Genomic DNA, 111534 nt, shown 5'->3' with positions numbered 1-111534 from the left:
GACTTCGGCTCGCCGGGCTGTCTCCCGGCCTCCTGGGACGCGCCACCGAGGTGGTGTACGACGTGATGGTGGCCGCCAGCCGAGAACTGATCCAGCGCTTCGGCGTGCGCACCGCCAAGATCGACAGCAGCGACCTGTACGCCGCAGCCGTCAGCAACAGCGCCATGCTCGTGCGGCTCAAGTCCACCACCCGCATCCACGCCTTCGCCGCACGCCTGCGCGACCAGGTCGTGGCGCTGCACAACAGAATCCGCCTGCCGCACGTCGGTGTCAGCAGGTCCGTCCGGTACGACCAGCTCTACGTCAAACCCACGCTGACCTCCCCTGACGTCACGCTCGGCGTGCCAGGGGAACGTGTCGTGGTGCTCGGCGACCCCGGCGCGGGCAAGTCGACGCTGGCGGCGAAGTTCGCGCACGACACCGCAGCCAATGGTTCGGGCCGTGTGCCGTTCCTCCTGGTGCTGCGGGAGTTCACCACTTCGTTCGACGAGGGCGGACGCGATCTCCTGCACTACCTGGAAAAGCTGTGCCAGGCTCCGTACAACGTGAAGCCTCCGCGCGACGGCGTCGAGTACCTGCTGCGCGCCGGGCGAGCCGTGGTCATCCTCGACGGCTTGGACGAGCTGGTGCAGACCGAGTTGCGCAGGCGGGTCGTGTCGTTGGTCGAGGGGTTCGCTCACCTGTACCCGCTGGTGCCGATCCTCGTGACCGCCCGGAAGATCGGCTACGAGGACGCGCCGCTGACCACCGACCTCTTCACCACGAGCCACATCCCGGAGTTCGACGACCAGCAGGTTTCCGACTACGTGACTCGATGGTTCAAGCTGGACGAAGCCACCTCGCCGGACGAACGCGAACGGCTGGCGAGCTCGTTCATGGAGGACAGCGAGCAGATTCCCGAGCTGCGCAGCAACCCGTTGCTGCTCACGCTGTTGTGCGCCATGTACTCGAGCGACCGGTACCTGCCGCGCAACCTCGCCCAGGTGTACGAGCGGTGTGCGTTGATGCTGTTCGAGCAATGGGACTCCAGGCGCGGTATCCCTCTACCGCTGAGGTTCCACGGCCGGTTGCGGGGCGCCGTGCAGCACCTCGCGTGGAAGATGCTCAACGCCAAGGAGTCCGGGAAGGCTCTGACGCGCACCAGGATCATCAACATCCTCACGGACTACCTGGACGCGAAGCTCGACGACCACGACGAGTCGCTGGCGATGGCACAGGAGTTCCTCGCGTTCTGCACCGGGCGCGCGTGGATCCTGACCGATGTCGGCGCGACGGCATCCGAGCCGCAGTTCGGCTTCACCCACCGCACCTTCATGGAGTACTTCGCCGCCGAGCACCTCGTCCGCACCCACCGCACCGCCGCAGACCTGTGGGTGGTGCTAGGGCTGAACACTCGCCAGTGGGACGTCGTCGCTCAGATCGCCCTCCAGCTTTACGACCGCAACGTCGAGGGCGGGGTGGACGAACTGCTGGCTGAGGCGGTCGACAACGACGGGCCGGCATTCGCCGCACGAGCGCTGCAGCATGTGTACCCGTCCATGCGCACGATCCGGACTATCGTCAACGCCGCGGTGGACAGGTCGGTCCTGTGCCCCCTGGAGGACCGGTTCGAAGGCTACGACTACATCCACGACGTCGACCTCCCGTTGCACGAGTGCATGAGAAACCCACCAGGGATGCACCGGGCCGTCATCGACCAGATCATCATCGATCGTCTCGGCGAGCATCTGGAACGGGACGACCTGCGTGCCGCCCTTCTGCTCCACGTCGTCCAGAGTTCGGTGCCGGGCATCCACGAGCTGATCATCCGGCACCACGAACGGCTCACAGCACTGTGGAAGGGTTCGCCGTGGGCGGCACCAGACCTCATCGTCCTGCGTGAACGCGGCGTTCTCCCGGAGCTTGTCCTCGGCTCCGGACCACGCGCTCTCTTCTTGAAGTACCGCTACGGCAACTCGTCGATCGACGGGGCCGGAACCATGTTGCTGGCAGGCCCCACCGTGGTTGTTCAGCCGGACCGGGTCGCGGTCGCGATGACCACGGCACCGCTGCCGTGGGTCGCTCGCAGCGACATCATCGAGCGCCTCCCCGACTGGCTCTACGACGGGGGGATGCCCGCCGACGCAGCCCAGATGCTGGTGGCACTACCCATCCTGGAGAACACGGGTTTGAGCCGGAACCTGCCGGCAGCGTGGCTCGGACAGAGGAACGTCCCGGTTCAAGTACGCGAGTTCCTGCTCCGGTGGATAGAGGGCGAGATCAGCGTCCTAGCGACAGACCCACCGCCGCGGCAAGGACACCTACCGCCACACTGACGACGACGTTCAGCAGTGCCAGGCGGTACTTCTCGCTCTCCAGCAGCTTCACCGTCTCGTAGCTGAACGTCGAGTAGGTCGTGAGCCCACCGCAGAACCCGACCCCGAGCAGCGGCATCCACGACGTCCCAACGAGAAACCCGATGAGGAAGCACCCGACGACGTTCACCGTCAGAGTGCCCCAAGGGAAATCGGACGAGTGCCGCGCCTGCACGAACCGGTCCAACAGGTACCGGCAAGGCGCCCCGAGAGCGGCACCGAGGAACACAGCCAGCACGGTCATCGCGTCACCCGCAAGCCGAGGAACGCCGCCACCACCGCACAAATCGGCGTGACCAGCAGCGCCCACGACCACGACGCCGCGTACGACGAGAACGTCGTGAACCCGCCCAGCAGCCCAACGCCGAAGAACGCCCGCACCAACGGCCGCGGCACCAGCCCCATCAACACGCCGATGAGGAACGACCCCAGCACGTTGATGACGAACAACCCCCACGGGCCCGGCACGAACAAGGACAGCCCGTAGCGCGCGATGCCGCCGAGCCCGCCGCCCAGCGACACCAGTGCCACGAACGGCAGGTGCAGCTCGGTGCGCTGGGTGGGGGCGCGGACTTGGTCAGGTGGGTTCGGCAAGGTGCTCAACCAGGTGATCCAGGGCCTTCAGGGCGCGCACCACGTCCTCGCGCTCCGAGGGCTCGAGCTTCGACAGGGCCGATCCGATTCTCTTCTCGTGTTCGCGCTGCCACACGAGCAGCTGTTCGTGTCCACGTGGTGAGACGGATAGTCGCGCTACCCGTCGGTCCTTGGGGTCTCCGCCGCGGACGACGAGGCCCGAGTCGATCAACTGGGACACCAGGCCGGAGACGGTGTTGGGGGCCAGGCGCAGGGCCGCGGCGAGGTCGCCGACCTTCATCGGCGGGCGTTCCGCGAGGGTCTGCAGCAGCTCTACCTGCGCCATCGGCAGGGATTCCCACGGCCAGTCCGCCCGGATGCTCGTCCGCAACGCCCGGCGCAGGCGAGTGACGACGTCGGTGAGCGTGCGGGCTTCGTCTGACATGCAGAAATCCTACTGAACTTCCGGCAATAGCTCGGTATCAGATATAATCTGGGTACGATGAACTGGTTCGTCACGGAGTCACCTCGGCCGACGTGGATCGCGCGTCGGTCGTACGCGCCGTGGTTGGTCATCGCGACGGTGTGCTTCGGGGCGTTCATGGGGCAGTTGGACGCCTCGATCGTCACGCTGGCGTTCCCCGCGATGAGCGACCACTTCCACGCGAATCCCGAGTGGATCTCGCTCAGCTACCTGATCACGCTCGTGGCCCTGCTCGTCCCAATGGGCAGGATCGCGGACCGGCTGGGCCGCAAGATCGTCTACATCTACGGGTTCGCGGTCTTCACCGGCGCGTCGATCGCATGTGTGTACGCGCCCGGTTTCGACGCGCTGATCGCGGCCCGCGTCGCCCAGGCGGTGGGCGCGGCGATGTTGCAGGCCAACAGCGTCGCACTGGTCATCACCGCGGTCGCGCCCGAGCAACGGCGCAAGGCGCTGGGCATCCAGGCGGCGGCGCAGGCCGCGGGGCTCGCGGCCGGGCCACTCCTCGGCGGGTACCTCACCGAGCACCACGGCTGGCAGGCCGTGTTCGCGATCAACGTTCCCATCGGGCTGATCGCCATGATCGCGGGCCACTACCTGCTGCCCCGCACGAAGACCAAGCCGGAGAAGGCGAAGCCGACCTGGAAGGTCCTGCCGGGACTCACCGGTGTACTGCTCGCCTACGCCGCGTTGTTCGCGCCGATGACGTTGCTTCCGTTCACCATGAAGCAACCGTTGGCACATATAGGGTTCACGACGGCCGCCCTGCCACTGGGGTTCGCCGTCGCCGCGACGTTGCTCTCCAAGCCGGGCATCAGGACCGGCGTGCTGATCACCGCGATCGCGGTGATCATGCCTGTGCCGCAGGTGGTTCAGCTCGTCACGGCGGGCATCGGGCTCGGTGTCGTCGCGCCCGCCTGCACGAAACGCGTGATGAGCGCGTTGCCGGAGGCGTCGGCGGGTGTCGGCAGCGGACTGGTCAACGTCGCACGAGGCCTGGGTACGGCGCTGGGCGTCGCGGTCGCCACCGCGCTGATTCACGCTTTCCAATGACCGCAGCGGGTTCGGGTAGGCCAAAAAGGGCTCCACCCCTGCCACACACGTGTGGCACCTCAGTAGCCTGTGGACATGTCTGAACGGGTGAGCTGGGTTCCTGAAGGCCTTGACACGGGCAAGCCGAGCGCCGCTCGCCTTTACGACTACCTGCTCGGCGGCGGGCACAACTTCGCGGCGGACAGGGCGCTCGCGGAGAAGTTCCTGCAGGCTCAGCCGAACGCGCGCACGATCGCGCGGTTGAACAGGGCGTTCCTGCGCCGGGCCGTGCTGTTCATGATGGACCAGGGCATTCGCCAGTTCCTCGACCTCGGCTCCGGCATCCCGACGGTCGGCAACGTGCACGAGATCGCACAGAAGGCCGACCCTGAGGCTCACGTCGTGTACGTGGACTTCGAGGAGGTCGCGGTCGCGCACAGCCAGCTCATCCTGGAGGAGGATCCGCGCGCGACGATCATCCAGGAGGACATGACCAAGCCGCAGGCCGTCCTGAAGGCGGCCGAGGAGAGCGGTCTCATCGACTTCGCACAACCGGTCGGCGTGCTGACCGTCGGCGTCTTCCACTTCGTGCCGCCGGAGGCCGACCCGCACGCGGTCCTGGCGGCCTACCGCGACGCCGTGCCCGACGGCAGCTACCTGGCGTTCTCGCAGTTCACCCAGGACCTGCAGCCGGAGGAGATGGCCGGGATCGTCGAGGTGATGAAGAAGAGCCAGAACCCGATGTTCCCACGCACGAAATCCGAGATCGCGGGTCTCTTCGACGGGTTCGACGTGGTCGAGCCGGGCATCGTGCCGTTGCCCCTGTGGCGGCCGGAGGGCCAGAACGTCGACGATCCGGACAAGGCGGGCATCTACGCTGCTGTCGGGCGCAAGGTCTAGCGTCTCTCGATGTTGGCCGGGGGCCGGTGAGTCCGTACGCTCTGTGCACAGAATGGAACTTCGGGAACTCGCCGCCCGCTGGATGCACGCGCTGACGTCGACCGCGTACATCCCGCTGTCACATGCCGAAATCGAGCAGGCTCTGCTCGATTCGCTGGTGGAGTTGCCCGAGTCACCTGAATCCGTGGCCGATCGGCTGGTGTCACTGCACGCAACCGGCCCGGACTCGTTGCGTGTCACGGTCGAGGTTCTCTCGCCTGCCTTCGAACTACCGCTGCTCGCCAGGTTGAGCTCTGCGTACGCGCACTACATGCGGATGGACGCGTTCGACCAGCAGGAGCAGATCAAGGTCGCGATCGTGCGGGCCAAACAGCGGGTCGAGCGCACGCTGAAGGTCAGCCAGGCGCGGTTCAAGGAGGTGTTCGAGTCCAGCGCGCTGGGCATCGCGATCACCGACTTCGACGGCAGGTGCGTCGAGGCCAACGACACGCTCGCCGAGATCGTCGGGCTGGAGTCGGGTGCCGAGCTCATCGGCCGGCAGCTGATCGACTACTTTCACCCGGAGGACAAGGCCGCGCTCGCCGCCTCATACCGGCAGGTGCGCGAGGGGCGCGTGGAGCGGTTCCGCGACCAGCGCAAGCTGATCCGCGAGGACGAAGAACCGGTGTGGGTGTACCTCGCGGCCTCGTTGCTGCCCGACGCGGACGACGAGCCGACGCACCACGTGACGATGGTCGAGGACATCAGCGAGCTGCACCTGTTGCAGCGCAACCTGGACCACCAGCTGCTGCACGACTCGATGACCGGCCTCTCGAACCGCCAGCACTTCGTCACGCAGGTGGAACGACGGCTCGGCAACGACCCGATCACGTTGTACCACTTGGGTTTGGACGCGTTCTCGGTCGTCAACATCGGGCTTGGCCACGAGACCGGCGACAAGCTGCTCAAGATCGTCGCATCCCGGCTCCGCAAGCTGGCCGAGGAGAAGAAGGCCGTGGTCGCGCGACTCGGCGGCGACGAGTTCGCGCTGATGACGATCTCCGACCACGTCACCACGACCGTCGAGGAGATCCAGGCGACCCTCGCCGAAGCGACCTTTGTGGACGATCACGGCATCGCACTGTCGGCGAGCATCGGCGTGGTGGACCGGCCTCCCGCGTTCGCCACGGCGGCCGAGCTCATGCGCTGCGCGAACGCCGCGCTGCGCCAGGCGAAAGCGCGCGGCAAGCGGCAGTGGGCGTTGCACGACCCGCACGACGACGCCCGGCGCCGCGGCAAGTACGCGCTGGCCGCGTCGATGCCGGGCGCGTGGGAGCACGGCGAGCTGGAGATCGTCTACGCGCCGGTGCACGACCTGGAGACCCGCGAGGTGCTCGGTGCCGTCGCCCGCCTGCACTGGGACGACCTGAGCCACAACGACACGATGGCGCTCGCCGACTCGACTGGTCTGTCGCTGCCGATCGGCAAGTGGCTGCTGCGCGAGGCGTGCGCTCAGGCAGCGAGATGGGTGGACGAGTTCGGCGACCGGGCGCCCACGCTGCACATCGCGTTGGGCGCCCTGCAGTCTCGCGACGAGGACCTGGTCGCCGACGTCAAACGCGCGCTCGACGAGACGGGGCTGCCGGTGGAACGGCTGCGGATCGCGCTCGACATCTCGTCGGTGCTGGCAGGCGACGACAACGCGGTGGTGCTGCACGACAGCGGCATCGTGACGGCGCTGGACGGCTTCCACGGCGGGCACGACGAACTGGCCGTGCTGACCGACGTGCCGGTCCGCACGGTGATCACCCGAGCACCCGCGCCCACCCCGGACTCCCCGCTGCGCCAGGCGATGCGCGACCTCATCACCACCGTGCACAGCCTCGGCGTGCGGTTCGGTGTCGACGAGGTGCACACGCCCGCCGACGCCGACCAGTGGCGTTCCGTCGGCGCGGACGCCGTGATCGGGCTACTGCCCGCGCTCTCCGCGGCCGAGGTGACGGAGCTCCTGACTACAGCTGCTTCACCGCCGCCAGCAGTTTCGTGAGCGAGTCCTTGGCATCGCCGAACAGCAACGTCGTCTTCGGGTTGTACAGCAGCTCGTTGTCCACGCCCGCGAAGCCCGGCCGCATCGACCGCTTCATGAACACCACGGACTTCGCGCGGTCGACATCGAAGATCGGCATGCCGTAGATCGGGCTGGACGGCTCGTCGCGCGCGCCGGGGTTCACCACGTCGTTCGCTCCCACGACGACGGCGACGTCGACGGAGGTGATGCCGGGATTGATGTCGTCGAGCTCCTTGAGCTGCTCGTACGGCACGTCCGCCTCGGCGAGCAGCACGTTCATGTGCCCCGGCATGCGGCCGGCGACGGGGTGGATCCCGTAGGAGACCGAAACACCGCGCTTCTCCAGCTGCGCCACGAGCTCGCGCACCGCGTGCTGGGCCTGCGCGACCGCCAGCCCGTAGCCGGGCACGACGAGCACGTTGTTGGCGTACCCCAACAGGATCGCGACGTCCTCGACCGTGCCCGACTTGACCGTCCGCTGCTCCTCCCCAAGCGCTGCAACGGTGGTGGCCCGGAAGGCACCGAACAGGATGTTCGCGAGCGAGCGGCCCATCGCCTGCGCCATCAACCGGGTCAGGATGGTGCCGGACGCGCCGACGAGCGTGCCCGCGACGATCAGCAGCGTGTTCGCCAGCACGTAACCGGACGCCGCGACGGCGAGACCGGTGAACGCGTTCAGCAACGAGATCGCGATCGGCACGTCCGCACCGCCGACGGGCAGCACGAACAGCACGCCGAGCGCGAGCCCGGCGATCGCCAGCAACCACAGCAGCAGACCGTTCTCGGTCGTCATCGTCAGGACGCCCAGCGCGACCGACGAGACACCGGCCGCGATCGCGAGCTGCTGCCCCGCCGGCAGCAACACCGGCCGGGTCGTCATCAGCTCCTGCAGCTTCAGGAACGTGACCACCGAACCCGAGAAGCTGACCGAGCCGATCAGCACCGTGAGCACCGTCGCGAGCAGGAACAGGAAACCCGGATCGCGCACCGCGAAGAACTCGGCCAACGCCACCAGTGCCGCCGCCGCGCCACCGACACCGTTGAACAGCGCCACCATCTGCGGGATGGCGGTCATCTTCACCGAACGCGCGGCCGGAATGCCCACCGCCACACCGAATGCGACGGCGATCAGGATCCACAGTCCGTTGTGGACGACGCCGTGCACGTACGCGGTGACGACGGCGACGAGCATGCCGAACGCGCCGATGAAGTTGCCGTAGCGCGCGTATTTGGGCGAGCTCAAGCCTTTCAACGCCAGGATGAAGCACAGCGCCGCGACGAGGTACATCAGCTGGACGATCATTTCTTGAACATCTCCAGCATCCGGTCGGTCACCACGAACCCGCCGACGACGTTGACCGTGGCCAGGAAGACCGCGAGCAGCCCCAGCACGAGCTCGAGGGTGCTCTCGGCGGAACCGGTGATCAGAATCGCGCCGACGAGGATCACGCCGTGGATGGCGTTCGCACCGGACATCAGCGGTGTGTGCAGGATCGTGGACACCTTCGAGACCACCTCGAAGCCCACGAACACGGCCAGCACGAAGATCGTCAGCAGGTCGATCACGGCAACTCCTTGCGGATCTGACCGTCGTGGGTGAGGCAGCAGCCGTCGAGCACCTCGTCGTCGAGGTTCGGCAGCACCCTGCCGTCCACGATCATCAGCTTGAGCAGGTTGAGCACGTTGCGCGCGTACAGGCGGCTCGCGTGCACGGGCATCGACGACGGCAGGTTCAACGCGCCGTGCACGAGCACCTCGCCGACCCAGGTCTCTTTCCCCGCAACGGAAGCAGCGCAGTTGCCGCCGGACTCCGCTGCCAGGTCGACCAGCACGCTTCCCGGTGCCATCGCCTTGAGCATGTCGGTCGTGACGAGCACCGGGGCCTTGCGGCCGGGGATCGCAGCCGTTGTGATCACCACGTCGGACGCGGCGACGTGCTCGCCGATGAGTTCTCGTTGGCGCTCCAGGAACTCCTCGGACTGCACGGAGGCGTAGACGCCGGACTGCGTCTCCAGGTCGAGCTCCAGGAACTTGGCGCCGAGGCTGCGAACCTCCTCGCCCGCGGCCTTGCGGACGTCGTAGGCCTCGACGACGGCGCCGAGCCTGCGCGCGGTCGCGATCGCCTGCAGGCCCGCGACGCCCGCGCCGAGCACGAGCACCTTGGCCGGCGGCACGGTGCCCGCGGCCGTGGTGAACATGGGCAGGAAGCGCGGCAGTCGTTCGGCGGCGACCAGAACGGCCCGGTAGCCCGCCACCAGAGCCTGTGAGGACAGGGCATCCGCGCTCTGGGCACGGGTGACGCGCGGCAGCAGGTCGAAGCTGAACGACGTGACGCGGCGGTCGCGGTAGACCTCGAGCAGGTCCCGCTCGTTCGCGGGCTGCAGGAAGCTGATCGTGATCGCGCCGGGTTTGAGTCCCGTGGCCTGGTCGAGGGTCAACGGCTGCACGGACACGACGACGTCGGATTCCGGCGCCGGGTCCTCCGGGGTCACGATCGCCCCCGCCGCGCGGTACGCGGCGTCGACGGCGTGAGCGTGCCGGCCCGCGCCTTCCTGGACGTGCACGGTCAACCCGGCGTCGACCAGCGACGACACCGTGTCCGGTACGCAGGCGACGCGACGCTCGGCGGGCCGCGACTCTGCGGGTGTTCCCACTCTCACCGTACGCACGTTACGCGATCAAAGGTGACCTGGGCCACATCACAATTGCCAGAGCACCGCACCGGCGAGCGTCAGGCACCCCACCAGCCCAAGCGCGGGCACCACGCGCTTACCGAGCGTCCACGCGCTGGCGTTGGCGATCGCGTAGTAGAGCAGCACGCAGAACGAGCTGAACACGATCGCCCTGGTCACGTCGACGGCGAGCACGAGCGCGACGGCGGCCAGCCCGGTGGCGATCTCGGCGGCGCGCAGATCGGCCAGGAACCCCGGCAGCCTGCGGTCGCGGGCCATGGCGAGCGTGGTCCGGCTGACGCCCAGCTGCAGCGAGAGCAACGAACCGAGCGCCGCGAGGCAGGCGCCGACCCGGATGGCGGGAGCCCAAGTCGGCGACACGTCGGCGAGGGTCTTCGTCGCGAGGTCGCTGCCCAGGGCGTTCAGCGCGGTCAGGGCCACGACCGTGTAGACGACCAACGTGATCGCCAACGCGATGACCACGGCACGCGGGATCGTCTTCTGCGGCTCCTTGACCTCCTCTCCGAGGGTGGCGATGCGCGCGTAGCCCGCGAACGCGAAGAACAGGAGCGCGGCGGCGGGGAGGATGCCGGACGGGAGGAAGTCAGCCGGCGCCGCCGCGTCCCGTGCCGTGACGGTCGTCAGGGCCAGCACGAGCAGAACAGCGATCACGATGATCCTGGTCGCCAGTGCGGACTTCTGGACACCGGTCAGGTTGAGCACGGTCAATGCCACGATCGCCGCCACGGCAACGGGTTTGGGCGCACCGACGTAGGTGCCGACCGTCAACGCCATGGCCGCGCACGACGCCGTCTTGCCCAGCACGAACGCCCAGCCGGCCAGGTCGCCCCAGATCCGGCCGAGCCGTTCGCGGCCGTAGACGTAGGTGCCGCCGGACTGCGGGTACTTCGCGGCCAGCCAGGCGCTCGACAACGCGTTGCAGCAGGCGATCACGCCCGCGATGACGAGGCTGACGAGCAACGCGGACCCGGCCGCCGCCGCGGCCGGGGCGAACACCGCGAACACTCCAGCGCCGATCATCGAGCCGAGCCCGACGAAGACGGCATCGGTCAGGGTCAAGCTCCGGGTCAGTTGCACCCGGTCAGTGTGGAACAGGGCAACCCTTCATCGGGGATGCGGCCGGGAAGAAGTTCGGCAGGAGTTCACCCGAGTCGTAGTAGCGGTGGTAGACCGGGGTGAGCCCGCCCGACACGGGTGGCACGATCCACGACCAGTCAGCGGGACACGGACGTCCGGCCGCCTCCTCCTTCTCCAGGTGTGTCAGGAACCTCCTCGACTCGGTGTGGTGATCGGTGATCGTGACCCCGGCCTCGCCGAACGAGTGCAGGACGGCGCGATTGAGCTCGACCAACGCTCGGTCGCGCCACAACGTCGCCTCCGACGACATGTCCAGGCCCATTCGTTTGGCGATGTACGGCAGCAGGTCGTACCGATCGTGGTCGGCGAGGTTGCGGGCGCCGATCTCCGTGCCCATGTACCAGCCGTTGAAGGGCGCCGACGGGTAGTCGATGCCTCCGACGCGCAGGCGCATGTTGCTGATCGCGGGAACGGCGTGCCACTTCACGCCGAGTTCGGCGAGCCACGGCAGTTCCGGGTGGGACAGCGGAACCTCGAGCACCGCGTCCGAGGGAATCTCGACGAGCGCCGGGTCGTGGCCCTCGCAGGTGACCATCAACGGCAGCACGTCGAACGGGCCGCGCGACGCCGGTGGTTGCCAGCCGCGCTTCAACGCGAGCTCGGTCAGCGCCAGGTTCCTGGCGTCGCCGAGCACACCTCCGTCGGAGCCGCGGTAGGCGGCGTAGCGGACGATCTGTTCGTTCAGGATCGACGGCGCGGGCATGCCGGGCTCGTGCGGGGCGAAGATCGTGATGACGGGGCGGATCTTGCCCTTGTTCGTCGCGACGCGGAGGTGCTCGACGCATTCCGCGGCCACCTCTGCGGGAGTGGACACCTCCCGCAGGTCGCGCACTTTCAAGCTCCGCCAGTAAAGGCGGCCGATGCAGCGGGAGCTGTTGCGCCAGGCCACGCGGGCGCCGAAGGTCAGTTCGGCAGTCGTGTGACGATAGGTGCCGGTCGCGGCTATCTCCGCGTGCACCTCAGCCAGCCTGGCCTCGACCGGACCCAGGTCAGGGTGCTCGGCGTGGTGCTGGCGGACGAAGTCCTCTGCCTCGGCGATGTCGATCTCGCGGGTGTTCTCGACCTGCGCCGGGGGAAGCGCCGTGAGGGAACGGGGCATCACATCAGTCGGGACGGGGGTCATGGCGAGGCACCGTAGTTGCGCTTTCGTGTACCGGAAACCGCCTGTCGCGCTACGCCATCTGGATCACTGGACCGCGTCCGACACGGTGAGCGAGTACTTGATACCGCAACTGGGTGACAAACCTCGCGACAAGGGGTGGTTTTCGACTGTTACCCCGCCGAAATCAAACATTGACCGGTGATCTAGTTCACTGGTGGATTCGACCCGTTCGAGTGAACTTCCCCTGGCACCTCCCACGAGGAGAAACGCGTCATCCCGCGCACCGCCACCGAAGGCGGCAACGCCCGGAGCGCGAAGTCCCGCAACGCCAGGGCGATCGGCGACCGCACCTCGATCCCGAACTTCCCCGCCGCCTTCGAGCTCCGCCACACCGACTGCGTCCGCGGCCGCCGAAGCGCGTCGTACCGGGCGAGATCACCGTCGCACACGGCCAGCGTCACCGCGTCCTCCAGCGCCATGCACGCCCCTTGCCCCAGGTACGGCACCATCGCGTGCGCCGCGTCGCCGAGCAGCGCCACCCGCCCCCGCACGAACGTCGGCAGCGGCGGCAGCTCATAGATGTCATGCCGAAGGATCTCGGGTGTCGTCGCCATCAGCGTCGGGATCGGCTCGTGCCAACCGGCGAACAGCTCCACCGGATCCAGATCGGCCTGAGCGGGCGCCACCGTCGAGACGTACCAGCAGACCCTGCCGTCCGCGAGCGGCAGGACGCCCGCCTCGCCGCCGGGACCGAATGTCTGCGAGATCGGGAGATCGAACGGACCCGGCGCCACCCCTCGCCACGCCGTGGCCCCCGCGTACACCGGTCCCGGCGCGTCGGGCAGCAGCTCCGCGCGGAGGCGGCTGTTGATGCCGTCCGCCGCCACCACGAGGTCTGCGTCCAGCTCCCCAACGCCGGTCACCTCGACGTTGTTGAAAAGGATCTCCGGCGGCAACGCGCGCAGCAACACACCGTGGAGATCGGCCCGGTGCATCGCGATGATCTTCTCCTGGCCGACCCCGGGCAGATGCGTCAGCCACCGCCCGTCGGACGCTTTGATGCCACCCGACACGCGCGAGCTGCCGAGCCGCCGCGCCTCGTCCGCGAGGCCCATCCACTCCAGCGCCCGCACCGCGTTCGGCATCACGCCGATCCCGGCACCGACCTCGCCGAACTCGGCAGCCCGCTCGAGCACCCGCACGTCCCAGCCCACGCGCCGTAACGACACCGCTGCCGCCAGCCCGCCGATGCCACCGCCCACCACGATCGCCTTCATCCCCGCCTCCTCTACACCTGTAGAAGAATCTACACCTGTAGACTACGGCTGTAGAGAGACAAGGGACACAGTGCGAAAAGACCTGATCACCGACGCCGCGATCGCGCTCGTGGCGGAACTCGGCATGCGCGGCCTGACCCACAGGGCCGTCGACAGGAAGGCCGGCCTGCCGGAAGGCTCGACGAGCGCCTACTTCCGCACCCGCAAGGCGTTGATCGAGGGGCTCGTGGAACGGCTGGCGGTCCAGGAGCAGCAGGAGATCGACCTCGACACCGACGACGTCGCGGGCAGCATCGCGCGGACGATCGACAGTTGGCTCGTCGAGCGGAACCGCACGCTCGCCAGGTACGCGGCGATGCTCGAAGCCACACACCATCCAGAGCTCAGGACGATCCTCGTGCACTCGCCGCGGGAGCAGGCCACGGCACTCGCACAGGCGTTGGGCCACAAGAATCCCGAGCGGGCCGGCGCGCACATCACCGCGTTCATCGAGGGCCTGCTCTTCTACCGGCTCGTCGGCGGCGGCAGCACCACCGGGCCGACGCCGGGCACCGAGGAAAGCGTCCAGGACCTCAAGAAGGCCGTCGAAAAGGCGTTGCGGCCGTAGGTACCGTGGGTTTCATGGGATTCGGGTACGGGGTCTTCTACCTCTGATTCAGGACGTGTGTCACCACGCAACACGTCCTGTTTTCGCGTACCCAAAAGAGGATCCGCATGCGCTCGCATGTTCATTTGACGACCCACGATCTCACCAAGGGCTATGAAACCGGGCCCGTCGTCGACGGCATCTCACTGAAAGTCTCCGCCGGCCAACGCCTCGGCATCATCGGTGAGAACGGCCGCGGCAAGACCACACTGCTCCGCCTACTGGCCGGGGACTTGTTGCCGGATCAGGGAACCATCACCCGGCACGGCTCGTTGAGCCTGGTACGACAGGAAATGCCGTTCCAGGACGGCGAAACGGTGGGGGACCTGTTGTCGGAAGCGCTGCGCGAAAGCCGTCACACACTGTCCGAACTGGACAGTGCGGCGGAGCCGTTCGACGAGCAGCGCTACGAGAAAGCGCTGGCCCACGCCGAGGACATCGAGGCGTGGGACGCCGAACGCCGCGCCGACATCGCGCTCAAGGCACTCGACGCCGACCACGACCGCGAGAGGAAACTCGCCGAGCTGAGCGTCGGCCAGCGTTACCGCGTCCGGCTCGCGTGTCTGCTCGCCGAACGCGCGGACGTCCTGCTGCTCGACGAACCGACGAACCACCTCGACGCGAGCGCGTTGGGGTTCCTGACCGAACGCCTGCAACAACATCACGGTGTCGTGGTGATCGTGAGCCACGACCGCACGTTGCTGGACGACGTCTGCACCCTGCTGCTCGACCTCGACCCGACCCCGGACGGCGAGGTGCACCTGCACGGCGGCGGCTACCGGGCGTTCAAGGAGGCGAAGCGCGCCGAACGTCAACGCTGGGAACAGCGGTTCGCCCAGGAGGAAGCCGAACACGACGAGCTGACCGAGAAGGTCGAACGCGCCCAGTCACGTCTCAAGGACGCCTGGCGGCCGCCCAAGGGAGCGTTCAAGCACAAGCGCAGCACGCGCGCGGCGAACAAGATGCGCAACGTCGCCCGCAGGCTCGAGGAGCTGGACGACCACCGCGTCGGCGCTCCCCCGCCGCCGTTGCGCTTCCAGCCGCCGGCCCTGGAGGCCGACGGCGACCTGCTGCACGCGACCCCGCTGGAAGTACCCGAAAGGCTGAATCTCACCGAGCCGATCTCGCTCGGCGCGGGCGAGAAGCTGCTGATCACCGGTCCCAACGGAGCGGGCAAGTCGACGTTGCTGAACGTCCTCGCGGGCCGCATCACGCCTGCTCAGGGCACGGTTCACCACGTCGGCAGGGTCGCTCTGCTCGCCCAGGAGTCGTCGTTCGAGAACGAGGACGCCATCGCGGGCAGGCTCTGCCCGCGGGCGCACGACCTGGGTCTGCTGAGCGTGAACGACCTCGCCCGCCCCGTCCGGTCGCTGTCCACTGGGCAACGAAGGCGACTGGAGCTCGCGATCCTGCTGAGCCGCGGCCCGCACGTGCTCCTGCTCGACGAACCGACCAACCACCTGTCGATCGCGCTGGTCGACGAACTGACCGAGGCACTGCACCAGACGAGGGCCGCCGTGGCCGTCGCGACCCACGACCGGCAGATGCGGACAGATTTCCGTTCGTGGCGCACCGTAACCCTCGATTCACCTTCACGGAGTCATGAAAGTTCTGTAGCTTCAGAAGTAGGTCCTCTGCTGAGCACTGGGAGGTGTGCGAGATGACCGAGCTGATCTCCGAAGAGCTGCCCAAGACGCGCCAGAACCCGTTCGACCCGCCCGCCGGGGTCACCGAGATCCGCAACAAGGCCCGCATCAGCAGGCTGAAGTTCGCCGACGGCCACCTCGGCTGGCTCGTCACCGGGCACCACCAGGTGCGGGAGATCCTGGGAAGCCCCAAGTTCACCAACAACCCCGAGAAGCACCACGTGTTCGACAAGCGGTTCCAGAGCGACGTGCCGGAGGACAGGCGCAAGGCCGAGCCGGGCATGTTCCTCAGCCAGGACCCGCCGGACCACACCCGGCTGCGCAAGATGCTGCAGGGCCAGTTCACCGTCCGGCGGATGAACCAGCTGTCCGAGTGGATCGGCACGATCGTCGACGACCAGCTGAAGCACATGCGGACGTTCGACGGCCGCGCGGACCTCGTGAAGGAGTTCGCGCTGCCGGTGCCGTCGCTGGTGATCTGCGCGCTGCTCGGCGTCGAATACGACGAGCGGCACAGGTTCCAGGAGGACACGGCGAAGATGCTGAGCCTGGACTCGTCGTTCAAGGAGGCCATGGCGGCCATGCAGCGCATTCAGGACTTCATGCGCGAGCTGATCGCCCGCAAGAAGGCCAACCCCGGCGGCGACGACATGATCAGCGACCTGCTGGCCACCGGCGAGCCGACCGACGAGGAAGCGTCGAACATGGCGATGCTGCTCCTGCTCGCCGGCCACGAGACCACGGCGAACATGCTGGGCATCGGCACGTTCACGCTGCTGCAGCACCCGGACCAGCTGAAGATCCTCAAGGACGAGCCGGAGATCATCGACAACGCCGTCGAGGAGCTCATGCGGTACCTGTCGATCATCCACTTCGGACCGATGCGCACCGCCACCGAGGATGTGGAGATCGACGGGCACCTGATCAAGGCGGGCGACACCGTGCTGATGCACGTGCCGACCGCGAACCGGGACCCGGAGAAGTACCCCGGCAACCCCGACGAGCTCGACCTGCGCAGGCCCGCGTCCGGGCACGTGGCGTTCGGTCACGGCATCCACCAGTGCCTGGGCCAGCAGCTCGCCCGCATCGAGATGCGGATCGGGTTCTCCAAGCTGTTCCAGGAGTTCCCCGACCTCCGGCTGGACGTGGCGCCGGAGGACGTGCCGCTGCGCACGGACATGGGGATCTACGGAGTCCACTCGTTGCCAGTAGCGTGGTCGTCATGAAGATCTCCGTCGATCAGTCGAAGTGCTGCGGCTCCGGGATGTGCGTCCTGACGGACCCGGATCTCTTCGACCAGAACGAAGAAGACGGCACGGTCGTACTCCTGGTGGAGCAGCCCGACGCCGCGCACGAGGCCACCGCGAAGGAAGCGGCGAGCCTGTGCCCGGCGAGCGCGATCACGATCAGTTGAGCCGCACGAGGTAACCGTTGGAGAGCAGCCAGGCGACATTCAGTGCCCCGTCGCCTGGCACCAGCGCCCTGTCCAGCTTCTGCTGCAGCCCACCACCGGGCTGCTCGAACCACGGCGCGATGGGCCCTTCCCACACGGCAAACGCCTTGGTGACCCGGTAGGCGTGGTAGTTGCACCGGTACGCGGGATCGAACGTGTAGAGACTCTGCGGCGGAATCGCGCGCGTCGAGTAGTGCGTCCCCTTGTACGCCAGGAACCCGCCGTACTCGCTGCCGAACCGGTCCAGCCTCGTGTCCACCCCGAGGGTCCGCTGGTACTTGATCGGCTCGCCGTCGGGCCGCAGCCAGAACCCGTCCCGCGGCGGGTAGTTCCACCCGGTCCCGTTCCAGTACTTGGCGAGGAACGCGTCCTTGCCGACGTGCCCGAACCGCTTGTACCCGGCCACGATCGGCCCGACGGGCCGCTGCCACGCCTCGGGCAACGTCTCGGGCCCGAGCCGGCTGTCCCCTTGATAGGCGCCGGAGCACGCCTCGACGGCCGCTTGCGCCGCACCGATTCCGGCATTGACGCCGAACAGGACAAGAGTCGCGGCAAACAACGCCGCCAAAATCCGTTTGCCTGCGAACATGCTTCGTATCCTGGCGCGTGACACGGACTTCCGCACTACCCTCTTCCGCGTGAACTTCGCTCCCGGCTGGTACCCCGACAACGCCGACCAACGCTACGTTCGTTGGTGGGACGGCACCCAGTGGACGCCCCACGTCCAGCCGCGCCAGCAGCAAACCGACGCCCACCACATGGAGATGCAGATGGGCGGCACGGGCCAGGACCGCGTGGCCCAACAGGTCCAGCGAGCGGGCATCCAGCAACCGGTCGCGGGCGGCGGCGGCACCCTGTTCACCGAACCTGTCCTGGTGGTGAACCAGAAGGCGAAGCTCATCGAGATGTCGAACTCCTACGTCATCTACGACCAGCACGCCCGCCACATCGGCACCGTCGAACAGGTGGGCCAGTCCGGCGCCGCCAAAGCCTTGCGCGCCTTCACCAAACTCGACTCGATGCTCGACGTCCGCCTGGAAATCCGCGACGTGCACGGCCACCCGCTCCTCCGCCTCGTGCGCCCGGCAACGATGTGGAAGTCCAAGGTCATCGTCGAACGCGGCGACGGCATGCCCATCGGCGAGATCATCCAGGAGAACGTCTTCGGCAAGGTCCGCTTCGCCTACGTGTGCAACGGCATGAAGGTCGGCGGCATCTACGCCGAGAACTTCCGCGCCTGGAACTTCTCGCTCCGCGACCACACCGACACCGAGGTGGCCCGCATCACCAAGACCTGGCAGGGCATGGCCAAGGCGATGTTCTCCACCGCCGACAACTACGTCGTCCAGTTCCACCGCCAGGTGCCGGACCCGCTGCTGAGCATGATCGTGGCCTCCGGCGTCACCGTGGACACGGTACTGAGCCAGACCCAGGGCTGAGCCAGGACAGCCGCGCACGGGAACGAGACGGGTCTTTTCATCGCCGCTTCGCGACGATTGCGATTGGCGCTTGACTTCGGGGCCCTTGCGAGGCGCTGGTCGGCCTTTAAAAGCCGGGCATGTAAAGCGCCCGGCCGATCCGAACACGGTAGCACCTCGCACCCAAAGTCAAGCACCAATCGCGGTGCGTACGTGGTTGCGTTTGTGCGGTCGGGTTCCGGAAATTACCGCTTGAACGGCGCGGTATCAGCCCTTTCCGGCTCGCTTCGCTTCGCCACGCCGGTGCGGGTTCGGCGATTCACTCGATGGTGTTCATTTTCGGCCCTGATATTCACGTGATCTTGCGGTAAATTAGAACACGTGAGCGACTCCAGCCTTCCCCTCCTCTCCACCGGCGAGCTGCTGCGCGGCATCGTCGACGAGGTGACGGAATCCCGGGCCCGCGATTATGCGATCATGCAGAAAATCGCCGAGTTGAACCGCCGCGGCGCCGCCACCGAACTCGGCTACAAAAACCTTGCGCTCGTGCTGCGGGACGCGGTCCGCTGGGACAAGAACACCGCCACACGGTGGGTCGAGCAGGCCGCGAAGCTGAGCGGTGAGATCACCCCGACCGGCAGCGAGATCACCGCCCGGCTCCCGATCACCGCCACGGCCGCCGCCGAGGGCGCCCTGTCGATCGAGCACGTCGCGGTGGTCGCCGAGGCGATGCAGACCCTGCCCGCCGACCGTGAGACGCAGCTGGTCGACTACGCCCGCCAGTTCGAGCCCACCCTGGTCCGCGCCCTGGGCAAGAAGCTGATCTACGGGTTGTTCCAGAACGACCCCGAACCGAAAGACCCCCAGCCCGAACCCGCCTGCTCCCGTAACCGGCTGGCGTTGCGCCAGACCAGGGACGGGGTGGTGAAGTACGCCGGGACGATGGACCCGGTGACCGGTGCGACGTTGATCGCGGCGCTGGGCCCGCTGGCCAAACCCCGCCCCACCACCGCCGAAGGCCCCGACCCGCGCACGCTGGACGAGCGGCAGGGCGACGCCCTGGCCGAACTCCTCGATCTGACGCTGCGGGCGGACGTGCTGCCCGAGCACGGCGGCGAGGCGGTCGCGCTGACGGTGACCGTGGACTACGACGACCTGGTCGAGCAGGCCGGGGCGGCGACGCTGGACAACGGCGTGCACCTCCCCGCCGACCAGGTCCGCCAGCTCGCCTGCAGCGCCGGGATCCTCCCGATCGTGCTGGGCAGCCGGTCCCAGCCGCTCAACGTGGGCCGTCGGTCCCGGCTGTTCACCTCCGGCATCCGCCGCGCCCTGGTCGCCCGCGACCGAGGTTGCGCGTTCCCGGGTTGTGGGCGTCCGCCGAAGCACTGCGATGCCCACCACATCCAGCACTGGGCCGACGGCGGCGACACCTCCCTCGACAACGGGGTGCTGCTGTGCCGCCACCACCACACCCTGATCCACCGCAGCGGCTGGGAAGTCACGATCGAACACGGCATGCCGGTCTTCTACCCGCCCGCCTGGCTCGACCCCGAACGCAGACCCAGACGCAACCAGCTCCACACCGCCGCCTAACCCCGACCGAGGGACGCGAGCGGACCCCACCACCGCCTCGACCGCCACGGCCGTGCAGCACCACCACGGCCGTGGCACAACCATGCCCACAATCGAGCCAGGCACACCGGCAACCCCGCGCGACAGCGACAAAGCGACCAGCGAGGCGCTAGCACCGGCACTAGCGACGGCATCGACGCAGGCGACGCGGCATCGGCACGGGACGGGACGGCAACGCAGTGGCATCGGCAAAGTGGTAGCAGTGGCGCCGCCGAAGCAGCGGTATCAGCAATGCAGCTGACAAGAACCGATCCCGCTTTGGCAATGCGAAGCGAGGCGCAAAGACCCGCCACCTCGCATGACCAATGAGAAAAGTCGAGGCACCCCTGAAATAGCGATGGCGCAGCGGAGCCGAACAGCCCTAATCCTGCGCACGGCCGAAGGCAAAGCCGAGGCTCACCCCGAAACCGCGATGCGAAGCGAGCCGTACAGACCTGATACCGCGCTGTCCAAGCGGTAATTTCCGGAACCCGACCGCACAAACGCGACCACGCACGCAGGCGATTGGTGCTTGACTTTGGGTGCGAGGTGCTACCGTGTTCGGATCGGCCGGGCTCTTAATGCCCGGCTTTTAAAGGCCGACCTGCGCCTCGCAAGGGCCCCGAAGTCAAGCACCAATCGCAATCGTCGCGAAGCGGCGATGAAAAAACCAGCGCTCGTCAATGCCTGCGCAACCATCTACGCAAGGTGACCGAACCGCATTGGCGACCCCTCCGCTGGAACCGGAACCGGCCAACCAAGCCGACCCGCACTACCAACCGCGACGGGACGCAGGAACCGCCCCCTAGGACGTGGCCAGCCGAAGCTCGTCAACCTCCGCCTGAAACCCGGCCGCGGTCAACGTCTCCCCAGCCAGCCGCCAGTGCTCTCGAGCCTCCTCCGACCGCCCAGCCCGCTCCAATGCATCCCCGAGCACCCGCAACGACCGCCCGAACTCGGGCGGAGAATCCATCTCCCGAGCCTGATCCATGGCAAGCGACGCCAACCGCAACGCTTCCTCAGGCGTGGCAGCCAGCCCAGACCGCAACCTCCACACCCAAATCCGCCCCTGGCGGTCGTCGTGCGCCTCGAAGAACTCCCAGGCCTGCCGCAACTGCTCCTCAGCCAGCCCGACCTGCCCAGACCGGATCAACGTGTCGGCCAGGAACAACCTGATGTTCGCCGCGAAATCCGGATCCCCGAGTTTCTGCGCCGCAGCGAGCGAAGACCGCAGAAACGCCGCCGACATCTGCAACTCGCCGGTGAACTGGTGCAGCCGCCCCAACTCCAGGGTCGCCATCAGCTCGCTCTGCTCGTCCCCCAACTGCCCGGCAACGCGCCGAGCCCGCTCCAGGTACTCCTGCGCCGCGGCCAGCCCACCGGCACGCCGTTCGATGGCCCCCAACGAGCACAGCACTTCGATCTCACCGTGCGGGTTGCCCGACGCGACGAACCGTGCCATGGCTTCACGATGCGCCGAACGGGCCTCCGACGACCGGCCGCCCCACTCGTGCATCCACCCCATGCCGTACCTGGCGTAGGCCTCGCCCCACACGTCGCCGGTCGCGGCGAAACCTTCTTGTGCGGCAGCGAAGTTGGCTGAGGCCTCGGCGTACCGGTTCAGTCGCGCGCACAGGATTCCGCGCTGCTGGAACAGAATCGGTCGGCGGTCGGCCGGCGCGACCGACAGACCGAGGTCGTTGATCTGCTCCCAGTCGTCGAACCTGGCGCGCAGGTCGCAGAACGCCGTCGACCGGATCGCCAGCTCGGACGCCAGCGAACCCAGACCCAGAGCCGCGGCCTGGGTGATCACGGCGTGGATGTTCTGCCATTCCGCGTCGAACCAGTCGGCCGCGTCGCCGAGGTCGAACCGTTCCAGCGCAAGGGGTTCCAGGCGGATCGCCTGGTGCGGGAGCTCGACGTCGGCGCGGGTCGCCAGGTCCAGCCACCGTTCGAACAACGCCTTCAGGGCTGCGGCGGGATCCTCGGACGCCGCCTCGCGGCCGAAGGCGCGCAGCAGGTCGTGCAGCCGGTACCGGACCTGGCCCAGCGCGTCACGGCCCGCGTAGTCGACCAGGCGGGCGTCGACCAGGGCTTCGACGTGGTCCTCCGCGTCGTCGAGGTCGAGTCCCAGCAACGGTGACGCCACCCAGGCCGGGAAGTCCGGCGTGTCGACGAGCGACAGCAGCCGGAACGCCCTGCGGTGCGACTCGTCGAGGCCGTCGTAGGACAGGGCCAGCGAAGCGCGGACGTCCAGGTCCCCCAACGACAGTTCGTCGAACCGGCGCCGTTCGTCGGACAACCTGCCGGCGAGCTTCGCGAGCTGCCAGTGCGGCCGCGCCACCAGGCGGGCCGCCGCCACCCGCAGCGCCAGCGGCAACTGGCCGCAGTAGGTCACGATCTCCTGTGCCGCAACGGGTTCCGCGGCGCAACGGGCCTCACCCACCGCCGCCCGCAGCAACGCCAGCGCGTCGGGTGAGGGCAGCACGTCCAGCGGCACGACGTGGGCGGCTTCCAGACCTGCCAGCGCCGCCCGTGACGTCACCAGCGCCGCGCCCGCGGTGGTTCCCGGCAGCAGCGGCCGGACCTGGGTCTCGTTGATCGCGTTGTCCAGCACGACCAGGATCCGGCGGTCCGACAGCAGGTCGCGGTAGAGATCCACCCGGTCGTCCACAGTGGACGGTATCGCGCCACCGGAGACGCCGAGGCCGCGCAGCAACCTGTCCAGGGCCGCGGCGGGCTCGACGGGCTTCTGCTCGCCGCCGCGCAGGTTCAGGTACAGCTGGCCGTCCGGGAACGCGTCCCGCACGAGATGCGCGCAGTGCACGGCCAGGGACGTCTTGCCCACGCCACCGGGACCGGTGATCGTCCACGTCCCACCGGCCCGCAGACCGGCCGTGAGCCGCATGACCTCGTCGGCCCTGCCGGAGAAGTCGCCCACCGCGGGCGGCAGCCACGAGGGACCGGCCTGCACGGTCACCGGCGCGGAGGACCCGGCCAGCACCTCCATGTGCAGAGCGCGGAGTTCGGCGTTCGGGTCGATGCCCAGCTCGTCGGCGAGCACCTCGCTCGCCCGCCGGAACACGTCGAGCGCCTGCGCCTGCTGGCCGGTGCGGTGCAGGGCCAGCATCAGCTGGTACCAGAACCGCTCACGCAACGGATGCTCGGCGACCAGGGAGCGCAGCTCGTCGACGATCTGGTCGTGCCGCCCCAGTTGCAGCTCGGCGTCGTTGCGGCGCTCCAGCACCTCCCAGCGCTGCTCGTTGAGGCGCTGCACGTCGGTGTGTTCCATCCGCAGCGACGACACCTGGTCGAGCGCGGGCCCGCGCCACAACGCCGCGGCCTCGCCGAGCAGCCGTGCCTCGGTCGCCAGGTCGGGCGCGCGCTTGGCCTCGGCCCGCAGGCGCTGGAACGTGAGCAGGTCGAGCTGGTCGTCGTCGACGTGGATCGAGTAGCCCGTAGGCCACGTGCGGACCAGCTTGCGGTCCGCGAGGTCGTCCAGCGACTGTCTCAGCCGCATGACGTACGTCTGCAGAGTCGCGCGCGCCGAACCGGACGGCTCCTCACCCCAGAGGTGCTCCATCAGCTCGTACGACGAAACCGGCGCGTTGGCCTTCATCAGCAACGCGGCAAGCAGGACACGCTGTTTGGCCGAGCGGAGCTCCGCGACCCGGCCGGAGTCGATGACCTGCAACGATCCCAGAACCTTGAACCCCCACCGCCGTTGCATGAGCCGATCCTAACCAGCCGGTAACCCCAGGTGTCAGCGAAATGTCAGCGCGTCACGTGATGCTTCTCGCCCATGAAGCGCACAACCTTCATCGCCGCCGCGGCGTTGCTCCTGGGAGTGGCCACGTCCGGTCAGGCGCAGGCGGAGAGCGCTCCCGGCTGCGGTCCGGTGACGCAGATCGGCAAGACCGCCTACATCGGAGCCCACAGGCAGAAGTGGGCGTCCGTCAAGCAGTTCAAGGGCTGCGGCAAGAACTGGGCCTACATCTACACCTGGTCGGAGGTCCACAACGCCGGGGCCACCTACACGCCCGTGTTCGTGATCATCGCGAAGTGGGGCAACGAGTGGTCGCGTGAGCCGTACGGCCACGAGGGCCGCAAGGACGGCCACTACCGCCAGCAGGAGCTGTGGTCGCACGGCACCAACACCCTCGACACCTGCACGAACGCCTACGCCGAGTGGGACTCCGGCGCGATGACCTACCGGGCGGAAACCGACATCCGCTGCTGACCCCACCGACCCCGGACGGCGCCAAGGCCCCCCAGCTGGGCGCCGTCCGGCCTCATGGTGCCGCCGGGACTCGAAGCCCAAACCTCTCCTCGGGTCCCGGTGGCGCCTTCCAGATCAGGCTGCTCCCTGTGACGACGTCATGAACGCTCCCAGGCGCGACGACAGCTCGTCCGCGGCCTCGTTGCCGCGCAACCGCTCCGCCTCCTGCTTCAGCGGCCGCATCCGGTCCCGCGTGCGGGCCGAGCGGATCGGGCCGGACACCGCGATCGCCTGTTCCCCGACCTCCCGCGCATGCTCGGGCTCGTTCTGCACCAGGTAGTTCACGGCGAGCGCCGCGAGCCGGAACGACTGGCTGCGGGACGCGTCCTCTCCCCCGGACGAGATCGCCCTGGTCAGCAGCGGGATCGCGGACCGCGCGTACTTGACGTCGCAGGTGCGTGCGAGTTCGGTGTGGACCATCCCGCCGATCGACACCAGATCCGCCAGGTCGAAGAAGCGCGCCCACGGCGGTGCTTCCTCGCTCGCCGCACGGTCGAACTCCTCCTCCGCACGCGCGAACTGGCGCAACGCCTGCCTCTCCGCGCCCATCTTCGCGAACGCCCACGCCTCGTTGGCGTGCAGGATCGACACGGCCAGCGTCGAACCGCTGGACTGCGCGATGGGCAAACCGCGCTGGAACGACGCCAACGCGTCCTCAGCCAGTTCGTAGTGCAGATGCACGCGACCCATCCGGTAGTAGATGTTGGCCTCCAACGCGCTGTTGCCCGACGCACGCGCGAGGCCCATCGCACGGCCGAAGTGCAGATGCGCCGACTCCAAAAGGCCCATGTCGAACGACGCCCAACCGGCCAGGTTGTGCAGGTCCGCGATGGCCACCTGCAGCCGGTGCAGCACCCGTCCGGACGAGCCGGCGTCGAGCAGCGGGTTCGCCCAGTTCAACAACGCGACGCAGGCGTCCCGGCAGGCGCCTCCACCGTATTCGTAATCGAGTGCCCGAAGTGCGCTCGTCAGCGTTTCCACATGCCGCACGTCCGTTTTGTCCACGCGAGCTGGAAACGCATCGCCGTTGAACATAGCTGGCCCTCCTGACGTGCGCCGGACACCCGCTGTAACAGGTACCCGTTACACACCGTCGGTACTCACCGCGCCGCCGTCACCATCCCGCTGTTCGGCCAGGTCGGGAAGGGTCTTTCGGCTCTCCCCGGGCACGCGGGCGCGCCCACCACAACGCCGTGGTGGTCGCGCCCACGATTCTGGACGGACAGCGTGATCGGAAAGGGGCCAACGAGGTGTCACCGAAAATGAACTGAATCAATTTCCGGTGATGACACCTCACCGGAACGGCCGATCAAGTCACTCTTCCAGGCTCACCACCCCGGCGGGACACCGGTCCACCGCGTCACGGACGCCCGGCAGCAGGTCCGCGGGTGGTTCGGGCACCAGCACGACGCCGAGCCCGTCGTCATCCGACTGATCGAACACGTCCGGTGCGGCGAGCACGCACTGCCCCGATCCGATGCACCTCGTCTGGTCTATCCGGACCGTCGCACTCTTCGGCATCGCTCACCACACCACCGGGATCGCCGCGGCGCCATAGGTGATCGAGTCCTCGCGGAACTCCATCTCCGTGACGGGGATCGCCGGGCGCACGTTCGGGAACCGGGTGAACAGCGAGCGCAGCAGGATCTGCAGCTCCGTGCGGGCGAGATTGGCACCGAGGCACTGGTGCGGGCCGAAGCCGAACCCGAGATGCGCCACCGCCTTGCGCTCCAGGTCGAGCTCGCCGGCGTTGGGGCACAACGCCTCCTCCAGGTTGGCCCGGAGCGTCACGGTCACCCACTCGCCGGCCTTGATCGTCACGCCGTCGACCTCGACGTCCTCGACGGCCCTGCGCGAGAGCCCGGCGCCACCGAGGCGGCCGATCGTGTAGCGCAGCAGCTCCTCGACCATCACGTCGGCGCGGCTCGGGTCGCGCTGCAGGATCTCCAGCTGGTCGGGCCGTTCGAACAGGGTGAGCGCGAACAGGCCGAAGAAGTTCGACGTCGTCTCGTGGCCGGCCGCGAGCAGACCAATGGCGAGCCTCATCAGCTCTTCGGAGTCGAAGTCGGTCTCGTTGACCATGAGGCCGATCATGTCGTCGGTCGTACCCGACGCCCTCTTCTCGTCCGCGACCTTGGCGAGCACCTCGCCCAGCTCCGCGGCCTTCGCGTCGTACACCTCCTTGGAGCCGTTCTTGCCGAACATCTCCCGAGCGGTGGACTGGAACAGCTCCTGGTGCTCCGGCGAGACGCCCAGCAGCTCGGCGATCACCAGCGACGGCACCGGCAGGCACAGCGCCGAGACGAGGTCGGCGGGCGCGCCCTGGCGTTCCATGGCATCGAGGTGGTCGTCGACGATCTGCTGGATGCGCGGCCGCATCTCGTTCATCTTCTTGACCATGAACGCCCGCGACAGCGGACGACGCAGCCGCAGGTGCTCCTCGCCGTCCATCGAGTTCATGTTGCCGGGCTGCTTGAGGCCGAGGATGGGCTCGCCCTCGGTGCGCATCTCCGGCCCGCCCTCCCTCATCGAGCTGAAACGCTTGTCCGACAGCACCTGGCGGACGCCGGCGTAGCTGCTGATGACCCAGGCCTGCACCCCGTTGGGCCAGATCATCTTCACCGGGCCGTTGCTGACGGCTTCCTCGAAGCCTGCGGGCGCACCCAGCGGATGCACGCGGTTCTCGTGTGGGACTGGGCAAACGGCTGCTTCAGTCACGGGAGTTCCCCTCAATAGAACAGAACTGTTCTTTTGAAACCATGACCGAACGTAGCGCAGCCACTACGGCTTGACGAGTCGTTTGGTTCAGCTCAGCCGATCAGCGGTCTCACCAGGCCGTCGACGATGCTGTCCGTGACACCCTGCTCGTCGGAACGCAGCACGAAGGTCGAGACCAGAGCGGTGATGAGGATGCCGGCGTCGAGGTCGGGCGGCAGCTCTCCGCGCGCCTTCGCCCGATCGACGGCGACCTGGAGGGGTGCCGTGTAGGCGCGGTCGACGTGCTCTTCGCGCAGGTACGCGAGATCGGCGTCCTGACGGCTGCCCTCGAGCAACCCGAGGAAGATCCCGGCGGTGTCGAACGGCGACGGTTCGCTCCACGACCGCATGATCTGCCGGACGTCCTCGGCGAACGTGCCCTCGTCCGGTTGCGCCAGTTCGGGCAGGTTCGCCTTCAACGCCTCCGTGATCAACCGCGCCTTCGACGGCCAACGCTGGTACAGGCTCGCCTTGCTCGCGCGTGCCCGGCCGGCGACCAGATCCATGTTGAACCGCGCGTAGCCGACCTCGGCCAGCACGTCGAGCACGGCGGCGAAGACCTCCCGCAGACGCTCCGGCGCGTCCAAAGGCATGCGACCCACCCGTGCTCCTTGCCGATCGGGGGTTAGGTGACGTGCACCGTACCGCCGGGAGCATCCGTGAGAAGACCCGTCCTCCGCACCGACATCCACCGCAACTGCGTGCCGTGCAACGCGGTGATCAGCGACTGGATCACGACCGCGTACGTCAGCTGCCGGTACACGAACTGCTGCAGCGGATAGGCCCACAACGGCTTGAGCGACTCGCCGTCGAGCCTCGGCGCGTAGCCCGCGCTCGCCGTCCGCATCAGCAGGAACACCTGTCCAGATTGGACCCGGCGCAATACTCGAGGTGCTGCCGGCGCAGCTCCTCGGCGAGGTCACCGGTGCCGTCGGTCGAGCCGTCGTCGACCACGGGCGAAGGTCACCGAACTGACCACCGCACCGCCTCCACCACCGCCAACGACGGCATCCCGTGCATCGCCTAGTTGCGCCTCTCCGTCACCCACGTCGCGATCTGAGCGCGTGAGGTGAAACCGAGCTTCTGCAGGATCCGTTCCACGTGGCCCTCTGCCGTCCTGCGGGCGATCACCAGGCTGGCCGCGATCTCCTTGTTCGACTTGCCACCGGCGATCAGGTCCGCCACCTGCTGCTCGCGCTTGGTCAACGGGGTGGGCGCGGCGATCACCGGGGTCTCCTCGACCAGCTCGTCGCCGATCGCGAACGAGATGGCGTCCTCGAGCTCGAGGTCCATGCCCTTGCGGAACAGCGCGCGGAACTCCTGCTCGCCCAACGCGGAGATGGTCGCGGCCTCGCACTCGCCGTGCGGTGCGCCGAAGTGCCGGGAACCGAACATGGGATAACCGACCGACTGCCAGATCTCGCCGGCGGCGCCCAGCAACGTCGCCGCGCGCACCGCGTTGCCCCGCGAGGCCGCGATCCAGGCCAGCACCTCGATCGCGAGCACGATGCCGAGCAGGTCGTGGAACGTCCGCTTGATCCGCAGGCACTCGCGGCCGAGCCGGTCGGCGCGCGCGAAGTCGCCGCTGACCCACGCGCACAACGCCAGCACGTAGATCGCGTATGCCTGCGCCCACAGCTCGCCGTGCTGCTCGCCGACGGACTTCGCCTCCACGCAGAGTCGTTCGGCGGCGGCGAAGTCGTGCCGGAACGTCGCGGAGATCGCCAGCTCGATGCCCGCCAGCATGGTGTGACTGTTGACGGTGCCCTGGTCGCGGTACAGGTCGATGGCCTCCTCGAACAGCCGCTCTGCCAGGTCGAGGTCGTCGCCGACGAGGTGGGCGCACGCCAGCCGGTGCGTCGAGTAGGCCAGCGCGCTCGGGTCGTGCACGGACAGGGCGTACTGCCGGCACTCCTCCAGCATCCACGCGGACGCGGTGAGGTCGCCCTGCAGCGTGGCCACGTACCCGTTCACCCACAACGCTTTCGCCCGCTCCGGACCCGGTTTGGCATCGCCGAGCGCCCGGTCGAGCCAGTGCCGGCCCTCGCCGAGCATGCCGCACCCCGCCCAGTAGAACCACAACGTCGCCGCCAGATGCACCGCGCGGTCGCCGTCCTGCTCGAAGCAGAAGTCCAGGGCCGAACGGAGATTCGCGTGCTCCAGCCGGGTGAGCGCGAAGATCTGCGGCTGGGCGGGGCCGAACCACTCCTTCTCGCGCCGCTCGGCCCACTCGATGAAGTGGTCGCGGTGCCGTTTCCGCAGGACCGGCTCGCGGCCGGCGCCGCGCAGTTTCTCCAAGCCGTACTGGCGCAACGGCTCCAGCAGCCGGAAGCGGGTGCCGCACGGGTGCTGTTCCGCGATCACGACCGACTTGTCGACGAGGCCGAAGAGCGAGCGCATGACGTCCCCGGACGCGACGCCGTCGCCCGAACAGACCCGTTCCGCGGCCTCCAGGTCGAACGTGCCGGAGAAGACCGACGCGCGTGCCCACAGGATCTGCTCCGACCGGGTGCACAGGTGAAAGCTCCAGTCCACGGCCGCCTGCAGCGTCTGGTGACGCGGGTCGCCGCCGCGTTTGCCCTCGCCCAGCACCTTGAACGTGTCGTCCAATCTGGACAGCAGGTGGTCCAGCGTGAGCACGCGCAGGCGCACGGCGGCCAGTTCGATGGCGAGCGGGATACCGCCCAGCAACGCGCAGATCCGGGTGACCTCGTCGTGGTTGCGCGCGTCGACCGCGAATCCGGGCTCGACGGCCGTGGCCCGTTCGGCGAACAGGGTCAGCGCGGGGTCCTGCGGAAGTGGTGCGACCTGCCAGAGGTGTTCGCCGTCGACGCCGAGCCGTTCGCGGCTCGTGACCAGGACACGCAGCCCGGGAACGCCGCGCAGCAACGCGTCCACGAGAGTGGCGGTGGCCTCGATGACGTGCTCGCAGTTGTCGAGCACCATCAGCGACTGGCGGTCGCGCAGGTGTTCCACGAGGACGGTGCGGTGCTGGCGAACGGTGTCGTCGTGCACGCCCAGTTGCTCCAGAACCGTGTGCACCACCAGTTCCTGGTCGGTGACGCCGGCCAGTTCGACGAACCACACACCGTCGAGGAAAGCTCTCTGCGTCTCGGCGGCCGCCCGCAGCGCCAGCCGGGTCTTACCGACACCACCGACACCGGTGAGGGTGACGAGGCGGGACTCCGACAGGAGCCTCCTCACCTCGGTGACGTCGTGCCTGCGGCCGACGAAACTGGTTGTGTCGGCAGGCAAATTGCCTTTGCGACCTGGGGAAAGCGAACCGCCCACAGCCGCACCCTAGGTCGGCGCGATCTCCAACTGCAACGCGGTCCCCCGGAGGTACCAACGGCGAAACACGGGTAGTTACCCCCTAGGGCGCACATGGTCGCGTTGCCACGCTTGACGGTCGGGGACGCGCCTGCGGGAGGAACGATCATGGCCGGTGACAGCCTCGAGGTCGACGTCCGCGAGCAGAACGGCGTGCTCGTCGTCCGGTTCAGCGGCGGACTCGGCTGGTCAACGTACATGCGGGTGCAGGACGTGCTGCTCGACTGCGCCACCAGGGAGCTCACCGGCGTGGTGGTGGAGCTCGACGACCTCGTCGCCGAGTCACCCGCGCTGCTCGTGGTGTTCGACGTCGTGTGGCTGTCCGCGGCGCGCTGGCCGGGCATCTCGCTGAGCCTCGTCGTCGGTGATCACCGGCTGAGGTCTGCGCTGGAGTCGCGCGGACTCCCCCGGCACATCCCGATGTACTCCACGACCGCGGCCGCGCTGGCCGCCGTGGTGCGGTTGCGTTACGAGGACAGAGTGGACGCGGCGCTGCCGGCGTGCCGTTGCGGGCCGCACGTGGCAGAACGGATCACCGAGCGCGCGTGCGAACGGTGGGGCGTCCAGTCGTTGCTCGACGTCGCGCCACAGGTGGCAGTTGAGCTGGTTTCGCACGTCGAGGACGACAGTGCGTTGGCGCTGCTGCTGCGCATGCGAAACGACAAGATGTCCGTCGCCGTGCGCACGACCACACGCCTCGACCTCAGGCAATGGCACACCATGCGGCGCAACGTTGCTTCCATCGCCGTCTGCAACTTCACCATGGGTGAGACGCCTGCCGGGGGAGGGCGGCACATCATCTGGGCGTTGCTCGACGTACCGGAGGACAGCCAACGACCCCCGAGCTATCTCGACGATGCCGCCGCCTTCACCCACCAGGCTTAAGACTTCCGGGTCGTTCTACTGGGCGTGGGCCGCCGCGATGCTGGTACGGCACGCCCTGACGACCTGGCGATTCGCCGCCGTGTCCGGGGTGCCCGTGCCGCACCTGGGACAGCAGAGGCGCGCGGTCGTCTCGTCGACGAACACGTCCAGGGGGCTGCCGCACGGGCGGCACCAGCGGTGGCCGGTGAGGGGGATGACATGGTCCGGCGAGGCCACGCACTGGTGCAACCAGCACCGATGGAGTCCGCAGGTCACTCGGGTGTGCGGGTCGAGGCCGAGCTCCTCGGCCAGATCTTCCGCGCCGAGAACAGCCGTCAAGGTCGCGTTCTCGGCCTCGGAGGAGGTCACCAGCCGCAGGTGCGCGCGTCGCCACATGGCTAGAACCATGCTCCGACGGCAGCGTCAGGTATACCCGCATTAATACCTGTCTAATCACACGTTATGCCGAATTCCATTCGACACGGAACCCTCTTCTCACACCGTCGTGTGCGCCCTACTCTCGGGTTCAGACGACGCGGCGCAGAGGTATTCCTGATGGCTGATCCTGCGTACTTCCCTCCCCCGCACTCCGCCCGCATCGGGATGAGCGATGTGGAACAGCTGGAGTCGCAGACGCATTCGCTGAGGTCGGTCGACTACCAGTACGGCGGCGGGGCGTGCCGGGACGCCGTCGTCGTACGGATTTACTGGGCGCAGCAGCTGCTGGCGGCATCGGCTTCCGATGTCGTGCGTTCGCGGCTGTTGTCCGCCGTCGCCGATTTGCACAACCTGGCCGGGTGGACGTCGTTCGACAGCGGCCAGGTCGGGGCGGCGTATCACCACTTCGACCGCGCTCTCGAATTCGCGCGGCACGACGAGGACCTGACCACCAACATCGTTTACCGGCGTGGGCGCGTGCACCTGCATCACGGCGCACCGGGCGATGCGCTGGCGTACTTCCAGAGGGGTGCCTTCGCACCGTTGGCGTCGAGCATCATGCATTCGAACGAGGCATGGGCTTACGCGCGTCAGGCCCGTTCAGCGGAAGCGTTGCGTGCGCTGGGCAAGGCGCAGGACGCGTTCTCGCGCGCAGATCTGTCGCACGTGCCGGACTGGGCCAGGTTCCACGACGAGACCGACCTGAAGGCGATGATCGGCATCGTCTACGCCGAGCTCGGCGACACCCGCCAGGCCATTCCCGCGTTGGCTGAGGCCATCGAGGGGTTCGGCCCGGCGATGGCGCGGAGCTGGACGTTCTGCCTGATCGCACTGGCCTCGTGCCACTTCCTGGACGGCGACGACGACCAGGGCCAGACCGTGGCGATGCAGGCGATCAGCGCCGCGGAAGGGCTGCGGTCCGAACGGGTGTGGGACCGGATGCGGCCGATGATGCAGGCCGCGGCCGCGCGCGGGGTCTCGTTGCGCTGAGTCTTTGCAGAACCCGAACATTCGGCGGACTCGGCCCTGATGGTGCTCGGTCATCGTTCTGTGCCATGAACATTTTGCGAATCGGTGGGCTCGTGGCCGGGATGCTGCTGCTGGGCGCGGGAACCGCGTCCGCGCAGGAACCGATCACGATCAGCCCCGAGAAGGTGCAGAAGATCTGCTCGCAGCGGGTGCCGCGGGTCGAGGCGCGGGTGAAGGCGCTGACCGACCGGATCAACGGCAGCCCCGAGACGCTGGGCTCGAAGAAGTGGATCGAGCAGAAGGCGGCCGACGCCCGTTCGGCCGGCAACACGGCCCGTGCCGACGTGCTGGACGCCCGGCTGAAGCTGCGGGACGCGCAGCTCGCGAAGCTGTCGAAGGCGGCAGAGCGGGTGGCCAAGTTCAAGTCCGAGCACTGCGGGTCGAAGTGAGGTGGATTGCTTTGGCGCTGTTGGTGGTGTCGCTGACGGCGTGCCGGGGCGAGGCGCCGGTGTCGGACCTCGATGATGTGGAATCAACGCTGAACAGCATCGAGTCGGACATCAACCAGCCGGGGTGAACGCGTGGAACGTGGCCTGGTGCTCGTCGTGGAGGACGAACCGGCGATCGCCGAACTCGTCGCGCTGTACCTGCGGCGCGACGGCTTCGGCGTGCGCGTCGAGTCCTCGGGGGACGCGGCACTGGCCGCGGTCCGTTCGTTGTCGCCCGTCGCCGTGGTCCTGGACGTGGGCCTGCCGGGCATGAACGGCATCGAGGTCTGCCGCGCGCTGCGTGCCGCGGGCGACTGGACCCCGGTGCTGTTCGTGACGGCCCGCGACGACGAGGTGGACCGCCTGCTCGGCCTGGAACTGGGCGCCGACGACTACATCACCAAACCCTTCAGCCCGCGCGAACTGGCTCTGCGCGTCCGCACGGTCCTGCGTCGCTCCTCCGGCGTCGTCTCGGAAGTCCTGCAGGTGGGTTCGGTGCGGATCGACGTGGGCGAACGGCGCGCGTTCGCCGGTTCTTCCGAGGTGTCCTTGACCTCAACGGAGTTCGGCCTGCTCGCCTATCTGATGAAGCACCCCCGCCAGGTGTTCTCGCGCGAACAGCTCCTCAGCGCCGTGTGGGGCTACGCCTCCGTGGCGGGCACCCGCACGGTCGACGTCCACATCGCCCAGCTGCGAGCCAAGTTCGGTGCTTCCAGTCCAATCAGGACGGTGCGCGGCGTCGGCTACTCGGCGGACGCGTCATGAACCTCGCCGTACGGATCGCCTTGCTGTGCCTGGGAGTCGCGTTCGTCGCCGTCCTCGTCGCCGGTGTCGTGTCGAGCCGCCTGGTGCTCTCGACCTCGCAACAGGTGAGCCGCGAGATCCTGCGCAACCAGGCCGACGTGGCGTCGGGCCAGATCTCCAACAACCGCGTCGAACAGATCTTCCAGGGCCAGGGCATCGCGATCGTCCGCATCTCTTCCGCCGGCGAGGTTTCCGGCTCCGACCGCGCCGCGGTGCGCGCGGCCCGCGAGGTCCACGCCGAACGAGTGCTGAACGGCGGGCCCGTCTCCGGCGTGAGCGGCCGCCTGAACGTGGAAGCCCGCCCGTCAGGAGCCGGCGGCTTCGCCCTGGTGCAGGAAACCGAGACCAGCAACACCTACCGCAAACTGGTCCGCAACATCATCTTCGCCCTGGCCGTCGGCCTCGTGGTCGCCTGCCTGGCGGGCCTGGCCCTGGGCACGTTCCTGGCCAGGCCTCTGCGCCGAGTGGCCTCCGTGGCCCACTCGATGAGCGCGGGCCGCCGAGACCTCCGCGTCCCGGTGTCAGGCCCCCACGAACTGGCCGAGGTCGCCACGTCCGTGAACGAACTGGCCGATGCCCTGCAGCGCAGCGAATCCCGCCAACGCGACTTCCTGCTCTCCGTCTCCCATGAGCTCCGCACCCCGCTGACCGCCGTGACGGGCTTCGCGGAATCCCTGGCGGACGGCGTGGTCTCCGGCCCCCAGGTGGCCCCGGTCGGCACCGTGATCCTCGACGAGGCCCGCCGCCTGGACCGCCTGGTGACCGACCTCCTGGACCTCGCCCGCCTGGGCGCCGACGACTTCCGCCTGGACATGGCCCCGGTGGCCCTGGAACCGGTCGTGCGCTCAGCCGCGGACGTCTGGCGCGCCCGCTGCCACGCCCGCGGCGTCGCCTTCTCCCTGGAGGTATCGGCCACGCCCGTCGTGCACGCCGACGCCCGCCGCCTGCGCCAGGTCATCGACGGCCTGCTGGAAAACGCCCTGCGCGTGACCCCCGCCGGCCGCCCCGTCGTGCTCGCCCTCTCGTCGGTGCTGGAGGTGCGCGACGGCGGGCCTGGGCTGGCGCCGGAGGACTATGCGGTGGCGTTCGACCGGGGTGTGCTGCACGCCCGGTACCAGGACTCGCGGCCGGTCGGCACCGGGGTCGGGCTCGCGCTGGTACACGGGCTGGTGACGCGGATGGGTGGCACGATCTCGGCGGGGCCGGCGCCGGAGGGCGGGGCCGCCTTCACCGTCACTTTGCCTGGGGCAGCTTGACCTTCTTCTTCGCCCCCGGCGACGACGGCGGCGGCACCACGGGCCCGATGTCGCCGTCCGGCGCCTCGTCGAGGTCGACGATCACCGGCGCGTGATCACTGGGCCCGGTCCCCTTCCGCGCGTGCCGGTCGATCCACGCCGCCTTGACCCGCGACGCGACGGAAGTGGTCGCCAGGATCAGGTCGATCCGCATCCCCAGGTCCCGGTGGAACATCCCGGCCCGGTAGTCCCAGTAGCTGAAGATCCGCTCGTCGGGCCACCGGTCCCGCACCACGTCGTGGAACCCGAGCGCCTGAATCGCCTGCAGCGCGGCACGTTCGGGCTCCGTGACGTGCGTCTGCCCGATGTAGGCCTCGGGATCGAAGACGTCCGCGCCGGTGGGCGCGATGTTGATGTCACCGCACACCACGGCGTCCTCGGGCCCGGTCTTCAGGACATCGCGCAGAGCGGCGAGCCACTCCAGCTTGTACTTGTAGTGGTCGGACTCGGGCTCACGACCATTCGGCACGTACAGCGAATGCACGCGCACCCCACCACACGTGGCGGCCACGGCGCGTGCCTCGACGTGCGGGAAGCCCGGCGCCCCGGCCACCCCGACCGCGACGTCGTCCAAGCCGACGCGCGACAACAACGCCACGCCGTTCCACTGCGTTTCGCCGAACAGCGCCACCTCGTAACCGCGCTCGCGCAGGGCCTCGCCGAGCAGGGCGGTGAAGGCCTCGTCGGCGAGCTTGGTCTCCTGCAGGCACACGACATCCGGTTTGCGCTGGTCCAGCCAGGGCAGGAGCCTCGGCACGCGCTGCTTGACCGAGTTCACGTTCCACGTCGCCACTCGCACGTGTTCAACCGTAGTCACCGAGGCTCAAGCTCGCATCGACGCGCTAGAGGACCGAGAACACCTCCTCAGCACGGTCCCGCTTGACGAACATCCGCCACGCCGTCTCCGCGACCTCGTCGGGGTCGAGCGTGTGCCCGGCCAGGTCCCCGAACTGCTCGGGCCTGCTCGCCACCAGCTTGTGGATGTCACCGCGCTCGACGACGCCACCGATGGTGAGCGTGCCCGCGTACACCCCCTTGTCGGCCAGCGCCGCGTTGAGAGTCAACGCGTAGTTGCGCAACGCGGCCGCGGTGAGGGCGAGCGCACCGAGCACCGGCATCGGCTGCACCGCACTGAGCCCACCGGCGAACAGCAGACCACCGCCGCGTTCGATCACGCCGGGCAACACGTGCCCGACGATGTCGATGGCCGGGTAGAGCCACCGCATGGCCACCCGTGCCTCGTCCGAGGTGGTCGACGTGATCTCCACGGGCACCTCGCTCAGATCGGTGGCACCAGGCCCGTAGTACACGACGTCGACCGGCCCGATCTGGTCCAAAGTGGACAACAGCTTCTCCCGGTCCCGCACGTCGACCGCGAACGCCCGCGCCTTCACCCCCGCCTCGGCGAGCGCGGCGACGTAGCCGGGATGCCGCTCGCTGCCGCGTGAGACCAGCACGACGTCGTGCCCCTCACGACCGAACCGGTGCGCCATCGACATGCCGAGCCCAGGACCAACACCAACCACAACCGCGGTGGGAGACATGAGGTTTCACCCTTCCGACGCTAATTCGAGGACACCCTCGACTTACCGTCGCCGACGCTACCACAAAATTCGAGGGCACCCTCGACTTAGCCGCTGAGTAGGATCCGCACATGGTCACCGCGTCGAGGCCCCTGCGTGCGGACGCGGCACGCAACCGCGAGAAGCTGCTGACGGCGGCCGCGCACCTGTTCGCCGAACGCGGCCTCGACGTCCCGCTGGAACACATCGCCCGCCGCGCCGAGGTCAGCATCGGCACCCTCTACAAGCACTTCCCGACCCGCGAGGACTTCGTGGCGGCGATCTTCCCCGAACGCCTCGCCGCCCTGGACGACATCGGCGCGAAGGCCCTGGCCGACCCGGACCCGTGGCACGCGTTCGCCGGCTACCTCGACGACCTCTACGCCCTGCAGGCCCAGGACCGCGGCCTCAACGACGTCCTGGCCCGCGACCTGCCCGACGCCCCGGAGATCGTCTCGGCCTGCCACCGGGGAGCGGGCCACGCCGAAATCCTGATCACGCGCGCGGTCGAGGCCGGGGTGCTCCGCCCCGACTACTCGATCGCGGACATGGCCACGCTGACCAGGGCGATGGCCCAGGTCATCAGGGACTCGCCGGAGGAGTGGCAGCGCTTCCTGTCCATCTACGTGGAAGGCTTGAAGGTCAACGCGACGGGCTGAGCGCTCCAGACACGCGGACTCGCGCTGACCGGAGTCGCGGCCGGCGGCCGCCGGAACAGCAGGTGCCGAAACGAGGTGCAGCCATCCCCGAAGATCTCAGGGGAGGCGACGACAGCAGACTCCGCCCTGCACTGCGCAGGCCCTCATTTTGAATTCAGGATGGTTTCCTTCAGTTCCGCCAGGGTCCGGATCCGGTAGCGGGCTCCGGAGAAATCATGCCCTTTCGTGAATTCATTGTGGACGACGGCGCAGTCGATACCGGCGGCAACCGCCGAGCGAAGCCCCCGTGCCGAATCCTCGACGACCAGAGTTTCCTCCCTGCTCGCCCCCAGCCGATCCAGGCCGGTCAGGTACGGCTCCGGGTGCGGCTTGGCGAGCGTGTAGTCCTCGCGCGCAAGGACGAAGTCCATGAACTGACTGATCCTGCGCTTCTCGTGGATGATGTCGAAATCCGCGCGCTTCGCGGTAGTCACGACAGCCATGCGGACGAACTTCGACAGTTCGGCCAGGGTCTCGACGACGCCTTCGATCTCGATCGACTCGGTTCTCAGGTACTCCTGGTAGTAGGCGTCCCGGACCGCGCGCTGCCTGCCGATGGTGTGCTCGTCGACACCTGCCGCCTTGGCCTGGGCCCAGGTTCCCAGTCCCTGGCCCATGTCGCTGAGGTACTGATCCTTGTCCAGGATCACACCGATCTCGGCGAGAGCGCGTGCTCCCGCCTGGAAGTACCAGAATTCGGTGTCCACCAGAACGCCGTCGTGATCGAACAATATGTAGCGCTTCACTGCCCTCGTCCTCCTCGATCACCCACAGGTGAGCGGCCCGTCGATCTTCGCGTTGCGAGGGTCGCAGGACTCGGGCGCCATCCAACAGTGTCACGAGACCAGGGCGAAGTCCGACGTTTCAATCCGCCGAAGGCGCTCGGTCACGACGATCGGCAGCGAGCTGCACCCAAGAGCAGGTCGAGCAGGAGCAACGGCATCGCCGGGTCGACCGGATTCATCGGCAGCACAGAAGTTGCCACGTTGAAGGCACGAAACGACCTATCGCGCCTGCTGGGCTGCTGCCAGACCCTTCACCGTGGGGGGAGGCGAGCCAGCTCCGCAGCACGGCCTGTCCGTGCTGGTCAGTCTGGTGGGGCAGGTCGGATTCGAACCGACAACCTGACAGATTATGAGTCTGCTGCTCTGACCGGTTGAGCTACTGCCCCCTCGCAGCGGCGGGGAGAGCCGCTAACGCTGCGTGGTGGAGGATACCGATCACGCCGAACGGGCCTTGCGCGCCCCCGTGGCGAGCGACACATAGGCTGCACGCGTGCGTTTGACCCTCCGCGACTTCACCCCGGCGGACGAGCCCGAGGTGCTGCGGCTGTTCGCCTACTGCGACGACTGGTTCCAGGCTGCCATGGGTCATCCGTCCGGGCCCGGTGACGTGCAGAGTCTCTTCTACGCGTTGCCGGAGGGCACGCGGTTCGAGCAGAAGCAGCTGCTGGTCGCCGAGGCGCAGGGCATGATCGGGTTCGTCGACCTGGTGCTGGACCACCCGTCGCCGGGCCACGCCAGCATCGGCTTCTTCCTCGTTCCGAAGGATCTGCGCAGGTGGGGCATCGGCAGGGAGATGGCCAGGGCGCTCACCGAGCGCTACCCCGAGATCACGCACGTGCACGTGAGCCTCACGGACTTCAAGCCCGGCAACGAGTTCCTCAAGGCCATGGGGTTCACGCTCAACGGTCAGGGCGCGGTGCTGGAGATCGCCCCGAGGTCCGACGGCCGGTAGCCGGCGGGATAGCCGGGGTACGTGCGGTTGGGCGTGCTGGTGAGCTTCAGGGCCCTCCGCACGGGCATCCGGCGCACCACCAGTGCCCGCACGCGCAACGCGAGCCGCCCGAGCACCCCTACCCAGGCGGGCGGTGCGTCGAAGCCGAACGCGCGGACCATCAACGGATCCAGCATCGCGACCACGGCCCTGGAGACCACCGGCTTCAGCACCGGCGGGTACCACGAGCAGAACAGGTCGAGCGTGTACTGGCCGATGCGGCGGTTCGACGGCGCGAACACGAAGTGCTGCTGTTCGTAGGCCGATTTGAAGGCGCGGAACACGTCGAAGTCCGCCGGAATGTCCCGGATTCCCATGCGGGAGCCGACCGCGCGGTAGAAGTGGAACGCGGCCAGCTCCTCGTTGCGCGTCAACGGCCTCCAGCCGTACTGCCCGAGCCAGTCGATCGGGTCGTAGATGAACGTCGACAGCACGTACAGCATGTCGTCGTTGGAGATGTCGTAACGGCCGTGCTGGCGGTTGACGACCCGCAGCGCCTCACGGCCGCGCGGTGAGTCATAGCCGTGCTCGACGAGCTCCGCCATGAGCACCGCGGTGTCGTCGTAGCGCTTCTGCGGGCGGCGTTCGAACTCGCCGGTGCGCTCCAGCAGGCCCGAGATCGTCGGAACGCAGTACGTGCGGAACAGAGCCAGCTCCAGCGACTTCTGGTAGTCCCACGGGAACTCGAGGCCGGAGGAGATCCTCATGATCTCCTCGTGGTCGGCCAGCGGGTCCAACGACGAGATGCGGCGGAGGTTCGTGAACCGGGGCATGCACCCAAAGTCACGCACAGCCCCCGAAACCAAAAGACCCCAGTTGGATGACTAGGGTCTGGGAAGCTCCCCCAACTGGACTCGAACCAGTAACCCTGCGATTAACAGTCGCATGCTCTGCCAATTGAGCTATGGGGGAATGTTCTGTTGTGTTCTTGCCTGTCAGGCTTGGTTCCTCCTGACAGTGGGTAACTCTACATGAGCCTCAAAACGGGTTCTGCAACCACCCCCCACTTTGCGGCAAGATGGGTCCTGACCAGGCACGATGTGAGAGGAGACCCGCATGAAGGGCATCTTGGTCGGCGCGGCGATCGGTTACGTGCTCGGCGCGAAGGCCGGACGGGAGCGCTACGACCAGATCGTGCGCCTGTGGCACCGCTTCATCGAGAACCCCACGGTGCGCCGGACGGCGAGCCAAGCCAAGGACAAGGCGTTCGAGGCCGCCCACCAGGCGAAAGACCTCGCCGCGGACGCTGCGGAGAAGGCCGCCGAGAAGGCTCCGTGGCGGCACCAGGAGGAGGCCAACGGACGGCCCGTCACTCCCTCCGGGACACCTCGGGCGTGACGATCTTCACACCTGCGCCACCACGAAGATCCGCCTGAACGGGAACCACGTCGTGCCGTCGGCTCGCGCCGGGTACGCCTCGCGCAGCCGCGGCGCCAGTTCCGCCACGTAGGCCTCCCAGTCCGATGAGGACAGTGCCGCGCGCACCGGCCGCAAAGCCGTGCCACTAACCCATTCGAGCACGGGATCGGGTCCGGAGAGCCGCTGCACGTACGTGGTTTCCCAGGCGTCCACAGAGGAGCAGTCCGCCAGCCGTTCGGCGTACTCCACGGGTTCCAGAACGGGCTTCTCCGACCGGAAGACGTGCGCCAGCGACGGTCCGGCGACCTCGCGGATGAGCCGGTGCGACGCGTCGGCGTGGTTGCCGGGCACCTGGAAGGCGAGCCACGCGCCGACCGGGAGCGCCCCGGTCCACTTCGACACGATCGAGGGATGTGACGGAACCCACTGCAGGACCGCGTTGGACACCACGACATCGGTGTCCGGCAACGGTTCCCAGGTCGTCACGTCGTCGACGCGAGCATCCACGCCCGCGGCGCGGGCGGCCTCGACCATCTCGGACGACGAGTCGAACGCCTCCACGACAGCGGACGGCCACCGCGAGGACAACGACGCGGTCAGATTTCCGGGCCCGCAGCCCACGTCCACCACGCGGCGAGGCTCCGCGGCCCCCACGCGTGCCACGAGTTCATAGAACGGCCGCGCCCGGTGATCGGCGAAGGCCAGGTACTGCGCCGGGTCCCACATACGGCTAACAGTACACGCGTACTGCTAGCCCGCCAGCCTTTTAGTGCGACAGCCTCGCTGCGAACGCCGCCACGGCGACCCGCACGTCAGCCAGATCCACCCCGGCATCCCCGCGCGCCTGCCACACGACGCCGTCACGGCCGGGAATCTTGCGCTGCAGGATCCACACGCCGGGCGACTCGACGCGCTCCCTGTGCCGGATCGAGCCCTCGACGCGCTGGCTGATCGCCCGCAGCACCCGGCCGGGCTCCTGCACCGCGAACCGTTGCACCGGAAGGTCTTCGAGGAGCACTACCGAGCCTTCCAGCCCGGCCTCCTGCGCCTCGACGACCCGCAGCGCGCCCTCCCACTTCACCTTGCTGATGAGGTGCCAGCCGATCCGCCGCGGCCCCGGCACCCACAGCCCGAGCGACGTGACGACGAGATGACCGTCCTGCACGGGCGCGTGAGCGATCACGGTCTCGTCGGGCTCCAACGACCCGATGAACCCGTCCGGCGCACCCGAGCCGAACAACCGGCGGAACAGCCCCACTACAGCACTCCTGCGCTCTGCTGCAGGAGCGCCTTGCGGTACTCCTCCAGCGCCACCAGGTCGCCCCACAGCGCCCGGTACTCGTCGGCGTCCTTGATCGGGGACAGTCGCCGCAGCCGTGACTTCACGTCCTCGACCTGCCTGCCGACCTGCACCTCCTGCAGCCGCGCGATCACCATCGACGCGTAGCGGAACTCGTCGTTCTGCTTGACGGCCAAGGGTTCCACCGCGAGCTCGGTCAGCACCGACCGCACCGACGCGTGCGAGCACGCCTGCGAGATCGCGTCCAGGTAGGCCGTGCCCGCGAGCCCGGAGGAGGCACCACCGGCGTCGCGGATCGCCCGGTGCAGCGCCACGTAGGCGGGCTCGGTGAACGCCTCGTCCGGCAGCGAGTCGTAGAGCGGACCGGCGTACTCGGGCAGCCGCAGCGCGACCTTGAGCACCTCGCGCTCTGGCACGAGCCGCGGGTCGCGCGGGTTGGGCCGCGGCGGTCCGTCGACCTCGACTCCCAACGCCATCTGGTTCGGGTCGACTCGTTGAGCGGCGACGACCGGCGCCTTGCCACCGGCGACCTGACGCACGCGCCGCACGACCATGGCCTCGTCGTCCCAGCCCACCCACCAGGCGAGCCGCGTCGCGTAGCCGTCCCGCTTGGCGCGGTCCTTGATCTGCGCGACGAACGGCACCATCTTCTTCAACGCCTCGACGCGGCCGTCCACCGAGTCGAGGTCGTACGCCTTGAGCTGCGCCTTGATCGCGAACTCGATCAACGGCGTGCGCCGCGCCACCAGGTCGCGCACCGCGACGTCGCCCTTGGCCTGCCGCAGTTCGCACGGGTCCATGCCGTCCGGCGCCACCGCGATGTAGGTCTGGGCGGAGAACTGCTGCTCCCCCTCGAACGCCTTCAGCGCGGCCTTCTGGCCCGCCTCGTCGCCGTCGAAGGTGAAGATGACCTCGCCGTTCACGTCGTCGTCGATCAGCAGCCTGCGCAGCACGTTCATGTGGTCGGTGCCGAACGCCGTGCCGCACGACGCGACCGCGGTCGGCACGCCGGCCAGGTGCATCGCCATCACGTCGGTGTAGCCCTCGACGATGACGGCCTGCTTGCGCTTCGCGATCTCCCGCTTGGCCTGGTCGAGCCCGAACAGCACCTGCGACTTCTTGTAGATCAGCGACTCGCTGGTGTTGAGGTACTTCGCCTGGATCGGGTCGTCGTCGAAGATCCGCCGCGCGCCGAACCCGACGACCTCGCCGCCGATGTCCTTGATCGGCCACAGCAACCGCCGGTGGAACCGGTCGATCGGGCCCTGGCGGCCTTCCTTGGTGAGCTGCGCCTTGATCAGCTCGGTGAGCTCGAAACCGCGACCCAGCAGGTGCTTCGTGAGCTTGTCCCAGCCGCCGGGCGCGAAACCGCAGCCGAACTGCCGTGCCGCGGCCTCGTCGAACCCGCGCTCCGCCAGGAACTCGCGCGCCGCCTGCGCCTCCGGTGAGGCGAGCTGCTCGGCGTAGTACTCGGCGGCCTGCTTGTGCGCCTCGATGAGCCTGCTGCGCGTGCCCCGATCACGCTGGATCGTGACGCCGCCGCCCTCGTAGGTGAGCTGGATGCCCGCACGGTCCGCGAGCCGCTCGACGGCTTCCACGAACGACAGGTGCTCGACCTTCATCACGAAGGCGATCACGTCGCCGCCCTCGCCACAGCCGAAGCAGTGGAACGTGCCGTGCGACGGGCGCACGTTGAACGAGGGCGTCTTCTCGTCGTGGAAGGGGCACAACCCCTTGAGTGCGCCTCCGCCGGCTCTCTTCAGTGAAACCTGGTCGCCGACGACCTCATCGATGCGGCTGCGCTCACGCACCAATGCGATGTCGCTCTCCCTGATGCGTCCTGCCACATCCCCGAGTCTAATCCCCTGGCAAACTGCCAACCGTGACCGCAGCCGACGACTTCGCACTCCACCGAGCCCATCTCGTCGGCGTGGCGTACCGGCTGACCGGCAGCGTCGCCGACGCCGAGGACGCCGTGCAGGAGGCCTGGCTGCGGTTCTCGGCGGCCGAGGGCATCAGGGACGTCCGCGGCTGGCTCACGACCGTGGTGAGCCGCATCTGCCTGGACCGGCTGCGCTCCGCGGCCGTGCGCCGGGAGACCTACGTGGGCTCGTGGCTGCCGGAACCGCTGCTGACCACCGGCGAGGCCGACGACCCGCTCGCGTCGGTGGTGCGGTCCGACGGCGTGCGCATGGCGGCGCTGGTCCTGCTGGACCGGCTCACTCCCGAGCAGCGCGTCGCGTTCGTGCTGCACGACGCGTTCTCGTTGCCGTTCAACGAGATCGCGGACACACTCGGCGTCTCGGAGGCCTCCGCGCGCCAGCACGCCTCCCGCGCCCGCAAGGCCGTCGCGGGCGCGGAGCCACCACCCCGCGCGGCGCTCGCCGAACAGCAGGAGGTGCTGGAGAAGTTCCTCAGCGCCATGGCTGGCGGCGACATCGACGCGGTGCTGGGCCTGCTGCACCCGGACGCGGTGATGATCGGCGACGGTGGCGGCAAGGTCCGCACGGCGGTCAACACGATCGCGGGCGCGGAGAAGATCGCCCGCTTCTTCTTCGGGCTCATCCGCAAGTACGGCTTCGAGGACGACTTCCCGCAGATTCGGCCCGTGCAGGTCAACGGCGACCTCGGCGTCGTCATCGCGGCGCAGGGCGAGATGACGCCGCGCGTCACGACGTTCACCGTGCACGACGGCAAGATCCTCGCGGTCTACGACATCGCGAACCCGGACAAGCTCGGCCACGTGGACTTCTTGGTCTAGACCATTACTGGTTCCCGGTACCGTTTCGACGCTAACGTTTCCCAGGTTCGACTTCGTCATCGAGTCCTGATCACCACCGCAACCGCAAGAGCTTCCCGACGTCCCTGAGCTTCGGGATCGCGCTGACGACCTTCATCTGGATCCTGCCGGACCTGGGCAACGCGGCCAGGTGCGGCAGGTCCACGCTTCGCCAGGCGTCCACAGTGGTCAGTCCGGGACGCAGCGCCTCGACCTCGCGCGGGTCGTCGACGCCCCAGTGCAGCGTCGCACCTGCGTTGCGCACGGCCGGAACGAGCTTCTGCAGCTTGATCCCCCACGAGCCGTAGACGTCGAACAGCAGCTCACCACTGGAAAACCGGCTGGTGATCCTTCTGATCAACGCGTGGCCCTCCGCACGCGTGAGGTACATCGAGAGGCCCTCGAACACCGCCACGGCCGGACGATCCGCGGGCACCTCGGCCAGCCACGCCTCCTCCGTGACCGACGACGCCACGAGCCGGTAGTCGCCGGACGGCTCCGGCAACAGCTTGCGCCGCAACGCAACGACGTCCGGCATGTCGACGTCGACCCAACGCACGGTGTCCGGCCGTTCGATGCGATGCGCGCGCGTGTCCAGGCCACACGCGAGATGCAGCACCGTGCACGTCGGGTTGCGCCGGATGAACTCGCGAGTCCAGTCGTCGAGCACCTTGGCGCGGATGGCCACGCCGACCGCTGTCGTCGTGGTCATCCCGGTCTTCGCGAAGTCGTAGTCGATGCGGTCGACGGCACGCTTCGCCTCGTCGTCGCGCAGCACGGAGGTCGCCCGCCCGCTGTCCAGCGCCCTGCCGTACAGCGTGGCGAGCATGGTCTCCTGGGCACCCGTCAGGGTGATCTTCTCCACTCTTCTAGTGTGCCGGGACGCGGCAGGCGTCGCCGCTGGTGAATCCCTGGTCCTTGATGCCGAACGCGCTGTTGAACCGCGCGCGCTGGTTCTCCAGCGCGATCTGGTAGGTCAGCGCGACGAGTTCCTTGCGTCCCAGCAACTTCTCCAGCTCCGCGACCTGCTCGTCGGTGACGCTGATCGGCGTGTCGGTCATGGCGTCGGCGTACGCCAGCGCCTTGCGTTCGATGTCGGTGTACAGCGGTGAGGTGGCGTACGAGTCGATGTGCTTCAGCCGTTCGATGTCCAGGCCTCCGTGCTTCATCAGCATCGCGCCGAAGTCGACGCACCACGAGCAGCCGAGCTTCACGGCCGTCCGGTAGACGCAGAGCTCGAACAACGGCCCGTGGACCGCCTTCTTGACCGCCAGTTCGTGGCGGGCGCTCGCGATCATCAGCTTCGGGTGGTGTGCCATGACCGTGACCGGCTCGGGCACGGCCCCGAACTCGCGCCGCGCGAACCAGTACACGGCCTTGGTGAGCAGGCCGGCGTCCTTCTTGGTGACTCCCTTGATCCTCGTCATGACCTGTGGACGGGGCAGGGCCGCGGAACGTGACAGAGAACGTGACACCTTTGGGTGACTGGGTTGCGAGCCTGCCACCTCATAGGGTCCTCGCATGAGCAACGACTTCGTGCTGGACATCGATCACGAGTCGGCCGGCCTGCTGGCGGGAACGCTGTTGGCAGGCGACTCGTGTGCGGTGCCGGTGCGTCACCAGAACGTCCGCCTGCTGCTGTGCGCGTTGCCCGGCGAGGACGGAATGCGACTCTTCCTGCGTCGCAACACCCCGAACTAGCGGTCGTACACGGCCACGTAGTCCATCAGCAGGTCACGCGACCGCTCGTTGTCGAGCGCGATGGCGTGCATGCGCCGGAAGATCAGCACGGCCCGTTCGACGGTGGCCGCGTCACTGGCGAGCACCCAGTTCGCGAGGTAGACGAGCGGCGGCTCGTGGTCGTACTCGATCAGCGCGTAGTCCAGTCCGACCGCTCCGGCCGCACCGGTGCTGGCGGGCACGATCCTGATCGACGGCGCGTGGAACAGCAGGTGCAGGACCTGGTCCTCCATCAGCCGGTCGTTCCCCACCACGGTGCGCAACGCGTACTCGTGGATGAAGAACACGCACCGGGGCAGCACCCCGTCGGGGAGCAGCTCCGGTGCGGGGGTGAAGCCCAGCGCGCCGGCCAGCGCCTTCGCGTAGCACTCGGTTCTCAGCAGGACGGGAACGGTGACGCCGCTGAAGCACGTGATCTGCGTGGCGCCGGCCGCCGCGAGCACGACGAGCTGCTCGCCTGCACCGTGCTGGGTCATGGCTGGAACGGTAAAGGCATGATCATGATCTCGCCGCGCGAAACGGTCGCCCATCAGGGCGAACGGTCGCGCGAATCGCTCACGGACGGGCGATTTGAGCGAGGAAGTAGACGGCCTTCGAGCGCGCGTGCCGGACCGCGAGCAGGAACGGCCTGTCGACGTTCACCACGATCGGCTCGGTCGGGATCTCGAGCGACACGGTCCGGAACGTGACGGCGGTGGCCGCCGCGCCCTCCAGGCCCTCCTCGTCCAGCCGCAGCACAGCCTCGTGGAGCACGTCGTCGACGAACAGCCGCTCGTCCGGCGAGAGGCCGCTGAAGTCGGCGTCGCGCGCGAACATGCGCTGCACCCCCAGCTGTTCCAGCACGCCTTTCAGCTGGAACTTCTCCCGGATGTCCACTTTGGGCAGTGAGAGCTCGAGGTTGGTCCGGTCGCTCGCCTCGAGAACCGACACCTCGAGCGGCTGCTCCAGCGACGTGTCCGGCAGCAGGATCACGGCCTCGACGCCGGACGCCGCGGGCATCACGACCGTCTGCCAGCCGTCGTGGCGGGCGTAGCGGAACTTCTCGGTCACCTTCATCGTCGGCACGTCCACGTCACCGCCGGGGGCGTGGAACGGTTTCCGGGCCGTCTCCCAGGAGGAGAACGGGTTCAGCCAGCCCACCTTGAGGTACAGGGCGTTGACGATGATCGCGGCGGCGTCCGGGGGCGGGGGGCTCGTCAGCAGTTCGGGGATCAGGCCGCGGGTCGTCTCTGCGACATCGGTGTTGACGAGCTTGCGGACCGTCGTGGAGTCGGAGAACGCCGTGCGGCGCACCGACTTCGTGAGCGAGAAGTCCGGGTTCAGCGTCAGGTCGTCGTCGGCCCACAACGTGTTCGCGACAGCCAGTTCCGGCACGTCGAGCGCGTCGGAGGGGTCGAAGCCCGCCAGCAGCCGGTCGAGCTCGGCACGGGTCTCGCCGCGGGCGGCCTCCTGCGCGAGAGCGAGCGCACTCGCCACCGAGAACGGGGACCAGCAGGCGTTGGACGACGGATCCGGCACGGCGACGCGGTGCACGGTCAGGGCGAACTGGGCCTGGTCGGTCACGCCTTCGAACCTACGCCGATGCGCGGTGCCTGGCCACGGCCTGCGCGTCGGTGAGCAGCGCGACCTGGTCGACGACGACGCGAAGCCGTGCGGCGTAAGAGGAAGCGGCCGCGAACAACGGGCGGAACGCCGGGTCTAGCAGCGTCGGCCGCTCCATCAGCCGGGCGACGAGGTCGGCGATGAGCTCGCGTTGCTCGGCCTGCATGGCGAGACGGGCCGGATCGCTCATCACGTACCGGACGGCCATCGCCTTGAGCAGCGCCACCTCCGCCACGACCTGCCGTGGGACCACCAACGAGGCGTTGTACCTCGTGAGGGCCCCTTCGCCGTGGACCTCGCGGGTCGCGGTGACCGCTGCCGAGGCGAACCGGCCGACCAGTTCGCTGGTGAGGTTCTTCAACGCGACCTGGGCGCCGAGAGAGCCGTCGTACTCGTGCTCGGTCCAGTAGGCGATCACGGGCAGTTTCAGCAGCTCCTCGGCGGCGGCTTCGAGTGTGGCGACGGATTCCTCTGAGAACGTCTTGGCCGCGAGCGAGGCGATGGCGGCACGTTCGTCGGGACGGGCCAGCGCGCCGAGGCTGATGCGGTGGGCCAGGACGCCGTCCTCGACGTCGTGCACCGAGTACGCCACGTCGTCGGACCAGTCCATCACCTGCGCCTCGATGCACCGCTCACAGTCCGGTGCATCCGCACGCATCCACTCGAACACTTCCAGGTCGTCGTCGTACACGCCGAACTTCACCGTGCCCGGCGTGCGCGGCCACGGGTACTTCGTCGACGCGTCGAGCACCGCGCGAGTGAGGTTGAGGCCGTGAGCGGACTTGGGTTCCAGGCGGGCGAGGATGCGGAACGTCTGCGCGTTGCCCTCGAAGCCACCGCACGGGCCGGCGAGCTCGTCGAGCGCTCTCTCGCCGTTGTGCCCGAACGGCGGATGGCCGATGTCGTGCGCGAGTCCGGCGGTGTCGACGATGTCCGGGTCGCAGCCCAGTTCCTCGCCGATGCCGCGGCCGATCTGCGCGACCTCCAGCGAGTGGGTGAGCCGGGTGCGCGGGACACCGGTGACCTCGGAGCCCTCGCCGGGGCCGACGACCTGGGTCTTGCCCGCGAGCCGGCGCAACGCCGCGGAGTGCAGCACACGGGCGCGGTCACGGGAGAACGGTGTGCGCATGTCGGTGCGGGCGCCCGGCAGCACGGCGATCTTCGGTTCCTCGATGAGCAAACGCTCCGCGTCGTGGCCGGTGTACCCCATCACCCGATTTTAGGGAGCTTGAGCTCGTCGAACACTCCGGCGTGGGCCTTCATCAAGCGGTAGTACAGCAACGCTCCGGTCTCGCGCTTGATGTAGAACCACTGCGTCTCACGCGTCTGCACGTTCGGACCGACACGTGTGGGTGACGTCCACGCCTCCAGCCCGGCGTCCTCGGCCATCGTGCGGGCGCGCAGGGAGTGCCACGGGTCACTGACGATCACGGCGGTCTTAAGGCCACGTTCCCCGGCCACGGAGGCGACGGCGCGCAGCGAGCCCAGCGTGTCCGCGCCCTCGCCGACCTGCAGCACGCGGTCCTCCGGAACCCCGCGCTTGACCAGCCACATCTTGCCGACCTGACCCTCGGTGAAGTTGTCACCCGGCTGGCGGCCCCCGGTCGTCGCGATGTAGCCGACGACGCCCTCCTTGAAGAGGCCGAGCGCGTGCTCCAGCCGGGCTTCGAGCACGTCGGACGGAACACCGTTGTACTGCGCGGCGCCGAGAACGATCGCCATGTCGGCCTTGGTCCAGTCGTCGACCCGCGCGACCTGCCACACGCGGAACGCCGTTCCGCCCACCACCAGCGCACCGACGATCAACGCGCCGAAGAGCAGGCGCAACACGATGCGACGAATCCTGGCCAGAGGTTTGAGGGGTGGGGTCCGCACCCTTTGCATGGTTCCAGACCGGGCGGGCGTCGCGTTGACGCCCCTGCGAGGATCATCGTCATGCCTGCTGAGCAGCCCACGATCCTCGCCACCTCCGGAGGTTTGCGCCAGGGGCGCAGGACCTTCCTCGAATTCGGCAAGCTGATCCACTTCGCTCTGGACCTCTCCGGCGTGGAAGGCCGCAAGCCGCGGCTCTGCTACGTCGGCACCGCCGGCGGCGACCAGCGGCACATGAACGCCAACATGACGGAAGCGGGCAGCGTCGCGGGCGTCGAGGTCTCGGTGCTGAACCTCTTCACCATGCCGCCGACCGACGACCTCGAGAGCTACGTGCTCTCGCACGACGTCGTGTGGGTGGGCGGCGGCTCGGTCGCGAACCTGCTCGCGGTGTGGGAGGTGCACGGTCTCGGCCCGGTCTTCTGCAAGGCGTGGGAGGCGGGCGTGGTGCTCAGCGGCGTGTCGGCGGGCTCGATCTGCTGGCACGTGGGCGGCGCGACCGACTCGTTCGGCCCGGACCTCCGGATCGTCACGAACGGCCTCGGCTTCCTGCCCTACGGCAACGGCGTCCACTACGACTCCGAGGCGCAGCGCCGCCCGAAGATCCACGAGGCCGTCGGCGCCGGACAGCTGCCGACGACCTACTGCACCGACGACGGCGTCGGCCTGCTGTACCGCGGCACCGAGCTCGTCGAGGCGGTCTCGGAACGGCAGGGCGCCGGCGCGTACGTGGTGGTCAGGGAAGAGTCTTCAGCAACCGCTCAGGAGGAAAAGGTCGACACCAGGCTCCTGTGACACGGAACTTGGAGATGTGCGCTGGGCTCTGATCATCCTCATCACGGCGACCGTTTTCGTGGTCCCCGACGCCTCGCCGTGCAACGCGCACGCGAAGTCGTCAGCTGATATATCGCGCGGTCCCGATGTATTGGATACGACATCCGATACGTCGGATACCGCGCCCGATATATCGCATGCGAGCCCTGATATATCGGATACGGGCTCGCCCTCTCCTGGCATCAGTGCGGTATCCAATATATCTGCTACTGATATATCGGATATCGCTGCCGCGGGTGGCCGGTCCGACGTCGGCGTCGCCGTCCTGGACCTCGACTCCGGCCAGATGATCTCGCAGCATGGCGACCAGCCGTTCTACTCGGCGTCCCTGTCGAAGCTGATCCTCGCCGTCGACGCGTTGCAACAGCCGTTGTCCGCCGACGACCAGGACCTGATCCACCGCGCGTTGAGCGTCAGCGACGACGAGGCCATGGACGTGCTGTGGACGAGGTTCGACGGCATGGACGCCATCGGCCGCGTCGCCGCCGAGGCAGGCCTCACCGGCACCCACGCCCCGGACGACCCGTCGCAGTGGGGCGAGGTCGTCATCACCGCGAACGACATGGTCCGGCTCTACCGCTACATCCTCGGCTCACCGGTGCGCGACACGATCGTCGCCGCACTCTCGTCGGCCCCTGACACGGCCGCCGACGGCTTCGACCAGCAGTTCGGCCTGCTCGGGGTCAGCGGCGCCTACGCCAAGCAGGGCTGGATGTTCTACCTGCCGAGCGACGTCTACCTGCACAGCGCGGGCGTCCTCGACAACCGCTACGCCGTCGCCGTCCTCACCACGAGCCCGACCGGCAGCTGGACCACCGCGCGCACGGCGATCAACGCGGTCTCCAAGGCTCTCCTGGTGAAGCTCGGCGTCAACGGCTAACGCGCCACCGCCAGCACCAGCCCGCCCCTCAGCAGACCCCGCAACACCCGTCGCGCGGTGAAGAACGCGATCCGCCCAGCACCACGATCACCGCGAGCAACGTGAGATACGCGGCCGACGGCGACGGCGCCATCACCTCGGCGAAACCGGCGAGCAGCGCGCAGAAGATCGTGCCGCCCCACACACCCCGAGCAGGCTGCGAACCAGGCGAGCCCCGTTGACGTCGACGTACCCGTCACGCGCACAGGAACGCGCCGCGGCGAGGCTCAGCCCGGAAAGCACTCCCCCGGAACGCACCGATCCCGGCCGTCATCACCGCCGCGCCGATCACGAGCAACCCCGTGACGGCCAGCCGCGCTCTGATCCACTCGACCCGCGCCGGGTGCACCGCAATCCACTGCGGTGGCCCGCCCCGGCCGATGATCATCACCGGCCAGAGCGTGCCATCAATCCGCGAGAGCCGCTTCTCAGCAGCCGATCAGGCGAGCGGCCAGGTACGACTCGAGCTGGTCCATCGCGACCCGCTCCTGCGACATCGTGTCGCGCTCCCGCACCGTCACGGCGTGGTCGGTGAGCGTGTCGAAGTCGACCGTCACGCAGAACGGCGTGCCGATCTCGTCCTGACGGCGGTAGCGGCGGCCGATGGCACCGGCGTCGTCGAAGTCGACGTTCCAGTGGCGGCGCAGCGCCGTCGCCAGGTCGCGGGCCTTGGGCGACAGCTCCGCGTTGCGCGACAGCGGCAGCACGGCGACCTTCACCGGCGCCAGCCGCCTGTCGAGCTTCAGCACCACCCGCTTGTCCACGCCGCCCTTGGCGTTCGGCGCCTCGTCCTCGACGTAGGCCTCCAGCAGGAACGCCATCATCGGGCGGCCGACACCGGCTGCCGGCTCGATCACGAACGGCTTGTAGCGCGAGTTCGTGGCCTGGTCGAAGTACGACAGGTCGACGCCGGAGGCGTTCGAGTGCGTCGTGAGGTCGAAGTCGGTGCGGTTCGCGATGCCCTCGAGCTCACCCCACTCCTGGCCGCCGAACTGGAAGCGGTACTCGATGTCGACGGTGCGCTTCGAGTAGTGCGAGAGCTTCTCCTGCGGGTGCTCGTAGTGCCGCAGGTTCTCCTTCGCGATGCCCAGATCCGTGTACCAGCGGGTGCGCTCGTCGATCCAGTACTGGTGCCACTCTTCGTCCGTCCCTGGCTCGACGAAGAACTCCATCTCCATCTGCTCGAACTCGCGGGTGCGGAAGATGAAGTTGCCCGGCGTGATCTCGTTGCGGAACGACTTGCCGATCTGGCCGATGCCGAAGGGCGGCTTCTTGCGCGACGTCGTCTGCACGTTCAGGAAGTTCGTGAAGATGCCCTGCGCGGTCTCGGGGCGCAGGTAGTGCAGGCCCTCCTCGGTCTCGACCGGACCGAGGTGCGTCTTCAGCAGACCGTTGAACATCTTCGGCGCGGTGTACTTGCCGCGCACGCCGCAGTTGGGGCACGGCACGTCCGACACGTCGCCCTCGGCGACCTCCTTGCCGGTGCGCTCCGCGTACTCCTCCGACAGCGTGTCCGCGCGGAACCGCTTGTGGCACGACTCGCACTCGATCAGCGGGTCGACGAACGCCTCGACGTGACCGGAGGCGACCCACACGTCACGCGGCAGGATGACCGACGAGTCGAGGCCCACGACGTCCTCGCGGCCGCGGACCATGAAGTTCCACCACTGGCGCTTGATGTTGTCCTTGAGCTCGACGCCCAGAGGCCCGTAGTCCCACGCCGAGCGGGTACCGCCGTAGATCTCCCCACACGGGTAGACGAACCCCCTGCGCTTGCAGAGGCTGACAACGGTCTCGATGCGATCGGCGGCCAACGGGAACTCCATCGGGGGAATCAGATTCGGGGGGCCACAGCCTAGCCCGTCACGTTGCGCCCCGAACGGGCGACCGGAGCCTTACGCTGCACGAATGGAAGACCGGCTGCGAGAGCTGTGGGACTTCGCCGACCTCGACGGCACCGAGGCGAGGTTCCGCGCGTTCCTGGGCAACGTGCAGAGCGACGACGAACGCGCGGAGGTGCTGACGCAGCTCGCCCGCGTCGAGGGCCTGCGCGACAACTTCGCCGCAGGTCACACCCTGGTCGACGAGGCGGAGACCCTCGTCGCGCCCGACTCGACGGGCCGGGTGCGCGTGCTGCTCGAACGCGGCAGGCTGCACCGCTCCGGCGGCGATCCGGAGGCCGCGCAACCGCTGTTCGTGGCGGCGTTCATCCTGGCCAAGACGCGCGGCGACCTGTCGCTGGCGGTCGACGCCGCGCACATGGCGTCACTGGTCGACGACCCCGAGAAGTGGACGAAGCAGGGCCTCGAACTGGTCGAGGCGAACCCGGAACTGTCGCGGTGGCTCGGCCCGCTGTACAACAACCTCGGTTGGTACTACTACGAGAACGAGCGCTTCGACGAGGCGCTGGAAGCCTTCGAGAAGACCCCGGAGGCGTACGCGGAGAGCGGCAAGGCCAAGACCCTGCACGCGTTGGGGCGCAAGGAAGAAGCCGCCGAAGCCGCACGCAGGGCGTTGGCACTCCTGCCCCACGACTCGCACGAGGAATGGGTCGAGGAGATGGAAGCCATCGCCGCCCAGAACTAACTGCGGGGAGTCGCAGGCCCTGCCGCCTCGCCGAGCCGCACGGTGAACGCGTCCTCGGCGAGCAGGCTCGTGTGCGTCTCGACCTGGCCGTCGACGCTGGTCAACGCCGGCTCGTACATCGCGGGCTCGTCGGTCAGCGCCTCGGACAGCAGCGGGATCACGTGTTCGCGCACGGGGAACGGCGACATCGCACGCCGATAAGCCACCACGGACTCGAACTCGACCGTCAGCACCCATCGGTCGTCCTCGTCCGTGGACCGAGCCAGCGTGCCCTTCCCGCACCCCGGCTGAGCGGTCAGGAGCTTCAGCGCGTGCTCCACCCGCGAGGTAAACGCCTCAGGGTCGGATACGCGGAAACGGCACACGAGCAGCACGGTGCAAGGATGACACGGTGACCTCCAAGCGCCCTCTGCTGCCCGGCGACGGCCCGCTGGCACGCGTCCGCCCGGTGGTGGCGTTCCTGCTCGTGCTCGGGCTGTTCCTCACCGGCGTCCTGGTGGGCGGCACGGTGGGCGCGGCGCTCTTAGGCGTGCTGATCATCGGTGCCGGGGTGCTGCTCGCGGCCACCTGGAGGGTCCTTTCCCCAGCTCAACGCACGTTGCGCGTGGTGGTCCTGCTGGTGTTGCTCGTCATCACCGTAGAATTGGTTGTGAAAATCCCTACCAGGTGAGGTGTGCCGCCATGACCGTCCAGCTGCACGGCGAGCACTCCCCCGAACGCGAGGCCCCGGCACCCGCGCCGCCCAGAGCCGCGCACACCCTGGCCGAGGCAGGTGATCTGCTGCGCGCCCTCGCCGCCCCGGTCCGCATCGCCATCGTGCTGCAACTGCGCGAGCACGACCGCTGCGTGCACGAACTGGTCGAGGCGCTGGGTGTCGCCCAGCCGCTGATCAGCCAGCATCTGCGGGTGCTCAAGTCGGCGGGTGTGGTGCACGGCGAACGGCACGGCCGCGAGGTCGTCTACCGGCTCGTGGACGAACACCTGGCGCACATCGTGGTGGACGCAGTGACGCACGTCGAGGAGAAGTTGTGACCGGACTCAGGTCCACCAAGCAGCGCACGGCGGTCTCGAACCTGCTCGACCAGCTCGACGACTTCCGCAGCGCCCAGGAACTGCACGAGGAACTGCGCCGCCGAGGCGAGGGCATCGGCCTGACCACCGTCTACCGCACCCTGCAGTCGCTGGCGGACGCGGGCCAGGTCGACGTCCTGCGCACCGACTCGGGCGAGGCCATCTACCGCCGTTGCTCGGCCCACCACCACCATCACCTGGTGTGCCGCCACTGCGGCCGCACGGTCGAGGTGGAGGGCCCCGCCGTCGAGAAGTGGGCGGACCGCGTGGCTGCCGAGAACGGCTTCTCCGAGGTGAGCCACACCGTCGAGATCTTCGGCACGTGCGCGGAGTGCACGGCCAAGCTCAAGAAGGCCTGACTCCGACTGATATCCGATATATCAGTCGGCAGCGATGCCCTCTGCCTGCGTCCTTGCAACGAGTCTTTTGACTTCGTCCGCAAAAGACTCGTTGCAAGGACAGGCAGGTCAGCTCTCGTAGGGCTCGACCGGCTGCGCCACCGGAGTGGTCGACTCGACCGTGAAGCTCGGCACCCAGGAGTTCTTCTCCGACGCCGACTTCGGCACGACCTTGCCGGTCACCTCGACCCACTGCTCGTTCGGCAGCGCCGGCACGTCCCCGACCAGCTTCACCTTCAACGGCCGGGCGTCCGCGGCGCAGCACGCGATCGCGAGCCGTGCGACGAACGTGTCGCCTTCCGCGCGCGCCAAGAACCCGGTGAGCTTCACGCGGCGGTTGTCCAGGGTGCCGGACTCGTCCCACGCCGTGCGCGTGACGAACTCCGTCATGGACAACGGGATGACCTCTCCGGACGGCAGGTCGCCCAGCAGGTTGCGGGATCGCTGCGTCTGGTTGGTGTCCACCGAGGAGCTCACGACCTCGCCGCCCAGCGCGGGTGGCGAGATCAGGAACACCGCGAGCACCGGCAGCAGCATCAGCCAGGTCGAGCGCGACGAGTGCGAGTGGCCGTCGTCGACCGCCTTGCCGCGGCGGATGTCGCGGATGATCGCGAACAGCGCCAGGCCGATCATGATGGCCCCGGCGGCGATCAGCAGCGGTAACAGGCCCTTTTGCACGTAGCGCAGGTACAGACCCGAGAAGCTGATCTTCAGCAGCGCGCCGCCGAGCAGGACCAGCAGGATGTTCTGGGTTTCCCGCCTCACAGCAGCACCACTCCTGTCGCCACGGCACACAAGATCGCCACTACGAAGGTAGCCGGTGCGAACCGGAAGGCGAAGGACTTGCCGAACGCACCGGCCTGCAGCGCGATCAGCTTCACGTCGACGGCGGGGCCGACGACCAGGAAGACCAGGCGCGGCAGCAGCGGCAGAGCCGAGAAGGCCACGGCCACGAAGGCGTCGGCCTCCGAGCACAGCGCCAGGATCACGGCCAGGAACGCCATCACCAGCACGCCCAGGACGATCTGACCGCTGATCGTCTGCATCCACGCGACCGGGATGAAGGTCTTGAACGTCGCCGCGAACAGCCCGCCCAGCACCAGGAAGCCACCGGCGTCCACGAGGTCGTGGCGCGCGCTCTCGGCGAAGACGGCCCAACGCGACGTGCCGTCGTGGTCGTGCAGACGTGCCAGGGCGCGCTCAGCGATCCACTCCATCTTGCCGAAGCGCACCCACAACCAGCCCATGACCATCGCGGTCAGCAGCGAGCCGACGAACCGCGCGACGACCATCATCGGGGTGTCGTTGAACGCCACCGCCGTCGCCACCAGCACGATCGGGTTCACCGCCGGCGCCGCCAGCAGGAACGTCAGCGCCACGGCGGGCGCGACACCCTGCTGCATCAGCCGCCGCGCGACGGGCACCGAGGCGCACTCGCAGCCCGGCAGGGCCACGCCCGCGACACCCGCCACGGGCACGGCCAGGGCTGTCTTGGACGGCAGCAGCTTGCGCAGCGCCGACGCCGGCACGAACGCCGCGATCGCACCGGAGATCAGCACGCCGAGGACGAGGAACGGCATGGCCTGCACGCAGATCGCCACGAACACGGTCGAGGCGGTGCGCAGCTTCGGCACGTCGAGCAGGTCGACGAGCCTGGACTGGAAGAGCAGTGCGAGAACGAGGATCCCGCACAGCACCTCCAGCGACGTGATCTTCAGCCGAGGCGGGCCTGAGCGCCGCTTGGACGACCGGATCTCGCCGGTGATCGTCATTCCGCGTCCGCGTCCAGGTCGAGCAGACGACGGTAGGTGCGGGCCATGCCCTCGCGGATCTCCTCCGGCGACGGCGGCTCCGCGAACTCGGCCTCTTCTTCCTCGAGGTCCTCGTCGTCGAAGTCGACGGGCGTGCCGTTGACCGTGTCCTCGTCGTCTTCCTCTTCGAGGGCGGCCTCGCGGAGCTCCTCGATCGTGGCGGAGACGTCCTCGGCGCTCAGAGCAGGCAGCATCGGCTTCACGATGGCCAGCACGCCGCCCTCGGCGTCGTCCAGCGCCACGGCCTCGGCCAGCGCGACTGCGTGGTCGCGCTCGTACGGGCCGCAGATGAACGAGTCCCACTCGTCGCCGCCCGACGGTTCGAACGTGACGGTCCACGGGAACTCGTTGACGTCCGAGTCCTCTTCCGGCTCGTAAATGATCACGCCACCCATGGAAGGGTCCTTTCTAGGAAAAGCGGGAGAGGAGCTCGCCGCGCACCTGCGACGCGGTCGACACGACCAGCATGAGCAGTGTGCTCAGCGGTTCCGGCTTGAGGCCGTCCGCCGGGAACGCGTAGCGCAGCATCACGTCCGTGCCACGCTCGGACGCGATGACACCGAGCGTGCCGAACAGGCCCTGACCAGCGCGTTCGGCGACCCACACGGCCGCATCGGCCGGCAGGTCCCACGCGACGACACACGTCAACGAGAGCACGGTCAGGCCCTCGGCCAGTTCCATGCCCTGCACGGCGCACGGCACGTCGCCGTGGCGGAAGCTCAACGCGCCGTCGTCGTCCACCGAGACGTCATGGAAGAGCTCCAACGCCTTGCGCGCGGCCTCGAGTGCCTCACCGCTCGCGTTCACGACACCTCCGAATCGGGCTTGTCGATCGCACCACCGAAGCGGCGGTCGCGCTCGGCGAACTTCTCGACGGCCCGCCACAGGTCGCGGCGGTCGAAGTCGGGCCACAGGATGTCCTGGAACACCAGCTCGGCGTACGCGGACTGCCACAGCAGGAAGTTCGACGTGCGCTGCTCGCCCGACGGCCGGATGAACAGGTCCACGTCCGGCATCTCGGGCTGGTAGAGGTAGCGCGCGATGGTCTTCTCGTCGACCTTGTCCGGGTTGAGCTGCCCGGCGGCGGCGAGGCGGGCGATCTCGCGGGCGGCGTCACCGATCTCGGCGCGGCCGCCGTAGTTGATGCACATCGCGAGGTTGAGCTGGTCGTTGTCGCGGGTGCGCTCCTCCGCGATCTCCAGCTCCTTGATGACGCTGCGCCACAACCGCGGCCGGCGACCGGCCCAGCGCACGCGGACGCCCAGCTCGTCGAGCTCGTCGGTGCGGTGGTGGATGACGTCGCGGGAGAAGCCCATGAGGAAACGGACCTCTTCGGGGCTGCGGCGCCAGTTCTCGGTCGAGAAGGCGTACAGCGACAGCCACTTCACGCCCATCTCGATCGCGCCCTTGGCGACCTCGACGACGACCTGCTCACCGCGCTTGTGACCCTCGACCCGCGACAGTCCCCGCTGGTTGGCCCAGCGGCCGTTGCCGTCCATGACGATCGCGATGTGTTTCGGCACGAACTCGGCGGGGATCGCCGGGGGCGTCGCGCCGGACGGGTGCGGCTCCGGCGGGCGCGGGACGCGCTTCTCGCGTTCGGAGCGGCGGCGACGCAGCATGAGGCTCGGCATCCTTCCTGACGTTCGGGTGGCCGCCAGATTAGCCGTCGTCCGGCCTGGCCTTGCGCTCGACCAGAGGCAATGATCGCAGCTGCCGTTCGAGGTGCCACTGCAGGTGTGCCGCGACCAGGCCACTCGCGTCGCGGCGGGCCACGTGCGGGATCTCGTCGACCACGCCCCACTGGCCGTGCAGCAGCGCCGAGAGCAACGTCAGCGTGTCCGCGGACGGCGACGCCGAGCCGGGCGGGCGGCAGTTCGGGCAGCACGTGCCGCCGGCCTGGACGCTGAACGCCCGGTGCGGGCCGGGAGTGCCGCACTTCGCGCACTCGTTCACCGCGGGCGCCCAACCGGCGAAGGCCATGGCACGCATGAGGAACGCGTCCAGCAGCAGCGAAGGGTCACGTTCCGCCGCAGCCAACGCTCTCAAAGCCCCAGTCACGAGCAGATAGAGCCGCACGACCGGTTCGCCCTCTTCGGCGGTGAGGCGGTCAGCTGTCTCGAGGATCGCGCACGCGGCCGTGTAGCGCTGGTAGTCGTTGACGATCCCGACACCAAATGCGTCCAGCGTCTGCACCTGCGTGATGATGTCGAGCGACCGGCCGGGGTGGAACTGCACGTCGACGTGGCAGAACGGCTCCAGCCGCGCACCGAACTTCGACGACGTCCTGCGCACGCCCTTCGCCACGGCGCGGAGCTTGCCGTGCCGCTGCGTGAGGAAGGTGATGATCCGGTCCGCTTCACCGAGCTTCTGCACCCGAAGCACGATCCCGGTGTCGCGGTACAGATTCGCCATCAGAATCCCAAGCGGCGCAACTGTTTCGGATCGCGCTGCCAGTCCTTGGCGATCTTGATGTGCAGGTCCAGGTACACACGGGTGCCCAGGAGCGCCTCGATCTGCTTGCGCGCGGTCATGCCGACCTGCTTGAGCCGCTCACCCCGGTGGCCCAGGATGATCGCCTTCTGCGACGGCCGTTCCACGAACACGAACGCGTGGATGTCCATCAGGTCGTCACGGCCCTCGCGCGGCAGCATCTCCTCCACCACCACGGCGATGGAGTGTGGCAGCTCGTCGCGCACGCCCTCCAGCGCGGCCTCGCGGATCAGCTCGGCCACCAGGGTCTGCTCGGGCTCGTCGGTCAGGTCGCCGTCCGGGAACAGCTGCGGCCCCTCCGGCAGCTTCTGCAGCAGCAGGTCGCTCAGCTTGTCGACCTGGAAGCCGTCGACAGCGGACACCGGGATGATCTCGGCGAACTCCATGACCTTCTGCAACGCGAGCAGCTGCTCCATCACCTGCTGCGGCGACACCAGGTCGGTCTTAGTGACGATGCCGACCACGGGCGTTCGCTTGGCGACCTTCTCGAGCTCGGCGGCGATGAACTTGTCGCCGGGGCCGACCTTCTGGTCCGCGGGCACGCAGAAGCCGACGACGTCGACCTCCGACCACGTCTCGCGCACCAGGTCGTTGAGCCGCTGGCCGAGCAGCGTGCGCGGCCGGTGCAGGCCGGGCGTGTCCACCAGCACGAGCTGGCCGTCGGGGCGATGCACGATGCCGCGGATCGTGTGGCGGGTGGTCTGCGGCTTGTTCGACGTGATGGCGACCTTGGTGCCCACCAGCGCGTTCGTCAGCGTCGACTTCCCTGCGTTCGGGCGGCCGACGAAGCACGCGAACCCGGAGCGGTAACCATCCATCGGTCCATTGTCCCTGGGACCGGCAACAGGGTTGTCGCCGGTCCCTTCCTCTGCTAGACGATCACGCCCACCACTTGTGGTAGAGCGCGTTGTCAGTGCCGATCACGAACGTGTCGATGCGGTTGGACGACCAGGAAACCGCTGCCGGGCCGGAGATCAGCCCGCCACCGAGGGACTCCCAGCCGGACCAGCCGCCGTCGTACCACTTGTGCCACATCGCGTTGTCCGTGCCGCGGGCGAAGATGTCGAGCCGGCCGGAGGCCCAGGAGGAGGCGCCCGGTCCCGAGGTGAGCGTGCCGCCGAGGGACTCCCAGCCGGACCAGCCGTTCTGGTACCACTTGTGGTACAGCGAGGAGTCGGTGCCGCCGGCGAACACGTCGATGCGGCCCGATCCCCACGAGACGGCCGCGGGGTAGGTCGTCAGCACACCGCCCAGCGACTCCCAGCCGGACCAGCCGCCGTCATACCACTTGTGCCAGAGCGCGTTGTCGCTTCCGCGCCCGAACACGTCGAGTCGTCCGGCGCTCCACGAAGAGACACCCGGCGCCGACGTCAAATAGCCGCCGAGCGATTCCCAACCGGACCAGCCGTTCTGGAACCATTTGTGGTAGAGCGCGTTGTCGGTGCCACGCCCGAACACGTCAATTCGCCCGTTGCTCCACGAAACTGCGGCGGGAGCGGACGTCAAATAGCCGCCGAGCGACTCCCAGCCGGACCAGCCGCCGTCGTACCACTTGTGCCACAGCGCGTGGTCCTGGCCGACGGCGAACACGTCGAGCCTACCGGCCGCCCACGACGAGACCGCGGGTGCCGAGATCAGGTAGCCACCCAGCGACTCCCAGCCGGACCATGCCTGCGTGGTGAGGCCGCGCTCGTGGCCGACGATCATGCCGGTGAGCTTGTCGGTGGCGGCTCCCGCCCGGACTTCCGCCTGAGCCGGAGCCGCCGCCACGGCACCGGCAAGCAACAACGACAGCACGACGAGAACAGATCTGAGCTTTTTCATGACCATCCTCGGGTTTGGTCGCGAATATTCTCCCCGCGACCGAACCTAGGGCGGAATTGCGCACACGGTCAATCGTGCATTCAGATCACTTCCGCGATTTCCTTATTTTGTGCCGCACGGAATTCAGTCCATTTGCAGTCAGGTTCCGGGAGTGCCCTTCATCAGGTCTTCCGGCACTGGTCCGCACGGGTGAACGGGGCGCAGGCTTGCGGCCGTGTCCCCCGCACTCCACTCGTAGCTCGTGCACAAGGAGATGCGACATGTCGAGAGAAGAACTCGAGCGCCTGAACGACGAAGGCATCGGCGCGTGGGACCGCCACGACACCGATGGCTTCGTGAAGCTGCTGGCCGACGACTTCGTGTGGATCGACGACACGACCGCGGAGCCGATGCGCACGCGGGATGCGGCCCGCGCCTACACCGAGTCCTGGTTCACCGCGTTCCCGGACATGCACATCCGTACGACGAACATGGTGTGTACCGACGACCAGATCGCCTGCGAACTGGAGTTCACCGGCACCAACACCGGCACGCTCGCGATGGGCGGCATGGAGATCCCGCCGACCGGCAAGTCGGTGACCAGCCGCGGGACCTACTTCATCAAGGCTGAGAACGGCAAGATCAAGGAATTCCACACGCACCCGGACGCCGCGGGCATGATGATGCAGCTGGGCCTGATGCCTGCCTAGAGCTGCTCGCGGAGCTCACCCGAGGCGTCCGCGAGGAACACCGGACCGGAGGACGTCAGGTCGCGCACGGCCGCGAGCGACTCAGCGTCCACCGCGGACGCCTCGGTGACCACGACCGCGGCCTCGAGGCCCTCGGCACCGCTCGACACGGCGGCGGCGACGGCGGCCTGCAGCGCGGTGAGTTTCAACGACGGCAGCGCCACGGTGGACGCGTTGTACGTGCGACCGTCGAGGTCACGCACAGCCGCGCCTTCCGCGGCGCCGTTGCGCGCGCGTACGGACCGCGCGAGCGTGACGAGCTTGGCGTCCTCAGGTGCGAGGTCAGTCATCTTCTTCTGTCTCCTTCTGCTGCACGGGACGCACGAGCACAGTGGTGACGCGGATGCGGCCGCGTTCGTCCTTGCCGCCCTCCGCCCGCATCCGCAGGCCCGCGATCTCGGCCTCGGTGCCGGGCAGCGGCACGCGTCCGAGCCGTTGCGCGAGCAGCCCGCCGACGGTCTCGACCTCGTGGTCGTCGAGCTCGGTGCCGAACAACGCGTCCAGGTCGTCGACCGGGAGCCGCGCGCTGACCCGCACCGCGCCGTCCTCCAGGTGCTCGACCGGCGGGCGGTCGTCGGTGTCGGACTCGTCGGTGATCTCGCCGACGATCTCCTCGAGGATGTCCTCGATGGTCAGCAGGCCCGCGGTGCCGCCGTACTCGTCGACCACGATGGCCATGTGCCTGCGGGACACCTGCATCTCGCGCAGCAGGTCCGCGATCGGCTTCGAGTCCGGGATGAAGCTCATCGGCCGCATCAGCTCGGCGACGCTCTTCGGATGCTCGTCCTCAGCGAGCGTGGCCCGCATCAGATCCTTGATGTTCACCACGCCGAGCACGTCGTCGACGCTCTCGCCGATCACCGGGACGCGGGTGTAGCCGGACCGCAACGACAGCGCGAGCGCCTGCCGCAGCGACTTCGACTGCTCGATCCACACGATCTCGGTGCGCGGCACCATGACCTCGCGCGCGATCGTGTCGCCCAGCTCGAACACCGAGTGGATCATCTCGCGCTCGCCCTCGTCGACGACGCCGCGCTCCTGCGCCATGTCGACGAGCTCGCGCAGCTCCACCTCGGACGAGAACGGCCCCTCGCGGAAGCCCTTGCCGGGCGTGATCGCGTTACCGATGAGGATCAGCAGCTTGCTCAACGGCCCGAGCACGCGACCGAGCTGACGAACCGTGCCCGCGGCGAGCAGGCTCACGCCGTACGGGTGCTGACGGCCGATGGTGCGCGGTCCGACGCCGACGAGCACATACGACACGACGAGCATGCTCAGGCAGGAGTACAGAACCGCCGTCCAGCCCTGGTTCACGTACTTCAGGAACACCGTCGTGACCAGCACCGCGGCCAGCATCTCGCAGAACAGACGCAGCAACAGCAACAGGTTCACGTGCCGCGGCCGATCGTTGAGGACCTGCAGCAACTGCCCGGTGCCCCAACGGCCCTGCCGTTGCAACGCCTCCACCCGTGCGCGCGACACGGTGCCGAGGGCGGCGTCCACACACGCGAAGACACCGGCGGCGAGCACGAGCAAGACGGCCAGCACTATGACGCCGGCTGGGTTCTCGCTCATGCCCGTCAGTCTTCTTCGGGATGCTGGAGCGGCTTCTGCTCGTCCAGACCGACCGCGCCGAGCACCTTGTCGTCCGCGCTGCGCTGATGCGCCGCACGCTCGGCCTCGTCACGCGCCGTGCGGAAGTCCGCGAGGATGCGGTTCTGCAGCGTGAACATCTCACGTTCCTCGGCGGGCTCGGCGTGGTCGTAGCCGAGCAGGTGCAGCACGCCGTGCACGGTCAGCAGGTGCAGCTCGTCCAGCAGGCCGTGGCCCGCCTTCTTGGCCTGGTCCTTGGCGAACGCCGGGCACAGCACGATGTCCCCGAGCAGCGCAGGGCCGAGCCCGGCGGCGTCGGGCCGGCGAGCCGAGTCCAGCTCGTCCATGGGGAAGGCCATGACGTCCGTGGGACCGGGCAGGTCCATCCAGCGCTCGTGCAGGTCGGCCATCACGTCCAGCTCGACGAGCAGGACGGACAGCTCGGCCAGCGGGCTCACGCCCATGCGGTCCAGCGCGAAGCGGGCGGCGGAGACGATGGAACCCTCGTCCACCGCGACGCCCGACTCGTTGGCGATCTCGATGCTCACGGCGCCTATCGTCCCCGGCGCTGGTTCCCCCGGCGTGCACCGGGTCCGTGGTGTCGCCCGTCCTGGTCGATCGCGTCCTGCTCGACCTGCCACTTCTCGTACGCGTCGACGATGTCGCCGACCAGCCGGTGACGCACCACGTCCTGGCTGGTAAGGACCGAGAAGTGCACGTCGTCGACGTCTTCGAGGATGTCCTTCACGACCTTCAGACCGCTGCGCTGGCCGCCGGGGAGGTCGACCTGGGTGATGTCACCCGTCACGACGACCTTCGAGCCGAACCCGAGCCGGGTGAGGAACATCTTCATCTGCTCGGGCGTCGTGTTCTGCGCCTCGTCGAGGATGATGAACGCGTCATTAAGGGTGCGACCACGCATGTACGCCAGCGGTGCGACCTCGATCGTGCCCGCCTGCGTGAGGCGCGGGATCGACTCCGGGTCGACCATGTCGTGCAGCGCGTCGTAGAGCGGGCGCAGGTACGGGTCGATCTTCTCGTAGAGCGTGCCGGGCAGGTAACCGAGGCGCTCGCCGGCCTCGACGGCCGGGCGGGTCAGGATGATGCGGTTGACCTGCTTGGACTGCAGCGCCTGCACGGCCTTGGCCATGGCGAGGTAGGTCTTTCCGGTGCCGGCGGGGCCGATGCCGAACACGACGGTGTTCTTGTCGATCGCGTCGACGTAGTGCTTCTGGTTCAGCGTCTTCGGCCGGATCGTGCGGCCGCGGCGGCTGATGATGTCGAGGCTCAGGACCTCGGCAGGCGAGGAGTCGGCGTTGGCGGACAGCATCGCGACCGTGCGGCGCACGGTGTTCTGGTCGATGGCCTGGCCGCGGCTGGCGAGGGTGACGAGCTCGCTGAAGACCCGTTCCGCGAAGGCCACGTCCGCGGGGTCGCCGGACAGCGTGATCTCGTTCCCGCGCACGTGCACGTCGGCGTCGAGCAGTTCCTCCACGAGCCGGAGGTTCTCGTCTCGCGACCCCAGCAGGCTGAGCACCGCGCCGTCGGGCACGGCGAACCGGGACTGACCTTCCTTGATGCTCTGCTGTGTTTCTTCGGCCACGTGGCCCCGGCCTGCTTCCTGTCGCTCGGATCTGGTGGCGTCGATGCTAGTCCGGCCGAAAATGAGTGGCTACCGGATTGCTCACCGTGTGTGCTCACCGGTTGTGGAGATCCGCAGGCTTGGCGTCGAGGACATACCCGAGTGCATGAAGCTCATCACGGACCGGGGTTGGGCGTGGACGCCCGCGCAGTGGGAGCTGATGCTCGAACTGGGTCCTGGGTGGGGCGCGTTCGACTCGACCGGGCTGCTCGGCACGACTTTGACGACGCCGTATCCCGAGATGCAGGCGATCAGCGGAGTGCTGGTCGCATCGTGGGCCGGTCGCCGCGGCATCGGCACCCGACTGATGTCCAACATATTGGATATCGGCCCATCGGTGCTGTACGCGACGGCCATGGGTGAGCCGCTCTACGCCCGGCTCGGCTTTCACTCTGTCGGGGCCACCACCGAGTACCGGGGCGTGCTCCGCGGCACCGCGCCCGGCGTGACGCGGGAAGCCACTCCCGCCGACGCCGACGCGCTGGCGGCGCTCGACCGCGAGGCGAGCGGCTACACCCGGCCGTCACTCTGGGAACGGCTGCTCGACCCGGCCGCGCCGTACACGGTGCGGGTGTCGGAGTCCGGCGCGGTCGTCACCCGCCCGAATCCCACCGGCCTGACGATCGGCCCGGTGATCGCGCCGTCCGCCGCGGCGGCGTGCGACATGATCACGGACGTGGCCGTCGGCGCCGGCCAGGTCCGCATGGACACGGACAACGCCGACGTGGGCGCCTTCCTGCTGGAGCAGGGCTTCGAGAAGGGCGTCGGCGGCTGCAGGCTGATGGTGCGCGGCGCCGACGACGTGCCGGGCGACCGGTCGCGCTACTTCGCGCCCGCCTCGCACGCACTCGGCTAGAGCTTTCTGCCGCCGAGCACGTGCAGGTGCGCGTGGAAGACCTCCTGCCCGCTGTCGGGCCCGGTGTTGAACACCAGCCGGTAGCCGGTCTCCGAGACACCTTCGGCCTCGGCGACCTCCTTCGCGGCGGCGAAGAGGTCGCCGAGCTGCTCACCGGTGAGGTCGACGGCGTTCGGCACGTGCTCGCGCGGGATGACCAGCACGTGCACCGGTGCCTTGGGGCGGATGTCGCGGAAGGCGACAGTCGTCTTGGTCTCGTGCACGACCGTCGCGGGGATCTCCCCGTCGACGATCCGGCAGAACAAACAGGACATGCCTGAAGACGCTAGGCGAACAACCGGTCGAGGTGCTCGTCGACGGCCTCGATCATGTCGTCCACCGTCAGCTCCTCCGGCCCGAGCTGGTGGTGGATGTTGAGCCCGTCGATCAGCACGAGAGTGCGCCGCGCCGCTTTGATCGGCACGACACCGTCCCGCAGCTCCCCCGCCTCCTGGGCGTCCGTGAGCACCCGAGCGAGCTCGCCGTAGACCTGTCGCGTGCCGTAACGCTCCAACTCGTGCAACGACGGCTCCACCAACGCCCGCGGCAGGAACGACAACAGCACGGCGGCCTCGACCCGCCGTTCCTCGTCCAGCGCGAGCATCTCGTGCGCGACGGCTCTCACCAGTTCCCGGTTGCCGAGCGAGTCATCGATCCTCTCGAGCCGCGCGAGGAACCGCCGGTACGCGAGCTCCATCGCGAACCCCAGCAACGAGTCCTGCGTGGGGAAGTAGTGCCGCAACGAGCCGCTGGACCACCCGGACTCGGCGGCGACGGCACGCACCGACGCGTGGTCGATCCCGTCCCGTTGCACGATGCGCCACACGGCCTCGGCCAGTTCGCGGCGACGTTCCTCGTGGTCGACAACCTTCGGCACCGGCCCTTTCTAGCAGCCGCGCGCAAGCCGAACGACCGCCCGGCGACACCTCTCCCACGACTCGGTGCCCGGCGTGATCATGTCCATGTGCCCGGCGCCTTTCACCACGTCGAGCTCCGCCTGTGGTTCCACGGCGCAGAAATCGACGCTCTGCTCGACCGGAACGTCCTCGTCGAGATCACCGTGCACGCAGATCACCGGCTTGCCGATGGGTACCAGCGCGGCCGGCGATGCCTCTGCGAACTGCTCCTCCGAACACAACTCCAGCGCCCTGGCCGTGATGTGCTGGGTGAAGTCGAGCACCGCCGCCTGTGCCACAGCTCCGACCACTCGCTCGCTGTGCTTGGCCGCCCACACAGCGAGATGCCCGCCAGCGCTGTGCCCCAGCGTCACAACGGGCCCGACATCGACAGCCTCAATGGCAGCCAACACGTCCTCACCGGTCTGCGGCCATCCACCGCCACCACCACCAACGCGCCGATATTCGATGTTCCAAACGGCAAACCCGTCCCCCACAAGCACTTCCGCGAGGGGCCGCCCAAGCTCCAACCCGTACCGCTGATGCCAAAAACCACCGTGGATAACGACAACAGCACCCTCAGCAACACCATCGGGAACGTAGAGCTCGCCGAACTGACTGGGGTGCTCACCGTAAGCAATCCGCTGCACACGCAGAACCTACGCGACACAACGAAAACAGACCCGAAGACAACGAGGCACAAAAAGAAGGATGGGATAGGCCGCGATGGCGCGAAGCGCCGAGCCGGCCGGGGTCCGGGGGCGGAGCCCCCGGCTGGGGTGTGGGGGCTTGGCCCCCAAAAGACACCCTTTTGGGCCACCGGCGAAGGCGCGCCAGCGCCGAGCAGGTGCGCCCAAACCAAAAGGGGCGCCTCGCGGTCCGAAGCCTGGGGGTCGCTTCGCCGCGAGGCGCCGACGCCGGACCGAGGGGGGAGGTGTCCGGCGAGTCCTTGGTCAGAAAGGCCTAACTGTCTACTCCGTTTACGGCTAGACCAATTGAGCCCCTCTGCAACTAGAGTAACCCCAACGGCCTGGGGTTCGCTACAACTTCCGTCAAGCCAATCCATCCGATGTTCACCTTGTGAGTGAACTGGGTCACCAGCGGGACGTGAGTACCCCGAGCGCACCGAGAGCAACCGCGGCGGCGGTAGATGCACGCAGAACAGTTGGGCCCAATCGGACGATCCGGGCGCCCGATGATCGCAACGCTTCCAGTTCGTCGGGCGTGATTCCGCCCTCGGGACCGACGACGAGCAGCACGTCTCCGGATTCGGGAAGGTCGACATCGGACAGTCGGTCGGTCGCGCTCTCGTGCAACACGAGGGTGAGTGCCGAGGACGACACGCGCTGGGAAAGCTGTGCCGTGGTCACGGGTTCGTCGACGAAGGGCACCCGCGAGCGGCGGGCTTGCTTCGCCGCCTCGCGGACCGTGGAACGCCAGCGCCCCAACGCTTTCGCGCCGCGCGGGCCGTCTTCCCACTTCGCCACGCAGCGGGCGGCGCGCCACGGCACCACACCGTCCACACCGGCCTCGGTGGCCAGTTCGACCGCGAGCTCACCGCGGTCGCCCTTCACCAACGCCTGCGCGAGCACGACGCGGGGCGACGGCTCGGGCTCCACCGTGCGGTCGAGCACCTTCAGCGCCAACGCGTCCCGCTCCACGGCCACCACCGCACACCGCACGAGGGTGCCGGAACCGTCGGACAGCACGAGTTCCTCGCCCACGCGCAGGCGCTTCACGGTCGCGGCGTGGCGGCCTTCCGGACCATCCAGCACGAACTCCTCACCCGGCGGCAGCGCCGGAACGAGGAAGACCGGCAGGGTCACCGGTTGCCGCGCGAGGCACGCAGGCGGGAGAACAGCCCGCCGCCGCCCTTGCCGTTGTGGGACAACGAGGGCTCGCTCTCGCCGCGCAGCTCGGCCAGGTCGCGCAGCAGTGCGGCCTGGGCGGCGTCGAGCTTCGTGGGCACGACGACATCGAGGTGCACGTGCAGGTCGCCGCGGCCGTCGACGCGACCGGTGGAGCGCAGCTTCGGCATGCCGCGGCCGGGGAGGACCAGCTGCGTGTTCGGCTGCGTGCCGGGGTCGATCTGCAGGTCTTCCTCGCCGTCGAGCGTCTTCAACGGCAGGGTGGCGCCCAGTGCGGCCGTCGTCATCGGGATCTGCACGACGCAGTGCAGGTCGGCGCCGTCACGTTCGAAGATCTCGTGCGGCTGTTCCTCGACCTCGACGTAGAGGTCGCCCGCAGGGCCACCGCCGGGACCGACCTCGCCCTGGCCCGCGAGGCGCACGCGCATGCCCTCGGCGACACCGGCGGGGATGTTCACGGAGATCGTGCGGCGCGAGCGGACGCGGCCGTCGCCGCTGCACTGCTGGCACGGGTCGGGGATGACCTCGCCGTAGCCGCGGCAGACCGGGCACGGGCGTGACGTCACGACCTGGCCGAGGAACGAGCGCTGCACCGACTGGACCTCACCGCGGCCGTTGCACGTGTCGCAGCGGATCGGCTTGGAGTCGCCGGACGTGCCGGCGCCGTGGCAGCGGTCGCAGAGGATCGCGGTGTCGACGGTCAGCTCACGGGTGGCACCCGCCGCGCACTCCTCCAGCGTCATGTCGAGCCGGATCAGCGCGTCGGAGCCGGGCTGCACGCGGCTGCGCGGACCGCGTCCGCCGCCGGACGTGGCACCGAAGAACGCGTCCATGATGTCGCCGAGGCCGAAGCCCGCGAACGGGTCACCGCCCGCGCGTCCGCCGCCGCCCGAGTCGAGCGGGTCGCCGCCCAGGTCGACGATGCGGCGCTTCTCTGGGTTCGACAACACCTCGTAGGCGGCCGTGACCTCCTTGAAGCGGGCCTCCTCGTTGGGATTGACGTCCGGGTGCAGCTGCCTTGCGAGCTTGCGATAGGCGCGCTTGATCTCATCCTGTGTCGCGTTCTGCGCGACACCGAGGATGCCGTAGTAATCCCTGGCCACCTTGTTCGCTTTCGTCTTCATCTTTCAGAGCAAAGTTCTCGGGGGGACGTTCCTTGTTTCAACGACCAGTGAGGATCTCACCGACGTAGTTGGCGACCGCGCGCACGGCCGCCATCGTTCCGGGATAGTCCATGCGCGTGGGTCCGACGACGCCGAGGCCTCCCAGCGGATTGTCGCGGCTGCCGTAACCGATGGACACCACCGAAGTACTGCGCATCTCAGCAGCCTCGTTCTCCTCGCCGATGCGCACCAGCACGCGACCGGGGTCGCGGGAAGCGGCGAGCAGCTTGAGCACGATCACCTGTTCCTCGAGCGCCTCCAGCACCTGCCGCAGCGAACCGGGGAAGTCCGCGACGTTGCGGGTGAGGTTCGCGGTGCCGCCGAGCACGAGCCGCTCCTCCGGGTGCTCGACGAGCGTCTCGATCAGCACCGTCGCGACCCGCAGCATCGGGTCGCGCAGGTCCTGCCGCACCTCGTCGGGCAGCTCGGCGACCTTGGCACTGGCGTCGGACAACCGCTGCCCCGCCATGGCCTGGTTCAGCATGGCGCGCAGGTGTCCCACGTCGTCCTCGCTGATCACGTCGCCCAGCTCGACGATGCGCTGGTCGACCCGGCCGGTGTCGGTGATCAGCACGAGCATCAGCCGTGACGGCGTGATCGGCAGTACTTCGAGGTGACGGACGGCGGCGCGGGACAGGGTGGGCACCTGGATCACCGCGACCTGCCTGGTGAGCTGCGCGAGCAACCGCACGCTGCGGCGCATCACGTCGTCGAGGTCGAGCGCCCCGTCGAGGAAGCTGCGGATGGCCCGCTTCTCGGCCTGCGAGAGCGGCTTGACCTCGCTCAGCTTGTCGACGAAGAGCCGGTAGCCCTTGTCCGTCGGCACGCGCCCTGCACTGGTGTGCGGCTGGGCGATGTAGCCCTCGTCCTCCAGCGCGGCCATGTCGTTGCGCACGGTCGCGCTCGACACACCCAGGTTGTGCCGCTCCACCAGGGCCTTCGACCCGACGGGCTCCTGGTTGGACACGTAGTCGGCAACGATGGCGCGCAGCACCTCGAACCGACGCTCATCGGCGTTCACCGCTGTTTCACCTCCGTGTCCGCTACTCCCGAGTTTACCCAGGCGATTTCCTGCTGGGAGCCAGCTCTGCTCCGTTGCTGAACCGGGACTCAAGTTCTGCCTGACCCGAACGGCCCCCGTTTTTGTCGGTGGTGGTCGCTAGGGTCCAAACCACCTGGACGAAGAGGGGGACCACGGTGGACGAGGAGCCGCCACCCGGCGTGCTCGACCGGGGCTGGCGCGCGAAGGGCGGCCGGACCTACCACAACGATCCGGCCTGCGAGTGGCTGCGGAAGGGGCAGAACCGGTTGCGGCTGATCGGCAAGGACACACCCGAGGTGGTGCCGGTGCGCTGGGCCGACGTGAGCCCCGGCCAGCTCCAGCCCTGCGACTACTGCTGTGCGCCGGCGTGGCTCGAACGGCACGGCGGAGCGCAGCCGGCGGACAAGCCTTGCCTGGTGCTGAGCGACGACGAGTGGTGGGTCGGCACCCTGGTCTGGGAGGAGGCGAGACGTCCGGACGGGTTGTGGTGGGCCACCGTGACGTACCGCAAGCACGGGCACGTCGTCACGGAGGTGCGCAGCCAGCACGACATCCGTGCTCGTTGATCAGGGCAGCAGGCGCCTGACGACCGCGTCGGCGAGCAGGCGTCCCCGATCCGTCAGCACGCAGCGGTCGTCCAGCGGTTCGAGTAGGCCATCGGCGATGGCCGATCGCGCCTCCTCGCGCCCGGCGATATCCAATACATCAGTGGGCAGACCCTCGGCCAGGCGCAGCTCCAGCAGGACGCGCTCGACGCGGCGGTCCTCGTCCGACAGGACCTCGCGCCCGGCGGCGGGCGACTTGCCCTCGGCGAGCAGGGACGAGTAGCGCGCCGGGTGCTTCACGTTCCAGAACCGGACGCCGCCGACGTGGCTGTGCGCGCCGGGGCCGAAACCCCACCAGTCGGCGCCCTTCCAGTACAGGACGTTGTGCCGGCACCGGGCTGCCTCCGAGGTGGCCCAGTTGGAGACCTCGTACCAGGAGAAGCCGGCGCCGCTCAGCACCGAGTCGACCATCTCGTAGGACGACGCGAGGACGTCGTCGTCCGGCATCGGGAGATCGCCGCGGCGGATGCGCCGGGCCAGGCCGGTGCCGTCCTCCACGATCAGCGCGTACGCCGAGACGTGGTCGACGCCCGCGTCGAGAACGGCGTCGAGCGAAGTCATCAGATCAGCCGGCTGCTCCCCCGGTGTGCCATAGATCAGGTCGAGGTTGACGTGGTCGAAGCCCGCGGCGCGGGCCTCGCGGGCGGCGTCGACCGGGCGGCCGGGGGTGTGCTTGCGGTCCAGGATCCGCAGGACGTGGCGGGCTGCCGACTGCATGCCGAGCGACACCCGCGTGTATCCCGCATTCCGGATGTCGGCGAAGAACGACGGCGACGTCGACTCCGGGTTGGACTCCGTCGTCACCTCGGCGTCCGGGGCTAGGCCGAACGACTGATGTACCGCGTCCACTACATCAGTCAGGCCGGAGGCACCCAGCAGCGAGGGGGTGCCGCCGCCGACGAAGACGGTCGAGGCGGCGGGAGCGGTGCCCAGCACGGAGGCCGCGAGATCCAGCTCACGGCGCAGGCCCTCCAGCCACGACTCGGGCGAGGCGGACGAGCCCAGCTCACCCGGCGTGTAGGTGTTGAAGTCGCAGTATCCGCAGCGGGTCGCGCAGAACGGCACGTGCACGTAGATGCCGAACGGACGGGTGCCGACTGCGGCGAGAGCGGACGCGGGAAGCGAACCGTCGGCGGGCGCGGGCTCGCCTTCGGGCAAAGCGGAGGGCATGACAGCTAGTGTCCACCACAGGACCCGGATGGCGGTGTCCGACCAGGAGAAGTATCTGTCGGTGACAGAATCATCACTGAGCGAAACCGGCCGATGATGTCAACTTCCCCTGGAGAATCCCAGCATTCGGTTGGCGGTGGACCATGCTCTGGACGCCAGGCACACTGGTCGCATGCCTTCGACTGGAGTTCGCCTCGTGGCCCGCCGCCACGTCGACTTCCGTCGTGTTTCCAGCGCGATGTGCCGTCGCACGGCATAACCACGCGCTGATTTGTTCCCGTCGGCGCTTGGTGCGCTGACGAGGCCCCCACCACAAGCACCTCTGGGCTCGCATGCGCACTCGGCGCCTCGAAACCCCGGAGGATGGCGATGGTCCCGCCGCAGACGTCACCGCGCGCCAAGCAGCGTCGCGGCGAGGGGCAGTGGGCGCTCGGCTACCGAGAGCCGCTGAACCCCAACGAGCGGAGCAAGAAGGACGACAACCCGCTCAACGTCCGCGCCCGCATCGAGAACATCTACGCCCACCGGGGCTTCGACTCCATCGACCCCGCTGACCTGCGCGGACGATTCCGGTGGTACGGCCTCTACACCCAGCGCAAGCCCGGCATCGACGGCGGCCGCACGGCCACGCTCGAGCCGGAAGAGCTGGACGACGAGTACTTCATGATGCGCGTGCGCAGCGACGGCGGTGCGCTCACCACGCAGCAGCTGACCGTCCTCGGTGAGATCTCGCAGACGTACGCGCGTGACACCGCGGACATCACCGACCGGCAGAACATCCAGTACCACTGGATCCGGATCGAGGACGTTCCCACGATCTGGCAGAAGCTCGAAGACGTCGGCCTCACCACGATGGAGGCGTGCGGCGACAGCCCGCGCGTCATCCTCGGCTCGCCGGTCGCGGGCATCGCCGAGGACGAGATCATCAACGGGCAGCCGGCGATCGACGTCATCCTCGAGCGCTACATCGGCGACCCGCGGTTCTCCAACCTGCCGCGCAAGTTCAAGACCGCGATCTCCGGTCTGCAGGACGTCGCGCACGAGATCCACGACGTCGCGTTCGTCGGCGTCGACCACCCCGAGCACGGACCCGGCTTCGACCTCTGGGTCGGCGGCGGCCTGTCCACGAACCCCATGCTGGGCAAGCGAATCGGCGTCTGGGTGCCGCTCGAAGAGGTGCCGGACGTGTGGGAAGCCGTCATCAGCGTCTTCCGTGACTACGGCTACCGCAGGCTGCGGCACCGCGCGCGCATCAAGTTCCTCGTCGCCGACTGGGGCCCGGAGAAGTTCCGCCAGGTCATGGAGGACGAGTACCTCAAGCGCAGGATGCTCGACGGCCCGGCGCCGGAAACCCTGAACCAGCAACGTGATCACATCGGCGTGCATCGGCAGAAGGACGGCCTGTTCTACGTCGGCGCGGCGCCGATCGCGGGTCGCGTGTCCGGCAGCACGCTGGTCGAGGTCGCGAAGATCGTCGAGCGGGCCGGCAGCTCACGGGTCCGCCTCACGCCCCAGCAGAAGATCGTCGTGCTGGACGTGCCGGAGGGTGAGGTCAAGACGCTGCAGGCGGATCTCGCCAAGCTGGGTCTGCAGTCCGAGCCGTCGCCGTGGCGGCGGGGCGTCATGGCCTGCACCGGTATCGAGTTCTGCAAGCTCGCGATCGTGGAGACCAAGGCCCGCGCCAACGACCTCGTCGCGAAGCTGGAGGCCAACCTCGCGGACATCACTGAAAGTGCTGTCGGTGTGGCGCCGATCACCGTGCACATCAACGGCTGCCCCAACTCCTGCGCCCGCATCCAGACCGCGGACATCGGCCTCAAGGGCCAGATCGTCACGGACGACGAGGGCAACCAGGTCGAGGGCTTCCAGGTGCACCTCGGCGGCGGCCTCGGCCTCGACGCGGGCTTCGGCCGCAAGCTGCGCGGCCACAAGGTCACCGCGAGCGAGCTGCCCGAGTACGTCGAGCGCGTCGTGCGGAACTTCGTTGCCCAGCGCGAAACCGACGAGCGCTTCGCCCAGTGGGTCGCCCGCGCGGAAGAGGGTGCGCTGAGGTGAGCGAACGGGCGACGCCCTTCTACTGCCCCTACTGCGGCGACGAGGACCTCCGGCCGCAGGAGGAACCCAGCTACGCGTGGCTGTGCACCGGGTGCCGCCGCGTCTTCAAGGTCCAGTTCGTCGGGCTCAACCTGCCGCAGGAGGTGAAGAAGTGAGCGATCTGAAGGAAGACCTCAAGATCGTCGCCGAGGCGGCGGAGCAGGAGCTCAAGGACGCGACGGCGATCGAGGCGCTGGAGTGGACCGCGCGGACGTTCGGCGACAACTACATCGTCGCGTCGAACATGCAGGACGCTGTGCTGATCGATCTCGCAGCCCAGGTGAAGCCGAACTTCGACGTGCTGTTCCTGGAGACCGGCTACCACTTCCCGGAGACCATCGGCGTGCGTGACGCCGTCGGCGTCGTCTACCCGGACGTGCGGATCGTCAACGCCGCGGCCGAGCAGTCGGTCGAAGACCAGGAGCGCGAGTTCGGCCTGCTGTACCAGACGGACCCGGCCAAGTGCTGCAACCTGCGCAAGGTCGTGCCGCTGCGCCGCGAGCTCGCGAAGTACGACGCGTGGGTCACCGGTGTGCGCCGCGTCGACGCACCGACGCGCGCCAACACGCCGATCGTGCAGTGGGACGAGCGCAACGGCCTGGTGAAGATCAACCCGATCGCACCGTGGAGCGATGACGAGTTCAACGCCTACATCCGCGAGAAGGGGATCCTCGAGAACTTGCTGGTGCAGGAGGGATATCCCTCCATCGGCTGCCTGCCGTGCACGTCGAAGCCGTTGCCGGGGCAGGACGCCCGCAGCGGCCGCTGGGCGGGTCAGGCGAAGACGGAATGCGGGTTGCACGGATGACGACAGCGACGCTCGACACGTTGGGACGCCTCGAATCGGAGGCGATCCACATCTTCCGCGAGGTCGCGGGCGAGTTCGACCGGCCGGTGATCCTCTTCTCCGGCGGCAAGGACTCGACGCTGCTGCTGCACCTCGCGATCAAGGCGTTCTACCCGGCGCCGGTGCCGTTCCCGCTGCTGCACGTCGACACCGGGCACAACTTCGACGAGGTCATCGAGTTCCGCGATCGCGTTGTGGCGCAACACGGTCTGCGCCTGGAGGTCGCGAAGGTCCAGGACTGGATCGACGACGGCCGCCTGCAGGAGCGCCCGGACGGCACGCGCAACCCGTTGCAGACCGTGCCGTTGCTCGACACGATCACCGCGCACAAGTTCGACGCGGTGTTCGGCGGCGGCCGGCGGGACGAGGAACGCGCTCGCGCCAAGGAGCGGATCTTCAGCCTGCGCACGGCGTTCGGCCAGTGGGACCCGAAGCGACAGCGCCCCGAGCTGTGGAACCTCTACAACGGCCGGCACCGCCCCGGTGAGCACGTCCGCGTGTTCCCGCTGTCCAACTGGACCGAGCTCGACGTGTGGAACTACATCGAGCGCGAGGGCGTGGAACTGCCGGACATCTACTACGCGCATGAGCGCGAGGTGTTCCTGCGCGACGGCATGTGGCTCGCCGAAGGCCCGTGGGGCACGGCGCGCGAGGGCGAGACGTTGGTGCGCAAGACGGTTCGCTACCGCACGGTCGGCGACGGCTCGTGCACCGGTGCCGTCGAGTCCGACGCCGCCGACATCCACGCGGTGATCGCCGAAGTCGCCGCGTCACGACTGACCGAGCGCGGCGCCACGCGTGCCGACGACCGGCTGTCCGAGGCCGCCATGGAAGACCGCAAGCGGGAGGGTTACTTCTAAATGAGCGACCTGTTGAGGCTGGCCACGGCGGGCAGCGTGGACGACGGCAAGTCCACGCTCGTCGGCAGGCTGCTCTACGACACCAAGTCCGTGCTGGCGGACACGCTCGACGCGGTGCACCGCGCGAGCGCCGACCGCGGTCTCGCGACGCCGGACCTGTCGCTGCTGGTCGACGGCCTGCGGTCGGAGCGGGAGCAGGGCATCACGATCGACGTGGCATACCGGTACTTCGCGACGCCCAAGCGGTCGTTCGTGCTCGCGGACACCCCCGGCCACGTGCAGTACACCCGCAACACCGTCACCGGCGCGTCCACCGCACAGCTGGCGGTCCTGCTGGTCGACGCGCGCAAGGGCGTCATCGAGCAGACCCGCCGCCACGCCGCGGTTCTCGCGCTGCTCGGTGTGCCGCGGCTCGTGCTGGCGGTCAACAAGATCGACCTCGTGGACTACGACGAGGTGACGTTCTCCCGCATCGCCAAGGAGTTCACGGCTCACGCGACGGCTCTCGGCTACACCGAGGACGCCGTGGTCGAGATCCCGGTGTCCGCGCTCGCCGGCGACAACGTCGTGGAGAAGTCCGCGAACACGCCGTGGTACTCCGGCCCGACCCTGTTGGAGCACCTGGAGACCGTGCCGGTCGAGCCCGACCCGCACGACGCCCCGTTCCGTTTCCCGGTGCAGTACGTGATCCGCCCGCGCACCGCCGAGCACCTGGACTACCGCGGGTACGCCGGTCTGGTCGCCGCGGGCACGGTCAAGCCGGGCGACGAGATCGTGGTGCTGCCGTCGGGTCGTCGCTCGACGGTCACGAAGATCGACACGGCCGACGGCGAACTGGCGGAGGCGGCGGCCGGCCAGTCCGTGACGTTGCTGCTGGCCGACGACATCGACATCTCGCGCGGCGACCTGATCTCGGTGGCGGGCAACGAGCCCAAGGTCACCGACGAGCTGGACGCCACCCTCTGCTGGCTCGCCGAGAAGCCACTGCGCGCCGGTGCCCGAGTCCTCGTCAAGCACGGCACGCGCACCGTGCAGGCGATGGTCACCGAACTGCGCGACCGCTTCGACGAGCAGAGGCTGTCCAGTGTGGACAGTCCGGCCACGTTGGAGCTCAACGAGATCGGCCGGGTGGCGCTGCGCCTCGCGGAGGAAGTACCGCTCGACGACTACAGCTTCAGCCGGCGCACCGGGTCCTTCCTGGTGATCGACGCGAGCGACGGATCCACGCTCGCCGCCGGACTGGTCGGGGCTCCGCTTCCGTTGCTCGAGAACGGCGTGGAGAGCTGTACCGAGGGCGGCGAAAACGCTGCCCCTGACACCCACGCCCTCGTCTCCCCCGGTCCCTGAAAGGCATATCCGCCGTGAACCTCAAGCCCGCCGTTGCCATCGCACTCGTTGCCCTGACAGCACTTTCCGGTTGCAGCCGCGCCGGGTCCAGCGACACTCCCGCAGCCGCACAGTCCAAGGGACCGGCGGGCGAGGTTCGCCTCGGTTACTTCCCGAACGTCACCCACGCCGCCGCGTTGATCGGCGTGGAGAAGGAGCTCTTCAAGAAGGAGCTCGGATCCACCAAGCTCACCACCCAGACGTTCAACGCGGGCCCCGACGAGGTGAACGCACTTCTCGGTGAGTCTCTCGACATCGCCTACATCGGGTCCGGCCCGGCGATCAACGCCTACGCGAAGTCCAAGGGCGAGGCCGTGAAGCTCATCTCCGGTGCCACGTCCGGTGGCGCGGCGCTGGTGACGAAACCCGAGATCAACTCGATCGAGGACCTCAAGGGCAAGACGATCGCGACGCCGCAGCTCGCGAACACCCAGGACGTGGCGCTGAAGAAGTACCTGGCAGGCAAGAACCTCACCGGCCAGGTCACCGTCCAGAACGTCGAGAACGCGCAGACGCTCGACCTGTTCAAGAAGGGCGACATCCAGGCCGCGTGGGTGCCGGAGCCGTGGTCGTCGCGCATCGTCGCCGAGGCGGGCGCGAAGGTGCTGATCGACGAGAAGACCCTGTGGGAGGGCGGGCAGTTCCCGACCACGGTGATCATCGTGCGGACGAAGTTCCTGCAGGAGCACCCGGAGACCGTCGAGGCCGTGCTCAAGGGCCACGTCGCCGCGGTCGACTGGGCCAAGAGCAACGCCGACGACGCGAAGAAGGCCGTGAACGCCGCGCTGGAGAAGCTCACGTCCAAGAAGCTCGGCGACAAGATCCTCGACGCCGCGTGGAAGAACATCGAGCTGACGACCGACCCGCAGGCCAAGACCTTCCCGCAGCTCGCGAAGGACGCCGTGACCGCGGGGGTGGCCACCGAGGCCGCGAACGTCGCCGGGTACGCCGACTTCACGTTGCTCAACAAGGTCCTGCAGGCGCAGGGCAAGCCGCAGGTGCAAGCAGCCGGACTGGACAAGAAGTAACTCGCGAGGGGACACGGACATGACCGCCACGCTCGAGACCACTGTTCTGTCTACTGTGGATACTGCCGTCGAACTGGCCGGCGTCCGCAAGGTGTTCGGCCACGGCAGCTCGGCCGTGGTGGCCCTCGACGGGGTCGACCTGAAGGTCAAGCCCGGCGAGTTCGTGTGCCTTCTCGGCGCGTCGGGCTGCGGCAAGAGCACGCTGCTGAACATCGTCGCCGGCCTGGACGGCGCGACGTCGGGTGAGCTGCAGCTCAACACGTCGCGCCCGGCCGTGATGTTCCAGGAGCCCGCGCTCATGCCGTGGCTCACCGCCGCTCGCAACGTCGAGCTGGCGCTGCGCTTCGCCGGTGTGGGCCGGTTGGCGCGCAAGCGTCGTGCGTTGGAGCTGCTGGAGCTGGTGCGGCTCGGCGACGTCGCGGACAAGCGTCCGCACGAGCTTTCCGGTGGTATGCGCCAGCGCGTGGCTCTGGCCCGCGCGCTGGCGTCCACGACTGTGTCGGCTGACGGCGCTCCCGCGCTTTTGCTGATGGACGAGCCGTTCGCGGCGCTGGACGCCATCACGCGCGACGTGCTGCAGAGCGAGCTGCTGCGCGTGTGGGAGACCACCAACACCGCGATCATCTTCGTGACGCACGACGTCCGCGAGGCCGTGCGCCTGGGTCAGCGCGTCGTGCTGCTTTCCTCGCGACCAGGCCGTGTGGTGCGCGAGTGGGACGTCACGGACTCTTCCGACACGGTTCTCGACGAGATCAACACCCACCTGCGAGAGGTCATCAGTGGCCACGCCGTCTGACACGCTCGACAAGGTCGGCGCCGGCCTCGACGCGCTGGATGTGCCCGTGGAGGCGCACAAGCCGCCGATCTGGCGCCGTTTCCTGAAGACCGGCGTGCCACCGATCATCGCGTTCGCGCTGCTTCTCGGCGTGTGGCAGGCGTTGTGGGCTTCGGCGATCCTGCCGGAGTTCCGCCTGCCTGCGCCGGTCAACGTGTGGAACGAGCTCGTGCGCTCGATCGGCACCGGTGAGGCGTTCGGCATCCTGTGGACCTCGTTGCACCGGGCGGTGTTCGGGTTCATCGCGGCGGTGCTGATCGCGACGCCGCTGGGGTTGCTGGTCGCCAAGGTGCGCGTGGTGCGCGCGGGGATCGGGTCGTTGCTGACCGGCCTGCAGTCGCTTCCTTCGGTTGCCTGGGTTCCGGCCGCGATCCTGTGGTTCGGCGTGACGCCGTCCACGATCTACTTCGTGGTGCTGATGGGTTCGGTGCCGTCGATCGCCAACGGCCTGGTGGCCGGTATCGACCAGATTCCGCCTTTGCTGCCACGGGTTGGACGTGCTCTTGGTGCTGGGCGACTGGCTTCGGCGCGGCACATCCTGCTGCCCGCTGCCCTGCCTGGGTACTTGGCGGGGTTGAAGCAGGGCTGGGCGTTCTCGTGGCGGTCGCTGATGGCCGCGGAGATCATCGCGACGTCACCGCAGCTCGGCACCGGGCTCGGGCAGTACCTGCACAACGGGTCGTCGTTGAACGACATCAACATGGTGATCGCGGCGATCTTCCTGATCCTGTTGGTGGGCATTGGGATCGAGCTGCTGCTGTTCCGCCCGTTGGAGCGCGCCGTGCTGCGGGCTCGTGGACTGACGGGAGCGCTGTGATCCCGCTGATCGCTGTCGCCCACGGCAGTCGCGATCCCCGCTCGGCCGCGTCCATTCACGCTTTGCTGGACGTCGTGCGGTCGCTGCGGCCGGAACTCGACGTCCGCGGCTGCTTCCTGGACCTGTGCGCGCCCCGGCTGAGCGACGTGCTGCGCGGGCCGTCGGTCGTCGTGCCTTTGTTGCTGGGCAAGGCTTATCACGCACGGGTGGACGTTCCGGCCGCGGTCGCCGAGTCGCGTGTGCCCGCGGTCGTCACCGACGTGCTGGGGCCGGATCCGCGGCTGGAGTCGGCTGCGTTGCGGCGGCTGTCGGAGGCCGGGGTTTCGTTCGGCGACCGGTCGTTGGGTGTGGTGCTGGCGGGGGCTGGGTCGTCGCACGGACCTGCGAACGAGGCGGTGGCCACAGTGGCCCGGCGGTGGGCTCGCGAGTCCGGGTGGGCCGGGGTTGAGGCCGCGTTCGCGTCGATCGCCTCGCCGACCGTGCCGGAGGCAATCGAGCGGTTGCGCTCCAAGGGCGCCACGAGGATTGCTGTTGCCTCGTGGTTCCTCGCGCCGGGTTTGTTGCCGGACAAGGTTGCTTCGCTGGCGGGTGACGCCGTGGTGGCGCGGCCGTTGGGGGACGATGTCGAGGTGGCGCAGCTGGTGCTGGACCGGTACGACGAAGCCTTGGCGCGGCAAACTTTGGCTGCCTAGCGACAGAGGCTCTGCACGACGCATGGCACATTTGCCCCCAACCGCTGTTGCCCGCCCGATTTCCGCAATCACCCCGTCCGCAGTCCAGCCGCGTGATACCACTGCGCAAACGGCAGCGGGGGGCGACGTGACCGACGATCCATCCAGCTACAGCCACAGCCACGACCACAGCGCACGCGACGGCATCTTCGACGGCTCCGCCGACGACATCGAAGACCTCCATCGCGAAGACCTCCACCGCGACGGTCTCTTCCACGACGACAGGCGGCGCCGGGGCGGACACGCCGACCTGTCCGGGGCGCCCGCGTGGGTCGTGGCCTGCACGTGGCTCGGTGCGCTCCTGGCGATGGCCGGCATGGGCGTTCTCTTCTTCGGGGTGCTGAGCGACATGACGCCGAGCGTCCCCACGCCACCGACCGATTTCCCGTCGCCCCTCCGGGTGGAGCCCGCGGCTCCTGGAGGGTCCAACCTCCAGCTGGGCTTTGGCCTGTTCTTCGCCGGGCTGGTGGTGTCGGTGATCGGTGCGCTCGGCCACGCCACCACACGGCGGGGCTGAAGCAAATCGCCACTTCCGGCCGCCGCCACAAGATCGAATGCGCGCAGCCGTTCGGGCGATGTGAAGTGTGAACCGTTGACGTGAAACATACTCATGAGTAGTCAGGTGATTACGCCGCGTGCTGGATGTGTCCACTCAACGGGGAGAGGCCATGAAGCTAGCCGGAATCGCAACCCTGCTACTCGTGCTGGCGTTCGCGACCAACGCGGAGGCAGCGCCGCAGACCATCACCTACAAGCTCCGGGCCAGTGCCGCCGGGCAGTCGTCGGACTTCACGCTCGACCAGGGGATCGACGCGAGTGCGCCGGCGACGGTCGCGCCCAACGGGGCCCTCAAGGTCACGATCGACCCGGCGCCCAACAAGATCCCGGCCGAGGCCGGTGGGCGGCAGGTGCGGGAGATCAAGGGGCTGGCGCTCAAGCTGCCGGTGCCCGCCAACTCGAAGTTCCAGTCCGCGTCGCTGTCCGGCGGCGCCGGGCTCGGTGGCACGCCGACGATCGCCCTGCAGGGCAACGACGTCGTGCTCAGCGTTCCCGGGCCGATCAAGGGCGGCGCCGACTTCGAGCTGCCGACCGTCACGATCAACCTGCAGGCGGGCGGCACCGGCACGATCACCACGAAGCTGGGCGGCACCAGCTACGACACGCCCGGCCTCACCTTCACCGCCGTCGTCTCCGTGATCGGGTTCCCGGTCAACGCCGCCGCGAAGGGCTACCCGGACCCCAGCCCCGTGCTGACGACCACGACCATCGGCTGACCCTGGTGATGCCCCACCCCCTGCCGGGCATCACAGAGTAGAGCTCGTCTGCCCCGGCTAAGGTCAGCGCCATGGCAGACGAGCTCGTCCACTTCAAGGTGCAGCGTGGCATCGCGACGATCACGCTGGACTCACCCCACAACCGCAACGCCCTGTCCGCGCAGCTGCGCCGGGAGCTCAAGGAGCACCTGACCGCGGCGAACCAGGACGACGGGGTGCGTGTGGTCGTGCTGACCCACACGGGTTCCGTGTTCTGTTCCGGCATGGACCTCAAGGAGGCCGCCGGAGCGAGCGCGGGAGACCAGGGCGTCAACGAGTTCCCCGCGATCCTCGAGCAGCTCTGGACCAGCCCGAAGCCGGTCGTGGCCGCGCTCAAGGGGCCGGCTCGCGCGGGTGGCGTCGGCATCGTCGCGGCCTGCGACATCGCGGTCGCCGCGCACGAGGCGACGTTCGCGTTCAGCGAGGTCAGGATCGGTGTCGTGCCCGCGGTCATCTCGGTCACCGTGCTGCCGCGCCTGCTTCCCCGCCAGGCGCACGAGCTGTTCCTCACCGGTGAGGTGTTCGACGCCAACCGAGGCAAGGAGATCGGCCTGATCAACTCCGCGGTGCCCGTCGACGGCGTCGACGCCGAGGTCCGCCGCTACACCGACATGCTCGCGCTCGGCGCGCCCAACGCCCTCGCCGCCACCAAGGAGATGTTGCAGCGGGAGCGGTCCACGAACCTCGGCGAGGTCTTCGCGGACATGCTGAAGCTGTCGGCGCAGCACTTCGGCGGGCCGGAGGGGCAGGAGGGCATCGCGGCGTTCAGGGAGAAGCGCAGGCCCTCCTGGGTTCCCACCAACTAGAACCAGCCCGTGCACTCGATCACGCCCTGCGAGGAGCCGCAGGCGCGCATGATCTTGCCGTCGTTCTTGAACGGCTCGGTGTACTTCACGGTGCCCGAGTCGATCCGCGTGTACCCGAGGAACCCCTCGTGCTCGTTGGCCGAGGGGTCCTTGCGGTCCGTCCAGATCTCCTCGCCGGGTGTGCCGTAGGAGATGCGGCCCCACGCGCACTTGGACTTGTTCGACGCGCGCAGCTCGATCACGCGGCCGTTCTGCATCGTCACCGGGTTGTCGCCGTCGATCGTGTCGAACGGCGTGAACGGTTCGTCCTGCGAGCAGTCGGGGTCACCGGCGAACGACACGGCCGGACAGAGCACGCCGACAACCATGACGACACCGAGCGCATGACTCAAGCGACGGAATTGCGTTCCCATGGAGCTGCACTGTCCACTCCGGACGGGAGAAGCGCAGCCCAAGTCACCGTTCTGTGCGAATGACGCGCAGTTTCCGGTCACCTGATTCAGCGGTCCGCTTCACAGCGTCACGCAGCACGTCCGCGACGGACGAGTCCAGGTTCGCGGGCACGACCAGCACGTATTCACCCTCGGGCAGCCACGAGAGATCGGTCAGGCTGTCGTACAACGCGTCGAGGTTCTGGCCGAACCAGTCCGGAAAGTCGAGCGCCTCGGCAATGGCCGAGATCGCCGCCGACTTCTCCGAAACGAGAATGTGCCGTTTCATTTCGTCACGTCCACGACGACGAACGACGAATAGTGGTCGCCGGTGTAGAAGACTTCTCTTTCCGAACCGGTGATGAGCCGCCGCGCGCCGCGGTCGGAACTGCCGGGCGTCGGCACCGTGTACTCCTTGTAGTACCCGGACTTCTGCTGCGGCAGCCGCTTCTCCCGGTTCTCGAACGTCACGCCGTCGTTGCGCGGGTACGGGAACGGGCCGTTCGACTCGATCAGCTTCCAGGTCGCGTAGGCCTCGGCGGGCAGCTTCGACAGGGACTTGATCTCCAAGCCCGAGTCCGCGCCGGGCACGGTCGCCTTCCCGGCGGTGCTCGTGACCACCGGCTTGTTGACCCCAGGAGGCGGTCCGGAGGTGTTGTCCTTGACGAACCACCCGATCAGGACCAGAGCGAAGAGGCCGACCAGAGCGACGGTCAGGCGACGACCAGGACTCACGCGGCGATCTTCTCCGATTCGGGCTCAGGCTCGGGCTCCGGGGCCGCGTCGATCCCCGACGCGGGGTTCTTCGCACCCCAGTCAGCAACGCGGTCGATCAGCCGCGCCACGCCCAGGCAGAGCGGCAACACCACGATCATCACGACGGGGAACTGCACCGCGACGGGCAGCTGCACGACCCACAGCTCGACCCCGTCCCACCACTGCACCAGCCAGTCCACTCGCCCGACTCTAGTCCCGTGACCGGTGTTACGGCATTTGGCCAGGCAGACGGTCGGTATGTTGCGAACCATGTTCGCCGTTTACGCAGCAGAACCCAGTCCTGAGAACCCGCTGGCCTCGCTTCGCGTCGGCGAGCGCCCCGAGCCCGAGGTCCCGAACGGGTGGGTGCGCGTCGCGGTCAAGGCAGCCAGCCTCAACATGCACGACCTGTGGACGTTGCGCGGCGTCGGCATCAAGGCCGAGCAGTTCCCGATGATCCTGGGCTGCGACGGCGCCGGCACCCTCGACGACGGCACCGAGGTGGTGCTGCACTCGGTCATCGGCGACCCGAGCTGGTCGGGTGAGGAGACGCTCGACCCGAAGCGCACGCTGCTCACCGAGAAGCACCAGGGCACGTTCGCCGACTACGTGGTCGTGCCCGCCCGCAACGCGCTGCCCAAGCCCGCGGGCCTGTCGTTCGCCGAGGCCGCCTGCATGGGCACGGCGTGGCTCACCGCGTACCGGATGCTGTTCGTGAAGTCCGGCCTGCGTCCCGGCCAGACGATGCTCGTGCAGGGCGCGTCGGGTGGCGTGTCGACCGCGCTCATCCAGCTCGGCCGTGCCGCCGGTTTCCGCGTCTGGGTCACCGGCCGCAGCGAGGAGAAGCGCGCGCTGGCCACGGCCCTGGGCGCCCACGAGACGTTCGAGTCCGGCGCGCGCCTGCCCGAACGGGTGGACGCGGTGTTCGAGACCGTCGGCAAGGCCACCTGGTCGCACTCGATGAAGGCGCTCAAGCCCGGCGGCATCGTCGTGATCTCGGGCGCCACGTCCGGTGACGCCACAGCGGCCGAGCTGCAGCGCCTCTTCTTCCTGCAGTTGCGCGTGGTCGGCTCGACCATGGGCACGCGCGAGGAGCTGGGCGACCTGATCCAGTTCTGCGCGCTCAACGGTCTCAAGCCGCAGATCGGCGCGGAGCTGAAGTTCGAGGACGCAGAGCAGGGCCTCAAGGCGATGATGGACGGCGAGACGGCCGGGAAGATCGTGCTCACTCGCCCGTAAACAGGACAACAGAACAAAAACCAGGCTCCTGTTTGGTGGGTCCGGACAAACCGCGTGACAGTTGACGCGAATAGGTTCGCCCGGACCCACCTTCTGCAAGGGAGCTGAAGCCATGAGCACGGCGCAGGGCGTCTTCCGGCGCAAGCCCATCGACCAGATCGCGGAGGACAAGGGCGACGGGCTCACCAGAACGCTGGGCCTGTGGCAGCTCACCGCGATCGGCATCGGCGGCATCATCGGCGCGGGCATCTTCTCGCTCGCGGGCGCCGTGGCGAACAAGACGGCAGGCCCGGCCGTGCTGATCTCGTTCCTCGTGGCGGGTGTCGCGAGCGCCGCCGCCGCGTTCTCCTACGCGGAGTTCGCCGGTCTGATCCCCAAGGCGGGCAGCGCCTACACCTACGGCTACGCGGTACTGGGCGAGATCGTCGGCTGGTTCATCGGCTGGGACCTGTTGCTGGAGTACACCGCGATCGTGGCGGTGGTCGCGATCGGCATCTCCGGCTACTTCACGGAACTGCTGAGCCTCCTCGACATCCATCTGCCGCAGTGGATGCTGGGCGCGCCGGGCACAGAAGGCCACGGCGTCGAACCCGGAAGTTACAAGGTGAACCTGTTCGCGGTGATCCTCTGCCTGCTGATCGCGTACGTGCTCAACCTCGGCATGAAGAACGCTGCACGGTTCGAGACCACGCTGGTGTACCTGAAGATCGCCGTCGTGCTGCTGGTGATCGGCGTCGGCGTCTTCCACATCGACACCGACAACTACAACCCGTTCTTCCCGTTTGGACTGTCCGGCGCTTTCACCGGCGCGGCAACGGTTTTCTTCGCGGTGTTCGGGTACGACGCGATGAGCACGGCGGCCGAGGAGTCGAAGGACTCGCAGCGGCACATGCCCAAGGCGATCATCTACTCGCTGGCGATCTCGATGGTCCTGTACGTGCTGGCCTGCCTCGTGCTGACCGGCATGGTCAACTACAAGGACGTCGACGCGGAAAGTGCGTTCGCCACGGCGTTCGCGGACATCGGCTTCCACTGGCTGGGCATCATCATCAGCGTCGGTGCCATCCTCGGCATCACGACGGTGCTCTTCACGTTCCTCCTGGGCGCGGCCCGCGTCGGCTACTCGATGAGCCGCGACGGCCTGCTCCCGCGGTGGTTCGCGAAGACGCACCCGGTGAAGCACGTGCCGTCGCGCATCACCTGGGTGCTGGGCATCGCCTCCGCGGTCATCGCCGGGTTCCTGCCGATCGCCGAGGCCGCCGAGCTCACCAACATCGGCATCCTGCTGGCGTTCGTCGTCGTCTGCGTCGCCGTGATCGTGTTGCGCTACAAGCAGCCAGACCTGCCGCGCACGTTCAGGACGCCGGGCATGCCGATCGTGCCGATCATCGGTGTGGTGTTCTCGGTCTGGCTGATCACGTTCCTCGCCCCGGAGACCTGGCTGCGGTTCGCGGTCTGGTTCGTGATCGGCATGGTGATCTACTTCGCCTACTCGAAGCGCAACTCCGTCATGGAGAAGCAGCAGTCCAGGCGGTGACGAGGTCGTTCAGCACGGGGAGCGGCACCGCGCCGCTCCCCACGACCAGGTCGTGGAACGCGCGCACGTCGAACCGGTCGCCCAGCTTCTCCTCTGCCTCCGCGCGCACCCGCTGGATCTCCATGCGTCCCACCATGTACGCGAGCGCCTGACCGGGCACTTCGATGTACCTGTCGATCTCCGAGGTGATCTCGGGCTCGGTCATGACCGTGTTCTCCCGCAGGTAGTCGACGGCCTGCTGCCGCGTCCAGCCGAACGCGTGCATGCCCGTGTCGACGACCAGCCGGCCGGCGCGCATCGCGTCGAGGCTGAGCATGCCGAGGCGCTGTTCGTCCGACGAGTACAGGCCCATCTCGTCGGCGAGGCGCTCGGTGTAGAGGCCCCAGCCCTCCAGGTAGGCCTCGATGAACGCGAACCTGCGGATGTTGTGCATGCCGGTGTCGGCCGCGATGCTCAGCTGGTAGTGGTGGCCGGGCACCGCCTCGTGGAACGCCGTGGCCTCGGACAACGTGCGGCTGCGTTGGGTGGCCCCCAACGGGTTCAGCCAGTAGGTGCCGGGGCGGCTGCCGTCGAGCGGCGCGGGCAGGTAGAACGCGATCGGCGCCGTCTCCCGCTCCGCGGGGTCGACGGCACGCACCTGGCACCCGACCTTCGGCATGCGGCCGAACCAGTTCGGCGCCTCGGCCTCGGCCCGTGCGATCGCCTCCACGGCGTTCGCGACCATCTCGTCCTCGTTGTCCCACAACAGTTCCGTGCGCAGCCGCCGGAAGATCTCCTGCACGTCACCGGTGCCCCACAGCCGGGAGCCGATCTCCGCGTACTCGTCCCGCAACCGGGCGATCAGGTCGAGCCCGAGATGATGCAGTTCGGTGGGGCTGTACGAGGTCGTCGTGTAGTTGCGGACCAGGTTCGCGTAGTTCTGCTCGCCGTCGGGCAGCCAGCACAGGCCGGGCTTGTCGTCCCCGCGACCGTCCTCAATGGACGCCAGCAGGTCGCGGAACCCGGCCACGGCCGAGCGGATCTCGCCGGAGTACTCGCCTTCCCACTCCTGCGCCGGCGCGGCCAGGAACCGTTCCAGGCGTGTCTTCCCGGCCTCGATGTGACGGCGCAGCGGCCGGCGGTCGGAGTGGCGCAGCCGGTCGCCCGCCTGCTCGATGTAGCGGGCGAACTTGCCGAGCCGCTGCGACACGTCGAGCTGCGACGCGATCATGAGCAGGCCGTTCACCGGCGCGCTCAGGCCCGTCGCGACGGTGTGCTCGATGAGCTTGGCGTCGATGCGCGCCACGATCGACTCGCCCTGGTGCCTGATGACGGCGAGCGTGACGGGGTCCTCCTCACTCGTCTCGGTCCGGCGCAGAATGTCGGTGATCCGCGCCCGCAGCGCCTGTTCGCCCTCCACGCTCAGGTCCTCGACCTGGTCGTCCCAGCCGGGCAGGCCGTACATCGTGGCGGAGATCGGCGACCAGTCCATGCACGCCTGGAACATCTCGTCCGCGAGCGACATCAGGCCCTCCCCGACCACGTGGTGACAAGATCGCCCAGTGTGGACAACGGCACCACGCCGTTCTCCAGCACCAGGTCGTGGAAAGCCTTGATGTCGAACCGGTCGCCCATGGCGGACCTGGCCTCCTCGCGCAACCGCTGGATCTCCAGCCGCCCCACCATGTACGCGAGCGCCTGCCCCGGCGTCTCGATGTACCTGTCGACCTCGGAGTTGATCTCCGTGTCGTCCATCGCGGTGTTCTCGCGCAGGTAGTCGACGGCCTGCTGCCGCGACCACCCGAGCGCGTGCAGGCCCGTGTCGACGACGAGCCGCCCGGCGCGCATAGCGTCGAGCCCGAGCATGCCCAGCCGGTCGACGTCCGACGAGTAGAGGCCCATCTCGTCGGCCAGCCGCTCGGTGTAGAGGCCCCAGCCCTCGATGTAGGAGTCGATGAACGCGAACTTGCGCAGGTTGGTCAGCTCGGTCTCGGCGGCGAGCGAGAGCTGCAGGTGGTGGCCCGGCGTCGCCTCGTGGAACGCCGTGACCTCCGAGACCGTGCGGCTGCGTTCGGTGGCGTTCAACGGGTTCAGGAAGTACACGCCGGGACGGGACCCGTCGAGCGCGGCGTCCACGTAGTACGCGAACGGGGCGCTGCGGCGGTCCACCTCCGGCACGAGCCGGACCTCGCAGCGCGCCTTCGGCAGCCGGCCGAACCAGTTCGGTGCCTCGGCCTCCGCCCGCGCGACGGCCTGCACCGCGTTGGCGACCATCTCGTCCTCGTTGTCCCACAACAGTTCCGTGTGCAGCCGCCGGAAGATCTCCGCCACGTCGGTGGTACCCCACACCCGCGAACCGATCTCCGCGTACTCCTCGCGCAACCGGGCGATCAGGTCGAGCCCGAGCTGGTGCAGCTCGGCCGGGGTGTACGAGGTGGTCGTGTAGTCACGGACCAGCTTCGCGTAGTTGGCCTCACCGTCGGGCAGCCAGCAGAGGCCGGCGTGCTCGTCGTCGCGTCCCTCCAGCGACAGCAGGAACTCGCGGTACCGGGCGAACGCCGGGCGCAGGTCCGCGTCGCCCTCCCACTCCTGCACGGGCGAGGCGAGGAACCGTTCGACGTGGGCCGCCCCGTTCTCGACGTGCCGGCGCAACGGCCTGCGGTCGGTGTTCCGCAGCCGTTCCGTCACCTGGTCGAGGAACCGGGGAACCAGGTGCAGCCGCTGCGAGAAGTCCACCTGGGAAGCCATCCTCAGCAGGACCGCGACCGGGGCGTTCAGGCCGCGGGCCACCGTGTGCTCGACGAGCCGCGCGTCGAGCAGGGTGATGATCGAGGTGGCCTGGTGCCTGATCACGTCCTTCGCGACCGCGCTCTCGTCGCTTCCGTCGACCCGGCGCAGGATGTCCTCCAGCCGGGCGCGCAGAGCCTGCTGGCCGTCGACGCTGTGGTCTTCGAGCCGGTCGTCCCAGCCGGGCACGCCGACGACCGTGGCGAACAGCGGGTTCCAGTCCATCATCGCCCGGAACGTCTCATCGGAGAGCGAGGTCACGCTGTCCTTCTTAGCCGCGCCGGAAGCGCTGCGCCAAGGAATTGACCACATCGGTGAGCTCCGTGTGGAGCCTTCGCACGAGGTCGGCCGCCGGTTCCGCCGTCGCGAGCGGATAGGTGGTGCCAGCCCACAGCGACATGACCTCCGGCTCACCGGTCGCCCGCACCGGCTTGGTGAGGTGGTGCACGTTCGGGTACGCGGCCGGCGCGTACGGCGTGTTCTCGATGAGGAACCGGTTCACGAGCCCTCGTGCGGGCCGTCCGCTGAACGCCCTCGTGAGCGCGGTCCTGCGATCCCCTTCGGCAAGCGCTTCCCGGTGCGCCGCAGCGGTTCCGGCCTCCGGGCAGCCCAGGAACGCGGTGCCGAGCTGCGCCGCGACCGCCCCCGCCGCCAGCACGGCGGCGACGTCGGCGCCGCTCATGAGCCCGCCGGTCGCGATCACCGGCAGGTCGACCGCGTTGCGGACGAGCGACAACGCGGCGAGCGTCCCGTACAGCTCGCCGCCGCCGGGCGAGATGCCGTCGTCGGTGAACGTGCCGCGGTGGGCCCCGGCGTCCGCGCCCTGCACGCACAGGACGTCCGCGCCGATCTGCTGGGCCTGCCTGGCCTCGCTGGGGGTGGTGACCGTGACGACGATCGTGGTTCCGGTCGCCTTGAGCCGCTGCACGTCGTCGGCGTCGGGCAGCCCGAACGTGAACGACACCACCGGAACCCGCAACGCGAGCACCAGTTCGAGCTTCCCGCCGTAGTTGTCGTCGTCCCAGCGCGGATCGCCGGGCACGGCCCCGATCTTCTCCGCGCAGGCCGTGACGCGGTCCACGTAGGACGAGATGTCGGCGGTCGGGCGCGTGCCGGGCACGAACAGGTTGACCCCGAACGGCGCGCTCGTGAGCCGGCTCGTCTGGTCGATCTTCTCCGCGAGCTGCTCGACGGTGAGGTAACCGGCCGCGAGGAACCCGAACCCACCGGCCTCGCTCACCGCGGCGACGAGCTCGGGGGTGGAGGCGCCGCCCGCCATGGGCGCGGCGATCACGGGCACGGCCAGCGTGTGGAACATGTGCACAACCTAGTTGGACCTGGCGGTGGATGCCCGGTAAAGCCCCTGTGTCCTTGATGACGCAAGGAAACAGGGGCTTCTCCGGCGGTTACGACGGACGGACCATCATCTAGGGCAGGGAGTCCAGATGAGGGGCGACCGTGTTGGCGAACTGCCAGTTGTTCGACGCGTCCCAGTTGATCGACCACGTCATGGCGCCGCGGATCGACGGCCAGGTCGTGCTCGGCTTGAACGTGCCGCAGTTGGTGCCGCGGGCGAGGCAGCTGAGCGCGTTGTTGACGTTCGCCGGCGACTGGTAGCCACCGCCTGCTCCGGACGGCGACGCGGGCAGCCCGAGACCGACCTGGTCGGGACGCAGGCCGTTCTGCAGCTGGATGCACGCGAGCGCGGTCAGGAAGTTGACCGTGCCCTGGCTGTAGACCTGCTGGTCGCAGCCGAGCATCGAGCCGGAGTTGTAGTACTGCATGTTGACGATCGTCAGGATGTCCTTGATGTTCAGCGCCAGCTTGAAGTACTCCGCGCCGGTGCTCTGCATGTCGATCGTCTGCGGGGCCATCGTGATCACCGTGCCGCCACCGGCGTGGATGCTGCGCAGCGCCTGTGCCATGTAGGTGGAGTTGACGCCGTTCTCGAGGTCGATGTCGACGCCGTTGAAGCCGTAGCCGGCGATCAGGGACTTGATGCTGTTGGCGAAGTTGGTCGCCGAGGTGGAGTCGCCGACGCTGATCGTGCCGTTCTGGCCGCCGACGCTGATGATCACCTTCTGGCCGCGGCTCTGCAGCGTCCTGACGTCGGCCTTGAACTGGGCGTCGGTGTAGCCGCCGAGCTGGCTGCTCAGGCCGGAGTCGAGCGTGAACGAGACCTGTCCCGGCGTGCCGGTCGCGTCGGCGAACGACACCGCCACGATGTCGTAGGTGGTGGGGACGTCGGACAGCCTGAGTGCGCGCGCACCGTTGTAGAAGTTCTGCCAGTAGCCCGTCAGGACGTGCTTGGGCAGACCGGTGTTCGGCGGATTGCTGGTCGTGGTGGTGGTGGTCGTTGTCGTCGTAGTGGTGGTGCTTGTGGTCGTTGGCGGCGTGCCCGGTCCGTCGAGGCTGACGTCGTCGGCGTAGTAGGTGGGCTGGCCGTACCAGCCGTGCACGTAGATCGTCACGCTGGTGGCGGCACCGCTGGTGAAGTCGACGGTGAGCTGCTGGAAGCCGTTCGTGCTCGGCGTCCAGGTCTGCTTCTCCACACCGCCCGTGACGCCGAGGTAGACGTAGCTGCCCTGCACCCACGCGGTCAGCTTGTAGGCCGTGTTCGCTTGCACCGTCACGGTTTGCTGGCATCGCGCGTTGCTCTGCCCGGCCGGCGCGCCCTGCAGTGCGTAACTGCCGGTGCGCTTCGTGCCCGTGGTGACGCTCGTGCCCTCCGAGCAGGTCCAGCCGCTCAGGTTGCCGGCCTCGAAACCGCTGTTGGCCGCGAGGTTCGCGGCGCTGGCGCTGCCGTTGATCACCAACACCAGACCGGCACAGGCGAACAGCGCGGACAGCAGCGCGATCGCTGCTCGTCTGGTCTTGGACATGGTCCACCTCCACACATCATGCGGCGGCCATGCTGTGAGTTGGACTAAAAATGGACTAGACCACTACCCTCGGTCAAGCATTGCACTGGTCATCGGATGTATTAGGCTGAGCGCGCCGCCGTGTTACCGAGGGAGTGACATGCGCGTACTGGCTGTTCTGGCTTTGTTGCTGGGGTTTGTGTCGCCCGCCAACGCTTCCCCCGGCTGGGTGGCGGCGTGGGGTTCCGCGATGCAAACACCCGTGACATCGGATGTCAGCGGCACCTCCTACACGGTTCGCAACGTCGTCCGGCTGACCGTCGGCGGCTCGACGGTGCGGGTGAGGCTCTCGAACGTGTTCAGCTCCGGCGATCTCACCGTCGGCAGGGCGTCCGTGGCCGCGGCCGGAACCGGTGCCGCGCTGGGAGACCAGGCCCGTCGCGTCACCTTCCGCGGTCGCGAGTCCGTCGTCGTGCCGCGCGGCGGTGAGGTGCTGTCGGACCCGGTGGCGTTGCGGACATCCGCCGATTCCTCCCTCGCCGTGTCGATCTGGGCCTCGTCGGCGCCGGCCGTGGCGACGTATCACCGCAGTGCGCTGGCCACGAACTACGTGGCTCCCGGCGACCACGCTGGAGACTCCGACGGTGCGGCGTTCACACAGAAGGTGTCGTCCTGGTACTACCTGTCCGAGGTGTCCGTGACCTCGCCCGTGCGCGGGTCCGTTGTGGCACTGGGCGACTCGATCACCGACGGGTCAGGCTCCACCGGCGGCGCACACCGCCGGTGGACCGACGTGCTGGCGTCACGGACGTCGTTGGGCGTGGTGAACTCCGGAATCTCCGGCAACCAACTCCTCCGCGATGGCACGTACGGCGTTTCCGGCATCGCACGGACGCCACGAGACGTGCTGCAACGGTCAGGCGTGCGGACGTTGATCGTGCTGGAGGGCATCAACGACATCAAGGCCAAGCCCGACGCCACGTTCGAGGAACTGCGCGACGGCTACCTGCGGGTGATCTCTCTCGCGCACTCCCGTGGCGTGAGAGTTCTCGGCGGCACCATCACGCCGATGGGCGGCTACGCCAACTACACCGACGCACGCGAGGCCGTGCGTTCCGCCGTGAACTCCTGGATCCGGACTTCGGGCGCGTTCGACGGCATCGTGGACTTCGACGCCGCCGTACGCGATCCCGCGCGCCCGGCGTGGCTGCGCGACGAGTACGCGCGACCGGACCGCCTGCACCTCACCGACGCGGGCTATCAGGCGATGGGCCAGGCGGTGGACCTCTCGCTGCTTTAGCTTGATGCGCGTGTTCACCCTCGCAGACGCCATCGCCATCGCCACCTCCGCGCACGACGGCCAGGTCGACAAGTCAGGCCGTCCGTACATCGGACATCCGCTCCGAGTGATGGCATCGGTATCGGGTGAACACGCGCAGATGGCCGCCGTTCTGCACGACGTCATCGAGGACACCTCGGTGACCGCCGCGGACTTGTCGTCGCGGGGATGCCCTTCGGCGGTCGTGGACGCCGTCGTGGCGTTGTCACACCTGCCGGACGAGCCGCAGGCCGACTACCTGCGCCGCGTGGCCGCGAACCCGCTGGCGGTGACCGTGAAGCGCGCGGACATCGCCGACAACCTCTCCCCTGCCCGCATGGCCCGTCTGGACGACGAGACGAGGGCCCGGCTGGAGATCAAGTACGCCACCGCGCTGAGGTTGCTCGACGAGTTCGTGAGTTAACTAACCTTCTTCATCGGTACAGGTCGCCTGAACAGGGTGTATTATCGATTCGTAACCAAGATTGGAAGGAAACGATGACCCGCCACGACCTGTCCGTGAAGTCCCTGCGCTCGAGCCTGGCGACCCGCCGCGACGCTCGACTGAAGCGCCGGAGCCTGGAGCGGCAGTTGGCCAGCTACACCTCCGAAAGCGACCGCCTCGAACTGGACGCCATCCTCGCCCGCCACACGGCCGAGGAGACGAGCGAGCTCCGTTCGATCATCAACCGTCAGGCGATGGACCGGCTGATCCGTTCCGCCTGACAGGGTTCATGTGTGGGCCACCCCGGCAGCGTTGCCGCGGGTGGCCTTTGCGTTTCCCGGCAACCGTGAACGAGTGCACCTCACGGCACGACGGCGCTAACGTCCGGCCATGCGTCGAACCCTTGCCACGGCGTTGGCCGTGCTCGCGCTGCTGCCGGTGCCCGTGGCGAAGGCCGACCGGGTGGTCACGGACTACCAGGACCCGCTCCAGGCGATTCCGGCGGTGAGCCGGCCGCCGACGAAGTCCTGCACTGTCACGGCGATGCGGCACACGTTCGCGAACTCCTACGGGCAGCCGTTCGTCGGCACGCTCGCGCCAGCACCGGAGTGCGCCGGGCCGTGGACGAAGGTCGTGCTGGACTGGACGGGCCGCAGCAAGGGACGCCAGTTCGACCGGCTCGCCGGGTTGTGGATCGGCGGGGCGGAGGTGTTGCGGACGTCGACGCCGGAGCCGGACCCGTCGGGCATCGTGTGGCATTTCGACCGGGACATCACGGCTTTCGCACCGCTGCTGACCAAGGCGCAGCCGTTCGTGGTGGATCTCGGCAACGTCGTCAACGACACCTACACCGGGCCGTTCGACATCGAGGTGACGATCACCTACTACCAGGCGACGACGAAGTACCCGGCACCCCGGCAGGCCGACGTCGTGCTGCCTCTCGCCGCCGACGCTCATCAACCCGGCTGGCAGTTCCTCAAAGACGGCAAGAACTTCACTCGCCAGGTCACCGTTCCGCCGAACACCGCGAAGCTGACCGCCGAGATCTACGCGCGCGGCGGCGGCTGTGAGGAGTTCTGGTGGTCGAACGTGCCGAGCGACCTCGCCGCCCGGTTCCCGGAAGCCGGACTGTGCGGTGGCGGAACGTATCGCGAGGTCGAGGTACGCGTCGACGGGCGGTCCGCCGGCGTGGTCGCCCCGTACTCGGTGATCTACACCGGTGGGGTGGCGCCGATGCTGTGGCGGCCGATCTCGGCCGTCGACGCCATCGACACACTGCCGTACACGATCGATCTGAGCCCGTTCATCGGCACGTTGACCGACGGGAAGCAGCACACGATCGAGCTGGTACCGCCGCGCGGGATCGTCGACGACTGGACGTTGGGCGGAAACCTCTTCGCCACCACGGATCCGCGCGTCCAGCGGGTGACCGGAACACTGACCCTCGCGGACGTACCCGCCGCGGAGGTCAGGACGTCCACGACCGGCACGGACCTGGACGTGACGATCAGGACGCAGGTGCGGCGAACCTGGCGGACCAGCGGCGTGATCAGGACGTCTCGCGGCACGCAGCAGGTCTTCTCCCAGGGCGCCTGGACGTTCGACAACACGACCTCACTCGCGGAGAAGGCGACCAGGCAGAAGACCGACCAGAACGTGAGGGGCACGTACTCGTCGAAGGGAAGGCTCGACGGGTTCGACTTCCCGCTCAACGTGGACGTCACGCAGAACATCGTGAACGACAACAACTACCGCATCGACGCGAGGGTCCACATGGGACGTCGCTTGTGGACGGTCGGCGAGGGGGCGAAGTTCAGCGACGACACCATCGACACGCAGGGCGGCTTCGGGCGGACCAACGGCGTCCTTTCCTACGCGGACGGGTCGTCCAGCGAACGCTGGCGCGGCACGGTGGACGGCCGCTTCTGCCAGCGCACGCTGAAGACCGAACACGGGTACGTGGTCTAGTAGAGACGCTTGACGGTGAGGACGTTGTCCTTGCGCGTCTCCTCCTGACCGTCCGGCCCGACCAGAGGCCGCTCGACCACCTCGTCGGTGATGACGATCCAGTTGTCCGTCAACGCGAGGTGGTCGAGCACGTCCTTGGTGGTCGGGAAGTAGTAGTGCTGGTGCTCCGACCACGACGGCGCCCCCGCGTGCCCGCCGATGATCAGGTGCCCGCCCGGTGCCACCGCCTGCGAGGCCCGCTTCAGGATGCTGTCGCGCTCCCCGTCCTCCTCCACCGGCGAGTGCAGGAACTGGGCGCTGACCAGGTCGAACAGCCCTTCGGGGAACGTCTCCTTGAGGTCGTGCCGCTCCACCGCGATCTCGACGCCCTCGTCGTAGGCGTGCTTCAGCGCCCGGTCCAGCGCCACCTGCGACACGTCCACGCCCAGCACCCGCCAGCCTCTCTTGGCGAGCCACACGGCGTCGCCGCCCTCCGCGCACCCGACGTCGAGTGCGCTGCCAGGCGTGAGGTGCTCGGCTTCCCGCACCAGCAACGGGTTCGGCTTGCCGGACCACACCTGGTCCCGCTCCGAGTAGAAGGACTCCCAGAACTCCTGTGCAGTCGTCATGCTCCCAAGATGCGCGCGGGCATGCCGGACTGGCAACTTACGTTGCCAAAGCGGCAACGACGGCAGCAGCCGGATGCCACGCCCGACCCGTTGGAGTCGCACGGTTTGGCATTGGACGTCAGACCAAGACCGGTCCACCCTGAACCTCATGGTGACTTGCGACCTGACGATCTCCCTCGACGGCTACTCCGCCGGACACAACCAGTCCGAGGACCGCCCGTTCGGCGACGACGGCGGCGACGGCTGGGGCAGCAAGCTGCACGCCTGGTACGAAGACCCCGCCGAACGCCAGTTCCAGCAGGACAAGTTGGCGCAGACCAAGGCGTTCATCATGGGCCGCAACATGTTCGGCCCGGTCCGCGGCGAGTGGGACCGCCCGTGGAACGGCTGGTGGGGCGACAACCCGCCGTACCACGCGCCGGTCTTCGTGCTCACGCATCACGCGCGCGAGCCGCAGCCGATGGAGGGCGGCACCACGTTCCACTTCGTCACCGACGGCATCGAGGCCGCGTTCAAGCTCGCGCGCGAGGCGGCGGGCGACGGCAACATCTCCATCCACGGCGGCGCCACCACCATCAACCAGTACCTCAGGGCCGGCCTGGTCGACGAGCTGCGGCTGCGCATCGTGCCGATCACGCTCGGCGCGGGCACGCGGTTGTTCGACGGCGTGCCGGCACTCGACCTGGAGCAGGTGGAGTCACGCGCAGGCCACGGCTTCACGCACGTGACCTACCGGGTGACCAGGTGACTACCTATCGCCCTTCGTGGCCATGCACGTGGGGACTGAGGCGTCACCGAGCCGGCGAAAGCTACTTGAGGGTGCCCAGCAGTTCAGCGGGCGAGAACCGCACCGGGAACGGCTTCGTGGCTTCGAACACGTCGTCGGCCTTGGCGACGACCGTCTTCTCGTACAGGCCGTCGGCGCCGAACTCGAACACGGTCGACGTCGGCACGTCCGGATCGATGACCCAGTAACTCGGCACACCCAGTCGCTCGTAGACCGCCTTCTTGGTGTTGAGGTCGTTGAGCGCAGTACTAGGCGACAGGATCTCGACGGCGAGCAGCGGAGCGACCGGCAACAGCTTGTCCGTGAGATCGCTGTCGCTGCACACCAGGAGGTCTGGCTGCACTTCCAGGGTGTGCGATGGCCGTACCGCGAACGGTGCCGGCAACACGTGCAGATCATCTGGGCACGAGGGATCCAGCTTGACCACCAGCTTCGCGACGATCTTCTGGTGCCGGGCACCCGGCGCCGGGCTCACCAGGAGCATCCCGTCGATGAGTTCGTATCGGTTGCCATCATCGGGCATGCCCTCCAGGTCCTCGACCGTAAAGGGACGCCCGTGCACGCCAGTCGCGTGTCAGAGGGGTATGACAGTTTCGGCCCAAATCCGGGCCTCGTCGGTCGCGCCACCCGATCGTGTGACGCGACCGAACACCAGGGCTACTTCTTGCCCTTCGGCTCCTCAGTGGACAGTGCGGCGACGAAGGCCTCCTGCGGCACCTCGACCCGGCCGACCATCTTCATGCGCTTCTTGCCTTCCTTCTGCTTCTCCAACAGCTTGCGCTTACGGGTGATGTCACCGCCGTAGCACTTGGCAAGAACGTCCTTGCGGATCGCGCGGATCGTCTCGCGGGCGATCACGCGGGAGCCGATCGCGGCCTGGATCGGCACCTCGAACTGCTGCCTCGGGATCAGCTCGCGCAGCTTCGTGGCCATGCGCGTGCCGTAGCCGTACGCGTGGTCCTTGTGCACGATCGCGGAGAACGCGTCGACGGCCTCGCCCTGCAGCAGGATGTCGACCTTCACCAGGTCGGCCTCGGCCTCGCCGGACTCCTCGTAGTCGAGCGACGCGTAGCCGCGCGTGCGGGACTTCAGCGAGTCGAAGAAGTCGAAGATGATCTCACCGAGGGGCATCGTGTAGCGCAGTTCGACGCGGTCCTCGGACAGGTAGTCCATGCCGCCCAGCATGCCGCGCTTGGACTGGCAGAGCTCCATGATCGCGCCGATGTAGTCCGACGGCGCGATGATCGTGCACTTGGTGACGGGCTCGTACACCTCGGCGCGCTTGCCCTCCGGCCAGTCGGACGGGTTCGTCACGACGTGCTCGGTGCCGTCTTCCATGATCACGCGGTAGACGACGTTCGGCGCCGTGGAGATGAGGTCGAGGCCGAACTCGCGCTCCAGGCGGTCGCGGGTGATCTCCAGGTGCAGCAGGCCCAGGAAGCCGCAGCGGAAACCGAAGCCCAGCGCGGCGGAGGTCTCCGGCTCGAACGTCAGCGCCGCGTCGTTGAGCTGCAGCTTCTCCAACGCCTCGCGCAGCTCCGGGTAGTCGGAGCCGTCGACGGGGTAGAGGCCCGAGTAGACCATCGGGCGCGGCTCGCGGTAGCCCGCCAGCGGCTCGGTGGCGCCCTTCTTCTCGGACGTGACCGTGTCGCCGACCTTGGACTGCCGGACGTCCTTCACGCCGGTGATCAGGTAGCCCACCTCGCCGACGCCGAGACCGCGCGACGGCTTCGGCTCCGGCGAGATGATGCCGACCTCGAGGATCTCGTGGGTGGCACCCGTCGACATCATCTTGATGCGCTCGCGCGGCGTGATCTTGCCGTCGACGACCCTGATGTACGTCACGACGCCGCGGTAGGTGTCGTAGACCGAGTCGAAGATCATGGCGCGTGCCGGGGCGTCCGCCTCGCCGACCGGGGCAGGCACCTGCTTGACGACCTCGTTGAGCAGCTCCGTGACACCGACGCCCGTCTTCGCCGAGACGCGCAGCACGTCCTCCGGCTCGCAGCCGACGATGTGCGCGATCTCCTTCGAGTACTTGTCCGGGTCCGCGGCGGGCAGGTCGATCTTGTTCAGCACCGGGATGATGGTGAGGTCGTTCTCCATCGCCAGGTACAGGTTCGCGAGCGTCTGCGCCTCGATGCCCTGCGCGGCGTCGACCAGCAGGATCGCGCCCTCGCACGCCTCCAGGGCGCGGGACACCTCGTAGGTGAAGTCGACGTGGCCGGGCGTGTCGATCATGTGCAGAACGTGGTCCTGCCCGTCGACCTGCCACGGAAGGCGCACGTTCTGCGCCTTGATGGTGATGCCGCGCTCCCGCTCGATGTCCATGCGGTCGAGGTACTGCGCGCGCATCGCCCGCTCCTCGACCACGCCGGTGAGCTGCAGCATCCGGTCGGCCAGCGTCGACTTGCCGTGGTCGATGTGCGCGATGATGCAGAAGTTCCGGATCAGCTCCGGCGACGTGAACGTCGTGTCGGCGAACGTGGTCAAGGTGGTCCTCAGCAGGAAATCGGACGGGTGTCCCCTTATGGTCCCATAGCTGCCGACGTGCTCCGCACCACTGGTCCGGCCCGGCCCCGCCGCACCGGCCCGTCGCACGTCACTCCGATGGCCGAAGCATAGCAAAATGACATGGGCTTTCGGCTCTGTGTGCGTAATGCCCTCCCCCAATAAAGTCGGGCGATGCCGCGCGAAAACGTTCTGGTCGAAGAAGTCAGCGAGCTGGCGACCGAGGCGCACGTGGAAACGCGATATCGCGCCGTGGTATTCCGGAGCGGGAGCACTGCCCGGCTGGATCTCGAGGATTCCAGGGCCACCGGCTGGCTGGCCGCGCTGGACGAGATGCGCGCGGCCGGACTGTCCGCCTACGTGGAGTTCGACCCCGCGACGGGAGTGATCACGGAGGTGCTGTGCCCGCTGCCGGTCGTGGTCGGTGAGCTGCGGGAACGCGACGACGGCGTGGACGTCGAACTGGTCGTCTCGCAGGCCCGGCACCGGCTGTCGCGCGGCAACCCCGAGTTCGGCGAGCTGCTGGCCGCGCTGCGCCGGGCGTACGAGAGCCAGGAGCCGGCACTCGTCACGGAAACCCTCGACGAGCACGAGATCATCGATGTCCGGCCTGACCCAAAAGTGCGCGCGGAAAGCGCGGAAACCGGTGAGAGCGGAGTTCTCGGCACACCGGTGACACTCGCCAGGGCGAACGAGATGTTCACTCTCGTCAACAACCGCACGGCGTGTTCGGCGAATCCGATTTCACCTGGAATTCCCTTCACCTATCCCGACGACGGGTGCTGGGGACGGGCGCACGAGATGTGCCGGTTGATGATCGGCGCCGGGGTGCAGCCGGACAAGGTGTGGATCTACGGCAACCTGCACGTGGTCAGCTTCAACAAGCCCGACTGCAACGTGTACTGGGGCTGGCACGTGGCACCGACGCTCACGCTCACGAGCGGTGAGACGTACGTGGTCGACCCGGCGCTCTTCCCGAACCCGGTGCCGCGGGCAACCTGGGCGTCCGTGCAGGGCGACCCGGCCGCGAGCCTGGTGCCGACCGGCGCCGACGTGTTCCACCGGACCTTCAGCGGCGGGCTCACGTTCGACCCGACGTACAGCCAGACGAACTCGGTGCTCGCGACGTACCGCGCACAACTGCAGCTCAGGGCCGCCGGGTCGAGCGGACCGCCGCCGTACGCCAACTGCCTGGCGCGGCCGCCGGGCACGCAGTGGTTCGGGACCGTCGCCGCCAACACGAGCCGACGGTGGTTCACCTTCGGCTGGCCGGCGAACTGGCACGTGGTGTGGACGATCATGCCGACCCTGATCTGCCCCGGCACACCGACGCTCTCGTGGTCGGTCGCGGTCGAACGGGCCAACGCCACCCAGGCCACCTACTGGATCACCGTGACCAACTCGAGCCCGCACACGGTCCGATTCGAGGGCCGCTACGACGTTCTCAGCACCTGATCGGGGGCACCGCCATGTGGACAGGAACGCAGTTCAGCGCAAGCCTCGCACCCAACACCTCGCACCGGTGGTTCACCTACGGATGGCCGGTCGGGTGGCACGTCGTCTGGTACGTCATGCCCACGTCCGCGGTGTCCGGCGCACCGCAGGTGGACTGGGACGTGGCCGTCGAGCGAGCGAGCTCTACCCAGTGCACGTACTGGATCACGGTCAAGAACCTGACCGCCGCCACGGTCACCTTCGACGGCCGGTTCGCGGTCCTTTCCTGACCACGTGAGGGGGCACCACGGTGCGCATCGTGATCGAGCTCGACGACACCGAGCGGGACGTAGTCATCAAGATCAACCGCGAGGGCGGGGCGGAGGTGATCAAGTCCGCCGAACCCGAGGCGCTCTCCGCGGGTCCGGCCGCCGCCGCGCCCGCCGCACTCGCCGAGGACGGAGGCACCACGGACGCCGGCCCCGCCCCGGAAAACCACTAAGGTTCCTCCGTGCTGATGAACGGTGAGGACCCCCGCCCGGCTCGCGGTGCGGTCCGGGAGATCTACGACGCTGCCGACGCCGCGAAGCTCGAGTACGAGCCCTCGATGGACGGCGACGCCGACCCCGGCGAGGTCGTCTGGGCCTGGGTCCCCTTCGAGGAGGACACATCGCGCGGCAAGGACCGCCCGCTGCTGGTCGTGGGCCGCGCGAACGGCGAGCTGATCGCGCTGATGCTCTCGTCGAAGGAGCCGCGCGACGACTACCTGGAACTGGGCTCGGGCGCGTGGGACCGCGACGGCCGCCCGTCCTACCTGCGCCTCGACCGGGTCTTCGCTCTGGACTCGGACGACGACATCCGGCGCGAGGGTGCCGTGCTGGCACCCGCCGCCTTCGGCCAGGTCGTGGACGCCCTACGCGAACGTCACGGCTGGCGCTGAACGAACGCACGCCACGCGGGTGCGCTGAACGTCAGCGTGCCCGCGTCGGCGTTCTTGGAGTCGCGAACAAGCACGTCCTGGGCAAATGAGACCTCGACGCACTCACCGTTCTCGGTCGCGTCGCTGTAGCTGCTCTTACGCCAGGTGCGGTCCTGAGACATCGAGTTCCCCTCGCGGTTGGCCGACGTACTCCGCCAGCTTGCTCCGCGATTGTCCCGCATCCAAAGCGACCTCATCCAGGTGGCCGAAGAGCAGCCTCGTCCGTGCGATCGCCCCCGGATCCTGCACGAACAGCTTCGCGAGGTCGGTCTCGCCGAAAGCGACCGGGTACGCCTTTTGATACTCCCAGAGCACACAGCCGGACGAAGGAACCACGACATGCGCAGGCACGATCCGGATGACGTGCGCGTCGAACAAGAGTCTGGCGTACTGGTCCTCCATGATCGAGTCGTCCCCGACCCGCAGCCGCAGGGCCGCCTCGTGGATGTAGAACAAGCAAGACGGCCGGTTGTGTCGCCGCAGGATCGCCTGCCGATCTATGCGGAACCGCACGAGGTTCGCGATCCGCTCCTCAGCCACGAAACCACCCAACCGGTACAAGGCATCGGCGTACTCGGGTGTCTGGAGCAGTCCAGGTACGCCGCTCGGGCTGTAACTGGTGATCGTCTTCGCGGTCGACTCAGCGAACGCGAGCGTGCGCAGGTCGTCGTGCACCCGCACCACGTACTCCTCGAAGGCGTTCTTGTAGCGGCTCCGGAAGTTCTCGAAGTAGTCGATGTCCTTGCCGCACATCGTCAGGAACTGCACCAGATCGATCTCGCTGGCGCGCGCCTTGCCCTTCTCGATGTTGGTCACCTTGCTCGGGTGCCAGCCCAGTCGCATCGCCATCTGGGCGCCGCCCAGGTCGGTGCACGTCTCCCTGATGCGGCGCAGCTCGTCACCCAGAGCCCTGCTGCACACCGTCGCTGTGATCACAGTCATAGGTCCGACGCTAGGCCTTGCCCCGCCTCCAATGAACAGGCTCGTTCGGGTGAAAACCGTCAGGCGAGCCGCGTGATCTCGACCGTCACTTCCAGCGCGGTAGCCGCTCCTCCGGAGTAAATCCCTTTCAACGGCGCCACATCCGCGTAGTCACGCCCGAGCGCGACCCACACGTGCCGGGGCCCGACCGGGATCGCGTTGGTCGGGTCGTACCCCCACCACCCGCCGGTCCACGCCTCGATCCACGCGTGCGACTCACCGCGCACCGTCTCTCGCGGCGCACCGTCCTTCTTCGTGTGCAGGTATCCGGACACATAACGCGCCGGAATCCCCATGCCGCGCAACAACACCAACGTCAGATGCGCGAAGTCCTGGCAGACGCCCTTGCGTTCCTGCCACGCGTCCACGGCCGAACTGTGCACACCGGTCGACCCGGGCTGGTACTTCAGCTGCTCCCACACCCACTCGGAGGCAGCCAGCACGGCGTCCGACGGCGAGTTGCCCTTCTTCAGCTCCCGCGCCTTGGCCAGCAGCTCGCGGTTGCGGGGCGTGTAGCGCGTCGGCTCCAGGAACTCCGTGTAGCGGTCGACGAGGTTGTCCTCGCGCAGGTCCGCCCACGAACCCGAAGTCACCGGCTCGATCTCGGAGCTGGTCTCCACAACCGACGACGCGACGACCTTCAGCTCGGTGTGCGGCGCGTGCAGGTCGAAGGAGGTGACCTCCGTGCCCCAGTAGTCGGTGTACCGGTACGCACGGGTGGCCGGGTTGGTCTCGATGCGCGAGACCACCACGTTCTGCTTCCGATCCCCACGCGGCGTCAACCGCGCTTCGTTGTACGACTGCACCACTGGCGCCTCGTACCGATAGCCCGTCGTGTGCACAACACGCACTCGCCAGCTCATAGGTCAGCCCACCTCGGTGTTCGTCCAGGCGACCCACGGCGCCGAGTGGAAGTACTGCTGCGACACGGCCTCGCCGACGTCCCGCACGGTCTTCTGCAACGCGGCCAACCGCTTCGGCAAGTCGGGCAGCAAATCATGCGGCCGCAAGAACTCCAGGTCACTGCGAGCCTTGCCGAGCAACCGCAACGCCTCCGCCCGCGCGCCGACCCGCACCGACGGCTGGTTCTCCAGCTGCTCCAGACACGACTCGGCCTGCCGTAACGCGTGGAACACCGACCGCGGGAACAGCCTGTCCAGCAACAAGAACTGCACCACCCGCGACGCGTCCAACGCCCCGCGATAGGTCCGCAGATACGTGTCGTGGGCGCCGGCCGACCGCAAAACCGTTACCCAGCCAGGAGAAGAAGCCTTGTCGCCGACGCGGGCGAGGAGGAGCCGCACGATCATGTCCACGCGCTCGACGGACCGCCCCAGCACCAGGAAGCGCCACCCGTCGTCCCGCGACATCGTGGAGTCGGCCAGCCCGGCGAACATCGCCGCCCGCTCCTCCACAAAGCTGAAGAACGCGTGCGGCCCCATCGCGCGCGCGTAGGTCTGCCGTTCCGCGACGGCGTTCCACATCGCGTTGAGACACTCCCACATCTCCGTCGACACGACCTCGCGCGCACCACGGGTGTTCTCGCGCGCACTGTTGACGGAGCTGACGATCGAGCTGGGGTTGTCCTTGTTGTACGCCACCAGTTCGGTCAACGACCACACGTCGAACTGGTCCGCGCCCACCGGCGGTGTGATCCCCAGAACCGTCAGCAGCTGCCGCGAAGTGGCGTCCGGGTCGACCGTCGCGTCTTCGAGCAGCTGATGCACAGACACATCCAGGATGCGCGCCGTGTCGTCCGCCCGTTCGACGTAGCGGCCGATCCAGTACAGCGACTCCGCGTTGCGTGCCAGCATTTCGCGCGCCTCCCTACTGCTGCTGTTGCTGTTGCTGGGACGTGGTCAGCTCCGGCCCCTGCTCGGCGACCGCAGCCTCCATTTCGGACGGTCCAGCCAGTCCGGGCTCCGCCAGCTCGCGTTCCTGCGTCGACGACTTCGCCGCCAGCACCCACGTGTCCTTCGACCCGCCACCCTGCGACGAGTTGACCACGAGGCTGCCCTCCGGCAACGCCACCCGCGTCAACCCACCGGGCAGCACGAAGATGAAGTTGCCGTCGTTGACCGCGAACGGCCGCAGGTCCACGTGCCGCGGCGCCAGCTTGTCGCCCACCTTCGTCGGCACCGTGCTCAGCTGCACCACCGGCTGCGCGATCCACCCGCGCGGGTTGGCCTTGATCCGCTTCCGCAGCGAGGTGAGCTCCTTGGCACTGGCGTCGGGCCCGAACACGATCCCGTACCCGCCCGACCCCTCGACGGGCTTCACGACGAGCTCGTCGAGGTGGTCGAGCACGTGCGCCCGCTCGTCCTGCAGCCAGCACCGGAACGTGTCGACGTTGGGCAGCAACGCCTTCTCACCGAGGTAGTACTGCAGAATCTCCGGCATGTAGGTGTAGACGAGCTTGTCGTCCGCCACCCCGTTGCCCACGGCGTTGGCGATGACGACGTTGCCCGCCCTGGCAGCGTTCAACAGCCCCGCGATGCCCAGGACCGAGTCCGGCCGGAAGTGCACGGGATCCAGGAAGTCGTCGTCGATGCGCCGGTAGATGACGTCGACCTGCCGCTCACCCTCGGTGGTCCTCAGGTACACGAAGTTGTCACGGCAGAACAGATCCCGCCCCTCGACCAGCTCCACACCCATCTGCCGCGCGAGCAACGAGTGCTCGAAGTAGGCGGAGTTCGCCAGACCGGGCGTGAGCACCACAACATTCGGATCCGCCGCGTTGGGCGCCGCGGCGTTCCTCAACGACCTCAGCAGATGCACCGCGTAGTCACCCACCGCGCGCACGCGATGCCGTGCGAACAAGTCGGGGAACACGCGCGCCATCGTCCGCCGGTTCTCCATCACGTAACTCACCCCGGACGGACACCGCAGGTTGTCCTCGAGCACCCGGAACGTCCCCTGCTCGTCCCGCACGAGGTCGACACCCGCGACGTGGATGCGCACCCCGTTGGGCGGGTTGATCCCGGCCGCCTCCCGGTGGAAGTGCTCGCATGACGTAATGAGACGCCGAGGCAACACTCCATCCCGGACGATCTGCGCGTCACCGTAGATGTCCGCGAGGAACATCTCCATCGCCCGCACCCGCTGCACGATGCCCCGTTCGAGCTTCGCCCACTCACTGGCCGTGATGATGCGCGGGATGAGGTCGAGCGGGAACGGCCGCTCCTGACCGCTGAGACTGAACGTGATGCCTTGGTCGACGAAGGCCCTGCCCAGCGCCTCGCTCCGCGCGTTCAGCTCGTTGACCTGCGACGGAGCGACCGACTCGTACAGCGCGCGATAAGCCGATCGCACCCCGTTGTCGGTGGAGAACATCTCGTCATAGGCGCCGGCATGCGGCCTTTGAGGGTTCAGATAGCCGTTGAACAGCTCACCGAGCCTCGGCGTGGTGACCGTGCGGCTGCGGCGCAGTCCTGAGGTGCGGGCTCGGCGGCGTTCCATGGTCCACATCTTCACCCCTGTTACGCCGATCGCGCACTAGTCAGCCCAGACAGAAACCTCCCAGAAACGAAACTCGGTACTTTCCAGCCGTGAGTTCTCCCGATCCAACACCGCGGATGAGCCTGGACCGCGTCATCGAGCTCGGAGCACCCATCACCGCGATCGCGGTCAACCGGGAGGTCCGGGAGGATCCGCTACTGAAAGTGTCGCTGGAGGGACGGTTCGAGGTCATCGTCCACGCGAACACGGGTGCGGAGTACACGGGCGGGCCCAGGGAGTACTGGCATGCCGCGCGCTCGGGCCAGTTGTCGACCAACGACGGCAAGGTGATGGCGCTTGGTCCGGACATCACCGTCCGCGGCGTCGGGGGCGCACGCACGCTGAGAGGGCACCGCGACGACATCGCGACACTCGGACTGTGCCCATCGGACGGCGATCCGCTGCTCATGAGCGGCGGCGGCACGATCAAGCTGTGGGACCTCCGGACCGGCGAACAGCTCCGCATGGGTCTACCGGGTGGGCAGACGACCGTGCTGCTCGGCTACCTCGGCTCCGACGGTCTTCCGAAGATCGCCTCCGGTGGACCACGAGGCCTGCTGCACATCTGGGACCCGCAGCTCCCCGTACCTCCCAGAACCGGTCCGGTGTCGACTCGGGGGTTCAGCGACCGGGTGGCCACGGAGGACTTGCTGGACCGGTCGGCGCTCGTGACCGCGCTGACCGAGGTGCTGACAGCGGACGACGGTCCGACGGTGATCACCGTCGAGGGCGCGTGGGGTTCAGGCAAGAGCACCGTGCTGGAGTTCGTGCGGGGCAAGCTGGCCGGCGAACTGGAGGAGGCGCCACGCGGACGGAAGCTCACCGTGTTCGGCGCGGATCGAATGCTCTACCGCCCGCCGGTCCAGGCCACTCTGCCGAAACCACCGAACAAGTGGCTGACGACGTCGTTCAACCCGTGGCGGCACCAGTCGAGCGAACAGGTCTGGGCGGGAGTCGCCCAAGCCGTGGCATCGGCAGCGGAGCCGGCGATCATGCCCGACCGGAACGCCAAAGACCGGTACTGGTTCGCGAGAAACGCCCACAAGGTGGATCGCCGGCACCTGCAGCGCCAGCTGTGGAAGCGGATCCACTCACCGCTGCTGTCGTTCGCCGGGCTGGGTTTCGGGCTGTCGCTGCTGGCGCAGCTGACCAAGTTGAACGTGCCGTGGGCGTGGGTCGCGACGGCCGCGCTGGCTGTGCTCGGCGTGCTGCACACCGGAAAGCGCTACTTCTGGGACAGGGCTTCGGCGTTCCTGCCGGGAGAGCTGTTCGCGGGACCGGTCGCGAGCAACGCTTTCTCGGGCCCTGCCACGGATCCGTTGATCCGCGATCCGTACTACCACGCCAAATCCGGTTATCTGTACCTCGTGCAGCACGACGTCAAGGCGTTGCTCACCGATCTCGGCACGCATGGTTACCAGGTCGTGCTGCTGATCGACGATCTCGACCGGTGCACACCGCGGACCACAGCTCAGGTGTTCGAGGCGATCAACGTGTTCCTCTCGGACGATTTCCCGGCCACGCGCTTCGTGCTGGGTGTCGACGCGTCGGTGGTCGCGTCCCATGTGGACCACGCCTACAAGGAGCTCGCCGACGCGAAAGTCGTTGCGCACCCGGACGATCCGAGTCCTGGATGGACATTCCTGCGCAAGCTCGTCCAACTCCCGGTGCGACTGCCACGCACCACCGAGGACAACGCCGACCGCTTGCTGGAGGCCCACCTCGGATTTGTCCACGGTGAGCAGCCGGTGCCACCACGTGGGGTGGACGTGCGATGGACGCCAGACCTGGAGATCGAATTGAGCGAGCTGGCCGCCCACTTGATCCCGTCCCCCGTCGAGAAAGTCGAGAGGGTGATCATCGCGATCGAGCGGCACGCCGACGTGCGTGAGCACCTGCGGCGCCGGCTCCGAGCGCAGCCGGAGCAGTCGGTGCGCGAGGAGAAGCGGCTGCTGAACGTCTGGCAGTTCTACCTGCGAGTGCTGGCTTCGGCTGACGTGAAGCAGGCGTGCCACCTGGTCGCCGTAGCCGAGATCGCGGTCAGATGGCCCGCCTACCTGCACCGCCTCCGTGGCGGGTGGCAGGACCTGGCCAACGCGGTCGACGACGACGTCCGGTGGGGCGCGACGATCGCCAAGCTCGGGTTCGCCTACTCCGACCGGAAGGCTGCGGCGAACCTGCGCGAGTTGCTTCGCGACTGCGATGCGCAAGCGGTTGCGGGGCTGGCGGACAGGTTGTTCTAGAGGCGGACCTTCAGGACCTTGCCCGAGGCGTGCGTGACGAACATCGTGCGCGTGCCCGGTTCGAAGCGTGCGGCCGTCGGGTTCTTGCTTGATGAGTTCGCGGCTCGTGTGGGCGGTGACGTAGGGCTTGCCGTCGGGGCCCACGGCGAGGTCGTCGAGGTTCTTGTCGGGGCGCCCAGGGCGGACCAGGATGCCCTGGCACCGCACCCGCGACATCGTCGAGCAGACCCTGATCGTCCAGGCCCGCGCCCACGTGCGGCAGCACCTGCGCGAACCCGACCTCTCCCCCGCGACGATCGCCGCGGCGCTCGCGATCTCACCGCGTCACCTGCACCGCGTCTGTGCTCACGCCGCCTGCGGCTGGAGCAGTGGATCAGCTGGCCCATCCGGCTCACGGCACCTATCCATCGGCATGATCGCCCGGCGCTGGGGTTTCAAGGATCCGACCCACTTCACGCGTCGTTCCGGAACGCGTTCGGCGTGCTGCCCAGCGAGTGGCGCCGCAGCGCCGGACAACTTTTTCAGCCATGAAAAAGGCCCTGCGGGGAGTCGCTTTTGGCAACTCGACCCGCAGGGCCACATTAAGTTCGGCGGCGACCTACTCTCCCACACCGTAACCAGTGCAGTACCAT

General features: G+C 68.2%; 125 protein-coding genes, 2 tRNA genes and 1 pseudogene (1 of these 128 only partly in view). 56 read left to right on the top strand and 72 right to left on the bottom strand.

Annotation, left to right across the window (positions count from 1 at the left end):
* Positions 1–2315, top strand: partial view of an NACHT domain-containing protein gene (locus tag JOD27_RS38775; RefSeq protein ID WP_204767340.1) — the 3' portion only. The gene continues 259 nt to the left of window position 1, outside the view; 2315 of the gene's 2574 nt are visible here — the last part of the coding sequence; its start codon lies beyond the left edge, outside the window; the stop codon is at positions 2313–2315.
* Here JOD27_RS38775 and crcB read toward each other — a convergent pair.
* The 3 genes from crcB to JOD27_RS38760 are packed head-to-tail and all read right to left on the bottom strand — an operon-like array spanning position 2260 to position 3372.
* Positions 2260–2598: a fluoride efflux transporter CrcB gene (gene crcB / locus JOD27_RS38770; RefSeq protein ID WP_204767339.1), complete on the bottom strand. Its 339-nt coding sequence runs from the start codon at positions 2596–2598 to the stop codon at positions 2260–2262. The two genes, JOD27_RS38775 and crcB, sit on opposite strands and share 56 nt — an antisense overlap.
* On the bottom strand, positions 2595–2948 hold the full coding sequence (locus JOD27_RS38765; protein ID WP_239570927.1) for a fluoride efflux transporter FluC: 354 nt from the start codon (positions 2946–2948) through the stop codon (positions 2595–2597). Before JOD27_RS38765 ends, crcB begins: the two co-directional genes overlap by 4 nt.
* Positions 2932–3372: a MarR family winged helix-turn-helix transcriptional regulator gene (locus tag JOD27_RS38760; protein ID WP_204767338.1), complete on the bottom strand. Its 441-nt coding sequence runs from the start codon at positions 3370–3372 to the stop codon at positions 2932–2934. Before JOD27_RS38760 ends, JOD27_RS38765 begins: the two co-directional genes overlap by 17 nt.
* A 57-nt stretch (positions 3373–3429) precedes the next feature.
* Here JOD27_RS38760 and JOD27_RS38755 point away from each other — a divergent pair, with 57 nt between their 5' ends.
* From JOD27_RS38755 to JOD27_RS38745, 3 genes are all read left to right on the top strand, one after another.
* A complete protein-coding gene (locus tag JOD27_RS38755; protein WP_204767337.1) occupies positions 3430–4464 on the top strand; it encodes an MFS transporter in 1035 nt (344 codons plus the stop codon).
* A gap of 75 nt (positions 4465–4539) precedes the next feature.
* Positions 4540–5343 carry an SAM-dependent methyltransferase gene (locus JOD27_RS38750; RefSeq protein WP_204767336.1) on the top strand — a complete coding sequence of 268 codons (804 nt, stop codon included), beginning with the start codon at positions 4540–4542 and terminating at the stop codon, positions 5341–5343.
* Positions 5344–5395: 52 nt separating this feature from the next.
* Positions 5396–7369 (top strand): diguanylate cyclase domain-containing protein, encoded by a 1974-nt coding sequence (locus tag JOD27_RS38745; protein WP_204767335.1) that lies wholly within the window; start codon positions 5396–5398, stop codon positions 7367–7369.
* Here the strand turns inward: JOD27_RS38745 and JOD27_RS38740 are convergent.
* From JOD27_RS38740 to JOD27_RS38715, 6 genes are all read right to left on the bottom strand, one after another.
* The gene (locus tag JOD27_RS38740) at positions 7335–8693 is read right to left on the bottom strand and encodes an NAD(P)(+) transhydrogenase (Re/Si-specific) subunit beta (RefSeq protein WP_204767334.1); all 1359 of its coding nucleotides are present in this window, start codon (positions 8691–8693) and stop codon (positions 7335–7337) included. The two genes, JOD27_RS38745 and JOD27_RS38740, sit on opposite strands and share 35 nt — an antisense overlap.
* On the bottom strand, positions 8690–8956 hold the full coding sequence (locus JOD27_RS38735; RefSeq protein WP_198680616.1) for an NAD(P) transhydrogenase subunit alpha part 2: 267 nt from the start codon (positions 8954–8956) through the stop codon (positions 8690–8692). Before JOD27_RS38735 ends, JOD27_RS38740 begins: the two co-directional genes overlap by 4 nt.
* On the bottom strand, positions 8953–10050 hold the full coding sequence (locus JOD27_RS38730; protein WP_204767333.1) for an NAD(P) transhydrogenase subunit alpha: 1098 nt from the start codon (positions 10048–10050) through the stop codon (positions 8953–8955). The genes JOD27_RS38735 and JOD27_RS38730 overlap by 4 nt, the downstream gene beginning before the upstream one ends.
* A 39-nt stretch (positions 10051–10089) precedes the next feature.
* Complete coding sequence (locus tag JOD27_RS38725) at positions 10090–11160, bottom strand: APC family permease (RefSeq protein ID WP_443673969.1); 1071 nt, start codon at positions 11158–11160, stop codon at positions 10090–10092.
* Positions 11161–11164: 4 nt separating this feature from the next.
* Positions 11165–12343 (bottom strand): nitric oxide synthase oxygenase, encoded by a 1179-nt coding sequence (locus JOD27_RS38720; protein ID WP_204767332.1) that lies wholly within the window; start codon positions 12341–12343, stop codon positions 11165–11167.
* Between the two features lie 182 nt (positions 12344–12525).
* Positions 12526–13599: an FAD-dependent monooxygenase gene (locus tag JOD27_RS38715; RefSeq protein WP_204767331.1), complete on the bottom strand. Its 1074-nt coding sequence runs from the start codon at positions 13597–13599 to the stop codon at positions 12526–12528.
* Positions 13600–13669: 70 nt separating this feature from the next.
* On the opposite strand from JOD27_RS38715, the gene JOD27_RS38710 reads away from it, so the two are divergent.
* The 4 genes from JOD27_RS38710 to JOD27_RS38695 all read left to right on the top strand — a co-directional run bounded on the left by JOD27_RS38710 (position 13670) and on the right by JOD27_RS38695 (position 17305).
* Positions 13670–14206 (top strand): TetR/AcrR family transcriptional regulator, encoded by a 537-nt coding sequence (locus JOD27_RS38710; protein WP_204767330.1) that lies wholly within the window; start codon positions 13670–13672, stop codon positions 14204–14206.
* A 107-nt stretch (positions 14207–14313) separates the two neighbouring features.
* On the top strand, positions 14314–15909 hold the full coding sequence (locus JOD27_RS38705) for an ATP-binding cassette domain-containing protein (protein ID WP_204767329.1): 1596 nt from the start codon (positions 14314–14316) through the stop codon (positions 15907–15909).
* On the top strand, positions 15906–17117 hold the full coding sequence (locus JOD27_RS38700) for a cytochrome P450 (protein ID WP_204767328.1): 1212 nt from the start codon (positions 15906–15908) through the stop codon (positions 17115–17117). The genes JOD27_RS38705 and JOD27_RS38700 overlap by 4 nt, the downstream gene beginning before the upstream one ends.
* Complete coding sequence (locus JOD27_RS38695) at positions 17114–17305, top strand: ferredoxin (RefSeq protein WP_204767327.1); 192 nt, start codon at positions 17114–17116, stop codon at positions 17303–17305. The genes JOD27_RS38700 and JOD27_RS38695 overlap by 4 nt, the downstream gene beginning before the upstream one ends.
* Here the strand turns inward: JOD27_RS38695 and JOD27_RS38690 are convergent.
* Positions 17298–17933 carry a TNT domain-containing protein gene (locus JOD27_RS38690; protein ID WP_204767326.1) on the bottom strand — a complete coding sequence of 212 codons (636 nt, stop codon included), beginning with the start codon at positions 17931–17933 and terminating at the stop codon, positions 17298–17300. The two genes, JOD27_RS38695 and JOD27_RS38690, sit on opposite strands and share 8 nt — an antisense overlap.
* A gap of 49 nt (positions 17934–17982) precedes the next feature.
* Between JOD27_RS38690 and JOD27_RS38685 the strand changes: the two genes are divergently transcribed.
* On the top strand, positions 17983–18783 hold the full coding sequence (locus tag JOD27_RS38685) for a phospholipid scramblase-related protein (protein ID WP_307830582.1): 801 nt from the start codon (positions 17983–17985) through the stop codon (positions 18781–18783).
* Positions 18784–19143: 360 nt separating this feature from the next.
* Positions 19144–20355, top strand: coding sequence for an HNH endonuclease signature motif containing protein (locus JOD27_RS38680; protein ID WP_204767324.1), 1212 nt, complete (start codon positions 19144–19146; stop codon positions 20353–20355).
* Positions 20356–21178: 823 nt separating this feature from the next.
* Here JOD27_RS38680 and JOD27_RS38675 read toward each other — a convergent pair.
* The gene (locus JOD27_RS38675; protein ID WP_204767323.1) at positions 21179–24103 is read right to left on the bottom strand and encodes an AfsR/SARP family transcriptional regulator; all 2925 of its coding nucleotides are present in this window, start codon (positions 24101–24103) and stop codon (positions 21179–21181) included.
* Between the two features lie 72 nt (positions 24104–24175).
* On the opposite strand from JOD27_RS38675, the gene JOD27_RS38670 reads away from it, so the two are divergent.
* Complete coding sequence (locus JOD27_RS38670) at positions 24176–24613, top strand: hypothetical protein (RefSeq protein ID WP_204767322.1); 438 nt, start codon at positions 24176–24178, stop codon at positions 24611–24613.
* A gap of 114 nt (positions 24614–24727) precedes the next feature.
* Here JOD27_RS38670 and JOD27_RS38665 read toward each other — a convergent pair whose 3' ends face one another.
* The 6 genes from JOD27_RS38665 to JOD27_RS38640 form a co-directional block, all read right to left on the bottom strand.
* Entirely contained in the window at positions 24728–25687 is a 960-nt protein-coding gene (locus JOD27_RS38665; protein ID WP_504739950.1) for an NsdA family TPR-like regulatory protein, read from the bottom strand.
* 279 nt (positions 25688–25966) lie between these two features.
* Positions 25967–26173, bottom strand: a complete 207-nt coding sequence (locus JOD27_RS38660; protein ID WP_204767320.1) for a ferredoxin — start codon at positions 26171–26173, stop codon at positions 25967–25969.
* 3 nt (positions 26174–26176) lie between these two features.
* Positions 26177–27328 carry a cytochrome P450 gene (locus JOD27_RS38655; protein ID WP_204767319.1) on the bottom strand — a complete coding sequence of 384 codons (1152 nt, stop codon included), beginning with the start codon at positions 27326–27328 and terminating at the stop codon, positions 26177–26179.
* A 134-nt stretch (positions 27329–27462) separates the two neighbouring features.
* On the bottom strand, positions 27463–28002 hold the full coding sequence (locus tag JOD27_RS38650; protein ID WP_239571003.1) for a TetR/AcrR family transcriptional regulator: 540 nt from the start codon (positions 28000–28002) through the stop codon (positions 27463–27465).
* 32 nt (positions 28003–28034) lie between these two features.
* Complete coding sequence (locus tag JOD27_RS38645; protein ID WP_204767317.1) at positions 28035–28268, bottom strand: hypothetical protein; 234 nt, start codon at positions 28266–28268, stop codon at positions 28035–28037.
* Positions 28269–28432: 164 nt separating this feature from the next.
* Positions 28433–30613 carry an ATP-binding protein gene (locus tag JOD27_RS38640; protein WP_204767316.1) on the bottom strand — a complete coding sequence of 727 codons (2181 nt, stop codon included), beginning with the start codon at positions 30611–30613 and terminating at the stop codon, positions 28433–28435.
* Between the two features lie 234 nt (positions 30614–30847).
* Here JOD27_RS38640 and JOD27_RS38635 point away from each other — a divergent pair, with 234 nt between their 5' ends.
* On the top strand, positions 30848–31624 hold the full coding sequence (locus tag JOD27_RS38635; RefSeq protein ID WP_204767315.1) for an STAS domain-containing protein: 777 nt from the start codon (positions 30848–30850) through the stop codon (positions 31622–31624).
* A 15-nt stretch (positions 31625–31639) separates the two neighbouring features.
* Here the strand turns inward: JOD27_RS38635 and JOD27_RS38630 are convergent, their stop codons facing one another.
* Positions 31640–31999, bottom strand: a complete 360-nt coding sequence (locus JOD27_RS38630) for a hypothetical protein (RefSeq protein ID WP_239570922.1) — start codon at positions 31997–31999, stop codon at positions 31640–31642.
* Between the two features lie 159 nt (positions 32000–32158).
* On the opposite strand from JOD27_RS38630, the gene JOD27_RS38625 reads away from it, so the two are divergent.
* The 4 genes from JOD27_RS38625 to JOD27_RS38610 all read left to right on the top strand — a co-directional run bounded on the left by JOD27_RS38625 (position 32159) and on the right by JOD27_RS38610 (position 35558).
* Positions 32159–33031 carry an NsdA family TPR-like regulatory protein gene (locus JOD27_RS38625; protein ID WP_204767313.1) on the top strand — a complete coding sequence of 291 codons (873 nt, stop codon included), beginning with the start codon at positions 32159–32161 and terminating at the stop codon, positions 33029–33031.
* Positions 33032–33096: 65 nt separating this feature from the next.
* The gene (locus JOD27_RS38620; protein WP_204767312.1) at positions 33097–33459 is read left to right on the top strand and encodes a hypothetical protein; all 363 of its coding nucleotides are present in this window, start codon (positions 33097–33099) and stop codon (positions 33457–33459) included.
* A gap of 132 nt (positions 33460–33591) precedes the next feature.
* Positions 33592–34263: a response regulator transcription factor gene (locus tag JOD27_RS38615; RefSeq protein ID WP_307830581.1), complete on the top strand. Its 672-nt coding sequence runs from the start codon at positions 33592–33594 to the stop codon at positions 34261–34263.
* Positions 34260–35558: a HAMP domain-containing sensor histidine kinase gene (locus tag JOD27_RS38610; protein ID WP_204767311.1), complete on the top strand. Its 1299-nt coding sequence runs from the start codon at positions 34260–34262 to the stop codon at positions 35556–35558. Before JOD27_RS38615 ends, JOD27_RS38610 begins: the two co-directional genes overlap by 4 nt.
* Here the strand turns inward: JOD27_RS38610 and JOD27_RS38605 are convergent.
* Entirely contained in the window at positions 35536–36396 is an 861-nt protein-coding gene (locus JOD27_RS38605; protein WP_204767310.1) for an exodeoxyribonuclease III, read from the bottom strand. The genes JOD27_RS38610 and JOD27_RS38605 overlap by 23 nt on opposite strands.
* A gap of 43 nt (positions 36397–36439) precedes the next feature.
* A complete protein-coding gene (locus JOD27_RS38600; RefSeq protein ID WP_204767309.1) occupies positions 36440–37141 on the bottom strand; it encodes an SDR family NAD(P)-dependent oxidoreductase in 702 nt (233 codons plus the stop codon).
* Between the two features lie 110 nt (positions 37142–37251).
* On the opposite strand from JOD27_RS38600, the gene JOD27_RS38595 reads away from it, so the two are divergent.
* A complete protein-coding gene (locus tag JOD27_RS38595; protein WP_204767308.1) occupies positions 37252–37818 on the top strand; it encodes a TetR/AcrR family transcriptional regulator in 567 nt (188 codons plus the stop codon).
* A gap of 143 nt (positions 37819–37961) precedes the next feature.
* Here JOD27_RS38595 and JOD27_RS38590 read toward each other — a convergent pair whose 3' ends face one another.
* Together JOD27_RS38590 and JOD27_RS38585 are read right to left on the bottom strand one after the other, a co-directional pair.
* Positions 37962–38603, bottom strand: coding sequence for an HAD family hydrolase (locus tag JOD27_RS38590; RefSeq protein ID WP_307830580.1), 642 nt, complete (start codon positions 38601–38603; stop codon positions 37962–37964).
* Between the two features lie 347 nt (positions 38604–38950).
* Positions 38951–39028 (bottom strand) — tRNA-Ile (locus JOD27_RS38585).
* Between the two features lie 104 nt (positions 39029–39132).
* On the opposite strand from JOD27_RS38585, the gene JOD27_RS38580 reads away from it, so the two are divergent.
* Entirely contained in the window at positions 39133–39594 is a 462-nt protein-coding gene (locus JOD27_RS38580; protein ID WP_204767306.1) for a GNAT family N-acetyltransferase, read from the top strand.
* On the opposite strand, the gene JOD27_RS38575 is transcribed toward JOD27_RS38580, so the two are convergent.
* Together JOD27_RS38575 and JOD27_RS38570 are read right to left on the bottom strand one after the other, a co-directional pair.
* Entirely contained in the window at positions 39549–40406 is an 858-nt protein-coding gene (locus JOD27_RS38575; protein ID WP_204767305.1) for an oxygenase MpaB family protein, read from the bottom strand. The genes JOD27_RS38580 and JOD27_RS38575 overlap by 46 nt on opposite strands.
* A 66-nt stretch (positions 40407–40472) precedes the next feature.
* Positions 40473–40545 (bottom strand) — tRNA-Asn (locus JOD27_RS38570).
* A gap of 144 nt (positions 40546–40689) precedes the next feature.
* Here JOD27_RS38570 and JOD27_RS38565 point away from each other — a divergent pair.
* Complete coding sequence (locus JOD27_RS38565; RefSeq protein ID WP_204767304.1) at positions 40690–40971, top strand: YtxH domain-containing protein; 282 nt, start codon at positions 40690–40692, stop codon at positions 40969–40971.
* Between the two features lie 6 nt (positions 40972–40977).
* Here the strand turns inward: JOD27_RS38565 and JOD27_RS38560 are convergent, their stop codons facing one another.
* The 3 genes from JOD27_RS38560 to dnaG are packed head-to-tail and all read right to left on the bottom strand — an operon-like array spanning position 40978 to position 44139.
* Entirely contained in the window at positions 40978–41718 is a 741-nt protein-coding gene (locus JOD27_RS38560; RefSeq protein ID WP_204767303.1) for a trans-aconitate 2-methyltransferase, read from the bottom strand.
* Positions 41719–41758: 40 nt separating this feature from the next.
* Positions 41759–42250 carry a hypothetical protein gene (locus JOD27_RS38555; protein WP_204767302.1) on the bottom strand — a complete coding sequence of 164 codons (492 nt, stop codon included), beginning with the start codon at positions 42248–42250 and terminating at the stop codon, positions 41759–41761.
* On the bottom strand, positions 42250–44139 hold the full coding sequence (gene dnaG, locus JOD27_RS38550; RefSeq protein WP_204767301.1) for a DNA primase: 1890 nt from the start codon (positions 44137–44139) through the stop codon (positions 42250–42252). The genes JOD27_RS38555 and dnaG overlap by 1 nt, the downstream gene beginning before the upstream one ends.
* Positions 44140–44174: 35 nt before the next feature.
* Here dnaG and JOD27_RS38545 point away from each other — a divergent pair, with 35 nt between their 5' ends.
* Positions 44175–45053 (top strand): sigma-70 family RNA polymerase sigma factor, encoded by an 879-nt coding sequence (locus JOD27_RS38545; RefSeq protein WP_307830579.1) that lies wholly within the window; start codon positions 44175–44177, stop codon positions 45051–45053.
* A gap of 70 nt (positions 45054–45123) precedes the next feature.
* Here JOD27_RS38545 and JOD27_RS38540 read toward each other — a convergent pair whose 3' ends face one another.
* Both JOD27_RS38540 and JOD27_RS38535 read right to left on the bottom strand, forming a co-directional pair.
* The gene (locus tag JOD27_RS38540; protein WP_307830578.1) at positions 45124–45936 is read right to left on the bottom strand and encodes a class I SAM-dependent methyltransferase; all 813 of its coding nucleotides are present in this window, start codon (positions 45934–45936) and stop codon (positions 45124–45126) included.
* 4 nt (positions 45937–45940) lie between these two features.
* A complete protein-coding gene (locus JOD27_RS38535; protein WP_204767300.1) occupies positions 45941–46498 on the bottom strand; it encodes a carboxymuconolactone decarboxylase family protein in 558 nt (185 codons plus the stop codon).
* A 94-nt stretch (positions 46499–46592) separates the two neighbouring features.
* Between JOD27_RS38535 and JOD27_RS38530 the strand changes: the two genes are divergently transcribed.
* Positions 46593–46772, top strand: coding sequence for a hypothetical protein (locus JOD27_RS38530; RefSeq protein ID WP_030472123.1), 180 nt, complete (start codon positions 46593–46595; stop codon positions 46770–46772).
* On the opposite strand, the gene JOD27_RS38525 is transcribed toward JOD27_RS38530, so the two are convergent.
* The 4 genes from JOD27_RS38525 to JOD27_RS38510 form a co-directional block, all read right to left on the bottom strand.
* Positions 46769–47287: a DUF5753 domain-containing protein gene (locus JOD27_RS38525; RefSeq protein WP_204767299.1), complete on the bottom strand. Its 519-nt coding sequence runs from the start codon at positions 47285–47287 to the stop codon at positions 46769–46771. The genes JOD27_RS38530 and JOD27_RS38525 overlap by 4 nt on opposite strands.
* A 79-nt stretch (positions 47288–47366) precedes the next feature.
* Positions 47367–48374, bottom strand: a complete 1008-nt coding sequence (locus JOD27_RS38520; RefSeq protein WP_204767298.1) for a serpin family protein — start codon at positions 48372–48374, stop codon at positions 47367–47369.
* Between the two features lie 10 nt (positions 48375–48384).
* Positions 48385–49623 (bottom strand): deoxyguanosinetriphosphate triphosphohydrolase, encoded by a 1239-nt coding sequence (locus JOD27_RS38515; RefSeq protein WP_204767297.1) that lies wholly within the window; start codon positions 49621–49623, stop codon positions 48385–48387.
* Positions 49623–50288 (bottom strand): YdcF family protein, encoded by a 666-nt coding sequence (locus JOD27_RS38510; protein ID WP_307830577.1) that lies wholly within the window; start codon positions 50286–50288, stop codon positions 49623–49625. Before JOD27_RS38510 ends, JOD27_RS38515 begins: the two co-directional genes overlap by 1 nt.
* A gap of 60 nt (positions 50289–50348) precedes the next feature.
* On the opposite strand from JOD27_RS38510, the gene JOD27_RS38505 reads away from it, so the two are divergent.
* A complete protein-coding gene (locus tag JOD27_RS38505; RefSeq protein ID WP_204767295.1) occupies positions 50349–51080 on the top strand; it encodes a Type 1 glutamine amidotransferase-like domain-containing protein in 732 nt (243 codons plus the stop codon).
* A gap of 16 nt (positions 51081–51096) precedes the next feature.
* Complete coding sequence (locus tag JOD27_RS45560; protein ID WP_204767294.1) at positions 51097–51999, top strand: serine hydrolase; 903 nt, start codon at positions 51097–51099, stop codon at positions 51997–51999.
* 28 nt (positions 52000–52027) lie between these two features.
* On the opposite strand, the gene JOD27_RS38495 is transcribed toward JOD27_RS45560, so the two are convergent.
* From JOD27_RS38495 to JOD27_RS38485, 3 genes are read right to left on the bottom strand one after another with little or no spacing between them, the layout of a single operon-like run.
* On the bottom strand, positions 52028–52183 hold the full coding sequence (locus tag JOD27_RS38495) for a hypothetical protein (RefSeq protein WP_204767293.1): 156 nt from the start codon (positions 52181–52183) through the stop codon (positions 52028–52030).
* 51 nt (positions 52184–52234) lie between these two features.
* The gene (locus JOD27_RS38490) at positions 52235–52429 is read right to left on the bottom strand and encodes a hypothetical protein (RefSeq protein WP_204767292.1); all 195 of its coding nucleotides are present in this window, start codon (positions 52427–52429) and stop codon (positions 52235–52237) included.
* A 37-nt stretch (positions 52430–52466) separates the two neighbouring features.
* Complete coding sequence (locus JOD27_RS38485; RefSeq protein WP_204767370.1) at positions 52467–53852, bottom strand: glycine--tRNA ligase; 1386 nt, start codon at positions 53850–53852, stop codon at positions 52467–52469.
* Positions 53853–53946: 94 nt separating this feature from the next.
* On the opposite strand from JOD27_RS38485, the gene JOD27_RS38480 reads away from it, so the two are divergent.
* Entirely contained in the window at positions 53947–54624 is a 678-nt protein-coding gene (locus JOD27_RS38480) for a tetratricopeptide repeat protein (protein ID WP_204767291.1), read from the top strand.
* On the opposite strand, the gene JOD27_RS38475 is transcribed toward JOD27_RS38480, so the two are convergent.
* Complete coding sequence (locus tag JOD27_RS38475; RefSeq protein WP_204767290.1) at positions 54621–54998, bottom strand: antibiotic biosynthesis monooxygenase family protein; 378 nt, start codon at positions 54996–54998, stop codon at positions 54621–54623. The genes JOD27_RS38480 and JOD27_RS38475 overlap by 4 nt on opposite strands.
* 17 nt (positions 54999–55015) lie before the next feature.
* Here JOD27_RS38475 and JOD27_RS38470 point away from each other — a divergent pair, with 17 nt between their 5' ends.
* The 3 genes from JOD27_RS38470 to JOD27_RS38460 are packed head-to-tail and all read left to right on the top strand — an operon-like array spanning position 55016 to position 56054.
* Complete coding sequence (locus tag JOD27_RS38470) at positions 55016–55294, top strand: hypothetical protein (RefSeq protein WP_307830576.1); 279 nt, start codon at positions 55016–55018, stop codon at positions 55292–55294.
* Between the two features lie 11 nt (positions 55295–55305).
* Positions 55306–55656 (top strand): ArsR/SmtB family transcription factor, encoded by a 351-nt coding sequence (locus tag JOD27_RS38465; protein ID WP_112263712.1) that lies wholly within the window; start codon positions 55306–55308, stop codon positions 55654–55656.
* Positions 55653–56054: a Fur family transcriptional regulator gene (locus JOD27_RS38460; protein ID WP_204767289.1), complete on the top strand. Its 402-nt coding sequence runs from the start codon at positions 55653–55655 to the stop codon at positions 56052–56054. Before JOD27_RS38465 ends, JOD27_RS38460 begins: the two co-directional genes overlap by 4 nt.
* A 108-nt stretch (positions 56055–56162) precedes the next feature.
* On the opposite strand, the gene JOD27_RS38455 is transcribed toward JOD27_RS38460, so the two are convergent.
* From JOD27_RS38455 to JOD27_RS38420, 8 genes are all read right to left on the bottom strand, one after another.
* Positions 56163–56858, bottom strand: a complete 696-nt coding sequence (locus tag JOD27_RS38455) for a TIGR03943 family putative permease subunit (protein ID WP_204767288.1) — start codon at positions 56856–56858, stop codon at positions 56163–56165.
* Positions 56855–57865 carry a permease gene (locus JOD27_RS38450; protein ID WP_204767287.1) on the bottom strand — a complete coding sequence of 337 codons (1011 nt, stop codon included), beginning with the start codon at positions 57863–57865 and terminating at the stop codon, positions 56855–56857. Before JOD27_RS38450 ends, JOD27_RS38455 begins: the two co-directional genes overlap by 4 nt.
* Positions 57862–58290, bottom strand: a complete 429-nt coding sequence (locus JOD27_RS38445) for a hypothetical protein (RefSeq protein ID WP_204767286.1) — start codon at positions 58288–58290, stop codon at positions 57862–57864. Before JOD27_RS38445 ends, JOD27_RS38450 begins: the two co-directional genes overlap by 4 nt.
* 22 nt (positions 58291–58312) lie before the next feature.
* Entirely contained in the window at positions 58313–58711 is a 399-nt protein-coding gene (locus JOD27_RS38440; RefSeq protein ID WP_204767285.1) for a YbjN domain-containing protein, read from the bottom strand.
* Entirely contained in the window at positions 58708–59526 is an 819-nt protein-coding gene (locus JOD27_RS38435; RefSeq protein ID WP_204767284.1) for an isoprenyl transferase, read from the bottom strand. The genes JOD27_RS38440 and JOD27_RS38435 overlap by 4 nt, the downstream gene beginning before the upstream one ends.
* A 40-nt stretch (positions 59527–59566) precedes the next feature.
* Entirely contained in the window at positions 59567–60319 is a 753-nt protein-coding gene (gene recO / locus JOD27_RS38430; protein ID WP_204767283.1) for a DNA repair protein RecO, read from the bottom strand.
* Positions 60319–61215: a GTPase Era gene (gene era, locus JOD27_RS38425; protein WP_204767282.1), complete on the bottom strand. Its 897-nt coding sequence runs from the start codon at positions 61213–61215 to the stop codon at positions 60319–60321. Before era ends, recO begins: the two co-directional genes overlap by 1 nt.
* A gap of 61 nt (positions 61216–61276) precedes the next feature.
* Positions 61277–62221, bottom strand: a complete 945-nt coding sequence (locus tag JOD27_RS38420) for a PLL family lectin (RefSeq protein WP_239570914.1) — start codon at positions 62219–62221, stop codon at positions 61277–61279.
* Between the two features lie 260 nt (positions 62222–62481).
* Here JOD27_RS38420 and JOD27_RS38415 point away from each other — a divergent pair, with 260 nt between their 5' ends.
* Positions 62482–62910, top strand: coding sequence for an ester cyclase (locus tag JOD27_RS38415; protein ID WP_204767281.1), 429 nt, complete (start codon positions 62482–62484; stop codon positions 62908–62910).
* Here JOD27_RS38415 and JOD27_RS38410 read toward each other — a convergent pair.
* The 4 genes from JOD27_RS38410 to JOD27_RS38395 are packed head-to-tail and all read right to left on the bottom strand — an operon-like array spanning position 62907 to position 66145.
* Positions 62907–63239 carry a cytidine deaminase-like protein gene (locus JOD27_RS38410; RefSeq protein ID WP_204767280.1) on the bottom strand — a complete coding sequence of 111 codons (333 nt, stop codon included), beginning with the start codon at positions 63237–63239 and terminating at the stop codon, positions 62907–62909. The genes JOD27_RS38415 and JOD27_RS38410 overlap by 4 nt on opposite strands.
* A complete protein-coding gene (locus JOD27_RS38405; RefSeq protein ID WP_204767279.1) occupies positions 63232–64524 on the bottom strand; it encodes a hemolysin family protein in 1293 nt (430 codons plus the stop codon). Before JOD27_RS38405 ends, JOD27_RS38410 begins: the two co-directional genes overlap by 8 nt.
* A 5-nt stretch (positions 64525–64529) precedes the next feature.
* Positions 64530–65090 (bottom strand): rRNA maturation RNase YbeY, encoded by a 561-nt coding sequence (ybeY, locus tag JOD27_RS38400; protein ID WP_189256585.1) that lies wholly within the window; start codon positions 65088–65090, stop codon positions 64530–64532.
* 5 nt (positions 65091–65095) lie between these two features.
* Complete coding sequence (locus tag JOD27_RS38395; RefSeq protein WP_307830575.1) at positions 65096–66145, bottom strand: PhoH family protein; 1050 nt, start codon at positions 66143–66145, stop codon at positions 65096–65098.
* Positions 66146–66290: 145 nt separating this feature from the next.
* On the opposite strand from JOD27_RS38395, the gene JOD27_RS38390 reads away from it, so the two are divergent.
* Positions 66291–67040 carry a GNAT family N-acetyltransferase gene (locus JOD27_RS38390; protein WP_204767278.1) on the top strand — a complete coding sequence of 250 codons (750 nt, stop codon included), beginning with the start codon at positions 66291–66293 and terminating at the stop codon, positions 67038–67040.
* Here JOD27_RS38390 and JOD27_RS38385 read toward each other — a convergent pair.
* The 6 genes from JOD27_RS38385 to hrcA all read right to left on the bottom strand — a co-directional run bounded on the left by JOD27_RS38385 (position 67037) and on the right by hrcA (position 72027).
* Positions 67037–67354 (bottom strand): histidine triad nucleotide-binding protein, encoded by a 318-nt coding sequence (locus JOD27_RS38385; protein WP_204767277.1) that lies wholly within the window; start codon positions 67352–67354, stop codon positions 67037–67039. The genes JOD27_RS38390 and JOD27_RS38385 overlap by 4 nt on opposite strands.
* A gap of 11 nt (positions 67355–67365) precedes the next feature.
* Positions 67366–67956: a TetR/AcrR family transcriptional regulator gene (locus JOD27_RS38380; protein WP_204767276.1), complete on the bottom strand. Its 591-nt coding sequence runs from the start codon at positions 67954–67956 to the stop codon at positions 67366–67368.
* Between the two features lie 9 nt (positions 67957–67965).
* The gene (locus tag JOD27_RS47000) at positions 67966–68625 is read right to left on the bottom strand and encodes an alpha/beta hydrolase (protein ID WP_204767275.1); all 660 of its coding nucleotides are present in this window, start codon (positions 68623–68625) and stop codon (positions 67966–67968) included.
* Positions 68626–69069: 444 nt separating this feature from the next.
* Entirely contained in the window at positions 69070–69801 is a 732-nt protein-coding gene (locus JOD27_RS38370) for a 16S rRNA (uracil(1498)-N(3))-methyltransferase (protein ID WP_204767274.1), read from the bottom strand.
* Positions 69798–70946 carry a molecular chaperone DnaJ gene (gene dnaJ / locus JOD27_RS38365; protein WP_204767366.1) on the bottom strand — a complete coding sequence of 383 codons (1149 nt, stop codon included), beginning with the start codon at positions 70944–70946 and terminating at the stop codon, positions 69798–69800. The genes JOD27_RS38370 and dnaJ overlap by 4 nt, the downstream gene beginning before the upstream one ends.
* A gap of 58 nt (positions 70947–71004) precedes the next feature.
* Positions 71005–72027 (bottom strand): heat-inducible transcriptional repressor HrcA, encoded by a 1023-nt coding sequence (gene hrcA, locus JOD27_RS38360; RefSeq protein ID WP_204767273.1) that lies wholly within the window; start codon positions 72025–72027, stop codon positions 71005–71007.
* Positions 72028–72203: 176 nt separating this feature from the next.
* Between hrcA and JOD27_RS38355 the strand changes: the two genes are divergently transcribed.
* Positions 72204–72614, top strand: a complete 411-nt coding sequence (locus tag JOD27_RS38355; RefSeq protein ID WP_204767272.1) for a hypothetical protein — start codon at positions 72204–72206, stop codon at positions 72612–72614.
* Here JOD27_RS38355 and hemW read toward each other — a convergent pair whose 3' ends face one another.
* Positions 72615–73823 (bottom strand): radical SAM family heme chaperone HemW, encoded by a 1209-nt coding sequence (gene hemW, locus JOD27_RS38350; protein ID WP_204767271.1) that lies wholly within the window; start codon positions 73821–73823, stop codon positions 72615–72617. It abuts the gene before it with no gap.
* Between the two features lie 172 nt (positions 73824–73995).
* Here hemW and JOD27_RS47320 point away from each other — a divergent pair, with 172 nt between their 5' ends.
* The 13 genes from JOD27_RS47320 to JOD27_RS38290 all read left to right on the top strand — a co-directional run bounded on the left by JOD27_RS47320 (position 73996) and on the right by JOD27_RS38290 (position 84540).
* Positions 73996–74082: a putative leader peptide gene (locus JOD27_RS47320; RefSeq protein ID WP_372441793.1), complete on the top strand. Its 87-nt coding sequence runs from the start codon at positions 73996–73998 to the stop codon at positions 74080–74082.
* A gap of 110 nt (positions 74083–74192) precedes the next feature.
* Complete coding sequence (locus JOD27_RS38345; RefSeq protein WP_275591919.1) at positions 74193–75878, top strand: nitrite/sulfite reductase; 1686 nt, start codon at positions 74193–74195, stop codon at positions 75876–75878.
* The gene (locus tag JOD27_RS38340) at positions 75875–76033 is read left to right on the top strand and encodes an Insertion element protein (RefSeq protein ID WP_112229091.1); all 159 of its coding nucleotides are present in this window, start codon (positions 75875–75877) and stop codon (positions 76031–76033) included. Before JOD27_RS38345 ends, JOD27_RS38340 begins: the two co-directional genes overlap by 4 nt.
* Positions 76030–76725, top strand: coding sequence for a phosphoadenylyl-sulfate reductase (locus JOD27_RS38335; protein WP_204767269.1), 696 nt, complete (start codon positions 76030–76032; stop codon positions 76723–76725). Before JOD27_RS38340 ends, JOD27_RS38335 begins: the two co-directional genes overlap by 4 nt.
* Positions 76722–77624, top strand: a complete 903-nt coding sequence (gene cysD / locus JOD27_RS38330) for a sulfate adenylyltransferase subunit CysD (protein ID WP_204767268.1) — start codon at positions 76722–76724, stop codon at positions 77622–77624. Before JOD27_RS38335 ends, cysD begins: the two co-directional genes overlap by 4 nt.
* Positions 77625–78971: a sulfate adenylyltransferase subunit 1 gene (locus JOD27_RS38325; RefSeq protein WP_204767267.1), complete on the top strand. Its 1347-nt coding sequence runs from the start codon at positions 77625–77627 to the stop codon at positions 78969–78971.
* A 5-nt stretch (positions 78972–78976) separates the two neighbouring features.
* Positions 78977–80038 (top strand): ABC transporter substrate-binding protein, encoded by a 1062-nt coding sequence (locus JOD27_RS38320; protein WP_372441792.1) that lies wholly within the window; start codon positions 78977–78979, stop codon positions 80036–80038.
* Between the two features lie 19 nt (positions 80039–80057).
* On the top strand, positions 80058–80834 hold the full coding sequence (locus JOD27_RS38315; RefSeq protein ID WP_204767265.1) for an ABC transporter ATP-binding protein: 777 nt from the start codon (positions 80058–80060) through the stop codon (positions 80832–80834).
* The gene (locus JOD27_RS38310; protein ID WP_204767264.1) at positions 80818–81690 is read left to right on the top strand and encodes an ABC transporter permease; all 873 of its coding nucleotides are present in this window, start codon (positions 80818–80820) and stop codon (positions 81688–81690) included. Before JOD27_RS38315 ends, JOD27_RS38310 begins: the two co-directional genes overlap by 17 nt.
* The gene (locus JOD27_RS38305; protein ID WP_204767263.1) at positions 81687–82382 is read left to right on the top strand and encodes a sirohydrochlorin chelatase; all 696 of its coding nucleotides are present in this window, start codon (positions 81687–81689) and stop codon (positions 82380–82382) included. Before JOD27_RS38310 ends, JOD27_RS38305 begins: the two co-directional genes overlap by 4 nt.
* Positions 82383–82509: 127 nt before the next feature.
* Positions 82510–82938: a hypothetical protein gene (locus JOD27_RS38300; RefSeq protein WP_204767262.1), complete on the top strand. Its 429-nt coding sequence runs from the start codon at positions 82510–82512 to the stop codon at positions 82936–82938.
* A gap of 151 nt (positions 82939–83089) precedes the next feature.
* Positions 83090–83695, top strand: coding sequence for a cyclase (locus JOD27_RS38295; protein ID WP_204767261.1), 606 nt, complete (start codon positions 83090–83092; stop codon positions 83693–83695).
* 71 nt (positions 83696–83766) lie between these two features.
* Entirely contained in the window at positions 83767–84540 is a 774-nt protein-coding gene (locus JOD27_RS38290; protein ID WP_204767260.1) for an enoyl-CoA hydratase-related protein, read from the top strand.
* Here JOD27_RS38290 and JOD27_RS38285 read toward each other — a convergent pair.
* From JOD27_RS38285 to JOD27_RS38270, 4 genes are all read right to left on the bottom strand, one after another.
* Positions 84537–84896, bottom strand: a complete 360-nt coding sequence (locus JOD27_RS38285; RefSeq protein ID WP_204767259.1) for a DUF2690 domain-containing protein — start codon at positions 84894–84896, stop codon at positions 84537–84539. The genes JOD27_RS38290 and JOD27_RS38285 overlap by 4 nt on opposite strands.
* A gap of 100 nt (positions 84897–84996) precedes the next feature.
* Positions 84997–85260: a barstar family protein gene (locus tag JOD27_RS38280; protein ID WP_204767258.1), complete on the bottom strand. Its 264-nt coding sequence runs from the start codon at positions 85258–85260 to the stop codon at positions 84997–84999.
* Complete coding sequence (locus tag JOD27_RS38275; protein WP_204767257.1) at positions 85257–85706, bottom strand: guanyl-specific ribonuclease; 450 nt, start codon at positions 85704–85706, stop codon at positions 85257–85259. The genes JOD27_RS38280 and JOD27_RS38275 overlap by 4 nt, the downstream gene beginning before the upstream one ends.
* A complete protein-coding gene (locus tag JOD27_RS38270; RefSeq protein ID WP_204767256.1) occupies positions 85703–85927 on the bottom strand; it encodes a hypothetical protein in 225 nt (74 codons plus the stop codon). Before JOD27_RS38270 ends, JOD27_RS38275 begins: the two co-directional genes overlap by 4 nt.
* Positions 85928–85997: 70 nt before the next feature.
* On the opposite strand from JOD27_RS38270, the gene JOD27_RS38265 reads away from it, so the two are divergent.
* Together JOD27_RS38265 and JOD27_RS38260 are read left to right on the top strand one after the other, a co-directional pair.
* Entirely contained in the window at positions 85998–86966 is a 969-nt protein-coding gene (locus tag JOD27_RS38265) for a zinc-binding dehydrogenase (RefSeq protein WP_204767255.1), read from the top strand.
* A gap of 112 nt (positions 86967–87078) precedes the next feature.
* Entirely contained in the window at positions 87079–88503 is a 1425-nt protein-coding gene (locus tag JOD27_RS38260) for an amino acid permease (RefSeq protein WP_204767254.1), read from the top strand.
* On the opposite strand, the gene JOD27_RS38255 is transcribed toward JOD27_RS38260, so the two are convergent.
* The 4 genes from JOD27_RS38255 to JOD27_RS38240 all read right to left on the bottom strand — a co-directional run bounded on the left by JOD27_RS38255 (position 88475) and on the right by JOD27_RS38240 (position 94151).
* Positions 88475–90007, bottom strand: coding sequence for a DUF885 domain-containing protein (locus tag JOD27_RS38255; RefSeq protein ID WP_204767253.1), 1533 nt, complete (start codon positions 90005–90007; stop codon positions 88475–88477). The genes JOD27_RS38260 and JOD27_RS38255 overlap by 29 nt on opposite strands.
* On the bottom strand, positions 90007–91530 hold the full coding sequence (locus JOD27_RS38250; RefSeq protein WP_307830574.1) for a DUF885 domain-containing protein: 1524 nt from the start codon (positions 91528–91530) through the stop codon (positions 90007–90009). Before JOD27_RS38250 ends, JOD27_RS38255 begins: the two co-directional genes overlap by 1 nt.
* A gap of 10 nt (positions 91531–91540) precedes the next feature.
* The gene (locus JOD27_RS38245) at positions 91541–92587 is read right to left on the bottom strand and encodes a nitronate monooxygenase (protein WP_204767251.1); all 1047 of its coding nucleotides are present in this window, start codon (positions 92585–92587) and stop codon (positions 91541–91543) included.
* 109 nt (positions 92588–92696) lie between these two features.
* Complete coding sequence (locus JOD27_RS38240) at positions 92697–94151, bottom strand: chitinase (RefSeq protein WP_204767250.1); 1455 nt, start codon at positions 94149–94151, stop codon at positions 92697–92699.
* Between the two features lie 139 nt (positions 94152–94290).
* Between JOD27_RS38240 and JOD27_RS38235 the strand changes: the two genes are divergently transcribed.
* The 4 genes from JOD27_RS38235 (at position 94291) to JOD27_RS38220 (ending at position 97861) form a co-directional block, all read left to right on the top strand.
* A complete protein-coding gene (locus tag JOD27_RS38235; protein ID WP_204767249.1) occupies positions 94291–95430 on the top strand; it encodes an SGNH/GDSL hydrolase family protein in 1140 nt (379 codons plus the stop codon).
* Positions 95431–95440: 10 nt separating this feature from the next.
* Positions 95441–95872 carry an HD domain-containing protein gene (locus JOD27_RS38230; RefSeq protein ID WP_204767248.1) on the top strand — a complete coding sequence of 144 codons (432 nt, stop codon included), beginning with the start codon at positions 95441–95443 and terminating at the stop codon, positions 95870–95872.
* Positions 95873–95946: 74 nt separating this feature from the next.
* The gene (locus tag JOD27_RS38225; RefSeq protein ID WP_204767247.1) at positions 95947–96174 is read left to right on the top strand and encodes a hypothetical protein; all 228 of its coding nucleotides are present in this window, start codon (positions 95947–95949) and stop codon (positions 96172–96174) included.
* 109 nt (positions 96175–96283) lie between these two features.
* On the top strand, positions 96284–97861 hold the full coding sequence (locus JOD27_RS38220; protein WP_204767246.1) for a peptide-N4-asparagine amidase: 1578 nt from the start codon (positions 96284–96286) through the stop codon (positions 97859–97861).
* Here the strand turns inward: JOD27_RS38220 and JOD27_RS38215 are convergent.
* Complete coding sequence (locus JOD27_RS38215) at positions 97858–98469, bottom strand: class I SAM-dependent methyltransferase (protein ID WP_204767245.1); 612 nt, start codon at positions 98467–98469, stop codon at positions 97858–97860. The two genes, JOD27_RS38220 and JOD27_RS38215, sit on opposite strands and share 4 nt — an antisense overlap.
* Positions 98470–98617: 148 nt before the next feature.
* On the opposite strand from JOD27_RS38215, the gene JOD27_RS38210 reads away from it, so the two are divergent.
* The gene (locus JOD27_RS38210) at positions 98618–99217 is read left to right on the top strand and encodes a dihydrofolate reductase family protein (RefSeq protein ID WP_204767244.1); all 600 of its coding nucleotides are present in this window, start codon (positions 98618–98620) and stop codon (positions 99215–99217) included.
* 61 nt (positions 99218–99278) lie between these two features.
* On the opposite strand, the gene JOD27_RS38205 is transcribed toward JOD27_RS38210, so the two are convergent.
* Positions 99279–99818: a Uma2 family endonuclease gene (locus JOD27_RS38205; protein ID WP_307830573.1), complete on the bottom strand. Its 540-nt coding sequence runs from the start codon at positions 99816–99818 to the stop codon at positions 99279–99281.
* Between the two features lie 95 nt (positions 99819–99913).
* Positions 99914–101749: a translation elongation factor 4 gene (gene lepA, locus JOD27_RS38200; RefSeq protein ID WP_204767242.1), complete on the bottom strand. Its 1836-nt coding sequence runs from the start codon at positions 101747–101749 to the stop codon at positions 99914–99916.
* A 192-nt stretch (positions 101750–101941) separates the two neighbouring features.
* Between lepA and JOD27_RS38195 the strand changes: the two genes are divergently transcribed.
* From JOD27_RS38195 to JOD27_RS38180, 4 genes are read left to right on the top strand one after another with little or no spacing between them, the layout of a single operon-like run.
* Positions 101942–103222 carry a protein-glutamine glutaminase family protein gene (locus JOD27_RS38195; protein ID WP_204767241.1) on the top strand — a complete coding sequence of 427 codons (1281 nt, stop codon included), beginning with the start codon at positions 101942–101944 and terminating at the stop codon, positions 103220–103222.
* Between the two features lie 14 nt (positions 103223–103236).
* Complete coding sequence (locus tag JOD27_RS38190) at positions 103237–103491, top strand: hypothetical protein (protein WP_204767240.1); 255 nt, start codon at positions 103237–103239, stop codon at positions 103489–103491.
* Between the two features lie 29 nt (positions 103492–103520).
* The gene (locus tag JOD27_RS38185) at positions 103521–103703 is read left to right on the top strand and encodes a hypothetical protein (RefSeq protein ID WP_204767239.1); all 183 of its coding nucleotides are present in this window, start codon (positions 103521–103523) and stop codon (positions 103701–103703) included.
* Between the two features lie 15 nt (positions 103704–103718).
* Entirely contained in the window at positions 103719–104141 is a 423-nt protein-coding gene (locus tag JOD27_RS38180; RefSeq protein WP_204767365.1) for a type II toxin-antitoxin system PemK/MazF family toxin, read from the top strand.
* On the opposite strand, the gene JOD27_RS38175 is transcribed toward JOD27_RS38180, so the two are convergent.
* The 5 genes from JOD27_RS38175 to JOD27_RS38155 are packed head-to-tail and all read right to left on the bottom strand — an operon-like array spanning position 104126 to position 108620.
* Positions 104126–104302: a DUF397 domain-containing protein gene (locus JOD27_RS38175; protein WP_204767238.1), complete on the bottom strand. Its 177-nt coding sequence runs from the start codon at positions 104300–104302 to the stop codon at positions 104126–104128. The genes JOD27_RS38180 and JOD27_RS38175 overlap by 16 nt on opposite strands.
* The gene (locus JOD27_RS38170) at positions 104277–105122 is read right to left on the bottom strand and encodes a helix-turn-helix domain-containing protein (protein ID WP_204767237.1); all 846 of its coding nucleotides are present in this window, start codon (positions 105120–105122) and stop codon (positions 104277–104279) included. Before JOD27_RS38170 ends, JOD27_RS38175 begins: the two co-directional genes overlap by 26 nt.
* 59 nt (positions 105123–105181) lie before the next feature.
* Positions 105182–106024, bottom strand: coding sequence for a transglutaminase family protein (locus tag JOD27_RS38165; RefSeq protein ID WP_204767236.1), 843 nt, complete (start codon positions 106022–106024; stop codon positions 105182–105184).
* A 3-nt stretch (positions 106025–106027) separates the two neighbouring features.
* Positions 106028–106975 carry an alpha-E domain-containing protein gene (locus tag JOD27_RS38160; RefSeq protein WP_204767235.1) on the bottom strand — a complete coding sequence of 316 codons (948 nt, stop codon included), beginning with the start codon at positions 106973–106975 and terminating at the stop codon, positions 106028–106030.
* Between the two features lie 13 nt (positions 106976–106988).
* On the bottom strand, positions 106989–108620 hold the full coding sequence (locus JOD27_RS38155; RefSeq protein WP_239570909.1) for a circularly permuted type 2 ATP-grasp protein: 1632 nt from the start codon (positions 108618–108620) through the stop codon (positions 106989–106991).
* Positions 108621–108709: 89 nt separating this feature from the next.
* Between JOD27_RS38155 and JOD27_RS38150 the strand changes: the two genes are divergently transcribed.
* The gene (locus tag JOD27_RS38150) at positions 108710–110902 is read left to right on the top strand and encodes a P-loop NTPase fold protein (RefSeq protein WP_204767234.1); all 2193 of its coding nucleotides are present in this window, start codon (positions 108710–108712) and stop codon (positions 110900–110902) included.
* A 190-nt stretch (positions 110903–111092) separates the two neighbouring features.
* Positions 111093–111534 (top strand): annotated as a pseudogene (locus JOD27_RS38145) (hypothetical protein); the annotation flags it as partial.

It is taken from the genome of Lentzea nigeriaca (assembly GCF_016907955.1).
GTDB lineage: Bacteria > Actinomycetota > Actinomycetes > Mycobacteriales > Pseudonocardiaceae > Lentzea > Lentzea nigeriaca.
This window is presented reverse-complemented; position numbering and strand designations above follow the sequence as displayed.

Excerpts from the sequence above, each read along its gene's own strand:
- JOD27_RS38390 (WP_204767278.1), top strand. The coding sequence starts at position 66,291 with ATGAAGCTCATCACGGACCGGGGTTGGGCGTGGACGCCCGCGCAGTGG.
- JOD27_RS38195 (WP_204767241.1), top strand. The coding sequence starts at position 101,942 with ATGCCGCGCGAAAACGTTCTGGTCGAAGAAGTCAGCGAGCTGGCGACC.
- JOD27_RS38595 (WP_204767308.1), top strand. The coding sequence starts at position 37,252 with ATGGTCACCGCGTCGAGGCCCCTGCGTGCGGACGCGGCACGCAACCGC.
- JOD27_RS38600 (WP_204767309.1), bottom strand. The coding sequence starts at position 37,141 with ATGTCTCCCACCGCGGTTGTGGTTGGTGTTGGTCCTGGGCTCGGCATG.
- JOD27_RS38755 (WP_204767337.1), top strand. The coding sequence starts at position 3,430 with ATGAACTGGTTCGTCACGGAGTCACCTCGGCCGACGTGGATCGCGCGT.
- JOD27_RS38675 (WP_204767323.1), bottom strand. The coding sequence starts at position 24,103 with ATGCAACGGCGGTGGGGGTTCAAGGTTCTGGGATCGTTGCAGGTCATC.
- JOD27_RS38210 (WP_204767244.1), top strand. The coding sequence starts at position 98,618 with ATGGTGACTTGCGACCTGACGATCTCCCTCGACGGCTACTCCGCCGGA.
- JOD27_RS38695 (WP_204767327.1), top strand. The coding sequence starts at position 17,114 with ATGAAGATCTCCGTCGATCAGTCGAAGTGCTGCGGCTCCGGGATGTGC.
- JOD27_RS38415 (WP_204767281.1), top strand. The coding sequence starts at position 62,482 with ATGTCGAGAGAAGAACTCGAGCGCCTGAACGACGAAGGCATCGGCGCG.
- JOD27_RS38480 (WP_204767291.1), top strand. The coding sequence starts at position 53,947 with ATGGAAGACCGGCTGCGAGAGCTGTGGGACTTCGCCGACCTCGACGGC.
- JOD27_RS38175 (WP_204767238.1), bottom strand. The coding sequence starts at position 104,302 with ATGTCTCAGGACCGCACCTGGCGTAAGAGCAGCTACAGCGACGCGACC.
- JOD27_RS38690 (WP_204767326.1), bottom strand. The coding sequence starts at position 17,933 with ATGTTCGCAGGCAAACGGATTTTGGCGGCGTTGTTTGCCGCGACTCTT.
- JOD27_RS38665 (WP_504739950.1), bottom strand. The coding sequence starts at position 25,687 with ATGTTCAACGGCGATGCGTTTCCAGCTCGCGTGGACAAAACGGACGTG.
- JOD27_RS38505 (WP_204767295.1), top strand. The coding sequence starts at position 50,349 with ATGCCTGCTGAGCAGCCCACGATCCTCGCCACCTCCGGAGGTTTGCGC.
- JOD27_RS38560 (WP_204767303.1), bottom strand. The coding sequence starts at position 41,718 with ATGTGGGACCCGGCGCAGTACCTGGCCTTCGCCGATCACCGGGCGCGG.
- JOD27_RS38435 (WP_204767284.1), bottom strand. The coding sequence starts at position 59,526 with ATGCTGCGTCGCCGCCGCTCCGAACGCGAGAAGCGCGTCCCGCGCCCG.
- era (WP_204767282.1), bottom strand. The coding sequence starts at position 61,215 with ATGGATGGTTACCGCTCCGGGTTCGCGTGCTTCGTCGGCCGCCCGAAC.
- JOD27_RS38700 (WP_204767328.1), top strand. The coding sequence starts at position 15,906 with ATGACCGAGCTGATCTCCGAAGAGCTGCCCAAGACGCGCCAGAACCCG.
- JOD27_RS38190 (WP_204767240.1), top strand. The coding sequence starts at position 103,237 with ATGTGGACAGGAACGCAGTTCAGCGCAAGCCTCGCACCCAACACCTCG.
- JOD27_RS38660 (WP_204767320.1), bottom strand. The coding sequence starts at position 26,173 with ATGCCGAAGAGTGCGACGGTCCGGATAGACCAGACGAGGTGCATCGGA.
- JOD27_RS38750 (WP_204767336.1), top strand. The coding sequence starts at position 4,540 with ATGTCTGAACGGGTGAGCTGGGTTCCTGAAGGCCTTGACACGGGCAAG.
- recO (WP_204767283.1), bottom strand. The coding sequence starts at position 60,319 with ATGGCGAATCTGTACCGCGACACCGGGATCGTGCTTCGGGTGCAGAAG.
- JOD27_RS38265 (WP_204767255.1), top strand. The coding sequence starts at position 85,998 with ATGTTCGCCGTTTACGCAGCAGAACCCAGTCCTGAGAACCCGCTGGCC.
- JOD27_RS38235 (WP_204767249.1), top strand. The coding sequence starts at position 94,291 with ATGCGCGTACTGGCTGTTCTGGCTTTGTTGCTGGGGTTTGTGTCGCCC.
- JOD27_RS38325 (WP_204767267.1), top strand. The coding sequence starts at position 77,625 with ATGAGCGACCTGTTGAGGCTGGCCACGGCGGGCAGCGTGGACGACGGC.
- JOD27_RS38450 (WP_204767287.1), bottom strand. The coding sequence starts at position 57,865 with ATGACGATCACCGGCGAGATCCGGTCGTCCAAGCGGCGCTCAGGCCCG.
- crcB (WP_204767339.1), bottom strand. The coding sequence starts at position 2,598 with ATGACCGTGCTGGCTGTGTTCCTCGGTGCCGCTCTCGGGGCGCCTTGC.
- JOD27_RS38535 (WP_204767300.1), bottom strand. The coding sequence starts at position 46,498 with ATGACGAGGATCAAGGGAGTCACCAAGAAGGACGCCGGCCTGCTCACC.
- JOD27_RS38715 (WP_204767331.1), bottom strand. The coding sequence starts at position 13,599 with ATGAAGGCGATCGTGGTGGGCGGTGGCATCGGCGGGCTGGCGGCAGCG.
- JOD27_RS38515 (WP_204767297.1), bottom strand. The coding sequence starts at position 49,623 with ATGGGGTACACCGGCCACGACGCGGAGCGTTTGCTCATCGAGGAACCG.
- JOD27_RS38625 (WP_204767313.1), top strand. The coding sequence starts at position 32,159 with ATGGCTGATCCTGCGTACTTCCCTCCCCCGCACTCCGCCCGCATCGGG.
- JOD27_RS38155 (WP_239570909.1), bottom strand. The coding sequence starts at position 108,620 with ATGGAACGCCGCCGAGCCCGCACCTCAGGACTGCGCCGCAGCCGCACG.
- JOD27_RS38345 (WP_275591919.1), top strand. The coding sequence starts at position 74,193 with ATGGTCCCGCCGCAGACGTCACCGCGCGCCAAGCAGCGTCGCGGCGAG.
- cysD (WP_204767268.1), top strand. The coding sequence starts at position 76,722 with ATGACGACAGCGACGCTCGACACGTTGGGACGCCTCGAATCGGAGGCG.
- JOD27_RS38405 (WP_204767279.1), bottom strand. The coding sequence starts at position 64,524 with ATGAGCGAGAACCCAGCCGGCGTCATAGTGCTGGCCGTCTTGCTCGTG.
- JOD27_RS38635 (WP_204767315.1), top strand. The coding sequence starts at position 30,848 with ATGGCCGGTGACAGCCTCGAGGTCGACGTCCGCGAGCAGAACGGCGTG.
- JOD27_RS38720 (WP_204767332.1), bottom strand. The coding sequence starts at position 12,343 with ATGACCCCCGTCCCGACTGATGTGATGCCCCGTTCCCTCACGGCGCTT.
- hemW (WP_204767271.1), bottom strand. The coding sequence starts at position 73,823 with ATGCCCTCCGCTTTGCCCGAAGGCGAGCCCGCGCCCGCCGACGGTTCG.
- JOD27_RS38295 (WP_204767261.1), top strand. The coding sequence starts at position 83,090 with ATGAAGCTAGCCGGAATCGCAACCCTGCTACTCGTGCTGGCGTTCGCG.
- JOD27_RS38240 (WP_204767250.1), bottom strand. The coding sequence starts at position 94,151 with ATGTCCAAGACCAGACGAGCAGCGATCGCGCTGCTGTCCGCGCTGTTC.
- JOD27_RS38465 (WP_112263712.1), top strand. The coding sequence starts at position 55,306 with ATGACCGTCCAGCTGCACGGCGAGCACTCCCCCGAACGCGAGGCCCCG.
- JOD27_RS38420 (WP_239570914.1), bottom strand. The coding sequence starts at position 62,221 with ATGAAAAAGCTCAGATCTGTTCTCGTCGTGCTGTCGTTGTTGCTTGCC.
- JOD27_RS38610 (WP_204767311.1), top strand. The coding sequence starts at position 34,260 with ATGAACCTCGCCGTACGGATCGCCTTGCTGTGCCTGGGAGTCGCGTTC.
- JOD27_RS38180 (WP_204767365.1), top strand. The coding sequence starts at position 103,719 with ATGAACGGTGAGGACCCCCGCCCGGCTCGCGGTGCGGTCCGGGAGATC.
- JOD27_RS38160 (WP_204767235.1), bottom strand. The coding sequence starts at position 106,975 with ATGCTGGCACGCAACGCGGAGTCGCTGTACTGGATCGGCCGCTACGTC.
- JOD27_RS38760 (WP_204767338.1), bottom strand. The coding sequence starts at position 3,372 with ATGTCAGACGAAGCCCGCACGCTCACCGACGTCGTCACTCGCCTGCGC.
- JOD27_RS38620 (WP_204767312.1), top strand. The coding sequence starts at position 33,097 with ATGAACATTTTGCGAATCGGTGGGCTCGTGGCCGGGATGCTGCTGCTG.
- JOD27_RS38630 (WP_239570922.1), bottom strand. The coding sequence starts at position 31,999 with ATGTGGCGACGCGCGCACCTGCGGCTGGTGACCTCCTCCGAGGCCGAG.
- JOD27_RS38215 (WP_204767245.1), bottom strand. The coding sequence starts at position 98,469 with ATGACGACTGCACAGGAGTTCTGGGAGTCCTTCTACTCGGAGCGGGAC.
- JOD27_RS47320 (WP_372441793.1), top strand. The coding sequence starts at position 73,996 with ATGCCTTCGACTGGAGTTCGCCTCGTGGCCCGCCGCCACGTCGACTTC.
- JOD27_RS38280 (WP_204767258.1), bottom strand. The coding sequence starts at position 85,260 with ATGAAACGGCACATTCTCGTTTCGGAGAAGTCGGCGGCGATCTCGGCC.
- JOD27_RS38745 (WP_204767335.1), top strand. The coding sequence starts at position 5,396 with ATGGAACTTCGGGAACTCGCCGCCCGCTGGATGCACGCGCTGACGTCG.
- JOD27_RS38220 (WP_204767246.1), top strand. The coding sequence starts at position 96,284 with ATGCGTCGAACCCTTGCCACGGCGTTGGCCGTGCTCGCGCTGCTGCCG.
- JOD27_RS38165 (WP_204767236.1), bottom strand. The coding sequence starts at position 106,024 with ATGAGCTGGCGAGTGCGTGTTGTGCACACGACGGGCTATCGGTACGAG.
- JOD27_RS38740 (WP_204767334.1), bottom strand. The coding sequence starts at position 8,693 with ATGATCGTCCAGCTGATGTACCTCGTCGCGGCGCTGTGCTTCATCCTG.
- JOD27_RS38290 (WP_204767260.1), top strand. The coding sequence starts at position 83,767 with ATGGCAGACGAGCTCGTCCACTTCAAGGTGCAGCGTGGCATCGCGACG.
- JOD27_RS38255 (WP_204767253.1), bottom strand. The coding sequence starts at position 90,007 with ATGTCGCTCGCGGACGAGATGTTCCAGGCGTGCATGGACTGGTCGCCG.
- JOD27_RS38565 (WP_204767304.1), top strand. The coding sequence starts at position 40,690 with ATGAAGGGCATCTTGGTCGGCGCGGCGATCGGTTACGTGCTCGGCGCG.
- JOD27_RS38170 (WP_204767237.1), bottom strand. The coding sequence starts at position 105,122 with ATGACTGTGATCACAGCGACGGTGTGCAGCAGGGCTCTGGGTGACGAG.
- JOD27_RS38705 (WP_204767329.1), top strand. The coding sequence starts at position 14,314 with ATGCGCTCGCATGTTCATTTGACGACCCACGATCTCACCAAGGGCTAT.
- JOD27_RS38670 (WP_204767322.1), top strand. The coding sequence starts at position 24,176 with ATGAAGCGCACAACCTTCATCGCCGCCGCGGCGTTGCTCCTGGGAGTG.
- JOD27_RS38410 (WP_204767280.1), bottom strand. The coding sequence starts at position 63,239 with ATGACTGACCTCGCACCTGAGGACGCCAAGCTCGTCACGCTCGCGCGG.
- JOD27_RS38385 (WP_204767277.1), bottom strand. The coding sequence starts at position 67,354 with ATGTCCTGTTTGTTCTGCCGGATCGTCGACGGGGAGATCCCCGCGACG.
- JOD27_RS38525 (WP_204767299.1), bottom strand. The coding sequence starts at position 47,287 with ATGACCCAGCACGGTGCAGGCGAGCAGCTCGTCGTGCTCGCGGCGGCC.
- JOD27_RS38575 (WP_204767305.1), bottom strand. The coding sequence starts at position 40,406 with ATGCCCCGGTTCACGAACCTCCGCCGCATCTCGTCGTTGGACCCGCTG.
- JOD27_RS38225 (WP_204767247.1), top strand. The coding sequence starts at position 95,947 with ATGACCCGCCACGACCTGTCCGTGAAGTCCCTGCGCTCGAGCCTGGCG.
- JOD27_RS38245 (WP_204767251.1), bottom strand. The coding sequence starts at position 92,587 with ATGTTCCACACGCTGGCCGTGCCCGTGATCGCCGCGCCCATGGCGGGC.
- JOD27_RS38650 (WP_239571003.1), bottom strand. The coding sequence starts at position 28,002 with ATGCCTTTGGACGCGCCGGAGCGTCTGCGGGAGGTCTTCGCCGCCGTG.
- JOD27_RS38260 (WP_204767254.1), top strand. The coding sequence starts at position 87,079 with ATGAGCACGGCGCAGGGCGTCTTCCGGCGCAAGCCCATCGACCAGATC.
- JOD27_RS38530 (WP_030472123.1), top strand. The coding sequence starts at position 46,593 with ATGAGCAACGACTTCGTGCTGGACATCGATCACGAGTCGGCCGGCCTG.
- JOD27_RS38315 (WP_204767265.1), top strand. The coding sequence starts at position 80,058 with ATGACCGCCACGCTCGAGACCACTGTTCTGTCTACTGTGGATACTGCC.